Here is a 109,240-nt window from a genome sequence, read left to right on the forward strand (position 1 = left end):
GTTTGACACCCCTCCTCTGATGCAGCAAGAGCTATGGCACGACTCGTGACGAAGCCACCCCACCCAGACTCTTCGAGGAAGGACGGCTCGCCTTCGGCATCGCTGCCGATCAGACGTTGCCGTTGCCACCTCCGGACACGCACCCACAGCCCAGCAGGCCCCTCGCTCCCGGCCCCGCACGGGGAAGGCCCCGGCGGTGAGTCACCGCCGGGGCCTTCGCCATACCGATCAGGTCTAGGCGACCGCGATCTCCACCGCGTGCACGCCGGGGCCCGAGGCCGACACGTCGGCCTGCCCGTTGCCCGTGCGGTGCAGCGCGCGGACGGTCCAGCTGCCCGGTGCCGCGAAGAAGCGGAAGTCGCCCTCCGGCGAGGTGACGACCTCGGCGGTGAACTCGCCGGTGGAGTCCAGGAGGCGGACGAACGCGCCGCCGACGGGGGTGCCGTCGGCGACGACCTTGCCTTCGAGGACGGTCTCCGTCGTGGAGGCCTCGATCGTGCCGCCCTGTGCGGGGGCGCCGCAGCCGTTGGTCATGATGATCAGGCCTCCTTGCCGGAACCGAGCTCGATCGGCACGCCGATCAGCGAGCCGTACTCCGTCCAAGAACCGTCGTAGTTCTTGACGTCTTCGTGGCCGAGCAGCTCGCGCAGGGCGAACCAGGTGTGCGAGGAGCGCTCGCCGATGCGGCAGTACGCGATGGTCTTGCGGCTGCCGTCGAAGCCCGCCTCGGCGTAGAGGGCGCGCAGCTCGTCGTCCGACTTGAAGGTGCCGTCCTCGTTGGCCGCCTTGGACCACGGGACGTTGACGGCGGACGGGATGTGGCCGCCGCGCTGCGCCTGCTCCTGCGGGAGGTGGGCCGGGGCGAGCAGCTTGCCGGAGAACTCGTCGGGGGAGCGCACGTCGACGAGGTTCTTGTTGCCGATGGCGTCGACGACCTCGTCGCGGAACGCGCGGATCGACAGGTCCTGCTCCTGGGCGGAGTAGGAGGTCGCGGAACGGACGACCTCTTCCTTGTCCAGCGGGCGGCCGTCGAGCTCCCACTTCTTGCGGCCACCGTCGAGGAGCTTCACGTTGGTGTGGCCGTAGAGCTTGAAGTACCAGTACGCGTAGGCCGCGAACCAGTTGTTGTTGCCGCCGTAGAGGATGACGGTGTCGTCGTTGGAGATGCCCTTGGCCGAGAGCAGCTTCTCGAAGCCCTCGCGGTCGATGAAGTCGCGGCGGACCGGGTCCTGCAACTCCGTCTTCCAGTCGATGCGGACGGCACCGGGGATGTGGCCGCCCTCGTACGCGGTGGTGTCCTCGTCGACCTCCGCGAACACGACGCCCGGCGCCTGGAGGTTCTCCTCGGACCAGGCGGCCGAGACCAGCACGTTCTCACGGCTCATGGGAAATAGCTCCTGTTGGTAGTTATTGCGGTCGAGCGAGGGCAGGCACGTACCTGCGCAGCACGAGGTACATCTCGCACCCGAGGCACAGGCCGAGCGCGGCGTTCAGCAGAGCCGCGACCAGTGCGAAGCCGGTTGCCACCATGCCGAGCGTGGTGAGGCCCGTGGCGTAACCGAGGGTGCCGATCAGAGCGAAGACGAAGCCGACTCCTTGCGCGAACCGCAACGGAGCGGCTTCCTCGCGTTCGGTGGTCGGGGTCAGGCGGGGCTGGATCGCGTAGCGGTAGACGTGACCCCACGGGTTCAACTTCAGCGAGATGAACGCGCACATCGCGAAGAGCACCGTCTGGGCGGCGAGCAGGCGCCACCAGCCGGTGAGCAACACGGTCGCGAGGATGACGGTGGTCATCCAGGCGGAGAAGCGCGGTCCGCGCGGGTCTACAGGGGAGTCTTTGGGCACGACGACCTCCGGGCAAACGGACGAGGGGATTCAGTCCGGCAGAGGTAGCTGATGGGCGTCAAGCAGCCCAGTTCAGCTCGTCGTGCGACACAGGCTGCTGCGCACGCGGCACAGATCAACCGCGCGTCGCTTCGTGAGCAGCAAGGTCATGGCAGCGAGGGTAGCCCTCAATCCCTCGGTGCGGGAGGTATGTCCAACTGATGGAACAGCGCAGGTTCACCCGACCGGATTAGGGCAAATGCGGGCGCAACGCGTCCAGCAACGAGTCCCGTTTCGGCACGCCACCGACTCGCAACAGCTCGGTGCCGTCGGCGCGCAGGGCCAGCGTCGTGGGGGTGCGCATGACGCCCAGCGACGCGGCCACGTCCGGGAGGTTCGTGACGTCGAGCTCGGCGTGGGCGAGGCCGTCCGTGCGGTCGGCCAGGTCGCGCAGGATCACCTTCGCGTGCCGGCACGGCGCGCAGAACGTCGTGGAGAGCTGCACCAGCGTCACCCCCGGCGCGACGAGCAGGTCGCGCACGGGAGCGGGCAGGTCGGGAACGGAAGCCTTCGAGGAGGAGATGCGGCCCTCGCGGACCTTGAGCAGCACACCGATCGCACCGGCCACGGCCAGCGCGCCCAGCAGCGCCCACACACCTGTCATCGCTGGACCAACGGTACATCCGCGATCTCGCCGGACAGCTTGAACGAACCGCTCTCCACCTCGACGGCCGTGGGCACCGCGCCGAACGGCAACGTGCCCGGGTCGATCTTGATCGCGAGCGCCTGCCGCAGCTGCGGGATGATCTGCTTCAACGACGCGTCGTTCAGCTCGATGTCGTCGATGTTGATCTGGATGGCACCGCTGACCAGCGCGATCTGCCCGTACGCGGTGAGCGACACGACCTTGCCGGCCACATTCGTCTCGCCGGAGAGCTTGATCGCCGCGGTGGTCTTGGGCGCCGCCGGGTCCGGCTGCGCGGGCGCGTCGACGCGGTTGTCCGGCTCGATCGAGAGCTTGTCGAACGGCGTCACCTGGTTCGCGAGCCGGTTCAGGTCCAGCGCCTTGATCCGCACGCTGCCCTTCACCGTGTCGATCGTCGCCTTGGAGACGTTGCCGGCCAGCAGGTCCGCGAGCTCCACGCGGGTGTGCAGCAGGTCGGCCTCGACGTCCAGGTCGCGCAGGTCGACGCCCTGCTGCTCGTCCTTGACCGGCACGCCGGACGCGCGGATCTCCACGTGCTGGTAGTCGCCGCGCAACGCCTGCAGCGCGAACGGGAACCCGTTGATGCGCACCGACGGGTCCTCGCTGAGCTGCAGCTTCTCCCGCATCCGCTGGGCGATCTGGTACTCACCCGCCGCGGCGAGCGCGAAGTCGGCCGCCACCAGCAGCACGGCGAGCACGATCAGGGTGACGATGAGGAACTTCCCGCGCCGGGACTTCTTCTTTCGCGGCCGTGCAGGGGTCTGGGCAGTCATTCCTCGTCCTCGACGTTAACGGCGATCCATGCCGCCATCCGGTCTACCAGGTCTGGAGTCGCGGCCGATTCGGCGTGCCGCATGCCGGGTTCGATCCACAACTCGGCATGTCCGGAGGACGCGCGGTGCAGCGACCTGGCGTGGTCCACGGAGAAATAGTGGTCCAGGTCACCGTGCACGATCAGCAGTGGGGTCGGTGTGATGCGCCCGACCACCTCCAGCGGACTCTCCGGCGGCTGTACCCAGCTGTCGCCCAGCCGAACCCCCAACGCCCGCGCGGCGAGCTTGCCGTGGGGTTGTTCCAGCAGCCAGTGCACCCGCCGCATGGGAGCGGTCTCGCGCGACCACCACCGGGCGGGGCCGCTCACCGACACGACCGCGTCGGGCCTCGTCTCCCCCAGCACCGCGTGCCGCAGCACGATCGACGCGCCCATCGAGAACCCGACCGTGGCGATCTTCGAGTAGCCGAGCGAGCGGGCGAGCCGCACGCCCGCCTCGATGTCGTGGACCTCGTCGGCGCCGACCGTGGAACGCCCGCCGGACCGTCCGTGGCCGCGGAAGTCGAGCGCGACGACGCCGGCGTTCCGAGCCAGCCGGGCGAGAACGCGGGCCACGTACGGGCGGCGCACGTTGTTCGTGAACCCGTGCCCCACAACGAAAGCGAGGTCGCTTTCACTCTTGTGGTGGACGCCGTGCAACGGCACCCCGTCGTGTGACGTCGATGTAACAGGGATGACGCCTGTGGAAACAAATGTGAGCACGGCTTCTTGACCTGGGACTTTCTCGACCGACACCGGTAGTCTCTCCGTCATCCGCAGGCAACGGGGCCCGGTCACCGTACGCCGCTGGTCTGGTCACAGGTGACCGACCACGGCCGATTTGGAGGGCGCCGCGATGAGCATCGACGTGCTTCTGCTGACGACAGACCCGGACCCGGAGGCTGTGCTTCCCGCGCTGGCTCTGCTGCCGCACGCGGTCCGCCCGCTGCGTCCCGAGGTCTCCGCGCTCCTCGAAGCCGGACCCCACGACATCGTCCTGATCGACGCGCGCACCGACCTCGTCGGCGCCCGCTCGCTGTGCCGCCTGCTCGACTCGTCCGGCGTGGACGTGCCCGTCGTGGCGGTCGTCACCGAGGGCGGTCTGGTCGCGGTCAACTCCGACTGGTCCGTCGACGAGATCCTGCTGCCGAACTCCGGCCCCGCCGAGGTCGACGCCCGCCTGCGGCTGGTCCGCTCGCGCCGCGGCACGGCGCAGCCCGGCGGTGACGGCGCGATCCAGCTCGGCGACCTGGTCATCGACGAGGCCACCTACACCGCGCGCCTCAAGGGCCGCCCGCTCGACCTCACCTACAAGGAGTTCGAGCTGCTCAAGTACCTCGCGCAGCACGCGGGCCGGGTCTTCACCCGCGCGCAGCTGCTGCAGGAGGTCTGGGGCTACGACTTCTTCGGTGGCACCCGCACGGTCGACGTCCACGTCCGACGTCTGCGCGCGAAGCTCGGCCCCGAGCACGAGGCGCTCATCGGCACGGTCCGCAACGTGGGCTACAAGTTCGTCCGCCCGCCGCGTCCCGGCTCGTCGCGTCGTCCCGACCTCGCCGAGGTGGAGATCGACGACTCCGCCCGTGTTCTGGATGAGCGTTTGATCGCGCGGTAGGTTCGCCTGTGTGGCGCAACTGAGCTGGTTCGAGGAGCTGACGGCCGACCAGGCCGCCGAGGTGACGGGGCTGTTGCAGGCCGCGGAGAGCACCGATGGCGTGGCACCGGTCGGCGAGGCCGTGCGACTGCGGATGCGTCCCGGCGCGACGGGGAGCAGGCACCTGCTCGCGCACCTGAACGGCGAGCTCGCCGGGTACGCGCACGTCGACCTGGTCGGCGACTCCGCGGGCAACAAGGTCGCCGAGCTGGCCGTGCACCCGAAGCACCGCCATCAGGGCGTGGGCGAGGCGCTGGTCAACGCGCTCCCGCAGGAGACGTTGCGGATCTGGGCGCACGGCGGTCACCCGGACGCCGAGAAGCTCGCGCAGAAGCTGGGCTTCCGCAAGGTGCGCGAACTGCTGCGGATGCGGTTGCGCGTCGAGAACGACCTGCCGCAGCCCACGCTGCCCGAGGGCATCACGATCCGGCCGTTCGTGCCGGGCCAGGACGAGGCCGCGGTGGTGTACGTGAACCACCGCGCGTTCGACTGGCACCCCGAGCAGGGCGCGATGTCGGTCGAGGACGTCCAGGCCAAGGAAGAAGAGGACTGGTTCGACGCCGGGGGCTTCCTGCTCGCGATCGACGCGGACGACCGGCTGGCGGGCTTCCACTGGACCAAGGTGCACACGCCCGAACTGGGTGAGGTCTACGTCGTGGGCGTCGACCCCGACCGGCAGGGCGGCGGTCTCGGCAAGGCGCTGACCCTCGCGGGCCTGCGTCACCTGCGCGAACAGGGCGTCAAGGAAGTCATGCTGTACGTCGAGTCCGACAACACAGCGGCTGTGCGCGTCTACACGAAGCTCGGCTTCACCCTTTGGGATGCCGACGTCCAGTACGCCCGGTAGTCAACGGACCGTCACAAAACGCATACGCCCAGGTCACGCAGTCACTCTTTCGGCCGTGTGACCCGTCACTTCCCGTCCTGTGTTCACCTCTCGTTCACCTTGTCTAGGTGGGTTGTCCACTCTGGCTACCTACCTTCCGTAGCGAGCGGCGACGCCCGTCGCGACTCGCTAATGCTTCCGCAAGGTGGAGGACCAAGGTGAAGATCCAGCGGCACGGTGCCGTGCTCGGCCTCGTCGCGGCCAGCGCGCTGCTGCTCGGTGCATGCGGCAGTGACAACAACACTCCGACCGGCTCCGGCAACACCGGTGCCTCGGAGACTGCCTCCGCGCCCGTCGAGTGCGGTGGCAAGACCAACCTCAACGCCGAGGGTTCCTCCGCGCAGAAGAACGCGGTCGACGCGTTCGTGCAGGCCTACCAGGCCGCCTGCCCCGGGGTGAACGTCGCGTACAACCCCTCCGGCTCCGGCGCGGGCGTGAAGAACTTCAACGCCGGCCAGGTCGACTTCGGTGGCTCGGACTCCGCGCTGAAGGAAGGCGCCGAGACCGAGGCCGCCGCCAAGCGCTGCCAGACCAACCCGGCCTGGAACCTGCCGCTGGTCTTCGGCCCCGTCGCCGTCGGCTTCAAGGTCTCCGGTGTGGACAGCCTCGTGCTGGACGCCAAGACCACCGCCGCGATCTTCTCCGGTGCGGTCAAGAAGTGGAACGACCCGGCCATCAAGGCGCTGAACGGCTCCGCGACCCTGCCGGACAAGGACATCGCGGTCATCTACCGCTCGGACGAGTCGGGCACCACCGACAACTTCCAGAAGTACCTCAAGGTCGCCGGTGGCTGGACCAAGGGTGACGGCAAGCAGTTCAAGGGCGGTGTCGGCGAGGGCAAGGAGAAGTCCGCCGGTGTCGCTCAGGCCGTCGGCTCCATCGACGGTGCGATCACCTACGTCGAGTGGTCGTTCGCGCAGGACAACAAGCTCTCGATCGCCAAGATCGACGCCGGTGCCGGCGCCGTCGAGCTGACCGCCGAGTCGGCCGGCAAGGCCATCGACGAGGCCAAGATCAAGGGCCAGGGCAACGACCTCGTCCTCGACCTCGACTCGATCTACGGCACCAAGGCCGCCGGTGCGTACCCGCTGCTCCTCGCGACCTACGAGATCGTCTGCTCGAAGGGCTACGACGCCGACACCGCGAAGGCCGTCAAGGCGTTCCTCACGGTTGCCGCCACCACGGGCCAGGCCCAGCTGGCGGACGCCGGCTACGTGCCGCTGCCCAAGGCGTTCCAGGACAAGATCCTGACCGCCGTGAAGGCGATCGCCTGAGGTTGATGCGAGACTTCGGCCAACGCTGACGCGATGAACGATCCCGTCGTGGCCAAGCGCCCCGCCGGTTCCGGTGCCACCGGAACCGAGCGGGGCGTCGCGGCTGCTCACACCGCCTCGGAGGCTCCGATTCCCCCGACACCGGAAGCTTCAGCTACCACCAAGGCACCTCACGTCCGGCCCGGTGACCGCATCTTCCGCGGCCTGGCGACGGGATCCGGTGTCTTCATCGTCGTCCTCATCGGCGCGATCGGGCTGTTCCTGATCCTGCAGGCGATCCCGTCGCTCGGGCTGGACAACGTCAACTTCCTGACCAGTCGCGAGTGGAACACCACCGACCCCACCAACCTGCGGTTCGGCATCCTCGACCTGACGCTCGTCACGGTCGTCGTCGCGCTGCTCGCCCTGCTGATCGCCATGCCGATCGCGCTGGGCATCGCGCTGTTCCTCACGCAGTACGCGCCGCGCAACCTCGCCCGGCCGTTCGCGTACGTCGTCGACCTGCTCGCCGCGGTCCCCTCGATCGTCTTCGGTCTGTGGGGCCTCTTCGTGCTCGGTCCGGTGCTCTTCCCGTTCTCCGAGTGGCTGATCGAGAACCTGGGCTGGATCCCGCTGTTCGCCAAGGGCAACGTGAACGTCCAGCTCGGCGGCACCATCTTCACCGCGGGCATCGTCGTCGCGGTGATGATCCTGCCGATCATCACGGCCGTCAGCCGCGAGGTCTTCGAGCGCACGCCCACGATGCACATCGAGGGCGCGATCGCGCTCGGCGCGACCAAGTGGGAGGTCGTCCGCACGACGGTCCTGCCGTTCGGCAAGGCCGGTTACGTCAGCGCCTCGATGCTCGGCCTCGGCCGCGCGCTCGGTGAGACCATCGCCGTCGCGATCATCCTGAGCACCGCCACCAGCGCGTTCGGCTGGTCGCTGTTCGACGGCGGGTCGACGTTCGCCTCGAAGATCGCCCTGGCCGCACCCGAGTTCAACGACCCGCGCTCGGCAGGTGCCTACATCGCCGCCGGTCTGGTGCTGTTCGTGCTGACCTTCGTCGTGAACGCCATCGCGCGCTCGATCGTCGCCGGCCACAAGGAGTACGAGTGAGCACCAACCTCGCGGACCCCCAGCGCCTCGCGACGCCGCCGACGTTCCAGAAGGTCAGCACCTCGCGCCAGATCAAGAACGGTCTCGCCACCGCACTCGTGTGGGGCGCGTTCCTGATCGCGATCATCCCGCTGGTCTGGGTGCTCTACACCGTCGTCCAGCGCGGCTTCCCGGTCATCCTCGACGGTGACTGGTGGCAGAAGTCGATGTCCGGTCTGCTGGCCCGCCAGCAGGGTGGCGGCGCGTACCACGCGATCTACGGAACGCTGGTCCAGGGCCTCGTCTGCGCCGTGATCTCGGTGCCGATCGGCATCATGATCGCCATCTACCTCGTCGAGTACGGCGGCCGCTCGAAGCTCTCGAAGGCCACGACGTTCATGGTCGACATCCTCACCGGTGTCCCCTCGATCGTCGCCGCGCTGTTCGTCTACACGGTGTGGATCACGACGTTCGGCCTGAGCCGCAGCGCGCTCGCCGTGTCGCTCGCACTGGTGCTGCTGATGGTGCCGGTCATCGTGCGCACGACCGAGGAGATGCTCAAGATCGTCCCGGACGAGCTGCGCGAGGCCTCGTACGCACTGGGCATCCCGAAGTGGAAGACGATCGTCAAGATCGTCATCCCGACCGCGCTCTCCGGCATCCTGACCGGCATCATGCTGGCCCTCGCCCGCGTCATGGGCGAGACCGCACCGGTGCTGGTGCTCGCCGCGTACGCGCCGTTCATCAACTACAACCTGTTCGAGGGCCCGATGGCCTCGTTGCCGTTGATGATGGTGAACGAGCGGAACAACCCGACGGCGGCGGGCTTCGACCGCATCTGGGGCGCGGCGATCACCCTCGTCGTCCTCATCACCCTGTTCAACCTCCTGGCGACCGTGATCTCGCGGGCGCTGGCGCCGAAGACGAAGTGAGCGGGCGGACATGGCCAAGCGACTCGACATCAAGGACCTGAACCTCTTCTACGGCAAGTTCCACGCCGTGGAGAACGTCTCGCTCGCGGTGCCGCCGAAGAACGTCACGGCGTTCATCGGCCCCTCGGGTTGCGGCAAGTCGACCGTGCTGCGTTCGCTGAACCGCATGCACGAGGTCGCGCCCGGCGCCCGCGTCGAGGGCAAGGTGCTGCTGGACGGCGAGGACATCTACACGTCCACTGTGGACCCGGTCGAGGTGCGCCGCACCATCGGCATGGTCTTCCAGCGCCCCAACCCGTTCCCCACGATGTCCATCCGCGACAACGTGGTGGCGGGCCTGCGCCTCTCGGGCGTCAAGGACAAGAAGAAGCTCGACGAGGTGGCGGAGCGCTCGCTGCGCGGCGCCAACCTCTGGAACGAGGTCAAGGACCGGCTCGACAAGCCGGGCGGCGGCCTCTCCGGTGGTCAGCAGCAGCGTCTGTGCATCGCGCGTGCCATCGCGGTGCAGCCGGACGTCCTGCTCATGGACGAGCCCTGCTCGGCCCTGGACCCGATCTCCACGCTGGCGATCGAGGACCTGATCACGGAGCTGAAGAAGGAGTACACGATCGTCATCGTGACTCACAACATGCAGCAGGCCGCGCGCGTCTCGGACCAGACCGCGTTCTTCAACCTGCTGGGTGTCGGTCAGCCCGGACAGCTGATCGAGGTGGACGACACGGAGAAGATCTTCTCCAACCCCAGCCAGAAGGCCACCGAGGACTACATCTCCGGCCGGTTCGGCTAAAGACGCGACTTGGTCTAAATTCTTGCGGGTGAGCCCGCAAAGCAAGTCGCGCAAGAAGAAGCAAGGCAAGGCACCCGGCCGCCGACCCGAGCAGCAGTCCCCGTACGGGGCGCTCCTCGAGTCGGCGGCCGCTCTGCGTTCCGAGTCCTGGCTGCTCGCGGACGCCTGGGCGAGTGAGCTCTACGCGACCCTCTGGCTCGCGGGCTCCGGCCACACGCCGATGGTCGAGGCGTTGCGGGCGATGGACGACCCCGCGGCGCTCACCGCCCTGCGCGCCCTCGCGGGCGTCGGGTCCGCCGAGCACCGCGCCGAGGCGTTCACGGCCGCGGAAACCGTTGCGGCACGCGGAGTCGCCGAGCCGTCCTGGTACGTGCCGGGCACCGTGCCGGACTTCCGCGACGCCTTCCTCGTCACGAACCTGCTGGGGGACGTGGAGGTCATCGCGATCACCCAGGAACGCGCGGGCGTCGGCGAGACCGTGCTGTTCATGCGTCAGCCGGTGCTCGGTGCCACCGCGATCGAGCTCTTCTCCACGCCGGACGAGGGCACCGCGGCGTTGCTGGAGGACATGATCGCCTCCACGCCCGAGGCGTTCCGCGACGAGATCACGCCCTTGAGCGCCACCGACGTCTACGACCGCGTGTGGCCGGACGTCGAGCAGTTCTGGGAGGACGGCCCGGACGAGGAGGCCGAGGAAGGCCTCATGGGCGACGAGGACGTGCGGCACCCCGTGCAGCTCATCGCCCTCGCCGACGCGCGGGTCAGCTCGCTGGTCCCCAGCGAGTACGCGATTCCCGTCATCGGTCCGGAAAGGACGGACGAGGTCGTCGACGTGTTCCTGGCCTCGGAGCACGGGATCGCGGACGTCGAGGCGGCGCGGGCGTTCGCGCGGGTCGTCGTTTCCGCTGCGGTGGACCAGAACCGCGATCCCGTCGTGTACGGGCCGGCGTCGCTGACCGCCGTGCTGATCCTCAGCGTGGCGGCGAAGCTGCACGTGTCCGAGGCGGATCTCCAGTTGATGCCGCAGCTCGTACGGGCGTGGGCGTACTTCACCGTGGACGCCAGGGACCTGCCGCGGGACGAGGCGCGGGCGACCTGGGACGAAGAACTGCCCACCGTGCTCGCCGAGTTCTCCGAGGCCTACGCCGATCCGGAGCTCGCGGCAGAACGCGATGGGCAGTTTCGCTGATACCTGGAATTCCTAGAGGTCGTCGTCGGCACCGTAGCCGGGCATCCGGCCGGTGACGACGAAGACCGTGCGCTTGGCGACCGACACGGCGTGGTCGCCGTAGCGCTCGTAGAAGCGGCCGAGCAGCGTCACGTCGACCGCGGCCGCGACGCCGTGCTGCCACTCCTTGTCCATGATCACCGAGAACAGGTGGCGGTGGATGTCGTCCATCGCGTCGTCCTCGTCCTCGAGGTTGCGCGCGCGGTCGACGTCCTTGTTGCGGATGATCTCCGCGGCCTCCGTCGCGAGCTTGACCGCGATGCGGCCCATCTCCTCGAAGTACGGCTTGACGTCGTCGGGCAGTGCGGACGCCGGGTGCCGGCGGCGCGCGGCCTTCGCCACGTGCAGCGCCAGGTCGCCCATGCGCTCGACGCTCTCGGCGGCGTGGATCACCGCGAGCACGGTGCGCAGGTCGGTCGCGACCGGTGCCTGCAACGCGAGCAGCGCGTACGACTGCTCCTCGATGCTGGAGCGGACGTCGTCGACCTTCTGGTCACCGCTGATCACCTGCTCGGCCAGGCCGAGGTCGGCCTGCAGCAGGGCTGCGGTCGCGTTCTGCATCGCCTCAGCGACCATGCCGGTCATGTCGGCCAGTCGTTCGGCGAGCTCTTCTAGAGAGTCGTGGTAGGCCTCGCGCATGGCGCTCAGCCTACGTCCCGACCATCGCGGCAGCGACATGCCAGCATGAACCGCAGGTGAACCCCAGGCGAATCACTTCGCCGCGCAGGGGTCCTGTGCCGCGTTCACAATGGACAGATCGTTGCCCGCCTGACCTTGGGGTTGTCCCTGCGGAGTGCCCTGCTGGCCAGGCTTGGGAGCCTGCACCTTCTCGTCGTAGTTGGCACCGATCACCAGCTGGACCGCGCCGCCCATCTCGGGCGCCTCGACCAGTTCCGCGATGGGCACGGCCGCCTTGAGCGTGGCCGCCTTGTTCTCGTTGCCCTTCGAGTACCGGATGATCGTCTTCGGTGCCTGCTCCGGCGCGTTGCCCTGGCGGACGACCTTGAAACCCTGCTGCTGCAGGGCGTTCGAGGTGCTGGCGGCCGCGCCGCCGTTGCTCGAGTCGCCGTTGAGCACCTGGATGCTGACCTCCTTGGGGTCGACCAGGGTGCCGGGCTGCTGCGCCGGGGCGTTGTTCTCGCCCGGCTTCGGCTCCGCGGCCTTCTCCTGCGGCAGCGGCGTTCCGTCGATGATCGTCTGGAACAACGCCTTGATGTCGTCGTCCTTGAGGCGCTCGATGTTGTCGTCGTTCGACTTCGTCGGGCCCTCGTCGGTCCAGTGCGGCATCGTCACGAACGACACGCGGCCGGCGTCGAGGCTCTGCAACGAGTTCGCGAGCTCCAGCAGCGAGGCGACGTCGATGTTGTCGCCGACCGTGGACTTCGTGAGCGCGTTGATGAAGTTGTTGAGCTTCGTCGGGCTCAGCAGGACCTCGTTCGACAACGCCTGCCGCAGCATCGCCGACAGGAAACCCTGCTGGCGCTTGATCCGGTCGAAGTCCGTGCCGCCGTCGCCCTTCGCCTGCACCTTGCGGGCGCGGACGTAGGACAACGCCTGGTCGCCCTTGAGCGTGTACTTGCCCGCCTTGTCCAGGACGACACCGAGCTCGTCGTCGATGATCGGCGTGGGCGAGCAGATCTCCACGCCGCCGATCGCCGTCGACATCTCGCGGAAGCCGACGAAGTCGATGCTGACGAAGTGGTTGATCTTGAGGCCGGACAGTTGCGTCATCAGGTTCGCGACGCACTCGGGACCACCGTCGTTGTAGACGGAGTTCGCCATGACGCCCTTCTCCGGCGCCAGCGGGCCCGCGTACTGCCCGTTGTCCGGGTTCCACTGGCGGCAGTCGGGCCGGTCGACCCGCACGTCCCGCGGCAGCGACACGATGACCATGCGCTTACGGTCCTTGGGGATGTGCGCGAGCATGATCACGTCCGACCGCGCGCCACCCTCCTGGTCCTGGGTGCCGACGTTGTCGCCCGCCTTCGCCCCGGCCCTCGTGTCCGAGCCGACCAGCAGGAAGTTCTCGTCGCCGAGCTGCTTCTCGGCCTGCTGCACGGCCTGCGAGTTGCCGCCGAGCGCGTCGATCCGCTGGATCTTGGAGTCGGCCCACTTCATCGCGGCCCAGCCCACGCCCGTCGACGCGAACACCACGGCGGCGGCGGCGATCGCGCCGATCCGCGCGGTGCGCATCATCTTGCGCTGCTGGGGCGTGCGGCCGGTGACCTGCCGGACGCCTTCTTCCTCGCCGGGGACGACGGGTTCGGCGAACTGGGTCGCCTCGTCGACGAGACCCTCTTCCTCTTCCCCGTCCTTGACCCACGGCATGAGCTTGGAGCGCCGTTCCTTGCGCTGGCGCTCCTGCTCGAGCAGCTCGTCGTGCACCGCGGAGAACCGCGCGAGGGTGTGGTCCACCTCGCGGCGCTTCTTCACGTCGTCGCCGATGGCCTCCATCTCGGTGGTGAGGCTCAGCGGGTCCATGTCCTCGCGCTTCTCGACCTTGGCCACACCGGCGGCCGAGGTGATCTGCGTGGCTTCGGGACCGGGCGCGTCGGCCTGCGGCTCGTCGGCGGGCTCGGACGCGCCGAGCCGGCCCGCGAGACCACCGGGTGCCGGGCGCGGCCCACTGGACTCCGCCCTCGGGGGCATCGGCCGGGGACCGCTCGACTCCGCGCGCGACGGCATCGGCTGCCTGCCCGTCACGTCCCCGTTCGGGGGCATGGGGCGGCGGCCCGTTTCCGGCCCCTCGCCGGGGGCGGGAGGACGCGCGATGCTGTTCGAAGACGGTGCGTCGCCTGGCAGGAGGCGACGAGGTGCACCGGCTGCGGGGCCTTCCGGCGTCCCTCCCGGCGCAGGGGGACGCTGGAGGCCGCCTGGGTCTCCAGGCACGGGTGGCCGCGGGATGCCGTTCTGGGACGGCGCGTCACCGGGAGGCATCCGCCGAGGCGGGGGCCCGTCCGGACGGCGCACGGTGCCGGTCGGCATACCCGCTTCCGGGACGCCGTTCGGCGCCGGACGGCGCGGGATGCCGTTCGAGGACGGCACGTCACCGGGAGGCATCCGCCGCGGGTCGCCGGGAGCCGGCGGGCGCGGGATGCCGTTCTGGGACGGCGCGTCACCAGGAGGCATCCGCCGAGACGGAGCACCGTTCTGCGGGGCCCCGTTCGGGGGAACACCATTCGGCGGAGCGCCGTTCGGCGGCACCGGGCGGCGTTGCATGCCCGTCGCGTCCGGTCGCTGCCGCGGGCCGGTCTGTTCACCGGGAACGCGATAAGCACCGCTTTGTTCCGGATTCACGCGGTATGCACCGCTTTGTTCCGGATTGACCCGATAGGCGCCGCTTTGTTCCGGGTTCTGTACCGGATTCTGCGCGGGCCTCGGCCGCGGTCCCGTCTGGTCGGGACGCGGGCGGGGCTGCTGCTGGGCACCGTTCGGCTGGGGCGCGCCGGTGGGCTCGGCGGGCGCGTCGGCCCTGCGTCGCCTGCCGGTCTGCTCGCCGGTGAAGTTCTGCGGTCCCGGCTGCTCAGGACGCGGGCGCGTACCCGTCTGCTCACCTGGCCGGTGAGCCGCGGGTGGCTGCTGCCGCGGTGCCTGAGGCTGCTGGACCTGCGGTTGTGGTGCCTGTGGTGGTTGCGCCGGCGGGTCTGGCAGGGCGCGCCTGCCGGTCGTCGCGGGCGGTTCGGGCAGGGCGCGCCTGCCTGTCGTGGGTTCGGGCGAGCCTGGCGGGACGGGTCGGGGGATGTTCGTCCTGCTGTGCTGCTCGATGAGGTCCGAGACGCTCAGGCCCCCAGAGCCATCCATCGAGCGACGTCTACGGCCGGTCGGCTGGTCGTGCTGGGGATCCTGATCACCGCGGGAAGAGGGGCCGCCACGTCGGGGGTCGTCGGGCACCCAATCTCCCTTCTGGGTCAGAAGCAAAAGCGGTTCGTCATTACGAAGTGACGACGACCGGGACACAAGGGTTGCATCACCGGCGTGTCAGTTGCGCCCGCGATACTACGGATGTAGCCGAGTTCTGACGACCACTCCGGGTGATACGGCTGCGATCTGTACGCGATTCCGCGCAGTCCGCATGCCCTGAACGGGTGAGCCAGGTCACTCAGTAGTAACCGAGAACACGTGTTTCAGCGATCGCACGCCTGCCTGAGGCAGCACCCGCGAGGCGAACCCGTCCATCCGCACGGTACGCCACCGCGTTGCGTCCCGACTGCTTGGCCGTGTACAGGAGGCTGTCGGCGCGCAGCAGCTGTTGCTCGGCGCTCACGGCGGGGCGCTCCGGCGCCTCGTGCGCGGGCGGTTCGTAGGCGAGGCCCACGCTGACGGTCACGCGCAGCCCCGGCGCGATCTCCTGCCACGGGTGACGCTCGACACGTTCCCGGGCGGCCTCGGCGATCTCCACGGAGCTGGAGGCGTCCACGCGCGGCAGCACGAGCACGAACTCCTCGCCGCCGTAGCGGGCGCAGAAGCCGTCCTCGGGCAGGCCCTGCTGCAACAGCTCCACGACGCGTTGCAGCACCCGGTCGCCCAGGAGGTGGCCGAAGGTGTCGTTGACCTGCTTGAACCAGTCGAGGTCGAGCAGGGCGATGGCGAGCCCGTGCCGGCACGCTCCGTGTTCGGCCAGCAGGTCCATCAGCCGTTGGTCGAGGTAACGGCGGTTGTAGGAGTCGGTGAGGCTGTCGCGCAGGCTCTGTTCGCGTGCCTCGGCGTGCTCCCGGCGCAGCCTGTCGACCTCGCGGCGCAGCTGTTCCGGAACGTGCGGCTCCTCGACCTGGTCCGCGTGGACGAGGTCGAGCGCGGAACGCAGGTGCTGGTACGCCTGGCGCCACTGACCGCGGGAGGCGAGCAACGTCGCGATGGACTCGTGCACGCCCACCAGGCCAGGACCCTGCTCGTCGACGCTGACGTCGGGCTGGGTCGCTGCGGTCTCTGGCTGAAGCGCGGTCATCGCGGTCACCTCCTTACCTGCCAGGTGTCGTCTCCTGAGAGGCGACGCTTGAGCGAGAAGGACGTGTGGGGGCGCTATTTCCCCCGTCCGGTTGACCGTCAGCTGCTCCGATTCAGTGAGCTTGGAAGATCAACAATCCGTTCAGCCACCGAGGCAGGGCGCGAACCCGTACACCTCGTCGTCCAGCAGGACCACGTGCATCGACCCGATCTGGCTGCCGATGGTCTGGTCCTGCTGGCGCAGTGTGATCGTCACGGCGACGACGTAGACGTCACCGCGCGGGTGGACCTTCTCGCCGGGGGGTGCCCAGTCGGCGTCCGCCCGCAGCGTCCCCCAGGTGGGGTCGACGGTGATCGTCGCGCCGCGCAGGTCGCAGGTCTTCTTGCGGAAGTCCGGGTGCTGGGTCTGTTTGAGCAGGTCAGCCTGCTTGGAGGCGCTCTCCTCGCCGGCCTTGTTGAGGCGGGCGTAGTAGTCCTTGAACTTGGCGCGGCCGTCCTCGGTGAGCTGGACCGGCCTGGCTGTGCCCGCGACCGGTCCACCGCAGCCCGTGAGGAGCACGAGCGCGGTGAGGAGGACCGCGATCCGCTCAGCCACCGGAGTGCATCACGTCCGCACCGGACGGCACCGTGGCGTCCTCGGGGTCGTCCAGCCAGCCCTCCGGCAGCACAACCTTCGCCGACGACCCCTGCCGGCCCCGCGGCCCCTCGGCGTTCGCGGGGAAGGGCACGTCCCCGTCGAGCGTGCCGATGAGGTCGTCCAGCTCCTGCAGGCTCGACACCATCGCGAACGCCCGGCGCGTGTCCCCGCCGACCGGGAAGCCGTGCCAGTACCAGGCCATGTGCTTGCGCAGGTCCCGCAGACCCTTGTGCTCGCCGTCATGCGCCGCGAGCAACCGGGCGTGCGTCCTGAGCACCTCGGCGACCTCGCCGAGCGTCGGCCCCTCGGGGACCGGTTCGCCCCGGAACGCCGCCTGCAGGTCCCGGAAGAGCCACGGCCGGCCGAGGCACCCGCGCCCGACGACCACGCCGTCGCACCCGGTCCCGGCGACCATGTCGAGCGCGTCCTGGGCGCTGAAGATGTCGCCGTTGCCCAGCACCGGAACGCTGGTCACGGCCTCCTTGAGCCGCGCGATCGCCGACCAGTCGGCCTTGCCGGAGTACCGCTGCGACGCCGTGCGCGCGTGCAGCGCCACGGCCTGCGCACCCTCGTCCGCGGCGATGCGCCCGGCGTCGAGGTACGTCAGGTGGTCGTCGTCGATGCCGATGCGGAACTTGACGGTGACCGGCATGTCCCCGGCGTTGCGGACCGCGGCCCGCACGATCTGCCGGAACAGCTCGCGCTTGTACGGCAGCGCCGCCCCGCCGCCCTTGCGTGTCACCTTGGGCACGGGACAGCCGAAGTTCATGTCCATGTGGTCGGCGAGGTTCTCGTCCACGATCATCTTCGTGGCCTCGCCGACGTTGCGCGGGTCGACGCCGTAGAGCTGCATCGACCGCGGGCTCTCGCCCTCGTCGAACGTGATCATGTGCATGGTCATGGGATCGCGCTCGACCAGCGCACGCGCAGTGATCATCTCGCAGACGTAGAGCCCGGCCCCGTACTGACGGCACAGCTGCCGGAACGCCACGTTCGTGATGCCCGCCATCGGGGCCAGCACGACGGGCGGGTCGACGGCGAACGGGCCGATCTTCAGCGTGGAGGGAACGGACACGCCCTTCAGGTTACGGCACTGACCAGCCGTGATCTTCACCGAGAGTGACCGAGGGGGCATCGCCGCTGCGAGCTTGCTCACACGCCTGGGCAAGGGCGTCGAAACCGGCCAGGCCGTGTGGATCACGTGCCTGACCGGCGGCCCCGCATCGCGCCGTCCACCCCGCCGCCGCCGAGCAACGACTCGTTGGCCGCCGTGACGATGATGTCGACTTGCTGTCGAGTGATGTCGCCGAGCACCGCCGCGATCGTCCCCATGCTGACCAGCGTGGCAGCGGATTCCTTGCGGCGACTGGGGTCTTCACTCACGGCGAACACCCCCGGTGCCCCGATCGGGTGTCGGGGGCGTCTGCCAACATGCCTGTGGAGGTGGCCTAGCTCATGGGGGCGGTTGCACTGATCAGGTCCGGGTTCGAGCGGTTGTTCGTCGACGGGCCCGTCGGCGCGTCGAGCGGCGGTGGCGAGCAGCAGGTCATTACCGTGGAGCACGTGGGTGAGCTGGCCCTGCCGACGGGAAGACTCGTGGCGGCGGACCCGTTCGTCGTGTGGCCGGAGGACGCGGAGCCGTTCACCGACGAGGTCGACCCCGGCACCTACCCGGTGTCGGTCTCGCTGGTCTCGTACGTCGACGGCGACGGCGTTCCCGACGAGCGGCAGGGGTACCGCGTCGCGGCCGCCAGGGTCGTGATCCGCGACGAGCCCGCGTACTCGTGGCGGCCCGCGGTGACGGCGGGCGAGACCGTGCCGATGCTGCCGGTGATGCCGGAGTTCGGGTACGACGTGAAGTCGAGCACCGGCGCGTTCTTCGACGTCGTCACGGCCACGGCGCTGGACCGCCTGGTGAGCGACGACGAGCTCGGCAACTGCGAGCTGATCGACGCGCTGGGCGCGGTCGGCGGCGGTCGCGGCCCCGCCATCGTGACCGACGCCCGGTCCGGGCTGAACGTCGTGGCCTTCTCGACCGGGTGGGGCGACGGCGTCTACCCGACCTGGGTCGGCCGCAACACCGCGGGCGACGCCGTCGCGTTCGTGACTGATTTCTTCGTGGTCAACAAGGTCTAGAAGCCGACGTTCACACATCCGAGTCGTGGCCCGGCGGTGCCTGCCTCGCCGGGCGCGGTGTGCGTGTGTTCGTTGTGCAGCACCACGGACTGCGCGTGGCGTTCGGTGAACTGCCAGTCCACAGTGGATGAACTCTGCGCGAAACCGTTCGCGTCGGTGTGCGCGTCGAGCCAGATCTCGTTGCGGGCGTTGGCGTACGCCGGGTCGACGGACGGCTGTACCGGGTCCTCGACGTGCTGGAAGTGCGGCCCGGAGTCGGCGGGCGCGGCGCCGCACGCCTTCACGTGGACGTGTGCGCCGTACGCCCGGTTCGGCAGCAAACCGTTGAGCACCAACAGGACCGTCGTCCCGCCGCCGATCGTCGGCACGCCGACGACGGTGATCTTCGCGCCGACCGGCACCTTCACCGGGTCGTGCGTGACGGCCCTCGCCGCGGCGCTGTAGGTCTCGAACTTCGCGGACGCGTGGGCGACGGGCGCGGGTGCGGCGTGCGCGGGTCCGGCTCCCGCGAACACGAGCCCGGCGGCGATCACGACTGCAAGCGTCTTCATGGATCTCTTGCTTACTGGCACCGCGCGCGTCCCGCCATTTCGGTACTCGTACGGGTGTTTCGACGCCCTTCCGCCGGGTACGCGGTGGTGGTGAGCGAAGCCGAGGAGTCCGACCAGCGCAGACTCGCCAGGAACCTCAACGAGCTGCTCCAGGAGCTCCGCGTGGCGCAGGCCGGCGTGCAGATCCTGTTCGGCTTCCTGCTCTCCATCGCGTTCACCGACAAGTACTCCTCCGTGGGCTCGTACGTCCGGGTGACGCACCTGGTCACGGTGCTGTTCGCGGCGGTGGCCGTGGCGTTCCTGACCGCGCCCGCCGCCTGGCACCGCGTGCTGTTCCGGCAGGGCCGCCGCGAGGACGTGGTCCGGTCCGGCAACACGTTCACGCTGGTAGGACTGGCCTGCCTGGCCCTCGCGATGACCGGCACCGTCCTGCTGCTGGCCGAGGTCGTGCTCGGCAGTTGGCCGGCGGCGGTGGTCGGCGCCGTGGCGTTCGTCCTGTTCGCGGGCCTGTGGTTCGTGGTGCCGTTCGCGTCATCCCATCGTGCTCAGCACCGCGAGCGCCCCTAGCCCGAGCGCGACCGGCACGGCCGTGAGCACGTTCTTCCTAGTCGGCCTCGGCTGCTCCCGGAGCACCTGGACGCCCAACGGCACCAAGGCGACGCACAGCCCGATCGTGCCGATGACCGACACGATCTCGGCACCCTTCAGCACGCCGAGCGGCAGCAGCCCCATCGTCGCCAGCGCCACCGACCGGACCCTGCCGAGGCCGCCCCGGTACGCCCCGAACGCCAGCACGTACCAGCCGAACGCGATCGTGAACGCCAGATAGCTGAACAGGTGCAGGTCGCCGTACCCCTGCGCGACCAGTTCCGTGGCCTCCGCGACCCCGCGGTGCTTCGTGGCGCTGAACGCCGCGTGGTCGACCCCGGCGTGGAACGTCCGCCCGAACAGCCCGACCGTGACCAGCACCCCACCCCACGCGGCCCACCGGTTCGCCCCGATCCGGTGCACCAGAAAGGCCACCGCCGCCCACATCACGACGTGACCGGCCAGGAACGCGGTGTAGGCCGCCTGCATCAGCGCGGGATGCGCGGCCACCGCCTTCAGCTGGTCGGGGAAGAAGAAGTGGAAGGGCGACCTCAACAGCGTGCCCACCAGCAACAGCACCGGCCCGGCGACCAGCGCCGCGCCTCCGACCCACCCGTTGGGAAACCTCATGTCCCAGAACGGTGCCAGCGCTTCCGCTCGGGCGGATCGGCCCGCGGTCCGACCTCCGTCTCGGACTCAGGTCCGATACCCCTAGGTGACACCCTGCTTTGTCCCTGATTCTCGAAACCGTTGGGGTGAAACGGTTCCACCGCTCCTTACCGTTCTCCCATGAGAGCCGCGGTGCACACTCAGTTCGGGCCGGCCGACGTGGTCCAGGTGGTCGAGAAGCCGGTCCCGGTCGTCCGCCCGGGCGACGTCCTGATCAAGGTCCACGCGACCACCGTTACGTCCGCCGAGTGCGCCATGCGCCGCGGCGAACCGTTGTGGGGCCGCGTGATCCTGGGCCTGCGCCGCCCGCGGACCCGCCTGCGCACCCTGGGCCTGGAGGTGTCCGGCACCGTAGAGGCGGTGGGTTCTCAGGTGACCACGTTCCGTCCGGGCGACGAGGTCTTCGGCTTCACCGGCTTCGCCGTGGGCGCCCACGCCGACTACGTCCGCCTGCCGGCCAACGGCTCGCTGGCCCCGAAGCCCGCATCCCTGACCTTCGTCGAGGCCGCCGCTGCCGTGGACGGCGCCACCACGGCGTTGTTCTTCCTGCGCGACAAGGCGAAGGTCGGCCCCGGCCACCGAGTCCTGATCAACGGCGCCTCGGGCAGCATCGGCACCTACGCCGTCCAACTCGCCAAGCACTTCGGCGCCACCGTCACGGCCGTCTGCGGCCCGTCGAACGTCGACCTCGTCCGATCCCTCGGCGCCGACGAGGTGATCGACTACACCGCCCACGACTTCACCTCCGACCTCGACACCTACGACGTCGTCTTCGACACCGTCACCAAGTCGTCCTTCTCTGCTGCCCGGCGCTCGCTGCGCGCCGGCGGCAAATACCTGCCGACCACCGGCCTGCAGAACAACCTCTGGGCGTTGTGGACGGCCCTGCGCGGCGGCAAGCGCGTGCTCGTCGGCATGTCCGTCAACAAACGCGCGGCCCTGCCGTTCATCAGCTCCCTGCTGGAGTCGGGCGAGCTGCGCGTGATCGTCGACCGCACCTACCCGCTGGCCGACATCGCCGCGGCCCACCGGTACGTCGACGCAGGTCACAAGCGCGGCAACGTGGTCGTCACCGTGTGACGGGCTGCTCACCCATCAGCTCGGTGATGAGGTCGTGCGCCAACGGCTCGGCGTTCACGCTGGTTGGTCAGCACGGCCACCGCCCGCCGCCGCGTCGACGTGCAGAAAGGCCTTCTGCCCCTTCGACACCCCGGTGTGCCCGACGCCGTCGCGGAACCGCATCCACCCGAGCCCCCACCCGACCGCGCCGTTGCCCAGGTCCGGCACCTCCACGCCCTGGTCCTCGCGCATCGCGGCCAGCCCGGGCTCGTCGATCTGCAACGGCCGCATGAGCCGTTCCTTCAGCACGTCGTGGAACGCCTGCCCGCTGACCACCTCCACCAGCCGTCCGATCACCACGAACCCGCTGTTGGAGTAGGTGAAGCCGGTGCCGAGCACGGGGGAAGTTGACGCGCGGTCAACGTGGGCGGAAACCGACGAGTCGCGGGTGACCTCGATCCGAGTCCGCGCGCTCAGCACCCCGGCGACCTCATCCTGGACGTTTCCGCAGCTCAGCAGGGCCACCTGAGCCCCGGGAACCCCGTGCTCCCCGATCAACTCACCCAGCCGCCACCCCATCCGGAAAAAACTACGGCCGACCGTGTCGATTCGTCGTCTGCTCGTTCGACGCACAGGTAGACGGACGAGAAAACCTGGATGAGACCACGCGGCGGATGAGGAAGACTCGAAGCACCGATGAGTTCCTTCAACGCCGCAGGTCTTCTCCGGTGTCGCGAAGAACCTGATGCCAGCAACCGAGTGAGGGCCTGACATGCCTGCAGCGATCGAAGACCGACCTACCGCGCAAGCGGGCCGAACACCCCTGGTGGTGCGCCTGCTCGTGCTGGCGACGTTCGTCGTGATCCTCAACGAGACGCTGATGATCAACGCGATTCCGCGCCTCATGGAGTCCCTCCACGTGACCGAACAGGCCGCGCAGTGGGTCTCGACGGCGTTCATGCTCACCATGGCCGCCGTGATCCCGGTCACCGGCTGGTTCCTCCAGCGCGTCACCACCCGCCAGGGCTACGCCATCGCCATGGGCGTCTTCCTCGCCGGCACCGCGGTCTCCGCGATCGCGCCGACGTTTGCGATCCTCCTGGCCGGCCGCATCATCCAGGCCGCCGGCACCGCCGTCATGATGCCGTTGCTGATGACCACCCTGATGACCGTCGTCCCCGAGCAGGACCGCGGCAAGGTGATGGGCAACGTCACCCTCGCCATCTCGGTGGCCCCCGCCCTGGGCCCGGCCATCTCGGGCCTGATCCTCCAGTTGGGCTCCTGGCGCCTGCTCTTCGTGGCCGTCATCCCCATCGCCGGCGCCGTCACGTACTTCGGCCTTCGCCAGCTCGACAACATCGGCGAACCCCAGGTCAGCACCCTCGACTGGGCCTCGGCCTCGATGGCCACCCTGGGCTTCGGCGGCCTGGTCTACGGCCTGAGCCTCTTCGGCGAGGGCGAGTCCAACCTGGGCCCGAGCATCGGCATCGTCCTGGCCGGCGCCGCCACCATCGCGTTCTTCGTGATCCGCCAGCTCAAGCTCCAGCGCACCGGCGCCCCGCTGATGGACCTCCGCACGCTCACCCACCGCACCTTCGCCCTGTCGCTGGCCCTGATGTGCATCGCCTTCCTGGCCATGATGGGCTCGATGATCCTGCTGCCCCTCTACCTCCAGAACCTGCGCGGCCTCACGCCGTTGGAGACGGGCCTGCTCCTCATGCCGGGCGGCCTCGCCATGGGCCTGCTGGGCCCGACGGTCGGCCGCCTCTACGACCGGCTGGGCAGCCGCCCGCTGATCATCCCGGGCTCGATCGGCATCGTCCTGTCCCTCGCGGGCTTCACCCAGGTCTCGATGTCCATGCCGTACTGGCAGGTCCTGGCCCTGCACGCGCTCCTGATGGTGAGCCTCGCCGCCACCTTCACCCCGATCTTCACCCTCGGCATGGGCGCTCTCCCGCCGAACATGTACCCGCACGGCAGCTCGATCCTCGGCACGTTGCAGCAGGTAGCGGCGGCCGTGGGCACCGCCCTCGTCGTGACCGTCATGTCGGCCCGTTCGTCGTCGCTGGTCGCCGAGGGAGTCGCGGCGTCGTCGGCGCAGCTGAGCGGCATGAAGCTGGCGTTCGTCGTGGCGACAGTGCTGGCGGTCGCGACGATCGCGGTGGCGTTCCTGCTGCCGAACCGCACGAACGCCTCGGGCGAGGTAATGGCCCACTGACTCAGATAGGTGAGGCCCCGGACATGTCCAGTCCGGGGCCTCGCTTGGCCGCCCAATTGCACACACCAGCGACGTTTAAGAGTCGGATCAGTCCTTAGGTCGCCGCGCTCTTCCGTTGAGCTACGGCCGCAAGGCAGAGCGGCCAGCAGGATTCGAACCTGCACCTCGGCGAGTCTTGTCCGGTCTCGAGTGATCTGGCGTTCGGCGGAAATGCTGAATCTGGAGCGAGAGTCTGAGCTTGATCCCGGCTTGCCTCTGCCGACTTGGGCTATCCCGGCGCGATGGTGCCGGGAGAGGGATTCGAACCCCCACTGGTGACCGAGTGGTTCAGGCTGACGTTTCAGCTTCAGCTTTGCGCTCCTCTGCCGAGGAACGCACCCCCGCGCTCCAGCGGGGGAGTCTGTTGGGCGCTAGCGGAACAGGTAGTCGAAGACCACGCCACCGACGCGCTCGTCGGTGATCTCCAGGCTGTTGGCCTCCTCGCGGGCGAACTTCACCGCGTGCTGCAGCTTCTCGACCCGGTCCACCAACTCGTTGACCCGCCGGGCAGGCAACGCACCGGAGAACTTCACCGTGGTCCAGTACCCCACCGGCACGTCCTCGTAGTACACCTCGACCTGAGCCGGGTGCTTCTCCGTCGCCTCGGCCTTGACGTGGTTGCGAGGCACCTTCTTCGTGCGAATGGTCCGCACGTGCTCGGTGCGCCAGTAGTCCGCGGACTCGTCGAAACTCCAGTCCTCGGCCGCATCCAGCAACGGCAGCTTCTTCACGAAGGTGTGCAGATCCGTCAGCTGCTTCTCCAGGAAGAGCAGGTACGACACAGGCACGTCGCGAAGCAACGTCTGCCCGTCCACCACCACGTCGGCCTTGGCAACGCGGTTGGCCCAGTCCTTGGTAGCCGTGACGTCGAAGAGCCGAGTCATCACCGAGGCAGTCTTCCGCAACACGTCCTCGGCCTTGACCTGCACGCGAGTCGACTCGGGCGGCAACACCTCGCCGTCCTCGTCCTTGGGCTGGTACGTCCGGGAGATGCCGGCCAGCAACGCGGGCTTCTGCAGCCCGTGATGAGCGTCGGTGAGGTCCCGAAGCGTGCCACCCTTGACACTCTTCTCCACCGCGATGATCTGGTTCAGCTTCGTCATGCCGCACCCCCTTTGTGTTGCGCGCACAGTACGCAACACAAAGACGCGTCCGCACGCGAATTCGGCACTCTGCACCGAGGAACTGGTTCGCAACCGCACTGTCACCCACGCATGACCACCTAGTGCACCAGGCCCGCCAAAGCGAAACCCCAAGCCTGTGCGGGGTGATCTTGTTTACTTGCTCCTCAGACCGTCGATCCGAGGATCGAAGCAAACCAGTCCCATCGACGTGGCTTGTCGACCAGGGTGAGGTGTCTTCGTCGTCCTCGCTCAAGTCCGGCCAGCGGTCCAGCAACGCAGCGACGTACTTCGCGATCATCGGTGTCGGAGCCTGCTTGACGCCGGAGTAAACGTGGCGCTCGTACAAGTCGTCGAGCGTCGTTCGGGCAGTTGCGTCGTCTTCAGGACGAGTGCCTTCCCATACGACGAGGTCGTATGGGAAGGCCGGCAGATTGACACGGCACGGCACGCGGATGGCGACCGTTCTGCCGGATGCCGCTGCTTGAGAGTCAGACGGTAAAGCGTGTCAAAGGTGTGTCAGCGACCTTGAAATGTGAAACCCCCAGGCCTGTGACCTGGGGATTTGGTGGGCCGCCAGGGACTCGAACCCTGAACCCGAAGGGTAAGAGCACTCGCTTGGCGTTGTTCACCCATCTTCTCCAACAGCGCTCACTACCTGCGCGGATGCGGTCTTGATCTGAGCACTGTGGACAGTCGCTTCTCGATGCTTGTCGTCGTTTTGTGAGAGTTAAGTGTGGGTTGATCTTGGTCTTTCTGGACCCGCTCACACCCCTGCCATCATCCCGACACTGAGCCTCGAACACGGCCGGTGGAGTTGGTCAAGGTTCTCGTTCCAGCCTTGACGCGGCGTTGCCGGCCGTCGTCATGCTCGCGGCGTCGGGGTGGCTTGGTGCTCGTCGCGCGTTCCTGCGGCTTCGTCTGGGGCCTGATCGGTGGCAAGGCGGCGCAGCCGTCGCGGCAGTCGAGCGCCGTGCACAGCCGGCCTGTGGTGACTGCGGTGGCGCTCGTAGGGAGCTGGGGACGAATCGGGCTCGGATCGGGTGGGTCGTCAGCTGGCGCCTGAGGTCCGGCGCGCAGCGCCGCCCGGCCGACCGGCGCAGCGAAGCGGATGCCGGGAGTGCCGGGATGGATGCGGGTGCAGCGCCAGATCACACGCGCCGCCAGCGGCGGCGCCTTGATCCTGTAGAGCAGAATTCGGCAGGCCCGCTCAGATGGTCAAGGCGCTATAGGCTGCAGCGCATGGATGAGACCGACGACCTCCGGTTGCTTGAGAACCAGCTGTATGAGGAGCGCAAGCGGGTCGATGTTGCCAACCACAACTTCTCAGCTCGTGAGTTGATGCGGATGCTGGCTGACAACGAGCTGAACATCGCGCCGGCTTATCAGAGGAAATTTCGGTGGACGAAAACCGGAGAGTCGGTATTCATCGAATCAATGTTCCTCGGCCTACCTGTGCCACCCCTCTTTGTTGCCACCAATATTGACTTTAGGTGGGAAATTGTCGACGGATTGCAGCGCATTTCTACGCTGACACACTTTATGGCTCAGGATGAATCGGATCTTGAGCGGATCGATCGTCCCGAAGCGCTGCGCCTGGAGGGACTTGAGAAACTTACGCAACTTAACGGTATGACGTACGCCGAGCTGCCTAAGAATCTGCAAATATATTTTGCGCGCCAGCCTCTCCAGGTTGTGTCACTAACGGACAAAAGCGATCTTCAGATTCGCTTCGACTTGTTCGAGCGGCTGAATAAGGGCGCGGTGGCGCTGTCGCCGCAAGAGGTACGCGCTTGCGTTTATCGGGGCAAGTTTAACGACTTCGTCGAAGAGCTTTCCGAGAATTCCGACTTCGCGACCCTGTTGAAGCTGCAAGAGAAGAACAAGCACGACGGAACAAGGGCTGAGCAGGTGCTGAAGTTCTTCGCCTACAAAAACTTTCGGGAGGACTTTGATGGTCGCGTGGAAAAGTTCCTGAACCGGTTCATTCACCAGGCATCCCCCGATTTTGAATATAAGAAAGAGAAGTCTCTCTTCGAGGAAACGGCCCGCACGCTTCTTCGGATAACGGGCGGTAAGCCGTTTCTTACCCCGGTCCACTCCATTACGCCGCTTGTTCAGTTTGAGGCGTGCATGGTCGCGGTCGGAGAGCTCTTGGCTGAAGGAAAGAAATTGGAGATTCCTGCTCCAGCTGGCTGGGCTGAAGATCCGGAGCTTCGTGACGCATCGAGCGGAGGAACGAATACCCGTTCTATGCTTCGGCGTCGAATTGACAGGGCAAGGGAGTTGTTTGACTCTGATATTGATGCCAATGCATGAAGTGCTAATCGCGGAGCTCGATGAATGCTGTGACCGATTGCTCCGTCGGGTTGAGCAGCTGAAATGGCATATGCTTTTCAGCTACCAGCTTGCGGATCGCGATCCTAAGTCGCTGCATTACCTGAAGGCAGAATCTCGCGGCGCGGCGATCGTTGGCGTGTGTGCGGAGCTTGAAGCTCTCACTAAGACCGTCCTGCAAAAAACTCATCGTGAAATCAATGCTATGAGGGTCCCGTTCAAAGACCTTGCCGTCAATCTAAGACAGCTTGCCGCCCATGACGCATTTGAGAGTCTCCGGTCGCTTAGTGACCACGGAAAGCTTTGGGAGAAGCGAGCGTTTACGACGACTCTCGACGGCTGCAGCGAGCCAATGAGTCTTCCTGTTGAGCGAAAGAGTGCGCAGCCACCTCTTGACGGTCGCACACTACGTCCTGAGCACTTCTATCGAATATGGGACATCTATGGGCTAGATGGCGATGCTTTTCCAATGGTGAGCTGGGCCACGTCTCTTCAGAAGCTGGCGCTCCTCAGGAATGATATTGCGCACGGAAATGTGCCGTTTGGTGAGGTGTTCCAGCAGGGCGGGACTTCGCGAGCTGAAGTTGAAAAGTATCTGGATGAGGTTTCGTACTTTGTTACGCACTTTGTCTTGGAGTGGATTGCATATCTATGTCGGCAGGGGTATAAGCTGTGAATGAAGTCGAAAGGATTCTCACTCTCAATCCTGGAGATCCGTTGGTCGAGAAATTCTTTGCGATCGCGAGAGAATTGCTCGCGGATGCTCTTCCTGGGCGATGGTCGCACGTGATCGGGGTCGCATTGCGTGCTCATGGCGCGGCTGCGGTTCTTCCTTGAATTGATCGAAACTTTCTTGTCGGGTCGGCTCTGGTGCATGATCTAGGTTATTAGCCGAAGGTTTCTGCGACCGGTTTTCATGCTTTAGATGGTGCTAATTATCTGCGTTTTATGGAATTTCCTGATCGGTTTTGCCTCCTAGTGGCTCATCACTCGTGCGCTTATAGAGAAGCTGAGTTGCGCGGGTTGGTGGCAGAGCTTTCTGGATGGATCGATGAACGGACCCTTACGAGGGACGTTCTGTGGTGGGCGGACATGACCACTACGCCTAGCGGCGGATCAACTAACGTGCACGAGCGTCTTGAAGAGATTCAGAAGAGGTACGGGCCGGAAGACTTGGTGACCTTCTTCATTCGCCAGGCGAAGTCGGAGTTGATCGGTGTGGTTGAGCGTACGGACGAGCGGCTACCTGCTGCAGGGATTAACTACACCGCGAAGTAGCGTGTCGACCGGTCCTTGAATCCATGCTCGATCCGGAGTCGAATCGATGGGTGGATGTTCAGAGAGTCCAAGTCCCTGAGGCTAACCCAGTGAACTTCGCTTGACTCGTTGCTCGTCTGAAGCTCGCCGCCGATAAGCCGCGCTCGGAAGCAAATTGAGAACTATTGCCGCACTTCGCCGTCGGTATAGGCAACGACGTGTTTGGGATCGGAGTAGACGCCGATGATCTCGACCGGCTCGACGTCGATCCCGGTCTCTTCCTTTGCCTCCCGGATGATGGCCTGGCCGACCGTCTCACCAACGTTTTGCGCGCCACCCGGGATCGAGTAGAGGTTGTTATCGGTACGGCGGATCATCAGCAGCCGACCTTGATCGTCCTGCACGAATGCGCTCACTGCTACAACGATGTTGGTCGCCTTTCGGGGCGTTCGGGTCGTGGTAGTGATCGGTGCGGGCCACGGTGCGGCTCCTCAGAACGTCGTGCGCTCGACATGCTGAAGCGGAGGCATAAGGCCACCAGCTTCCCGAACGGGCCGATCTTCCCGGATGCCCTCGGCGGGCTCCGTGACCCGTCCAACACGCGGAAGGACCTCCGGAAGGCGCGGGGTGGGGACGAGTTCGCGTGGGTGACCTCGCACGTCTTCCGGAAGACGGCGGCCACGATTCTCGATGAGTCGGGGCTCTCTGCGAGGCAGGTCGCGGACCAGCTCGGTCACGCTCGTCCGTCGATGACGCAGGACACCTACATGGGCCGCAAGACGGTCGATAGGCGTGCTGCTGACGCCCTGGAAGGGGCGCTTGGTGAGCAGTAAGACGATCAAGGGAACGACGGCGAAGTTGAATGACCAGCGGTTTTGTGTGGGTTAAGTGTGGGGAGACCCGAACAGAGCGAAACCCCCAGGCCTGTGACCTGGGGGTTTGGTGGGCCGCCAGGGACTCGAACCCTGAACCCGAAGATTAAAAGTCTCCTGCTCTGCCAATTGAGCTAGCAGCCCTCGCCGGGACAGCCTACCGATCTCCGCCCCAGCATGTCCTCCGGGTTCCCAACCTCACCGTTGACGCACCGCCAACCAACGCTTGGAGAGGATCAGGCAAGAGTGTGCGGGGATTGTCGTACCCCCGAACGGCCGCGGCGACTGGAATGGGAGGTGTCAGCAACGACGACAGCAAGGGACACCGAGATGCCGCTCGACCACTACGTCACCCTGGGCCGCTCCGGCCTCCGCGTCAGCCCGTTCGCCCTCGGCGCGATGACCTTCGGTGAGGACCCCGGGGGCGCCGGGAGCAGTGTGGAGGAGTCCGAGAAGATCCTCCGGGCCTACCTCGACCGGGGTGGGAACTTCGTCGACACCGCCAACTTCTACACCAACGGGCACTCGGAGAAGATCCTCGGCGACTTCTTCAGGAGCAACGGCAACCGCGACAAGGTCGTACTCGCGTCCAAGTTCTTCTTCAACATGCACCCCGGTGATCCCAACGGCGGTGGGGCGGGGCGGACGTCGGTTCGCCGGCAGCTCGAAGACACGCTTCGGAGGCTCAACACCGACTACCTGGACCTCTACTGGCTGCACAACTGGGATCGGAACACCCCCGTCGAGGAGACGATGCGGGTTCTGGACGAGTTGGTGGGATCGGGCAAGGTCGGGTACATCGGGTTCTCCAACGTGCCTGCTTGGGTCACGGCGCAGGCTCAGACGTTGGCCCTGCTCAGGGGGTGGACGCCGTTGGTGGCGTTGCAGGTGGAGTACTCGCTGCTGGCTCGGACGGTCGAGGGTGAGATCGGTCCCATGAGCAGGGAACTCGGGTTGGCGCTGGTGCCTTGGAGTCCGCTCAAGAACGGGTTCCTCAGTGGCAAGTACCGGCGGAACGGGCAGGTCGCGGACTCGGAGCGGGTCAAGTTCGTGGGTGGGCCGAGCACCAAGGAGTTCGAGGTCATCGACGTCGTCTCGGAGATCGCGCGCGAGACGGGGCGGTCGGAGGCCGCGGTGGCGTTGGCCTGGCTCCGGCAGCGGGAGGGGACCGTGGTGCCGATCATCGGCGCGCGGCGGTTGGAGCACCTGGAGAGCAACCTCGACGAGGTGGTGCTCAGCCAAGACCAGCTCGCCAAACTCGATGCTGTGTCCAAGCCGGAGCTCAACTATCCCGCCGGACTGCACGGGGAGTTGCGGGCCATGTTGCAGTTCGCCGGCACGACGGTGGACGGCGAGAGCTCGGGCATCTACCCGCCGCTGTTGCAGAGCGACGTGCGCTACTGAGGTAGAGCCTGCTCCACCCCGAGAACGGAAGTGTGCCTGACTGCGACGGGGTACCGGTAAGCGGAAACCTGGTCCTCACCACGGCAAGGGGAGGCACAGGATGAAGAAGACGCTGGTAGGCGTGTTGGCGGCGGCCATGTTGTTCAGCGGAACGGCAATGGCCGCGCCACCCGGCGGGCTCCAGGGCAAGCTCGACGGGCTCACGAAGGAGCACAGGTTCCCTGCTGCGCTCGGCACCACGACGCAGAACGGCAGCAGCACGGCTTACGTCTCCGGCACGGCCGTACTGGGCAAGAACGTGCCGGTGCCCAGGAACGGGCAGGTGCGCGCCGGGTCCAACACCAAGGCGTTCGTGGCCACCGTGGTCATGCAGTTGGTGGCGGAGGGCAAGGTCGAGCTCGACAAGCCGATCAACCACTACCTGCCGAACGCCGTCAAGGACGACAGGATCACCGTCCGGCAGCTGCTGAACCACACCAGCGGGCTGGCGAACTACACGAACTACATGGGGCTCGACAAGTTCGAGGAGCAGCGGCACCGGTACTACGAGCCGCGCGAGCTGCTGGACATCGGCAACGCGCACCCCACGACGGGTGAGCCGGGCGAGAAGTTCAAGTACAGCAACACGAACTACGTGCTGCTCGGGCTCCTGGTCCAGAAGGTCACGGGGCGGCCGATCGCGGAGAACGTCGACCAGCGGATCGTCCAGAAGATCAAGCTCAAGGACACCTACTGGCCGGGCGTCGGTGAGGAGGGCATCCGCGGCAGGCACGCGCAGGGGTACTCGAAGACGGGCAACGGCATCGAGGACGTCACCGAGCTCGACCCGTCGTGGGGGTGGGCGGCCGGCCAGATCATCTCCACCACCAAGGACCTCAACCTCTTCTACAGCGCGCTGTTGAACGGCAAGCTGGTTCCCCAGGCGCAGCTGAAGGAAATGCAGAAGACCGTCGAGACCAAGGGCGAGATGTGGGCCGGCGCCGAGTACGGGCTGGGCATCGCCAGCACGCCGCTCACGTGCGGTGGCCGCTACTGGGGTCACGGCGGCGACATCCACGGGTACGAGACGCGCGGTGGTGTCGCGCCGAACGGGCGGGCGTTCTCCGTTGCGGTGACGGCGTTGCCGGGCACGTTCCAGGACACGCCTGAGGACGCGATGAAGGCCCACGACGCCATGCTGTCTACTGTGGATGCTGCCCTGTGCGGTGCGAAGTGATCGCGGTCGCCGCGGTCACCGCGCTCGCACTCCTCGTTCCCCAGCAGCTCGACCAGATCGTCGCCCAGGGCACGCCCGGCGTCGAGGCGCACGTCAACGGGCGCAACGAAGCGCGGGGCAGGGCGCCGGTCAACGGACAGGTGCGGATCGGCAGCATCACCAAGTCGTTCGTCGCCACCGCGACGCTCCAGCTCACCGCCGAGAAGAAGGTCGAGCTGGACGGGCCGGTCAACAGGTACGTGCCGCACATCAAGGACAGCCGGATCACCGTCAGGCAGGTCCTCCAGCACACCAGCGGCCTGCCCGACTACGTCATGCAGATCGGCGTCCCGAAGATCGCGGACGTCCGCGACAGGTACTTCGCCCCGCACGACCTGCTGGACGTCGCGCTGAGCCAGCCGCCGAGCTTCCAGCCCGGCGAGAAGTACGAGTACAGCAACACCAACTACGTCGTCGCCGGCCTGCTGATCCAGAAGGTCACCGGACGCCCGGTCGGCGAGGCGATCGGCGAGGTGATCAGCAAGGCCGGACTGAAGGACACCTACTGGCCGAACCAGGGCGAGCAGAGCATCCGCGGCCGGCACGCCCGGGCGTACGCGCTGAGCGACCTGACCGACCCGAAGTCCACTGTGGTCGACGCGACCGAGCTCGACACGTCGCAGGCGTGGGCGTCCGGCGCGATGGTCTCCACGCCGCAGGACGTCGCCAAGTTCTTCCGGAAGCTCCTCGCCGGCGAGATCCTCGCCAAGCCGCAGCTCGACGAGATGCGCAAGACGATCACCGTCGACGAGCGCAGCGCCTACGGCCTCGGCCTGGAGGCCACCAAGCTCAGCTGCGGCGGGGTCTGGTGGGGCCACGGCGGGTCGATCCACGGCTGGGGCTCGTTCGGCGGAGCGACGGACGGCGGCAACCACGCCGCGGTCACGCTCACCGCGCTGCCCGGCACGTTCGGCGACGACCCGGCCAAGAAGTTCCAGCAGATGTTCGACGTGATGGACACGGCTCTCTGCAAGAAGTGACAACCCTCAGCGGGCGTACCGGAGCACCCAGAGCATCTCCTGCTCGGTGACCGGTGCGTCCGCCACGCACGCCAGCAGCCAGTCCGTCAACGCCTCCGGATCGATGCCCGCCCCGATCAGCACCAGCTGCGTCGGGGCGTCGTCGACCGGCGTGAACGACACGTAGGCGCCGACGGTGTGCAGCACGAACGTGCCGAGCGGGAACCGGACGAAACCCTTGGCGCGGAACAACCCCTCCGGCCGCGCCGCCAGGAAGTCCATGAACAGCTTGGGGTGCAACGGCTCGTCGATCTCCACCGTCACGCTGTCGTAGGAGGCGTGCGCGTGCGTCGAGTGGTCGTCGAGATCGTCGAACGTCAGCTGCCGCGGCCCGACGTCGGGTGGCCGCACCTCGAACAGCAACGCCGGGTCGATCTGCCCGAACGAGACGGGCAGGACCGGCGCATCACAAGGCAACGAGGGCAGCGACGCGACCCGGTCGACCTTGTTCAGCACCACCAGGTCGGCCAGCGCCAGGTCGCGCTCCAGGTGCGGAACGGCGTCGAGCTCCACCGCGTCGGCCACGTAGATCAGCCCGCCGTAGGACACCCCGGACGCCTGCGCGACCATCCGCACCATCGCCGCGGGCTCCGCCAGGCCGGACGCCTCGATCACGATCACGTCCAGGTTCGCCGAGGCCAGCTTCCCGAGCATGCCCTCCAGCTCGGAGCCGTCGACGGCGCAGCACAGGCAGCCGTTCGGCAGCGACACCATCGAGTCGGCCTGGGCCGAGACGGCGAACGCGTCGATGTTGATCTTGCCGAAGTCGTTCACCAGGACGCCGATCCGCGTGCCGCCGGACGTGCGCAGCAGGTGGTTGAGCAGGGTGGTCTTGCCGGAACCGAGGAAGCCGGCGAGCACGACGACGGGGATCACGACACCCGAGGCTAGCCGGTGCGCCGCGGATGGTCCGGATGGGTCAGCGGTGTCCGATTCGGACGGCGATCGGATCGATTTGCATCGAAGTGCAACGAAAACGGCCTCCCGCGCATCAAAATGACGAGAAGGGGGGCGATGATGACCGAGTTCCTGGCTGCCGCACTGGCGTTTCCGACGGTGGTGTTCAGCTTCCTGTTGCTCATAGTGGTGGCTTACTGGCTCACCGTGGCGCTGGTGGGGCTCGACTTCGACGCTCCCGTGATGCCGATCTCCATCTCGATGTTCATCGTGATCACGTGGTTCGCCGCGCTGGTCGGCACGGTGTACACGCCGGAGGGCAAGCTCAGGTACGCGGTGTTCGGGGGTGCGCTGCTCGCCGGCGCGCTGGTCACGCGGATCCTTCTCATCCCGGTCAGGAACTGGACGAAGCCGGAGAAACCGGCGTCCCGCAACGACTTCGTGGGCCGCACCGCGATCGTGCGGACCTCCAGGGTCACCGAGCAGTACGGGCAGGCCGAGGTGACCGCCGACGACGGCGGTACGGCGGTCGTTCAGGTGCGAGCTGCGCAGAGCACCGACCTCAAGGCGGGGCAGACCGCGTTGATCTTCGACTACGACGCAGAGGGCGAGTTCTTCTGGGTCGTGGACATCACCACAGGGGGCTAGTACATGGGTGCGATCTCTACAGGGCTGATCGTGCTGATCGCCGTGAGCGCGTTCGTGCTGATCTTGGCGTTGATCACGCTGAGCAGACTCTTCAAGAAGTGCGAGCAGGGCAAGGCGCTGATCGTCTCGAAGATGCGCAAGGTCGACGTGACCTTCACCGGCACGGTCGTGCTGCCGGTGCTGCACCGCTGCGAGACGATGGACATCTCGGTGAAGACCATCGAGATCCGCCGGGCCGGCAACGAGGGCCTGATCTGCAAGGACAACATCCGCGCCGACATCCGCATCACGTTCTTCGTGCGGGTCAACAAGACCGTCGAGGACGTCATCAAGGTCGCGCAGGCGATCGGCACCGAGCGCGCGAGCCACGAGGCCACGCTGCAGGAGCTGTTCAACGCCAAGTTCTCCGAGGCGCTCAAGACCGTCGGCAAGCAGCTCGACTTCGTGGACCTCTACACCCACCGCGACGAGTTCCGCGACCGGATCGTGCAGGTCATCGGCACCGACCTCAACGGCTACAGCCTCGAGGACGCGGCCATCGACTACCTGGAGCAGACGCCGCTCAAGCAGCTCGACCCCGCGAACATCCTGGACGCGCAGGGCATCCGCAAGATCACCGAGCTGACCGCGATCGAGCACGTCAAGACCAACGAGTTCACCCGCAACGAGGAGAAGGAGATCACGCGCCAGAACGTCAGCGCGCGTGAGGCGATCCTGGAACTCGAACGCCGCCAGGCCGACGCGGAGATCAAGCAGAAGCGCGAGATCGAGACCGCCCGCGCGCAGCAGGAGGCGGAGACGCAGAAGGTGCAGGCCGAGGAACGCCTCAAGGCCAACACCGCGTTCATCCGCACCGAGGAGCAGCTCGGCATCCAGACCGAGAACAAGGCTCGCGAGATCGCCGTCGCCGAGAAGAACCGCGAGCGCGTGATCGCCGTCGAGACCGAACGCATCGAGAAGGACCGCCTGCTGGAGGTCATCGCCCGCGAGCGCGAGACCTCGCTGCGCATGATCGAGAAGGACAAGGAGCTCGAGCACGAGCGCCGCGCGATCGCAGACCTGGTGCGCGAGCGCGTCGCCGTCGAGAAGACGGTGGCCGAGCAGGAGGAGAACATCAAGCGCCTGCGTGCGGTCGAGGAGGCCGAGCGCGAGCGCCAGCAGATCGTGATCCGCGCCGAGGCCGAGGCCCAGGAGTCGCTGGTCAAGGACATCAAGGCCGCCGAGGCCGCGGAACAGGCCGCGCAGCACAAGGCCCGCGAGGCCGTCGTGCTCGCCGAGTCGCGCAACAAGGCCGCCGACCTCGACGCCCGCTCCAAGATCCGGCTCGCCGAGGGCACGCAGGCCGAGGCCGCCGCGAAGGGCCTGGCGGACGCCCAGGTCAAGGAACGGGACGCCGCCGCGTCCGAGGCGCTCGGCCGGGCCGAGGCCGTGGTCGACCGCGAGAAGGCGCTCGCCGACGCCGAGGGCATCAAGGAACGCCTCAAGGGCGAGGCGGAAGGCTTGTCGCACAAGGCGGAGGCCATGGCCGCGCTCGACACCGCGACCCGCGAGCACGAGGAGTACCGGCTGCGCCTCGAAGCGGAGAAGGAGATCCGCCTCAAGGGCATCGACGTGCAGCGTCAGGTCGCCGAAGCCCAGGCCATGGTCCTCGCGGCCGGTCTGGAGAAGGCCGACATCGACATCGTCGGTGGCGACACGATGTTCTTCGACAAGATCGCGAACGCCATCACCGCGGGCAAGCAGGTCGACAGCTTCGTCGGCAACTCCGACGTCGTGCAGGCGTTGGGCAGCAAGTGGATGGACGGGACCAGCAACTTCCCGGAGGACCTCACCAAGATCCTCAGCTCCTTCACGACCGGTGACGCGCAGAACGTCGCCGCGGCGATCGCCCTGACCCAGATGGCCAAGAACAACAACTCCGGCCAGAGCGCATGACGGCATCCACCCCTTCTGGGCTGGACGCCGGCACGTACGAGGTGCTGCGGGCGAGGCTGGCCGACCAGGCCGGCGCGCTCGCCCGCGGCACCGAGGCGCTGAACGCCCAGCGCGTCGAGACGTTCGGCAGCACGGCGCTCGAACTCGTCGCCACCGAACGCATCCGCACCGAGAACAACTGCGTGCCACGGGACATCGTGGCGCTCGGCGACGTGATGTTGTTCGGTTACAACGTCTTCATGGGCCTCAAGCCCGAGACCGCGGTCAGCGACGTCTTCGCCGCGCACGGCAGGGACTTCGCCGCGGTCGAGCCGGAGTTCCTGCGGGACCCCAAGTTCCGCAGCGACTTCTCCGAGCTGTACCGCTACTACCGCGAGACGCGGCTGCTCCAGCTGCGCATCGTGGACCAGCGGCTGCTCGCGGTGTTCCAGACCGGTGTGCGGATCGAGGACATCCACGTCCTGCGCTGGGACGTCAAGGTCGACGGCACCGTGCAGTACGTGGACAACCGCGGCGACCGCGACCACGTCTTCCCGCCCGCGCACGACTTCACGTGGGTCGAGACGACCCGCGAGCAGCACGTGCTCGGCCGGCACCCGCACATCGCGATCGACAACGAGGTGTTCGTCGAGACGGTCGGCGGCACGCTCACCGTCAAGATTGAGAACAACACCGAGTCCGGCCAGGGTGTCTACGAAGAACCCATCGACGAACCGCTGCAGAGCCTCGCGGACGCGGAGATCCACTACGCCCGCGTCGGCCCGTTGATCCTGCTGAAGATCCTGCCGTACAAGGAAACGGCGCCCAGGCACCTGGTCTTCAACACCAGGACCAAGGAGGTCACCCGGCTCGACGGCATCGGCCAGGCCTGCCAACGCCTCCCGGAAGACCAGGGCATCATCTTCCCGGGCGGGTTCTACCTGGTCACGGGCGCGGACAAGACGTTCGACGTCGACACGGACGACCTGGAGTTCGAACGGGTCGTGAAGTCCGCGAACGGCGAGGACGTGCTGTTCGTCTACCACGCGCGGCGCGAGGGCCGCAGCCTTCTGCTGCCCTACAACGTGATCCGCAAGGAGGTCGCGACCCCGATCACCTGCCACGGCTACTCGCTCTTCGCCGACGGCACGCTGGTCGTGTTCCGCGAGACCGGCTCGGACGCCGTGCGGGTGCACCCGATGCAGGTCTGGCGCACGCCGTTCATGGCCGACGAGACGCTGCCGGACCAGGCGGGCCCGCTCGCCAGGATCGGCAACGCCGAGCTCGTCCGCGGCATCTCGGACTGCCTGTCCATCACCAGGATGAGCGCCGAGATGAAGCCGAGCGCGCCGGTGTTCGAGGGCCTGATCGCCCTGTGCACCAGGGTGGTCGACAGCGTGTTCTGGCTCGACGAGCTGGGCCTCAAGCCCGACGTCCTGGCCGTGCGCGCCACCGCGGAACAGGTGCTCGACGAGTTCGAGGCCGTCCGCACGCTCACCGAGCACGCGGCCCAGCAGCTGCACGAGGCCGCGGAGAAGCTCGCGAGCCTGGTCCGGCTGGCCAGGTCGGCGGCCCCGCGCAGCGCCGACGAGTGGGTGCGCCTGCTCGCCGACCTGCGGTCCGCCCAGGGCCGCCTGATCACCCTCAAGGACCTCAGGTACGTCGACGTCGAGGAGATCGACCGGCGCGAGGCCGAACTGGTCGAGGAGCTCGGTGCCTCGGCACGCCGGGCCGTCGCGTTCCTCAGCGGTGAGGGCGCGTTCGACCAGTACCACGAGGAGATCGACCAGATCGCGGCCGCGGAGCTCAGGACGGCGGCCGAGGCGAAGCCGTTGCGCGAACGGCTCGCGCAGCAGCAGACCGGCCTGGAGGTGCTGACCGAGGTCGTCAGCACGCTCGACGCCGCCGACACCACGACCCGCACGCAGATCCTCGCGAGCATCGGCGAGGTGCTGGCCGCGGTCAACCGCGCACGGGCCACTGTGGACGGTCGCAGGGCTCAGCTCGCGAACGCCGAGGGCCGCGCCGAGTTCGCGGCGGAGTTCGCGCTGCTCGGCCAGGCCATCACCGGCGCGCTGTCGGTCGCGGACACCCCGCAGCGCTGCGACGACCAGCTCGGCAGGCTCCTGCTGCAGCTGGAGAACCTGGAGTCGCGGTTCGGCGAGTTCGACGACTTCCTCGCGCAGGTCGGCGCCAAGCGCACGGACGTCTACGAGGCGTTCTCCGCGCGCAAGCAGACCCTGCTCGACGAACGGGCGCGCAAGGCCGACCGGCTCGTCCAGTCCGCCGAACGCGTCCTCGGCACGATCCGCCGCCGCGTCGGCAAGCTGACCTCGACGGACGAGATCAACACGTACTTCGCCGGCGACCCGATGGTCGCCAAGGTCCGCGCGGTCGCCGAGAACCTCAGGGAGCTCGGTGACGTCAGGGCCGACGAGCTCGACGCGAGTCTGCGCGACGCCCGGCAGGAGGGAGGCCGGGCGCTGCGCGACCGGACCGACCTGTACGACGGCGCGTCGATCGTGCTCGGCCGGCACCGCTTCCCGGTGACGACCGAGCCGATGAACCTCACCCTCGTCCCGCGCGACGGCAGGCTCTACTACGCCGTCACCGGAACCGACTACCGCAGCGAGGTCACCGACGAGGGTTTCGCGAGCACCAAGGGTTTCTGGAACCAGCTCCTGGTCTCGGAGACCGACGACGTCTACCGCGCCGAACACCTCGCCGGCAGCCTGCTCGCCGAGGGCCGCGCGGACGTCGTGAACGCCGCCGCCGAACGCTACGACGAGGGCTACGAGAAGGGCGTCCACGACCACGACGCCGAGAAGATCCTCGCTGTCCTGCAACGACTGCACGCCGGTGCCGGACTGCTCAGGTACCCGCCGCAGGCCCGTGCGGCGGCGCAGATCTTCTGGGCCGCGCAACCGGACGACCAACGTGCCGTGTGGCAACGCAAGGCCGAGTCGCTGGCCCGTGCGCGCACGATCTTCGGTGGCACGCACGGCATTCCGGAGCTCACCCGGCAGTTCGGGCTCGAGGACCTCGCCGCCGAGTACCTCTTCGAAGAGCTCGCCTGCGAGCCGAGGGGATTCGTCACCAGCAAGGCCGCCAGGGCCGTGATCGACAGGTTCCGCGCGGTCGTGCACGAGGACCTGCACGACCGCGACCTCATCGAGGCGTGGCTCAGGGCGTTCCTCAAGGACGAGAACTGCCCGGAGTTCCCCGAGGTCGTCGCGATCCTGCTCACCGACCTGCCCAGGTACGACTCCAGCGCCGCGCTGACCGAGACCGTCACGGGTCTGCTCGGCACGCACCCGCGCGTCCACAACCAGGCGCTGGAGCTGCGCCTGGACGAGACCCTGACCAGGCTGCGGACCTTCACCACCGACCAGGTCCCGGCGTTCCGCGCCTACCAACGCCGGCGGGACGAGCTGCTGGCCGAGGAACGCCGCAGGCTCAGGCTCGACGACTACCAGCCCGCGGTGCTGAACACGTTCGTGCGCAACAGGTTGCTGAACGAGGTCTACCTGCCGTTGATCGGCGACAACCTCAGCAAGCAGCTGAACGACGGCACCGGCCTGCTGATGTTGATCTCCCCGCCCGGCTACGGCAAGACGACGCTGATCGAGTACGTCGCGAACCGCTTGGGCATGGTGTTCGTCAAGGTCAACGGCCCGGCGCTGGGCACCGGCGTCACCTCGCTCGACCCGGCGGAGGCGCCGAACGCCACCGCGCGCCAGGAGGTCGAGCGGATCAACTTCGCGTTCGCGCTGGGCAGCAACGTCCTGCTGCACCTGGACGACATCCAGCACACCTCACCCGAGCTGCTGCAGAAGTTCATCTCGCTCTGCGACGCCCAGCGCCGCATCGAGGGCGTCTGGGACGGCGAGCCGCGCACGTTCGACCTGCGGGGCAAGCGCTTCGCGGTGTCGATGGCCGGCAACCCGTACACCGAGACGGGCCGCGCGTTCCGCGTCCCGGACATGCTCGCGAACCGCGCGGACGTGTGGAACCTCGGCGACGTGCTGTCCGGACGCGACGAGCTGTTCGCGTTGAGCTACCTCGAAAACGCGTCGGGTTCGAACCCGACGTTGGGCGGCGCGGACGTGGAACCGTTGGTGCGCCTGGTGAACGGCGAGACCGTCCGGCACGAGTACGAGACGGTCGAGCTCGACCGGCTGCTCTCGGTCGTGCGGAAGCTGCGGCGGATCCAGGAGGTCGTGCTCAAGGTCAACCAGGCCTACATCGCGTCGGCCGCCGACCCGTCGGGGCAGCCGTTCCTGTTGCAGGGCAGCTATCGCAACATGAACCGGATGGCCGCGCGGATCGTGCCGGCGATGAACGACGCCGAGGTGGAGGCGTTGATCGACGACCACTACCTGGGCGAGGCGCAGCTGCTCGGCTCGCTGGCGGAAGCGAACCTCACGAGGCTGCGCGAGCTCAAGGCTTGATGTCGCAGGTCAGCTCGAACCGGTCGAAGTGGTCGAACCGGCCGTCGTCGGGGCCCAGCAGGTCGGCCGGTTCGAGCTGCATGTCCTCGAGGAAGTCGCAGAACTCCTCGTCCAGCGGCCAGTTCAGGCAGCGCTGGACGTCGGCGAACAGCGGCGAGTCGCAGCGCAGCAGGTCGGCCAGGTTCGGCTGCGGCTTGGTGCCCGGCTTCGGCGGTGGCGGAGGCCGGTGACCGGGAGGAGGCGGGGGCCGGTCCCCTGCCCCCGGCGGTGGCGGAGGAGGCGGCGGGGGTGGCGGCCGATGAGCACCGACGGCGGAGACGGTGGTCGTGGCGGTCGCGATGACGACCTCGGGCGGCGGAGGCGGCGGAGCGACCAGGCGGATGTCCACGGGCTTGTCCTGGGGTGCCGAGAACAAGGCCGCGATCAGGGCAGCGCCCATCACCGCCACCGCGGCTGTGAAGTAGCCGCGGCGTCTGACACCAGTCATCGCTTCCGCTCCCCAGGTTCCGCCTGCCAGGTAGCCGCCGTCCCCGTGGAATCGTTGTCCCCGCTAACGGTGTTACAGCCTCACCCGGTCCTGTCCGGCCCGGCGGAGGTGAGCGAAATCCGCAGGATCACGCGCTGTTCGCGTTCCATCGCGGCGCGGTACTCGTTCCAGTCCTTGTGCTCGCCGGAAATCGTCCGGTAGTAGGAGACCAGCAGGTCCATGGCCTCGGGCAACGGCACGACCGTCGCGGTGCCGTTGAGCTGGATCCACCGTCCGAAGAAGCTGTCCGGCAGCACGCACAACGAGACGTGCGGATCGCGTTGGACCTGCTTCGTCTTGTACGCGGTCGCCCGCGTGGAGACGAGCACGTCCCCGTTGTCGTCGAGCGACACGAGCACCGGCGACATCGCCGGGGTGCCGTCGGACTTGATCGCGCAGAAGACCGCGCGGTGCTGGCTGCGGAGCACGTCGCGTGCCTGGTCCAGGTCCATGGTCTTCATCCTGGCGAGGCGGGACGATGTCCGCATGCCCGATCCCAACTCCGTGAGCTGGCAGATGCACGCAGACCCGACGATGTGGATCGCCGGGATCGCGAGCCTGTACCTGCAAGCGTTGCACCCCAAGGCCGTCGCCGGTGTCGTGCAGAACTCGAACTTCCAGGCCGACCCGCTCGGCAGGCTCAAGCGCACGGCGGACTTCGTCGGCCTCGGCGTCTACGGCACGGACGAGGACATCGCGGCCGCCGCGGCACGAGTCCGCGCCACGCACCGGAGTCTGCGCGGTGTCGTTGACGGCCGAACGTTCCGAGTGGACGAACCCGAACTGCTGCTGTGGGTTCATTGCTCGGAGGTCTTCTGTTTCGAGAACGTTCTCTCCCGCGCGGGCTACGGGCTGACGGATCGGCAGAAGGACCGCTACTACGCGGAGCAGCGTTTCGCCGCCACGCTCGTCGGTCTGCACGAGGACGAGGTTCCCGGCTCGCGCCGCGAGATGCTCGACTACCTCGAACGGATGCGTCCGAACCTGCGCCGAACGGACGAATCGGACGTGATCTACACCTTCTTGCACGGACCACCCGTGCAAGGGTGGGTCCGCCACGGACTGCCCGCGTACCGGGTTCTGGTAGGCCACCTGGCCTACTCGGTGCTACCCGACTGGGCTCTCGAACTACACGGCCGCGAGCCGTACCGCCACGCTGACCGGTGGCTGCGAATGATGCGCCGAGCTGCGCTTTTGGTTCCGGGCAAGATCAGGAGACTGGCCCCACCAGGGCATCTGCGGCTCGCGATCGAACGCCACGGGAAGCATGTGACACCCAGCAAAGCGAGGCTTCCGTAGTTGTCATACATCACAGTCGATCATCGCCGCAGGTCCGTAGCATTGCGCACGAATCCACAACACCCCCGGAAGGCCTGTCGTGATCCGTCGTGCCGCGCTCCTGACTGCCGTAGCGGTGCTCGCCACCGCCTGTGGGAGCGGTGACACCAGCACAGTCATCGGACGTGCCGACTCCGGGAAGCTGACCATCGGCATCCGCTACGACCAGCCGGGCCTGAGCCAGCGGCGCCTCGACGGCCGGTACGTCGGCTTCGACGTCGAGGTCGCCAAGTACGTGGCGAACGAGCTCGGGGTCAAGGAAAGCGGCATCACGTTCAAGGAGGCCCGCGGCGCCGCCCGCGAGTCGATGCTGGAGAACGGCGAGGCCGACCTGATCATCGCCTCGTACTCGATCACGGACGCCCGCAAGGAGAAGGTCGCCTTCGCCGGCCCGTACTTCGAGACGGGCCAGGGCATGCTGGTGCGCTACACCGAGGACTCGATCCAGGGCCCGGAGACCATGAACGGCCGCAAGCTGTGCTCGGTCAAGGGATCCACGTCCGCGCAGAAGGTCAAGACGGACTTCTCGCAGCAGGTGCAGATCATCGAGTACGGCCAGTACTCCGACTGCGTGATCGCTCTCATGGCGGGCAACGTCGACGCCGTCACGACCGACGAGGTCATCCTCGCCGGGTTCGCGGCGGAGAACCCCGAGCTGCTCAAGCTCGTCGGCAAGACGTTCTCCAAGGAGCGGTACGGGATCGGCGTGCCGAAGGGCGACACCGAGTCCCGGGACGAGGTGAACTCCGCGATCGAGAAGATGATTTCGAGCGGTGAGTGGAAGCGGGCCCTCGAACGCAACGTCGGTCCGTCGGGGTACGAGATCCCGCAACCACCTGCCATCACCGAGAAGAGCTAGTTCGTCGCGGCCGACTTCGACGTCCAGGTGGCCCAGTCCATGGTCCACTCCCAGTAGTCGCCGGGCGCGACGCCGGCCGGGTCGGCCGCACCGAGCTGGATCGTCGAGCCGGTGACCTCGACCGGGTCGCCGACCATCGTCAGGTCGTAGAAGACCTTCGCGTTGTCACCGGACAGGTTCGCGCAGCCGTGCGACACGTTCTCCCGGCCCTGCTTGTCGATCGTGCCGTTGTTCTCGTGCACGAACTCGCCGTTCTGGGAGATCAGCACCGCCCAGGTGACCGGGATGTTCTCGTAGTTGAACGCCCGGTTGGTCATCAACCGCGACGCTTCCTTCTGCTGCACCACGTGGATGCCGGAGCGGCTCACCCGGCCGGGCACGCTCTCCTTGCCGTAGGACGCGGGGAAGTCGTGCAGCAGCACGCCGTCGCGGTAGATCTCGAACCGCTTGGTCTGCGTGTTCGCCTTGGCCACCAGCGCGCGGTCCGCGATCTTGAACTCCGCGTGCATGTCGGCCTTGCCGTACGCGCCCCCGCCGAACGGCACGCCGTAGACGTCGACGTCCAGCCGCACCTCGGTGTTCGGCTTCCAGTACTCGCGCGGCCGCCAGTGCGCCTCGGTGTCGGAGAGCCACGCCCACGCGCCCTCGGTCGCCACGGAGGTCTTGACGGTCATGGCCTTCTGCACGGAGGCCTTGTCCTGCACCGGCGCGCTGAAGGTCACCTTTACCGGCATCGCGACGCCGTACGTCTGGTCGTCGCCGACGTTCAGCTTCGCGCTGGTCAGCTTGGCGGGCTTGACCGTGCGGAACGAGCCGCTGACGGGCACCTCCGCGCCGTCCTCACCCTTGGCCGAACCCGACCACGCGTAGGCCTTGTCGTAGCCCAGGTCCTCGGTCGCGACCCAACGACCGGCGGTGAGCTCCCCCTGCACCGCCTTGCCCTCGGCGTTCGTGAGCGTGACGGCGGTGAGCGCACCACCGGTCACACCGACTTCGAACGGACCGGCCGGGCTGATCCCCTCGCCCGACGCCGGCGTGACCGTCACCGCGGCCTTCGCCTTCTCCTGCGTGACGGGCGCCGTCGGCGTCCCCTCCGGTGCCGCGCTGCAGGCGGCCAATCCCAGTAGCGCAGCCAAAACCAGTGGCCTGAACACGTGCTCCCCCAAGATCCCCTCGTCCGATGTCAAGAGGACGCACGGCGGTGGAACACGTTGCTCCCAAGATTGCGATCACCCACCTGGACCAGCGGGTTTGCGCCTATTGAGGCACGCAACCGGCCAGTAATGACCTGTAGTGCTATGACCAATCACACGTTAGGCTGACCCGCGCAGGCCGTGGTTTCTGTGTTCGTGCTTCACACGCTCGCGGAACGACACGCGGGCGTGAGGTGCGCTCTCACCGAGTTTGCCGAACGCCCCCGGGACGGCCGGGGTTGCAAAGTGCAGCCCCAAGCTTTCCTGCGATGGAGGCAGGTTCATGGCACAGGGCACTGTCAAGTGGTTCAACTCCGAAAAGGGCTTCGGCTTCATCGCCCAGGACAACGGCGGCGCTGACGTCTTCGTCCACTACTCGGAGATCCAGGGTCAGGGCTTCCGCACCCTGGAGGAGAACCAGCGAGTGGAGTTCGAGGTCGGCCAGGGCACCAAGGGTCCGCAGGCCCAGAACGTCCGCGCGGTCTGAAGTCTGTAAAACGCCGCAATAGAGTCGTACGCGAGAAGGACCCTCTGCCGGGCTCGGTAGAGGGTCCTTCTTCGTCACTGGGTCTAGTGGCCGCGCTGGCGCGCTTCCCACTCCAGGCGCTGCATGACCCACTCCGTGGCGAGAGCCTGCGGGGAGGTCTGGCGTTCGGCGGCCAGCTCCTTGAGCTGCTCGTTGGCCATGAGCTGCAGCCTCAGCTGGTACACCTGCGCGCTGCCGAAGCCCGACGCGGTGGTTTCGTTGTCCGCGTCCGGGGCCAGGGCCGCCAGGTAAGAGGTCAGCTCCTCGTCGTGCGACGTCTCCGGCTGCTGCGGTTCTTCCGCATCGCGGTGACGGCCGGACTTGGAGCGTCCGAGGGATCCGATAGGCACCGGGACACGATAACGGGTCGGTCACGGAACCCAAACCCCTGTGACCCGGGTCACCCCAAGGTGTAAATGGGACCACTGAGAGTAGACCGCCGGCGCGCCGCGAAAGATGCCCGCCGAGCGGCCTCGCGGACATGGAGAGGCCCCCGCGCCAGGGGGAGGAACGCGGGGGCCGGAGGGGATCTCCACAGGCGCTGACCGGGGGTGTGTCAGCTTTTGGATTGTTGCACGCGCACGGTCGCGTTGGGGAGTGTTCGCAACGAAGTTCTTATGTTGCCGATGAACGGAAACCCCGCAGTCGCAAGCTGTTGGTAACAACGAACACGCTGCTGAAGGCCATTGCGGCACCCGCGATCATGGGGTTCAGCAGACCCAGTGCCGCGAGTGGAAGTCCAGCGACGTTGTAGGCGAACGCCCAGAAAAGATTGCCCTTGATGGTGCCCAATGTCTTGCGGGACAACCGAATGGCGTCCGCCGCCACGCGGAGGTCGCCGCGCACCAGCGTCAGGTCGCTCGCCTCGATGGCCACGTCGGTGCCGGTTCCCATGGCCAGCCCCAGATCAGCGGCCGCGAGTGCGGGCGCGTCGTTCACGCCGTCGCCCACCATGGCCACAACTCGGCCCTGTGCTTGAAGATTCCGGACCGCGGCGACTTTCCCGTCCGGCAGAACGTCGGCGACGACCTCGTCGATCCCGACCTCGGCGGCCACGGACGCGGCCACGGCGGCGTTGTCGCCGGTCAGCAGGACGGGGTGCAGGCCGAGTTCCTTCAGTTCCGCAATCGCTTGTGCGGACGTGGGTTTCACGACGTCCGAGACGGCGAGGAGACCGACAACCTTGTCATCAAAGGAAACCGCGACAACAGTCCGAGTTGTGTGGGCGGCCAGGGCCTCGGTCAATTCCGGGGAAAGGGAAACCCCGCTCACCCGGCCCACGGCGACCCGGCGGCCCTCGACCACTCCGCTGACGCCGACGCCGTCCGTCGAAACGAAGTCCGACACCGCCGGCACGTCCTCCGCCGCGCGCACGATCGCCGCGCCGATGGGGTGTTCCGACGCGTTCTCGACGGCCGCGGCGAACCGCAGCACCTCGTCGCGCGCCACCCCGTCGGCGGGGAGCACGTCGACCAGCGTCAGCCGGCCGGTGGTCACGGTGCCGGTCTTGTCGAGCACCACGGTGTCCACGCGCCGCGTCGACTCCAGCACCTCGGGGCCCTTCACCAGGATCCCGAGCTGCGCGCCGCGGCCGGTGCCCACGAGCAGCGCCGTGGGCGTCGCGAGCCCGAGGGCGCAGGGGCAGGCGATCACCAGCACCGCCACCGCCGTCGTGACCGCGAACTCCAGCGGCCGTCCCGCGAGCAGCCACGCGCCGAACGACGCCAGCGCGATCAGCACGACCACGGGGACGAACACGGCGGACACGCGGTCCGCCAGTCGTTGCACCTCGGCCTTGCCCGCCTGGGCCTGCTCGACCAACCGGGCCATCCGCGCGAGCTGGGTGTCCGCGCCGACCGAGGTGGCCTCGACGACCAGCCGTCCGCCCGCGTTGACCGTGCCGCCGACGACGGAGGAGCCGACGCCGACCTCCACCGGCACCGATTCCCCGGTCACCATCGAGCGGTCCACAGCCGAACTGCCCTCGACCACTAGGCCGTCGGTGGCGATGCGCTCACCCGGACGGACCACGAAGCGTTCGCGCACCTTCAGCAGACCGACCGGCACGCGGGTCTCCACGCCGTCGCGCAGCACCGCCACGTCCTTGGCGCCCAGCGCGAGCAACGACCGCAGGGCCGCCCCCGCGCTGCGCTTCGAACGGGCTTCCAGCCAGCGCCCGAGCAGCAGGAACACGGTCACGCCGACCGCGACCTCGAGGTAGATGTCGCCGGAGGTGGTGGGGCGCGGCAGGAGGCTGAACTCGTGCCGCATGCCGACCACGCCGGCCTCGCCGAACACCAGCGCGTAGAGCGACCAGAGGTACGAGACCGTGACGCCCATCGAGACGAGGGTGTCCATGGTGCTGGCGCCGTGCCGCGCGTTGACGAACGCGGCACGGTGGAACGGCCAGCCGCAGACCCACACGACCACGCTCGCCAACGCCAGGGAAACCCACTGCCACGTGGGGAACTGCCACGCCGGGACCATCGAGAACGCGATCACCGGCACGCCGAGCGCGGCGGCCAGGACGACCCTCAGCCGCAGCTCACCGGCCTCGTCCACCTCGGGAGCCTCCGGCTGGGGCTCCTCCGCGTCGTAGCCCGCCGCCCGCACCGTCGACACGAGGTCGTCCACCTGCAGGTTGTCCGGGAACTGAACGCTGGCCTTCTCGGTCGCGTAGTTCACGGTGGCGGAGACGCCGTCGAGCCTGTTCAGCTTGCGTTCGATGCGGTTCGCACAGGAAGCGCACGTCATGCCGCTGATCGAGAGCTCGACGTGGCGAGGCTCGGTGGTGGTCATGCGACCTGGTACCCGGCCTCGGTCACGGCGGCGACGACGTCGGCGCGGTCGAGCTCGCGGTCGCTGGTCACGGTGACGGCGCCGGTCTCGAGGACGACGTCGACACCGGTGACACCGGCGACCTCGTTCAGCTCCTCGGTGACGGAGCTGACGCAGTGGCCGCAGGTCATGCCGGTGACGGTGTAGGTGGCGCTGACGCTCATCGGAGCCCTTTCTCGTACGGGGCTCCGAGTCTATACCCCCCTGGGGTACAGGATCTACTGAGGACTCTCGGGTTTCGGCTGGTCCAGCTTCTGGAGGTCCGTCTCGATCTTGTTGACCAGGTCGTCGAGGCCTTCGAGCATCTTGTCGAGCTCGGCCATCCGGGACCCGAAGGCGGACTCGATGTCGGCGTCGATGGTGTTCAGGTCGATGCCGCTGAGCGCCTTGAAGATCGCCTCCTGGTCGACCGCGGGCGGTATCTGGGACGCGTTTTGGCCCTCTGCTTCGGGGGAAGGCTCCGGCGTGGGGTCGGTCATGGGTCCATCATCCCCTGGGCAGTTCCCCACAGGACACGTGCCGCACCTGTACGGAAAGTGACGCTGGGTGTCGGTGGAATCACTCTGCGGGGGGCTGCGGCCGTTGTCCCAGGTCGCTTAGCCTCCCGACACACCTCAAGTCGGGGAGGGTGCTATGAGCGGGTCGCTGGAAGTGCGGAAGTTCCTGTTCACCCAGGACGACGGCATGTCACAACGGGGCGGGCCCAACGTGCCCACCCAGCGCAACGGAGAGCCATCGCGCATCTCCGACGACCAGGTCCACCGGGCGAGGCTCGCGGTAGCGCGCAGTGCTCTCGGTGCGGAGGACTGCCGGATGCTGCTCGACATGCTGGGCCTGTCGCCCGGCGAGGACGGGGGGACGCCTCCGGTGCAGCGGTGAGCACGCGAAAGCGGCCCTGATTCCAGGCGCGCACCCCCCGGAGCGCGTCTGTCGGAACAGGGCCGCATCCCGAAACATACCCACGGGTCTCTTTCGCGGCAACGGCTAACCTCTGCTCATGCCCCAGCAGGACAGGGCGCACGCGACGCGCGAGGCGATACTGCACGCCGCGGCGGAGGAGTTCGACCGGCTCGGCTACGAGCGCACGTCGCTCACGGCCGTGCTCGCGCGCGCCGGGCTGACCAAGGGCGCGTTCTACTTCCACTTCCCCTCCAAGGAAGCGGTCGCCGACGCGTTGATCGAACGCCAGGGCGAACTGTGGGCGCGGGTGCGGCAGGCGTGGCGGGACCGCGGCGCTGATCCGTTGAGCACCCTGCACGGGATGTTCGTGGAGTCGGCCGACCGGATGGCGGCGGACGTCGTGCTGCGCGCCGGCGTGCGGCTCAACGCCGATCGCGAGGTCGGCTATCCGGGGGTGCCGAGCACGCACGTCATGTGGGAGAAGCTCGTCGCCGCGTACGTGATCGAGGCGGCCGCCCGCGGCGACCTGCTACCCGGTGTCGATCCCGAGGCCGTCGCCCGCACGTTGTGCAGTGCCGCGCTGGGTTCGCGGTTGATCTCCTCGGCGACGACGGCGTGCGCCGATTTCCCCGAACGGATGCGCGAGGTTCTGGGGCACGTGCTGCCGTGCGTGACGTCCTCCGAGTGGAAGTTGTCTGGATCACAAACTGCCTCTGAACCGGCGTGATCGGGCTCCGAGGCCCTGAACAGGCGTTTGTTGATCTGAGGGTTTCGGCCCTGAAGGGGTTTGGGCAGGTCAGCGCATAAGTGGGACCCCGTTTTGGAGGTGCGCGGACCTATGGCATATGCTTACGATGCTTCCAGAGACCAGCTAGTCCCCATCATCTAGCGGCCTAGGATCCCGCCCTTTCAAGGCGGTCGCGCGGGTTCGAATCCCGTTGGGGGCACGCAGTAACATGTAGTACTGTACGACAAGCAAGAGCAAGGCCCAGTGGCGCAGTTGGTTAGCGCGTCGCCCTGTCACGGCGAAGGTCGCGGGTTCGAGTCCCGTCTGGGTCGCTTTTTCTTCTCATGGCCAGGTAGCTCAGTTGGTACGAGCGACCGCCTGAAAAGCGGTAGGTCGGCGGTTCGACCCCGCCCCTGGCCATCTTTCTTCGAAAGAAGCCCCGCAGATCTCTGCGGGGCTTCTTTCGTCATGCGGTGAAGGAGATTCGCGCGATCGCCTGGTCGTCGTGCGTTTTGTAGCGAGGCCATCGCTTGTGCTCCGAATCACCGCGCTCTGCTTCGCGGATTCGGTCGAGCACTTCGCCCAACGGCAATTGCTTCAGGTCGTCCCACGCGAAGAGTCCGTACTCGGACACTCCACAGGAGACGCCGTCTGTGAGAGCGATCACACTCGTGATCTCGTTGCGGTGCCAGGAGGTCGTGACGGCCTGGAGTCCGGCGGCGGGATCGGCCTCCGCGACCCAGTAACCGCCCGGCTTGTTCTTCCAGCGGAGGATGTCGGGATCGGGCCTCAGGTCTTCGAGTCGCGTGTCTTCGAGGACGTGAGTGGACTGTCCGAACGCGACGACCGGGGTGTCGCAGAGGACGAGTGCGTCGATCGTGTCGCCGGTCCAGCGGACGATCGAGGCGGTGCACGACGGGGAGTCGCCGGGGACGAGGTCGTGGCGTTCGGTGAGGTTCCTGATCGCCTGCGCGAGGACCTCGGTCAGCGGGCTCGCCTCGGTGATCAGGTTCGCGAGCTCGTCGGCGAGTTTCGAGGCGTACCAACCGCCGTTGCGGTCCGGCGGCCTGGTTCGGGAGGTCACGCCGTCGAGCACGATCACTGCGTTCGGCAGCACTCGGATGCGGTCTTCGGTGATTCGGTCCGGAGCGCCCTGCTCAGCGGTCTCGATCTTCACGGCTCCACCGTACGTGTCAACATTGGTTGACGGATCGCGGTTGTCAACGTACGTTGACATCATGACGGAGGCAACGGATCTCGCCACAGCGGCCGGCGACCGCGACCCGAAGGTCGGGTTGCGCGCCGTCAGCGCGTTGCGGCGACTGCTCGAACATCTGGAGGCCGCCCAGGTCCGCAGTGCGCGGACGCAGGGCTGGTCGTGGCAGGACATCGCGGCGGAACTCGGGGTGTCCCGTCAAGCGGTGCACAAGAAGCACGGGGGTCGATGATGATCGCGGAGCGGTTCACCAAGGAGGCCCGCGAGGCCGTGAAGGCCGCGGTGAAGGAGGCGGAACGGGTCCACGCGCCCGAGGTCGGCGTGGAACACCTGATGCTGGCGCTGCTCGAAGCGCCGGTGCTGGAGGGGTTCGACCTGCCGCGCGAGGAGCTGGAGACGGCGTTCCTCGACTACCGGCGCAAGGGCGGGCTGACCAAGGCCGACGCGGAAGCGTTGCGGGGCCTGGGAATCGACGTGGACGCGGTGATCGAGACCGCGGAGCAGTCGCTCGGGACCGGCGTGCTGCGACCGGGGCCGCGCCGGCGGTGGTTCGGGATGCCGCTGGAGTCCGACTTCAAGAAGGCGCTGGAGAACTCGTTGCGGGAGTCCCGCGACCTCCGCCACAACTACCTCGGGGTGGAGCACATCCTGCTGGCTCTGTTGCAGGGCAAGGGAATCGTGGCGGAGGTGCTGACCGAGCGAGGGGTCACGTACGGGGAGATCCGCAAGCGGGCAGCGAGCGCTCGCGCCACGTGAGCGCGGGCAGGAAGAGCTGCGCGAGCGGGCCGACGCCGAGCGCGTAGAGGACCGTGCCGATGCCGACCGTGCCCCCGATCAGCCAGCCGGTGGCGAGCACGATCAGTTCGAGCACGGTCCGCGTGACGCGCAGGGAAATGCCTGTGCGGCGGCAGAAACCGGTGACCAGGCCGTCGCGCGGGCCCGGTCCGAGGCGGGAGCCGACGTACGCGGCGAACGCCACGGCGTTGAGCACGATGCCCAGCGTCAGGAACACGATTCTGGGCAGAAGTCCTTGCGGTGCGGGCAGGATCGCGAGCGTCACGTCGACGCTGACGGCGATCAGCAGGACGTTCGCGACCGTGCCGACGCCCGGCTTCTGCTTGAGCGGGATCCACGCCAGCAGCACCAGGACGCCGATGATCGCGGTGATCAGGCCGAAGCTCAGCCCGGTGCGCTTCGCGAGGCCTTCGTGCAGCACGTCCCACGGGTTCAGGCCGAGCGTCGCGCGGATCTGCAACGCCATGCTCGCGCCGTAGAGCCACAGGCCTGCGGCGAGCTGCGGGAGGCGACGGGCGGGTGAGATCCGGACGGAGACCTGGTGGAGTGCGGTCATGGAGGCCATGTGGCCATGTTGCGCTTCGATTGGCCTGGTAATCCATAGCCAATTCGTCATAATTGGCCTCATGCTCCCACCAGGTGGACGTATTTCGGGTGCCCGGCTCGCGCGGTTGCTGGGCGAGTGGCGGCGTGGCGGTGCCCGGCAGGGGTCGGCTGACCTCACCGCGGCGCTGAAACTGCTGGTCGCGGACGGGCGGCTGCCGGTCGGGACGCGGTTGCCGTCCGAACGGGAGCTCACCGACGCGCTGCCCGTGAGCCGCACCACCATCACGGCGGCCCTGGACCAGCTGCGCACCGAGGGGGTGGTGGAGTCGCGGCGCGGGGCCGGGTCGTGGATCAACGGACCGGTCGGATCCGGTGGGGGGATCACCGGGGGCGACGACACGTTGATCGACCTGTCCCGCGCCGCGCCTCCTGCGTTGCCGTCCGTGCGGCTCGCCATGGACGTGGCGATGACGCAGATGCCGGAGCACCTCGCGTCGCACGGGTACGACGAGCGGGGTCTGCCGGTCCTGCGGCAGCGGATCGCCGACCGGTACACGGCTCGGGGGCTGCCGACGTCGCCCGACCAGATCGTGGTGACGTCCGGGGCGCAGCACGCGTGGGCGCTGGTGCTGCGGCTGTTCGTCGGGCCGGGCGACCGGGTGCTGGTGGAGCAGCCGAGCTACCCCAACGCGCTGGAGGCCGTGCGGGCGTCGTTCGGGATTCCGGTGCCCGTGCCGATGCTGGCCGACGGGTGGGATCTGGACGGTTTCGAGGCCGCTTTGCGACAGGCAGGCCCCCGTTTGGCCTATTTGATTCCCGACTTCCAGAACCCGACCGGACTTCGAATGCCGGCCGAGTCGCGGGAAATGCTTTCCTCCGTGTTGCGGAAAGCGCGTACTCCATTGGTCGTCGATGAGACCCTGGTGGAGCTGGCGCTGGATTCGGAGCCGCCGCCGTTGCCGATGGCCGCGTTCGGCGGGGACTCCGTGGTGACGCTGGGGTCCGCGAGCAAGTCGCACTGGGGTGGCCTGCGGATCGGGTGGATCAGGGCGTCGGTCGATCTGGTGCACCGGCTGCTGTCGACGCGGGCGGCGATCGACCTCGGCACGCCGGTGTTCGAGCAGCTCGTGCTGGCCGCGTTGCTGGAGTCGCCGGAAACCGTTCTGGCGCAACGACGTGCCGAGGCGCTGGTGCAGCGGGACGTGGCGGTCGCGGCGTTGCGCGAACATTGTCCACAGTGGAGTTTCTCGGTGCCGGCCGGCGGGCTCGGGGTGTGGTGCGCGCTCGACGGTCCGGTGAGCACGCGGGTCGCCGTCGTGGCGCAGAACCACGGCCTGCGCCTGGTTCCCGGCCCCCGGTTCGCGGTCCACGGCGGATGCGAGCAGATGCTCCGAGTGCCGTACACGCAGTCACCTGAAGTGCTGCGTCTCGCGATCGGCCGTTTGGGTGTGGTGGCTGCATCTGTTGCCGGAACAGGGTTTCCGGCGGACGCCGACCTGTCGGTGCCGGTCGCGTGAGACACGTCGGCCCGGTCTCCCGCAGCGGTGGAGACCGGGCCGACGAACTTGCCAACGAGAGGCCTGCGGAGGGGGACGACCCAGGGATTGGCGTCCCCCGTCCGCAGGTTTCCCGTGTGGTCCGAGACTGCGGGGGCAGCGCGGCACTCGGACCAGACCCGACCTGCCAGGGCGCGGTTGGCAGGTCAGGAAGACTGGGTTCCTTGCGTACAACGGGAAATGTGTTGCGGAGTTACTCGCGCGACGGAACGAGACGGTCACAAATCGCGCAGAAGGCAGACTTGTCCTGTCGGACTCAGTCAGGAGACGTTGCCGGAAGGCCCGGAATGCTGCCGGGCGCAGTGCCGTCGCGACGCTCCTCGACCGACCACGTGGTGGGCGGGAAGAGCGAGTTGTGCGACGTCAGAACGGCGAGCACGCCGCGCGTGCCGCCGGAGTTGTCGGTGTGACCGGACGACGCGGAGGCCGTCGCGACCACGGGCGCCTGCTGCTGCGAGGGCAGCGGGGCGGAGGGACCGGGAGTGGACCACGTGAGGTCGCTCACCGGAGCGGGTTCGGTCTTCTGCGGTGCGGGAACGGGCAGATCGGGCAGAAGCGGCACGAGCTTGCGGGCCACCGGCGTCGGCGGCGCGGGCGGTGGCGGAGGCGGCGGGGTCTCGGCGGCCAGCTTCGCGGCGATCTTGGCCTCGCGCACCTGGGCCTTGGCCGCGATGACCTCGGGCGGTGCCTCGTTGCGGATGACGCCGTAGCGCGTGTCGCCCTGCGAGCCGCTCTCGAAGTCGAGGGTCGGACCCTCGTCCTCTTCTTCCTCGGCGGGCTCGGTGACGACCGGCGGTGCGACGATCGGCGGCACGAACCGCTCGGGCTGGTGCTTCTCGACGATCGACGCGGTGAAGGCCTGGGCCCAGCCGGCGGGGTCCTCGAGGAGCTGCGGAGCGGCGGCGTGGGTCTCGGCCGGCGTGACGCCGGCTGCCGGCGCCTCGGCGGTGATCTCGACGGCCGGGGGTGCCTCTTCGGGGCTGGCGGACGCGGACGTTCCACCCAGCAACCAGGCGGCGGCGGTCAGCCCGCCGAGCGCAGCGGCCCGCAGCAGCAGTGCACGTGCTCCACCACTCGCCACAGGATCACCACCCGTCGTCCGTTTCAGGTCACCCTCAACGCACAGCGCGCCGTCGGAGGTCGACGTAGAGCTATGTCTAGCACCGGAGAGTGACTTCGTGAACCAACTCGGCGTTAAACACCCGGAAGGGCGTTCTCGTGCGGCTGTCCGTGTTGGTGTGATCAGGCATGAACACCGTCAGTGTCGTCATCGGATCGAGTGACATTGCGCCTCGGTCCCCTGTGGACCGTGTCGCGGCGGGGGATCGTGTCCGTTGTGGACGCTCTCAAGCAGGTCAACAGCCTCTCTGAGCTGGTCGATCACGCCGCCCGCGCGATCGGCCCTGTACTGGCGCACGACGAGTCGGGTCCAAACGAGTGCTTGGTCCGTTCGGGGGAACTGGTTGTGCTGCCAGCGGACGCACCCACTGTGCGCAAGCGCTTGCGATCGGCCTACTCGCACGAGGAGATCTCTGCGGGGGCCATCCGCATCCACCTGAGGGCCTCCGACAGGTCGTCCGTCATCGCCATCGCCGCCGAGGTGGGCGCCACCCCGAACCACGTCCACCTGGCGTGCCCGATCATGATCGGCACCTCCCGCCCGGTCGTCGGCGAACGCCTCCCCGACCTCCTCGGCGAAGGCACCGTCGCGTTGCTCGACACCCCGCTGGACGCCCCGCACGGCGCCCTGGTCGCCGGCGTCCTGCGCCACCACGGCGCCACCGTCCGCCCGTTCCCCGTCCTGACCGCCCCTGGCTTCGGCGACGACCTGACCCTGGCCGCGGCGCTGAGAGCCACCCGCGACCTGCCGGTGGTCCTGGTCGCGTCCGGCACCTACACCTACGACGACCGCTGTCCCCCGGTCCTCGCCTCCTGCGGCCGCAACGTCGTCGCCTCGGCGGGCAACGGCGCCTCCGCCCGCCCGTGGTGGCCGGCCGCCCTCCCGTCCGTGACGGCGGTGGGTTCCTCCGACCCGTTCTCGGGCCACGGCCCGTGGGTGAACGTCCAGGCCCCGGCCGTGGACGTCCCTTCCTCGGTCGGCGCGTCCCAGCTCCTCTGCACCGGCACCTCGTTCGCCGCGGCCCTGCACGCCGCCACCCTGGTGCCCGTCCCGTAACAGCTGAACCCGAGGTGCGCGACGGCCCTGGCCGCCTCGACGGGGTGCCCGATCAGCGCATGGACCTGCTCCATGGCCCTGCTGACCTGCACGTCCGGCACCTCGAGCACACTCGCGATGACCGTGGTGGTGCCGGCATCGAGAAACGCCCGGGCCAACCCCGACTCGCACGCCGACAGCACGACGACGTCCGGCGGGTTCTGAATCCGCGCGATGTCGTACCCGTAAAGGGGCCCGTCCTCCATCTCGAGGAACGAGAACAACGGGTTCTGCGCATTCACGTGCCCGTGCGCCGCGATGTGCGCGACCCCGGCGCCGTCGAGCGCTTTCAGAGTGGCGTCCACAGTGGATCGAGAAATGGTCCCGCCGTGTCTTTGTCGCAACGCGGCCACCTCGCTGTGCCCGATTCCGGGCCCGCTGACCCACACCCGCCTCCCGCCTCGCCCCTCCCTCCACCGGCCGAGGCCGGGCAGCACGTGCACCCTCGGCCCCAGCGACGCCCAGGGCATGTCGTGCAGCACCCCGTCCGGCACCACGACGATCTCGCCGACGTCCGGCAGCAGGTCGATCTCGACCTTCCTCCCGGCCCGCAACGCGAGCCGCGCCGTCCGCACCAGCTCGGCGGGTTCCGCGACCACCCGCATCCGGGCCCGCCCGCCGATCACCGTGACCGCCTTCATCTGCCCGTCGTGCTCGACAAAACTGATCACCGGCAACTCCGGCGGGAGTGTCGTCCGCGGCTTCGCCCGAGCCGCCGAAGCGAGCGACAACCGCCGAACGTCCCTCTCCAACGACTCCGCCGGCAACCCGAAGGCCCGCGCCCGGCGCAGCCTCGCCAACGCCTCCGCCAGCGCGGGTTCGTTGGGAGGCAACAAAACCGACGCCCGATGCCGCTCCGACCACTCGAGCACCTCGCGCGCCGTCCTGGCGAGCGACAGCGCGTGTCCGGTCAACTCCCGCCGAGGCCAATCACCGTGGTGCTCCTCCACAACCCGAAGCCCGGCCCGGCAAGCAGCAAGCGCACCCCGCCGATCCGACCGCCGAGCCTGAGCCAGCCACCCGAGCGCCCGCGCCTGCACCGGCCCGCGAAACCGATGCGCCGCAACGGCATCGACCTTCCCGGCCGCCAACATGAACTCGACGTCCGCTCCGCCGAGTTTCCTGGCGGGCTCCGGATCGCCCTCCCTGAGCGCACACCGCGCGCTCAACACCGCCAACTCCGGGACGTGCCGTCCGCACCGGCCGAGCAACTCCATCGCCGGCGCCAGCAGCCGCCGAGCCTCAGCCGTGAGCCCGGCCGCGAGCAGAGCCTCGGCCCTGTCCACCAACGCTTCTGGCTTGCTTGCTGAGTCGAGCCCGGCCTTCGCCGCCTCCTCGTACCTGCGCAGCGCCAACGGCAGGTCGCCGGCGAGCATCGCGACGAATCCGTTGTTGTGCAGGCACATCGCCGCTCGCCCTACCTCCCCGATGGCGAGCAGGAGGGTGTGCGCGGCGCTGAAATCCGCCTCGGCGGCGGGGAGCTTGGCCGCCTTGCACCGCGCGATCCCGCGCCCGACCAGCGCGTTGGCCAACCACCGCTGATCCCCGTACCTGCGCAACTCCTTGATGACCGCGGTGAGCTCGGCGATCGCCAGCCTCGGTTCGGCCGACCCGCAGAGGTGCAACCCGCGCAGACACCTCGCCCGCGCCAGCTCCGCACCCCGCAGGTGCGGCGTGGCCAGGTCGAGGTGCCGAAGGCTCTGCTTGGGCCGCCCGCGGTCGAGGTCGATCCACGCCAGCGTGAGGTGGAACCGAGCCTCGCCGGTGAGCCTCAACCCCCGCTTCGCGAGGCGGGCGGCGACGTCGAGGTGGCCGAGTTCGACGTGGGCGACGCTGAGGTCGTGCAGAGCGTCGGCCCGCTGGGCCTTGGTGCCGCGAACCTCGGTGCCCGCGATGGTCGCCTGCGGGTCGGCGGTGGCGCTCACGCGACGAACCATCCCGTCGTGAGGCCCAGCTCCGGCACCGTCACGCACAACGGGCCGGGGCTCACGTCGGCGCGGAACCACCCCTCGGCGTCCGGCGCCAGGGCTCGGGTCGCCTCCGGGGAGCGGACCTCGACGGGATGGACATCGTCCAAGACTCCGGTCAGGCGGAGGCCGGTCGGGGTCGGGTCCAGTTGGAGGTGGAGGCGGCCGCTGCCCACGTGGAAGACGAGCTGGCGGGTGGAGCCGCGGACCGGTTCGTGGACGGGCCGCATGGGGTCGAGGCCGGTCGGTTGTGGAGCGAGGGCCGGTGGCGGTGCGTCCAGGTGGAAGAGGTCGGCGATCTCGTCGAGCAGTGAGTCCCTCATCGCAGGTCCGCCACCTTTCGGCGCAGGTCAGCGAGGCAGCGGCTGCGGGTGGAGCCAACGCTCCCCACCTTCATCCCCAGGGCGTCGGCAACCTGTGCATAACTCAGTTCGGGGTTGTGGGCGGCTATCCGCAGCAGGCGTTGGCACCGCTCGTTCAAGGTCGTCAGCGCCGCCCACAGCCGGCGCTGCCGATCCGTGGTGATCGCCACCTCGTCCGGGGTCGGCAGAACCGATGCCGGCTCCCAGAGGTCGGTCGACACCTCGCGGCCGCGCACCCGCAGGACCGCGATCGACTGGCGGGTGGCGGTACGGACCAGCCACCCGCCCAGCCCTTCCGGCGTGTGGACGCGCGAGAGGTGTTCGGCCAGGCAGAGCCAGGTGCACTGGTAGACGTCGCAGGCGTCGGCGTGGCTCAGGCGGAACGATCTGGGCACCGACCAGACCAGGCGTGAGTAGCGTTCGACCAGCAGGTCCCAGCCACGGGTACCTGCACGCCAGCCGACGAGGAGCTCCGTGTTCGATTCCATGCCATTTGGAGTCGAACACGGTCCGGCCGGCTCCGACCGTCACCCGAAAGTGGGTTGTCCACAGTTGTGGAGAAACTCATCCACACCTGTGGACAACTACAGTTTGTGGAGGCGTTCCACGGCTTCGTCGATGACGGCGTCCTGCTTGCAGAAGGCGAAGCGGATCAGGTGCTTCCACTGGTCCGGACGGTCGGTGAAGACCTGGACGGGGACGGCCGCCACGCCGATTCGGGCGGGCAGGTCGCGGCACAACGCCAGGCCGTCGGTGTAGCCGAGTGGCCTGACGTCGGCGCAGATGAAGTAGGTGCCCTCGGAGGAGCGCACCTCGAAGCCCGCGGCGCGGAGGCCCTCGGCCAGGCGGGCGCGCTTCGAGGCGAGCGAGTCGCGCAGGCCCCCCACCCAGTCCAGTTCGGCGGTGAGGGCGTGGGCCACGGCCGGTTGGAACGGGGCGCCGCCGACGAAGGTCATGAACTGCTTCGCGGCGCGCACGGCGCCCACCAGTTCGGAAGGCCCGCAGACCCAGCCGATCTTCCAGCCCGTGCAGTTGAACGTCTTGCCGGCGCCGGAGATCGACAACGTCCGCGAGGCCATGCCGGGCAGGGACGCCAGCGGGATGTGGACCAGGTCGTCGAACACCAGGTGCTCGTAGACCTCGTCGGTGATCGCCAGCAGGTCGTGCTCGACGCACAGCGAGGCGATGGCTTGGAGCTCTTCCAAGCGGAACACGGTGCCGGTCGGGTTGTGCGGCGAGTTCACCAGCACAGCGCGGGTTCGCGGCGTCACGGCCGCACGCAGGGCATCGACGTCCAGCGCCAAACGGCCGGACGCGTCCTCACGCAGACCGACGGTCACACGGGTGGCACCGGCCATGGCCACCGAAGCGGCGTACGAGTCGTAGTAAGGCTCGATGAGGATCACTTCGTCGCCGGCCTCGACCAAAGCCAGCAGGGAAGCCGCGATCGCCTCGGTGGCGCCGACGGTCACCAGCACCTCGGAGTCCGGGTCGTAGGACAACCCGTACCGGGAGCGATGAGCGGCGACGGCCCGGCGCAGCACCGGCATGCCGGGACCCGGCGGGTACTGGTTCACCCCGGACGCGATCGCCGACTGGGCCGCGGCGAGCATCGACGCCGGACCGTCGGTGTCGGGGAAACCCTGACCGAGGTTGACGGCGTCGTGCTGCACGGCCAGAGCCGTCATCTCCGCGAAGATGGTCGACGTGAACGGCTGCAACCGGGGAACTAGCGCTGGTACCCGCACAACGCAGGATCTTCACGGACAATGGTGTCGTGGAGCAACTGACCGCCGCTGACCAGCAGAAGCGCACCGACCTGCGCAAGATGAAGCTCGTCGCGACGAGCTTCCTGATAGGCGCGACGGTCATCTTCTTCGCCACCCACGCGTTCGAGGGCGCCTGGGTCGGCTACGTGCGGGCGGCCGCCGAGGCGGGCATGGTCGGCGCGCTCGCCGACTGGTTCGCCGTCACGGCCCTGTTCCGAAGGCCCCTCGGCCTCCCCATCCCGCACACCGCGATCATCCCCGAGCGCAAGAACATGTTCGGGCAGACGCTCGGCGACTTCGTCGGCGTCAACTTCCTCAGCCCGGAAGTGGTGCAGGACAAGCTCCGCAGGGCCGGCATCGCCGAACGCGCCGGAGCGTGGATCAAGCAGCCCGAGAACGCCGAGCGCATCACCAACGAGATGTCGAACGTCCTCAAGGGCGCGATCACCGTGCTCAAGGACGAGGAGGTCCAGGCCGTCCTGGAGCAGGCGATCGTCAAGCGGGTCACCGCGCAGCCGTGGGGCCCGCCGCTCGGCAAGCTCCTCGGCCAGGTGCTCACGGACGGCGCGCACCACAAGCTCGTCGACCTCATGTGCGACCGCGCCTACGAGTGGGTGCGCGACAACTACGACAAGGTCAGCCTCATCGTCACGGACCGCGCGCCCACGTGGTCGCCCAAGTTCGTGGACTCCATGCTCGGCGACAAGGTCTACACCGAGCTCGTCAACTTCGCGTGGGCCGTCAAGACCGACGTCAACCACCCGATGCGCCTCGCCGTCGACCAGTTCATGATCGAGTTCTCGTCCGACATGCAGACCGACCCGGCCACCATGCAACGCGCCGAGCAGGTCAAGCAGCAGGTGATCAACCACCCGGACGTGCAGAAGGTCATCAGCAGCGCCTGGGGCACGGCCAAGAAGATGCTTCTCGACGCCGCCGAGGACCCGTCGAGCGAGCTCCGCAAGCGCGTCACCCAGGGCATCATCACCCTCGGCATCAACCTCACGAACGACCCGGAGCTGCGCGCCAAGGTCGACGGCTGGCTGGAGCAGGCCGCCGGGTACGTCGTGCAGAACTACCGCGCGGAGATCACCACGCTGATCACCGACACGGTCGAGCGCTGGGACGCCGAGGAGACCTCGCGCAAGATCGAACTGCAGGTCGGCAGGGACCTGCAGTTCATCCGGATCAACGGCACCGTGGTCGGCGCGCTCGCCGGCCTGGTGATCTACACCGTGGCCAACGTGCTGTTCTGAAGGTCGCGGGTGCGTTTTCGGAACGTGCGGGCCTTCTCGCGGTTCCCGCACACCTGCATCGAGCACCACGTGCGCGAGCGGTTGCGCGAACGGTCGAAGAACGCGCTCAGGCAATCCTCGGCCGGACAGATCTTGAAGCGTTCCCACGAGCCCAGCACCGCGAGGCGGGCGGAGGCGGCGAGCACCGCGCCGAGCGCGTCCGAGCTGGACAGCACCGGAACGCCGTCGGTCAGCTCGATGTGCACGACGCCCGCTGCCGTCTGAGGCCCTGACGACCCCTCGATGGACGACCGCAGTGCCGCACGAGCGGCGCGCGCCTGCGCGAGTTCACTGCTCCGCCCGAGGCCGCGCTCGGTCACCCATGCGCGCCAGGAGGCTTCACTGTCCAGTACGTGTCGAGTGTTCAGGAAGTCGAGCAACAGCTCGACGTCGTGATCCCAGCCGACAGTCAGACCAGTCACCCCACCACTGTAGGCGTCACGGCGGTCACTCGTCAGGGCGTTGAGGAATACACCGGGTGTATACATCGTGTGTATAGTGCTCCTCATGTCGATCGGACACGCACTGTTGGGCCTGCTAGAAGGCGGTCCAAGGCACGGGTACGACCTGAAGCGCGCCTATGACGAGCGTTTCGGCCAGGACCGGCCGCTGGCGTACGGACAGGTCTACTCGACGCTGTCGAGGTTGCTGAAGAACGGTCTGGTGACCGAGGCGGGCGTCGAGGCGGGGGACGGCCCGGAGCGCAAGCGGTACGCGATCACCGACGCCGGGGTCACCGACGTGGAGCGCTGGCTCGGCACGCCGGAGAAGCCGGAGCCGTACCTGCAGAACACGCTCTTCACGAAGGTCGTGCTGGCCCTGCTGTCCGGCCGGAGCGCGACCGAGGTGCTCGACACGCAACGCGCCGCGCACCTCACGACCATGCGCGACCTCACCAAGCGCAAGGCGGACGGCGACCTCGCCGACCAGCTGATCTGCGACTTCGCCCTGTTCCACCTCGAAGCGGACCTGCGGTGGCTCGAGCTCACCGCCGCCCGCGTGGACAAACTCGCCGAGGAGGTGGCCCGATGACGACGCTGCTGTCCGCCCAGGGCCTCTGCAAGTCGTTCGGGAAGACGAACGCGCTGGACGGCGCCGGCATCTCGATCAGGGAGGGCGAGGTCGTCGCGATCATGGGCCCGTCCGGGTCCGGCAAGTCGACGCTCCTGCACTGCCTCGCGGGCATCCTGCCGCCCGACTCGGGCACGGTCACCTACCGCGACCGCGACCTGACCTCGATGAACGACGGCGACCGCAGCGAGCTGCGCCGGACCGAGTTCGGGTTCGTCTTCCAGTTCGGCCAGCTCGTGCCGGAGCTCACCTGCCTGGAGAACGTCGCGCTGCCGTTGCGGCTCAGCGGGATGAAGCGCAAGGACGCCGAACGGGCCGCGCGCGACTGGATGGCCAGGCTGGAGGTCGACGTGGTCGCGGACCAGCGGCCCGGCGAGACCTCCGGTGGCCAGGGCCAGCGCGTCGCGATCGCCCGCGCGCTGGTCACCCAGCCGAAGGTGATCTTCGCCGACGAGCCGACGGGCGCGCTCGACTCGCTGAACGGCGAACGGGTCATGCACCTGCTCACCACCGCGGCCAGGGAGACCGGCGCGGCGGTCGTGCTGGTCACGCACGAACCGCGCGTCGCCGCCTACTCCGACCGCGAGGTCGTGGTGCGCGACGGCCGTTCGCGGGACGTGGAGTTCGTCAGGTGAACCGCGTCCTGAGCGACCTCCTCCTGGGCGTCCGGCTGGCTGTCGGGGGCAGCCGGAAGTCCTGGGGGAGGCTCGCGCTCCAGGGGATCGGCATCGGCATGTGCGTGGCGGTGCTGCTGCTCGCCGCGTCGATCCCGACCGCGTTCGGCAACCGTGACCAGCGCGGCGACGCCCGCAACACCGTGGAGACGGGCACCGGGCCCGCGCCGTTGCTGGTCGAGAACGGGTCGGTCGAGTACCGGTCCGACTACGTCAGGGGCACGTACGTGCGCGCCGTCGTGCCGGACGCGCCCAAGCCGCCTGGCATCGACCGGCTGCCGGGCGACGGGGAGATCATCGTGTCGCCCCGGCTCGCCGCCCTGCTGGCGAGCCCTGAGGGCGAGCTGCTGCGGCCGCGGTTCCCGCAGAAGGTCATCGGCACGTTCGCGCCGGAGGGCATGGACGGGCCGCAGGACCTCCGGTTCCTCGCGGGCGACGCGAAGATCCAGCCGAACGACGGCAACCAGGTCTGGGCGTTCGGACAGGGGTGGGCAGGCGGCGGGCTGCCGACGATCCTGCTGATGCTCAGCATCGTCGGCGCGGTCGTGCTGCTGTTCCCCGTGCTGGTCTTCGTGAGCGTCTCCGCCCGGCTGGCCGCGGCCCAGCGAGACCGGCGGCTGGCCGCGTTGCGCCTGGTCGGAGCAGGTGCGACGCGGGTGCGGCTGATCGCGTCCGGTGAGGCGCTGGCGGGTGCGGTGGTCGGTCTCGCCATCGGGTTCGGGCTGTTGTTCGCGGTCAGGCCGCTGGTCGACGACATTCCCATCCCCGAGATCGCGATGTTCCCGAGCGACCTCGCGCCGACGCTGCCGCTGACGTTGCTCGTGATCGTCGCCGTGCCGGTGCTGGCCGTGCTGACCTCGGTGTTCGCCATGCGGCGGACGATCATCGAACCGCTCGGCGTGGTGCGCGAGCAGAAGCCGGTGCGGCGCAGGCTGTGGTGGCGGGTCGTGCCCGCGCTCGGCGGGGTGGCGCTGCTGGCGAGCCAGTTCGGCAAGTTCGGCGCGGACAGCTCGAAGCCGCAGGAGTGGCCGATCGTCGTCGGCGTGGTCCTGCTGATGTTCGCCGTTCCCGTGCTGCTGCCGTGGCTGGTCGAGCGGGTCGTGCACGGGTTGCGCGGGGCCACTCCGGCGTTGCAGCTGGCCGTGCGCCGGTTGCAGCTCGACGCGGGCACGGCGGCACGGGTCGTCGGTGGTGTGTCGGTGGTGCTCGCCGGGACCGTGACGCTCCAGGTGATCCTCGCGGGCGTCGAGAACGACGTGAAGGCGGAGGACACTCGGCAGGCCGGGAACCACTCGCTCAACGTCACGGTGAACGAGACCACCCCGATCCCCGAGCTGCCGGAACTGCTGGCCAGGACGCCGGGTGTGGCCGGGGTGCAAAGCCTCCAGCGCACCTACACGACGACGCCCGAGGGCGACACCACCACCATCTCGGTCGGCAGCTGCGAGGCGCTGCGGACGGTGGTGAGGTTCTCGAGCTGCACCGACGGCCAGGTCTTCCAGGTGCCGACCGCGAACGGTTTCGGCGACGCCAAGCCCGGTGACACGCTGAGGTTCGACGAGACCGGCCGGACCTGGACGGTGCCGCAGGTCGAGCGCGCGAACGGCACCCTGATCGGCATCTTCGTCACCCCGGCGGCGGCGAAGGACGTCGACCTGACCCACTCGTACGCCGACATCCAGGCCGAGCTGGACGTGTCGAGGACGGACGTCGCCGAGCACGTGCGCAACGCTCTCGCGCCCTACTCGTGGCGCGTGCACACGACCTTCTTCGGGCAGGACCGCGGCTCCGAGGTCGAGCAGGTGTTCCTGGCGGTCCGCAGAGCGCTCTACGGGGCGGCGCTGATCACGTTGCTGCTCGCCGGCGCGTCCCTGCTGGTCGTGGGGCTGGAGCAGGTGCGGGAACGCCGCCGGCCGCTCGCGGCGATGGCGGCGAGCGGGGTGCCGCGGCGGACGCTCGCGCTGTCACTGGTGTGGCAGAACGGGATTCCGCTGGTGATCTCCACGGTGGTCGCGGTGGGCACCGGCGTGTTGCTCGGCGTGCTGGTCACGCGGGCGTTCGACGCCGAGGTCGCCTACGACTGGACCGGCATCGGGATCGTCACCGGCATCTCGGTGGGGCTGGTCGTGCTGGTCACTGCTCTGACGCTGCCTTCGCTGAGAAGGGCGACCGGAGCACTTGGCCTGCGGACCGAGTAGTCCTGTTCGTCTCGTGCTCTGCCAGGCGGTCCTGCACCAGCCCGTGCCGGAACTGGTAGCAGGCCCCCGCCCGGCAGAGCACGCCGAGCTTGCGTGAATCCTCCAGGAAGACCATCAGCTCCCACGGGAGCTTTCCGCGCAGTGCCAACCAGATCCGCGCGACGGTGAACCACCACCAGCGCAGGTGCAGGACGGCCAGCGCGAACCCGAGCATCAGGCCGGAGGCGAGGCCGAGGCCGACCATGCCGGTCTGGCCGGGGCCGAACACCAGCGCCGCCGCCGAGCCGAACACCACGGCCAGCACCAGGGAACCGGTCCACACCGCGATCCGGTCGCGCGCCATCGTCCACTGTGGACTCGACGCCTGCGAGAGCTCGGCGGCGCTCGACAACGCGAACCGCAGCGCGGTCGCCACGGCGAGGCCGAGGCCCACCACCAGCCCGGCGGAAAGTCCGTACAGGGCACCGAAGACGAGGCCGCCCGCCAGGCCGAGCACACCCGGCACCAGCAGCAGGCTGCGCCAGATCCCCAGCCGTGGCTTGGCCTTGCGCTCCTGCGAGGCCGTGAGGGCGGCCGCGCCGACGGCGATGCCCGCGACCAGACCGGTGATCGGGGCGAGCGACGGCGTGATCGAGTACGCCATCAGCCAGCCGACGCCGAACCCGCCGATCGCGCCGAGCACGAGTGCGCCGAGCACCGCGAGCCACGTGTTGCCGACCGACCGGCGCAGCTCCCACCAGGCCAGTTCGCGGATGCCGCGGTCGCGCATCTCGTGGGCCAGGAACTCGAGCCACTTGCGGGCGCGGTCGCGCGGCCAGACCTGCGTCGCCTTGGCGTGGTGGGCGAACGCCCGGTTGCCGTACGCGCGCGACACCAGTTCGTCGCAGAGGTGGTCGGAGATCGCCCGTGCGTCCGGGAACCGGCCGCGGTCGAGCAGTTCGGTCGGTTCGGCCTCGCTGTCCGCGTAGACCATGCTGGCGAGCCACATCGTGAGCGGCGTCGACAACGCGTCCGCGAGCCTGCCGTCCGGTTCCTCGCGCAGCTGGATGAACACCGGTTCCCAGCGCGCCGCGCCCCAGCTGTCGGCGCTCGCCCGCAGGTAGGCGGCGACCTCGTCCAGGTCGAGCGGGGCCAGTTCGACCACGTCGGCGCCGGGCAGCGGACCGGCGAGGCGCACGGCCGAGGCGAACTCGTCGGTGCGGCAGGTCAGCACCATCGGGCGTTTCGCGGGGAACGCCTTGGCGATCCGGGCGAGGGCGTCCGCGCGCTGGTGAGCGGGGACGTCGTCGAGACCGTCGAGCACGGGCAGGATCTTGTGCTGCTCGACCAGCAGGTCACCGGCGTAGCTGCCGTACAGCTCGGTGTTGCGCAGCGCCGGGTGGTCTTCGTACAGCCTGCGGGTGAGCCAGGTGCGGATGTCCTCGATCGCCGGGTTCCACGTCGACAGCGGCAGCAGCACCGGGACCATGCCGCCGTCGTAGCGGTCGAGCAGGCCGCACGTCAGCAGCGTCGCGACCGTCGACTTGCCGGTGCCGGCCTCGCCGATGATCACCAGGCGGCGGTTGAGCTGCCGTTCGAACGCGCCCACGACGGCGTCGCTGCGTCCGGGCGGCGCGTCCGGCTCGTCGCTCACGTCCAGGTCGGGCGCGACCCAGTGCAGGTCGAGCACGTCCGGGTCGGTGAGGCCGCGCGAGCGGACCTCCTCGTTCCACTGAGCCTGCAGACCGATGGCGAGGGCGCGGCAGGCCGCGTCCAGGTGCTCGTCGGTGCTGAGCGCGGCGTTGTGCCTGCGCTTGACCCACGGGTCGAGCACGGCCAGGAAGCCCAGGAACGCCACCGCGAGCACGATCAGCCACAGGTGCGGGTTGATGCCGTGGTCGGTGACGAACAGCCCGGCCGCGGTGAGCACGGCCGTCAGCACGCAGCCGGCCAGCAACGCCTGCTGACGGAATCTGGACATGCGTCGAATCATGACGCACCGCATCCGCGCGGGGTCGATTCAGTGACCCGTGTCGTGACGTTTGGTTGTTGATCACAGATGCCAGTGCAGATCGCGCAACGTCAGGTGCTGGGCGGTGCGGGTGATCGTGACGCCGAAGTCCTGGCGGCGGGGTTCGCCCAGGTCGTGCCAGTCGGCGGCGGCGCTCTCGGCCAGGTCCCAGAGCCGGCGCGGGCCGCCCTGGTCGACGTGCGAACCGCGGTGGTGCACCCACGATCCGTCCGAATGGGCGAGCCAGTCCCGGCCCGCAACTACGCCGGGCAGCGCGATGCCCGCGAAGAACTCGAACGGGCTCGCCGGGTCGACGACGGCGTTCAGCCGCAACGTGGTGGCGCGCCGGTCGTAGTCGCCTGCTCCGGCGAGCGCGGTGGGGATCGCATGAGCGCGCAACGGCATGAACCGGCCGTCCTCGCCGAGCACGCGGCCCTCGCCGGTGCCGTCGCCGTTCGACACGATCCTGACCAGGCCCGCGCCGATGGGGCGGTGCAGGGTCGTGACGACGAGGCCGCCCGCGCGCGTCTGATCCAGCCAGGCCGGTGGGATCGTCGCGACGGAGCAGGTGGCCAGCAAGCGGTCGTAGGGCGCGTTGGCCGGATGGCCCCTTGCGCCGTCACCGGTGACGCAGGTGGGATGGAAACCGTTGGTGTTCAAGCGTTCGCGTGCCCGTCGCGAGATGTTCGGGTCGACGTCGATCGTCGTCACGTTGCCGGAACCCACGGCGTGGCAGAGGAGGGCCGCGTTGTAGCCCGTGCCCGTACCCACCTCCAGGACTGACTGTCCGTTGTGGACTTCCAGTGCCTCCAGCATGATCGCCATGATGGTGGGCATGCTCGACGAGCAGGTCGGTGTGCCGCCGGTCACCGTGTCGTCGCCGTCGAACTGGGTAACCCAGACCCGGTCGGCGTAGACCAGCTCGAGCCAGTCCGGGTCGGCGCCGGTGACCCGTTCCCAGTCGCCGGTGTGCAGCTGACGGTAGAACCTGGGCAGGAACGCGTGCCTCGGGACGGCCTTGAAAGCCTTGTGCCACTTGGTTTCGCGCAGCGCGCCGACGCCGAGCAGGTGGTCCGCCAGCTCGGCGCGCAGGGCCCCGGCGTCGTCCATGTCACCTCCCACGGTAACGCTGTGGCGGAGCCCACGCAGCGATTGCTAGCAGAGTGCTTGCAACTGCTAGCACTCGTCGCTAACGTGGTTGGTGGCACGAGGAACGGGAGCGGGAACAGTGGACAAGTCCATCGACAAAGCAGTCGCGGACCTCGGGCGCAACATCGGTGAGTACATCCGCGAGCAGCGCAACACCGCCAAGATCTCCTTGCGGGAGTTGGCGAAGCAAGCGGGAGTCTCCAACCCCTACCTCAGCCAGATCGAGCGAGGACTGCGCAAGCCCAGTGCGGAGATCCTTCAGCAGATCGCCAAGGGGCTGCGCATCTCGGCCGAGGTGCTCTACGTCGAGGCCGGGATCCTCCAGCAGCGCGAAGGCGGTGCGTTGGCGGACGCCATCGTCGCCGCGACCGATCTGACCGAGCGGCAGAAGCAGGTGCTGCTCGACGTTTACGAATCTTTCCGGCGGGAGAACTCCGCCAAACAACAGGAGGACTGATCTCCATGCCGAAGCTCACCCAGGACGACGTTCGCAAGGCCGCCGAGCAGGGCGCCCACGCCGCACGCCAGGCGCTGCTCGCCGCGCTCGGTGCCGGTGACCTCGCCGCCAAGGCCGTGGTCGAGGCCCTGAACAAGGCCAAGGAGCGCGCCGACGAGGCCCGCACCCAGGCCGTCGACCTCCCGAACGAGCTCAAGGACCTGCGCGAGAAGCTGCAGCCGGCCGAGCTCAAGAAGCTCGTCGACGCCTACACCGCCTCCGCGGTGAACCTCTACACCTACCTCGCCGACCAGGGCGAGCAGACGCTGGAGCAGATCAAGGCCCAGCCGCAGGTCAAGCAGGCCGTGGAGCAGGTCGAGCAGGCCGTCGAGGCCGCGCAGAAGCGCGCCGAGTCCGCCGCCGCCGACGCCCGCGAGCTCGCGGACGACGTCCTCGGCAAGGTGACCCGCCGCACCCGTTCGGTCGGCGAGAAGGTCGCCCACGAGGTCGAAGAGGCCGCCGAGAAGCTGGCCGAAGAGGTCGTCGAGACCGGTGGCGAGGTGGCGCACGAGGTCCGCAGCACCGCCCGCAAGACCGCGAACCGCACCGCGCCCCGCAAGCCGGCGACGACCACGCGTTCCACCACCGCGGCCAAGAAGCCGACCACGACGAACACCACCAAGTGAGTCGTTGAGAAGCAGCGCTCACCCGCGGGTGAGTTGATCAAGAGGGGAGCGGTCCTGACAGGGCCGCTCCCCTCTTCTCGTACCGGCACGTAGGCTGGCCCTGTGTTCTACCTGCCGTACATCAGCATCTGGAACCTCGACGGCATCGTGCTGTTCCTCGCCGACGTGGTGTTCAGCATCTTCGGCCTGTTCGCGTTCTTCCACGCGATCAGCCAGCGGCCGGATGCCTACACCGCGATCGAGAAGATGACGAAGCCCGCGTGGCTCGGCATCACCGGCGGCGGGACGGCGGCGTTGCTGCTGTTCGAACCGCGCGGCGCGGGGTCGATCTTCTGGCTCGCCGGCCTGATCGCGGTGCTCGTCTACATGGTGGACGTGCGCCCGCGGCTGATCGAGGTCCAGCGCGGCCCGCGCTGGTGATCACTGCCTCCTACGGCTCCGGCTCGCCGGTCACGCTGGTCGCCCACGGGCTCGGCGCCACCCCCGGCGAGGCGCGCATCCCCGCCTCCGGGCTGCCCGGCACCCGTGTCGTCGTGACGCTGCCGTCGCACGGGACCGCGCCCGACGCGCCCGAGGGCTACTGGGACTACGGCACGATCGCCGCCGACCTGGGCACCGTTTCCGCCTCGCACGCCGTGGGCGTGTCGTTGGGCGCCGGTGCGCTGGTGCGGCTGATGTCTCTTGAGCCCGACCGGTTCTCGCGCGTGGCTCTGCTGCTGCCCGCGGTGCTGGACCAGCCCCGGCCCGCGTTCACGTTGCAGCAGCTGTCGGATCTGACGGTGGGGCCGCCGATCTACGTGGCGGAGCGGCGGGCGGCTTTGAGTCGCCTGGAGGCGGCGGCTGCGCAGTTGCCCGGTCAGGTCGCCGTGGCCGATGCCTCGGCGCTGGCGGCTGTGTCGACGTCGGTGCTGGTCATCGGGGCTGTCGGTGATCCCCTGCACCCCGAGGACGTGGCCAAGTCGACCGCGGCGGCGTTTCCTCGTGGAGACCTGTGGCTGATCGACTCGGCGTCGCCGATGATCACGCACCGGAACGAGATCCGGCACCGGTTGGTCGCGTTCTTCGGCGGGTAGCCGAAATGCATGGCTGAACAGAAGAAGATCGCGTTCCTGGTCGCTTCGGAAGGCATCGAGCAGGTCGAGCTGACCGACCCGTGGGCGCACGTCGAGAAGTCCGGCGGGGTGCCGCGCCTGCTCGCCCCGAAGCTCGGCGAGGTGCGCGGGTTCCACCACCTCACGCCTGCCGACGCGTTCCCCGTCGACACGACGTTCGCCGACGCGAGCGCCTCCGACTACGACGGCGCGGTGATCCCAGGCGGCGTCGCGAACAGCGACTTCCTGCGGATGGAACCCGACGCGGTCGAGCTGGTGAAGGCCCTGGTCGCCGCGGGCAAGCCGATCGCGGCGATCTGCCACGGGCCGTGGTTGCTGGTCGAGTCCGGCGTGGTGCGCGGCAAGATGCTGACCTCGTTCCCGAGCTTGCAGACGGACATCCGCAACGCGGGTGGCGACTGGGCCGACGAAGAGGTCCGGGTGTGCGACATGAACGGGTGGACGCTGGTGACGTCTCGCAACCCCGACGACCTCCCGGCGTTCAACCGCGAGGCGTTGAAGGCGTTCGAGCTGGACTGATCGGTGAAGCTCTTCGGCGGGTGATGCGGGATCTGCAGCTCCCGCATCTTCGCTAGGACAGCCGGGTCTCGGCGTAGTGGGCCATCGCGTCACGCACCCACTCGGCCATGTTGCCGCCGCTCTCGACCTCGAAGTTGACCCGGAACTCGTCCGAGTCGACGTAGAGGTCGCCGAGCCCCTTGTAGGACTCCCGGTTGGGCGTCCAGCTCAGGCAGATCCACCGGTAGTGGCGGTCGATCAGCTCCTGCGTCTCCGCGGCGTCGACTGCCGTGCCCGCGGTGTACAACGCGCCGAGCTTCGCCGCGATGTCCCGCCACTGGGCCATGAAGTCGTCGGCGTCGGCCCGAGTCCAGTCCTTGAGCTTCTGCCTGCTCTCGGCGATGTGCTCCTTGACGCCCTCGCCGTAGCGCTCGACGAGCTCGGCCTCGTGCCGTTCCTGCTTCTTGGCGTCGAAGCCGTCGAACAGCTCTTCCATCTTCACTTCGTCCCCTCCTTCCAGTTCCGCGATCGTTCGCGCGACGGTGCCGGCGAGCCGGTCCAGCCGTTGCTTCTCGTCCTGCAGCCACCGGTGGTGGTTGCGCAGGACGGTCAGCTGGTCCGTGCCGTTCAGCATCTCCGCGACCACGTCGAGGCCCAGGCCGAGGTCGCGCAGCAGCAGGATCTGCTGCAGGCGATGCACCTGTTCCTTCTCGTAGTAGCGGTAACCGTTGTCGCCGATCCAGGCCGGCGGCAGCAGGCCGATCGAGTCGTAGTGCCGCAGTGTCCTGGACGTCACCTTCGACATCCGGGCCACCTGGGCGATCGACCAGGCCATTTCGGTTCCCCCTTCGCGCTCTGAAATCGAAGGTAGAGGTTGACGCAGCGTCAAAGTCAAACAGCATTTGGCAGGATGGGCAGCGTGTGGACCATCGCCGGGTCTCTCGAACCCGTACCTGTGCTTTCCCGTCTCGACCTGGTGCCCGAGCCCGTCGCGGCCGCGCTGAAGAACCTGGACGGCGCCGACCGCGTCGCCGTCGCGGAGATCGACCCCACGCTCGCCGACACCGCAGAGTTCTGCGCGCACTACGGTTCGCCGCTCGAAGCGTCGGCCAACTGCGTGGTCGTGGCCGGAAAGCGCGGCGACGTCGTCCGTTACGCGGCCTGCATGGTGCTCGCGACCATGCGCGCGGACGTGAACGGCGTCATCCGCAAGCGGCTCGACGCGCGCAAGGCGTCGTTCGCGCCGATGGACGAGGCCGTGGCGTTGACGGGCATGGAGTACGGCGGCATCACGCCGGTCGGGGTGCCCGCGGACTGGCCGATCCTGGTCTCGCCCGAGGTGGCCGCCGCCCCCGAGTTGATCGTGGGCAGCGGCATCCGGGGCAGCAAGATCCTGATCCCCGGCGACGTGCTGATGAAGCTCACCGGCGCCGAGGTGGTGCCGGAGCTAGCCCGCGTACTTGGTCAGTAGTGCGATCGCCTCGTCGACGTCGTCGGTGACGAGGATCCACTGCTCGGCCTCCCGGCCCGCCGCGAGCTTCTGCACGAGCGGTGCGGCCGGGACCTCGTCGGTCCAGAAGTCGCGGCCCAGGAAGATCATGGGCGCGGCCGGGCCGACGCTGCCGTAGTAGTTCTGCGTGAAGTCCTGGAAGACCTCCTGGACCGTGCCCGCCTTGCCCGGCGTGTAGACGATGCCGCCGGTCGCGACGGTCAGCAGGCCCTCCTCGCGGACCGAGTTCGCGAAGTACTTGGCGTGCAGCTCGCAGGCCGGGTTGGGCGGCTCGTGGCCGTAGAACCAGGTCGGGATGCCGATCGTGCGCGGCTTGTCGAAGCTGCGGATCTCCGGGAACGCGGCGAGCCAGCGGCCGATCGACTCGTCGTCGTGGCCGAACGACGGGGCCTTGGCCAGCGCGTCCAGGACGTCGGAGTCCGCGGAACCCAGGCGCACGCCCAGTGGCACCGCTTCCATGGCGCCCGGTCCGCCGCCGGTCAGGACGGTGAAGCCGGCGTTGCCGAGTGCCGCGCCGAGCGTGACGGCGTTGCGGTAGCCCTCGGAGCCGCGGGCCAGCGCGTGGCCGCCCATGACGGCGACCGGCGAGCCCGTCAGCGTCTCGTCGAGGGCCTCGGTGATCGAGTGGTCGTGCAGGCGTTCGGCCAGCGCGTGCAACGGGTCGGGGTGGTGGCCCTGCTGCTTGCTGTGCTTGTAGATGACCGCGTCGGGGGTGTCGGCGTAGGACTTCGGGTCGGCCGGGTCGAAGCCCGCGAACAGCTCCGCGGGCGTGTAGAGGGCGGAGCGGTACACGTCGTAGGGCAGGTCGGGGATGACCGGGAAGATCAACGCTCCCGCGGCCTCCGCCCTGCGCTGCATGGTCTCGCTGAGGGTGCACCCGAGCAGCAGGGCACCGTCCATCGGCACCCGCACGTCCTCGCGATGCAGGTCCAGCCCGATGATGACGGCTTTGCGCAGGTCAGGGGCGGCCCGCAGCTGGTCGAGGTCGGTGATTTCGATCCGCACGGGAAAAAGCCTATGCCTCGTGCGAACCAACTGGGCTCGGGATCCGAATCTCTTGGTGGGAACTCAGGTTCGCTCGCCATCCCCGACGAGCGGCCGCGGGCCGCGCTGCCCAGGAGAGGTTCCCCGAAATGGCTACCGAACAGCTGACCGGCTGCGCCGCGAGAGGCGCCCGAGTGGTAGATCCCCACCGAGTCGAGTACCTGGACTGCGGCGGGTACGGAGTCCCCCTGCTAGGCCACGCCCACCCGGCCGTGGTGCAGGCCGTGGTCGGCCAGGTGCGCAGGCCGTCCCTGCTGGACCGCCTGATGCTCGACCTGGTCACTCCCAACGGACTCGACCACATCCACACTTTTCCCTCGGCGTCCGAGGCCGCCCAGTTCGCCGTCGCCCTCGCCCAGGCCAACGGCCGCCCACGTGTCCTGACCACGGGCGAGGTCCCGTACGGAGGCATCGACTCGCTGCGCGCCGTCCTCGCCTCCGGCCCACCGGCCTGCGTGCTCGTGGAACCGGTCCGCGGCGTCGCGCCACCGCCCACCGGCTACCTGAGCAACGTCGCCGAGGCGTGCCGCGAGGCGGGCGCGCTGCTCGTCGTGGACGAGACCCGCTCCGGCCTGGGCCGCCTCGGCGTGTGGTGGGGCGTCGACCTGGACGGCGTGACCCCGGACATCATGCTGGTCGGCGAGGGCCTGTCCGGCGGCGTGCTGCCGATCGCCGCCGTCGTCGCCTCGGCCGCCGTCGAGGTGCCGCTGTGGCGGGGCCACGACGCCGTCTCCCCTCTCGCCTCGGCCGCCGTCAACGCCTGCCTGCGCGTCACCGCCTCCGAAGGCCTCGTCGAACGAGCCAAGCTGCTCGGCGACGAACTGCTGTACGGCCTGCGCGCGGTCACCGCCGGCAAGGCCCACGCGACCGGCCGCGGCCTGCTGCTCGGCGTCGAACTGCCGGACCAGCGCGCCGCCGACGTCTTCACCGGCGAACTGCTGCGCTCCCGCGTGCTGGCCGACTTCCGCGGCCGCACGGTCAGCTTCACCCCGCCCGCCGTCATGTCGGCCGCGGACGCCGGCTGGCTGGTCGAGGCGGTGGGCATGGCGGCCAACAAGATCTGAGTTCGCCGGGCACCCGCCGCGCACCCCTGCCAAGATCCACGGCGGGGGTGCGCGATGCTCAGACTTCTACCGGTTCTCCTGCTGCTCACCGGGTGCGGCGTGCTCGAGAACTTCAACGCGGACGTCAACGCCGTCGGCAAGCAGATCGTGGCCGACTGGAAACAACGACCGGACGTCGCCGCGGCCCAGTTCGAGTACCGGCACGGCCTCGACCTCGGCGAGAGCATGAGGGTCGAGGTCCTGGTGCACGCGGACAAGATCACCGCCACCACCGTCGACGACCTGGTCGAGATCGCGCGGCGCGACTACTGGCGCGGCACCTCGAGTGACGTGGGGGTCGGCTACCTCGTCTACTCCACCGACGACCCGCCCTACGCCGACAAGCCGGGAGAAGCCGAGCCCATCGGCCAGGGCGACATCGAGTTCGACGGCGACCTGACGGCCAGCTACGGCCCCCGGCCGACGCGGCCGAGCAAGTGAAGCGCCTCGCGCTCTTGGCGCCGTTGCTGCTCATCACCGCGTGCGGCACGTCCGACGACACGGTCGAGGATCTCGCCGACCGCATCGAGTCCGACCTGAAGGCGCACGATGGCGTTTCCGCGGTCGAGGTGGAATACACGACCGGCATGGACTACCGGCAGTACCTCAGCGTGACAGCGACCGCGGCGGATCGCGCGAAGGCCGACGAGGCCATGGAGATCATCCGGCGCGACTACTGGACGGGCACCGGCCGCCGGGTCGACTTCCGCGTCCGGCTTCGGTCTGACTCCGGCGGCGAGCTGCTGACCAGCGACGACGTCAAGTTCAAGCTCGGCGACGTCGTCGAGATGGAACGCCGGTACGGGCCGCGGTCGGAGGCCGGCGAACTCGAACCCGGCCGATGAGTAGTTCCGCTCATCTTCTCCGGTTCGGTGGGCGGGGCCTCTCTCTGTTGTGCTTTGCTCACTCCGAGTGAACGGGGTGGGCATGTACGGCAATCCGGACGAGCTGGACCGCATCGCGGGCGAGATCGAGAAGCGCGCCGAGTCGGTCCGCACGCGCGGCACCGAGATGAACGACGCGGCGCGCAGGATGCAGTGGCAGTCGATCGCGGCCGAGCGGTGCCGCGACACGGTCGAGGGGGACAAGCGCCAGCTGTTCAAGGCCGCGGACGGCCTCGACGGCGCCGCCGCCGTGCTGCGGCAGCACGCCCAGGAGGTCCGCGAGATGATCGCCGCGATCAAACGCATCGCGGAGGCCGTCACCGGCTGGTTCAAGAGCGCGATCGACACGTTCAACCGCGCCGTCGACGCGTTCAACAACGCCGTGAAGGACATCGCGAACGGCGTGGCCGACGCGCTCGGTTTCGGTGGCGGGCAGGCACCTCAGCCGCCGCAGGCGCCGTGGACCGGCTGGAAGTGGGGCCCGGAGAACCTGCCGCCGCACGGCGACAAGGCCTGGCTGGAAGTCGGCGAGTTCATGCGCGGCCAGGGAGTGCCCGCGTGACCCCGGCACCGCACCGGCTGGTGCTGTCCGCCGGAGAATTCGCTTACCTGGTCGAGAAGACCGGCGTCGACCTGCCGCCGGACTGGAGGCCGGCGGACGTCCACATCGGACCGGCCGAGGCGGAGCTCACCAAGAAGCGCGTCGTGACCGGCGTCGGCGACGAGGCCGAGGTCCACCCGTCGGTGGAGCGCAACCTCCAGATCCTCGCCAGGCCAACGGTTCTGCTCGACACCGTCGCGTCCATCGGCGCCAAGGCCTCGCACAGCGTGCACGCGGTCAACGGACCGTTGGGCGCCTCGCTCTTCGAGTTGGGCGACGGCGCGGTGGAGCTGTCCATGTTCGCGTCGGTCGACCTGGGCAAGGAACTCATCCGCGCGGTGCCGCAGCCAGAAGCAGTGGTGAGCCTCGAAGCACGACTCGGCCGCGTCCAGGACGCCGAACCCCTGCGCGGCCGCCTGCCGTTGGTGGCGTTGCAGGAGATGGGCGCCGCCAGGCTCTTCCGCGCCGCCGATCCGGACGGGCCCGCGGCCGTGGTGGACGCGCTGAGCCTGTCCGGCGACGAGGCCTCGCTGGCACGCGACGTGGCCGGTCAGACCGACGGAGCGTTGCGCTGCCTGGTCGTCTGGAACGGCGGAACCTCCCAGGTCAACTGGGTGCACACGGCAGGCGGCTGGAGCGGCCTCGACCCCGAGCCGGACGGCTCGGACCGCCGCATGGTGCGGATCGAACCGGCGCAACGCGAAGACCTGGGCACCTGGGTGGCCCCCGCCGTGGCAGGAGCGCTGGCATGACCGTCTCGAACATCGGCGTCAGCGGCGGCGCGGGCGGCATCACCGCCAAGTACGACGACCTGGCTGCCCTCGGCGACCTCACCGGTGACGTCGCCGGCGATACCCTCAAGACCGCCGTCGCGGGCCACAAGTTCCTCGCCGAGCCCGACGTGCTCGCCTCGTCGCTGCTCAACCCCGGCGGCGTGGTCAAGTTCGAGGCGGCGATGGCCGTCGCACTCGACGGCCCGAACGGCCTCACCGCCACCTCGGCCGGCATCGGCCTGCGCGGCGAGGCGCTCAAGGCCACCCGGATCGCCTATGAGATGGCCGACGAGCTGGCCGCCAAGGGCCTGGACGCCAGCCGCTGGTTCGCGGGCCTCGCGGTGGCCACCAATCCGGTCGGTGCAGCGCTGGTCGGCGGCGGTGCGATCGCCACCGACGTCTACCTGAACTACGACGGCGACTGGCAGAAGTGGCTGGTCGACCATCCGGGCATGGTCGACACGCTGGTCGGCATGTCGCCCGGCATGCTCAGCGCCTTGGGCATCCCGGTCGACCTCGCCACCAACCTGGATCTGCTGGCCGCGACCTACCCGGACAGCGACGCGGTCGTGACGGACTCGCGGACCACGAACCCGGACGCGCCCGGCAACCTGGGCGACCTCCTCGACGGTCTGGCACGACGCAACAGCTCCGACAAGTTCGAGAGCGACCAGAACCCGGATCCAGCCAACCTGGATGTCCAGATCATCAGGGACGCGAACGGCAAGGTGACTGGCTACGTGGTGGACATCCCGGGCACCAAGGAGTGGAACGCGCCCTTCACGACGAAGGGTGCCAACGACCTCGGCACCAACGTCGACGCCATGGCGGGCAACAACACCGTGCTGCAGAAGGGGATCGAGGAGGCGTTGCGCCGAGCGGGGGCCCAGGACACCGGCGCGCCCGTGATGCTGGTCGGCCACAGCCAAGGTGGCATCGTGGCCGCGCAGGCGACCACGGACCTCGTCTCCAACGGGTACAACGTGACTCACGTGCTCACCGCCGGCTCTCCGGTAGGGCGGATCGAGGTTCCGGGGGCTGTGCAGGTGCTGTCCCTGGAGAACCGCAACGACATCGTCCCCCACCTCGACGCCTCCGGGAATCCGGACAGCCCGAACCGCACCACCGTGGAGTTCGACAACCAGCAGAACACCGTCGGTGGGAATCATCAGATCCAGGAGAACTACACGGACGCGGCCCGGGAACTGGACCGCGGATCGGATCCGTCCGTGCAGAGGTACAAGGACGGCCTTGGGGCGTTCACCGGCGGGAGTTCGTCCGAGATGCGCACTTACCGAGTTGACCGTGAAGGTGGGAAATGAGAATTCGCCACGTGCTGGCGACGTTGTTCGCGCTCGCTCTGCTGACGAGTTGCGGAGAGGGCAAGGAGTCCTTCACATTCCTCAAGGACGACGACGACCTGGGCAAGAAGATCGAGGCCGAGTGGCGGGCGGTGCCAGGTGTCGCTGAGGCCCGGTACGAGTACACGCACTCGATTGACAGCTCCGGAATCGGTCTGAATGCCGCCTTGAAGCCGGAGACCGCGTCTGAAGAACTGGTCCAGGAACTGGTCGAGATCGCGAAGAAGAACTACTGGCAAAGCACCACGACCGTCGCGCTCGCAGCAGGGATCGTGAAGGGCGAAGTGATTCCGCCGAAGCCGGTGACGGACAAGTCGATCATCCTTTTCGACGGTCCCATCAAGATTGACAAGTACGACGAAGCGCAAGTGGCTGAGCTGAACCAGAAGTACGGCCCTCGTCCCACCAAGAAATGAGCACCGCGATGACTCCCGACGAATGGCTCGCCGACTTCGAGGCCAAGACCGCCGAACTGCAGCGCAACGCCACCGCGTTCCGCCGCAACCTCGAATCCGCCGGCACGACCGTGACGAGCGAGGACAAGTCCCTGACCGTCACGGTCGCGGCGAACGGCGCCCTCCTCGACCTCGAGATCGAGGGCAACGCCGAGCTGGCCACGAAGGTCCTCGCACTGGTCCGCTCCGCCAGGGAACAGGCCGCGACGAACGTGCTCGGCGAGTTCCGCCAGGTCGTCGGGGGTCACGCGAACGAGCTGGACACCGACGTCCAGGTCCCGCAACCCCAGCAACCCCCGCTGCCGCAGCAGAAGGCCCAGCGCGAGGACGAGGACTTCGCCGAGAAGTCCGTCTACCGCAAGGAGAGCTGGTAGCTCAGAAGATCACCGTCTGGTTGCCGTGCACCAGCACGCGGTCCTCCAGGTGCCACCGCAACCCGCGCGCCAGCACCACCTTCTCGATGTCACGGCCCTTGCGCACCATGTCCGCCACGGAGTCGCCGTGGTGCACGCGCATCACGTCCTGCTCGATGATCGGCCCCGCGTCGAGGTCCGCCGTCACGTAGTGGCAGGTGGCGCCCACGAGCTTCACGCCCCGCCGGTGCGCCTGGTGGTACGGGCGCGCGCCGATGAACGACGGCAGGAAGCTGTGGTGGATGTTGATGGTCTTTCCGCTCCAGGCCGCGCACAGCTCCGGCGGCAGGATCTGCATGAAGCGGGCCAGGACGACGGCGTGCGGGTCGTGCTTCTCCACCAGCAGGCGGAGTTGGGCGAACGCCGCCTGCTTGCCCTCGGGGTCGTTGACCGGGAACGGCACGTGGTGGAACGGGATGCCGTGCGCGCGCGTGATGTCGCCGAGCTCCGGGTGGTTGCCGATGACAGCCGACACCTCGACGTCGAGCTCGCCGGTGGCCACGCGGGCCAGCAGGTCGTAGAGGCAGTGGCCCTCCTTCGACACCAGGATCACCACGCGCTTGCGGGAGCCCGTGTCGGTGACCGTCCACGTCGACTGCGCGCCGAGGGACGCGGCCACGTCGGCGAAGCGCGCACGCAGGTCGTCCACGCCGAACGGCAGGGAGTCCGCGCGGACCTCCTGGCGCGTGAAGAACCAGCCCGTCTCCGGGTCAGTGTGGTACGCGGCCTCGACGATCCAGCCGCCGTTCTCCGCGAGGAACGACGAGATCCTCGCGATGATGCCGGTGCGGTCCGGGCAGCCGAAGGTGATCACATAGCGACGCTCAGGCGATGACACGCCGCAGAAGTATTCACGGCCTGGGCAGCGCCGCCAACAGGGACTCGTCTCCGGTCACGATCGCGTGGCTCGGACGGCCCCACAGGGCGCGGTAGAGCGCGTCCGCGGTGCCCGCCAGCGTCACGTCGGCGTCGACGGCGGAGTCGAGCACGCCCGTCACGACCGGCTGCTCACCGGCGGCGAGGAAGACCTCCCACGTGCGGCCCGCGTCGGCCGCGTGCACGACCAGGCGGCCGGTCGCCGTGATCTCGCGGCCCAGCACCAGCTGGCGGGGGACCATCACCGTCAGCATCTCGTCGACGCCGTCCGCGGCGAACTCCGAGTCGAACAGCAGCACCGGCACGTCGAGACCGGTCGCCAGTTCCGCGTCCAGCCGGTGGATCGACGTCTCGTGCGCCTGCCTGCGCGCCCAGAAGTCCGCGCGCGACGGGCCGTGGAACGTCCACGCGGGACGGTCGCCGGGCGTCGACCGCAACCGGTCCAGCAGCACGGAAAGCGCGTTCTCCCACCACGTCAGCGCCTCGTCCCACCCCTCGGGCGCGTGCGGCCACTTCGGCCTGCGCTCGTCGGGTGCGGTCACGAGCGCCTGCCCGGCCCACGTGTGCACCTCCGCCTGGTGGCGCACGAGGTCCAGCACAGTCCACTCAGGACACGACGGGACGGGTGCGTCCGGACCGGCCTTCAGGGCGGCCGACCGCATCGAAGAAGCCTGGCTCTCGATCTGCGCGACGAAGTCCACGCGATCCACCCTAGGGCGCGACGGCGGCCCATTCGAGCGTGATTTCGCCGAGCCGCCAGCGCCGGCGGTCGTCCAGCACGGGCCAGCCGCGTTCCACGAGCAGCCGCGCCGACTCCACCCACCGTGCCCGAGGCCCGAACGGCGCGAACGGGGCCGCCGTCGCCCAGCAGGCGTCCAGCTCGGCCAGCAGGGCGTGCACGCGCTCACCCGGCACGTTCTTGTGGATCAACGCCTTGGGCAGCCGCTCGGCCACGTCCGACGGCACCTCGATGCCCGACGGCTTCACCGCGAGCGTGAACGTCTGCGGCCCCTCGGCGTTCAACGTCACCCAGGTGCACCGGCGGCCGATCTCGTCGCACGTGCCCTCGACGACCAGCCCGCCGGGAGCCATCCGGCCGAGCATCGTGTCCCACGCCTCGAACGCCTGCTCCTCGGTGTACTGGCGCAGCACGTTGAACGCGCGCAGCAGCACCGGTCGTGCCCCGGCCAGCTCGAACCCGCCGCGCCGGAAGTCGAGCAGCGGCGGGGAGGCCACCGCCTTGCCCGCGTCGACCCGGTCCTGGTCGATCTCCAGCCCGAGCACGCGCACGTCGGGGCGGACGACCCGCAGCCGTGCGGCCATCTCGACGGTGGTGATGGGCGTGGCCCCGTACCCGAGATCGACCACCAGCGGGTCGGCCGCGTCGGTCAGGAAGCCCGCGAGCGTGCCGGCCATCCACCGGTCGACCCGGCGCAGGCGGTTCGGGTTGGTCGTGCCGCGCGTGGGCAGGCCGAGCGCGCGGGCCCGGCCCGCCGCTAGCCGCGGTTTGCGAGCCATTCGGACGTGAACTCGCTCTCCTTGTCGAGCAGCACGGCGACCTGCTCCGCGATCAGCTTCTCGATCTTGCCGCCGAGGAACGGGATGCTGACCTTGACCTCCCCCGAGAGGGTGAGCTTCGAGCCCGATCCGTTGCCCAGAACGGTGAACGAGCCTTCGAGCCGGCCGGGCACGCCGTTGACCAGCACCTCGACCGTGCCGGCGCCCGCCGCCCACGTCTCCGTGCGGTTGATCACGAGGTCGCCGCCGAGCGCCGCCTTGATCGCCGACGGCACGTGCTCCGCGGGCACACCCTGCTTGAGCTGGTACGACGTCCGCTCGTCGGTCTGGTCGAACGTCACCAGGACGGATCCGGGGCCACCGATCGCGGCCAGCCGGTCCCGCAGAAAGGTCTCGTCGGTCAACGCGCCGAAGACCTTCTCCGCCGAATGGGGTGACGTGGTGTGGTGCTCGATGCGGCGTGCCATGTCGCGGAGGCTACCGTTGACGTCTGTGACCACCACGCAGTCCGTACCTCTGGCCGAGCGCACCACGCTCCGACTCGGTGGCCCGGCCGCGCGGTTCGTCCACGCCACGACCGCCGCTGAGCTGGTCGAAGCCGTGCGAACAGCCGACGCCGCCGCCGACGAGAAGGTCCTCGTGCTGGGCGGCGGGTCCAACCTCGTGATCTCGGACGGCGGGTTCGACGGCACGGTCGTGCACGTCGCCACCAAGGGCTTCCGGCTCGACCCGCTGGGCGGCGGCATCGTCCAGTTCACCGTCGAGGCGGGCGAGGAGTGGGACGCCGTCGTCGCCGAGGCGGTCGCGCAGGGCCTCGGCGGGCTCGAGTGCCTGTCCGGCATCCCGGGTCTGAACGGCGCCACGCCCGTGCAGAACGTCGGCGCGTACGGCGTCGAGATCTCCCAGGTGCTCCAGTCGGTGGATCTGCTCGACCGCCGCAGCGGCAAGGTGCACCAGGTGCCCGCCGCCAAGCTGGGCCTCGCCTACCGCACCAGCACGCTCAAGAACACCGACAACGCAGTCGTGCTGCGCACCCGGTTCACGCTGACCTCGGGCGGCATGTCCGCGCCGATCCGCTACGGCGAGCTGGCGCGCGTTCTCGGGGTGGCACAAGGGGAACGCGTTCCCGCCGACGCGGCCCGCAAGGCCGTGCTGGAGCTGCGCCGCGGCAAGGGCATGGTGCTCGACGCCACCGACCACGACACGTGGAGCGCCGGCTCGTTCTTCACCAACCCGATCATCGACGACGCGACGTTCAGCGGCGTGCTGATCCGCATCGCCGAACGCCTCGGCGCGGACGTCGACGTGCCGAGCTACCCGGCGGGCCACGGCCAGAAGAAGCTCTCGGCCGCGTGGCTGATCGAACGGGCCGGGTTCCGCAAGGGACACCAGGGCCCGGGCGGCCGGGTCTCGTTGTCCGGCAAGCACACGCTGGCCCTGACGAACCGCGGCGGCGCCTCCACCGAGGACCTGCTCGACCTCGCCCGCGAGGTGCGCGACGGCGTGCGTTCGGCCTTTGGAGTGGAACTGCACCCGGAACCCGTTTTCGTAGGCGTTCAGCTCTAGCGGCGTTCGGGTGACTCCGTGTGACGAACCGCTACCTGGCGTGTTTCATGGAGTCACAAGGGGACGGAGGTTGCCGATGAGCTACCTCGACGACAGCGCGCGCGAGGTCATCAGGCCGATCAAGCGCATGGTCGAAGACGAGTTCCTGGCCCGGCCGGGCGTCATCGGCGTGGACATCGGCGAGAAGGTCACGGCCGGTCGCCCGACCGGCAAGGCCGCGATCGTCGTCTACGTGTGCGCCAAGGGCCCCGACCAGCCGCAGCAGATCCCGGTCGAGGTCGGCGGGGTGCCGACCGACGTCGTGGCCGAGTCGATCGTGCTGCACCGCGCCAGGATCATCCGCTCCGAGGACGAGCAACCCGTTGCGGCGGAACGGCATCAGGTGCTGCGCGGCGGCATCGGCATCGGGCCCGCTCGGTCGTTCCGGGTCGTGCCGCCGGAGGTGCCGAGGGCCGGTGAGTTCGTGATCGCCGGCACGCTCGGCGCGTTCGCGGTCACCCGCGACGAGGCGCGGAAGGTGCTGGGGCTCACCACGTTCCACGTCGGCTGCGTCGACGACTCGTGGTCGGTGGGCGACGAGTTCGTGCACCCGTCCAGAGTGGACGGTGGCGTGCCGGGCGAGGACCAGGTCGCCGTGCTGGACCGGGCCGCGCTGGCGGGCGCCGTGTGCGCGGCGGGCCTGTGGACGGGCACCCGGCCGTTCCGCGCGGAGGTGCTGGACATCGGCGCGATCACGGGCAGCGCCAGGGCGAGCATCGGCTCGACCGTCCGCAAACGCGGCCGCACCACCGGACTCACCTACGGCGTGATCGAGTCGACGGACTCCACGCTGCGGCTCGACTTCGGCGACGGCATCGGCGTGCGGACCCTGCGCGACCAGATCCGGGTGCACTCGGCTGAGCTCTTCGGCGACCACGGCGACTCAGGTGCCGTCCTGGTCGACGCCGACAACCGGGTCGTCGGCCTGTACATCGCCGGATCGGGCTCGACGGGCTTCGCGAACCCCATCGAGCCCGTCCTGCGTCAGTTGGACGTGGAGTTGCTCACTCGCGGTGTGCCCGAGTCGCGGAGGCCTGGGCCCGCGGCTTGAGCACGATCGTGTCGAGGTTCACGTGCGACGGCCGGGTGACCGCGAACGAGATGACGTCCGCCACGTCGTCCGCGACCAGCGGCGTGATGCCCTGGTAGACCTTGGCCGCGCGCTCGGTGTCGCCGCCGAACCGGTTGGCGGAGAAGTCCGTCTCGACCATGCCCGGCTGGATCTCGGTGATCCGCACCGGCTGCCCGAGCAGTTCGCCGCGCAACGTCCGGTGCAACGCCGACTGGGCGTGCTTGGCGCTCGTGTAGCCCGAGCCGTTGTCGTAGGCCTCGTACGCCGCGATGGACGTCACAGACACGATGTGCCCGTCCCCGGACGCGATCAGCTTCGGGATGAAAGCCCTGGTCACGAGCAGGGTGCCGAGGACGTTCGCCTCCCACATCCAGCGCCACTCGTCGGCACTGCCCTCGGCCACGGTGGAGAGCCCGCGAGCGCCGCCCGCGTTGTTCACCAGCACGTTCGCCACGGGCACCTGGTCCGCGAAGGCAGCGACGGACGTCTCGTCGGTCACGTCGAGCTCGAGGGCCGTCCCCTCGATCTCCTTCGCGATAACGTGGAGGAGGTCAAGGCGCCGTGCACCCAGCACGACGTGGAAACCCTCGGCGGCCAACCGCCGCGCGGTGGCTTCGCCGATTCCCGCGCTGGCTCCGGTCACAACTGCGACAGGTCGATTCACGACTTCGATCGTAAGCTGCCGGAGCGGGTGTGACCGACGTCACTCACACCCCGCCGGGGTTCTGGACGTCCACCATGGTGGGAGGTCGAAACCGTGAAGAGAACGCTTGTCGCGCTGGTCGCTGGACTGACGCTGCTGACCGGTTGCTCAAGTGTCGAGGCAGGCACACCCAAGGCGGACAGCTCGCTGCCGTCCGCGAAGGTGACCCTGTCCCCGGTCGACGGAACCAAGGACGTGCAGGTCACGACCCCGGTCCAGGTCACCGTGGTGGACGGCAAGATCGAGTCCGTCGCACTGAAGTCGCCCGAGGGCGCCGACGTCAAGGGCACCCTCACCGAGGACAAGTCGGGCTGGACGACGGCCGAGCCGCTGGGCTACGGCAAGACGTACAGCTTCACCGGCAAGGCCGTGGGGTCCGACGGCAAGCCCGTCGAGCTCAAGGGCTCGTTCACCACCGTCGCGCCCGGCTCGCAGACCCGCGCGACGCTCTGGCCGAGCGACAACCAGACCGTGGGCGTCGCGGCGCCGATCATGGTCAAGTTCGAGGCTCCGGTCGAGGACAAGGCGACCGTCGAGAAGGCGCTGAAGGTCACCAACTCGGCGAACGTGCAGGGCTCGTGGGCGTGGCTGAACGCCCAGGAGGTGCACTACCGGCCGGAGAAGTACTGGCCCGCCAACACCACGGTGAAGGTCGAGGCCAAGCTCTACGGCGTCAACTACGGCGGCGGCGCGTTCGGCAAGGCCGACGTGACCAGCGACTTCACCATCGGCCGCAACCAGGTCGTGAAGATCGACAACCCGACGCACCGGCTCAAGGTGTTCCGCGACGGCCAGCAGACGGCCGACTACCCGGCCTCGTTCGGCAAGGACGCGGACCCCGAGCTCACGACGCCGAACGGCACGTTCGTGGTCATGTCGAAGAACGACACCTTCTCGTTCGACAACCCGCGCTACGGCTACACCAACGTCGTGAAGAAGTGGGCCGTCCGGTTCTCGAACCACGGCGAGTTCATCCACGAGAACAACGACAACGCGGCCAACATCGGCAGCAACAACACCTCGCACGGCTGCGCGAACCTGCTCGAGGCCGACGCGAAGGCGTACTACGACTCGGCGCTGGTCGGTGACCCGGTCGAGGTGACCGGCTCGATCACCACGCTCCCGGCCCAGTTCGACTGGTACGACTGGCAGCTGTCCTGGGACCAGTGGAAGGGCAAGTCCGCCATCAAGTAGCACCGGCGGGAATGCGTCCCCCGGCCAGGTCGTTCGTACTTGTGTGCAGCTGACACACGTGACGACGACGGGCGGGGGACGTCTTGCGTTACGGGTGTCAGGTCCGGTTGCCGCGCCGCCGGTGGTTCTCGTCCACGGCTGGGCGCAGACCGGCGAGGTCTGGGATCTGCCCGGTTTTCGCACCTACGCCGTTGACCTGCGCGGACACGGCGAATCCGACGACTTCGGCGACTACCGCTCATCGGAGCGGTGGGCCGCGGACCTGCGCGCCGTGCTCGACCGCACCGGGCCGGCGACCGTCGTCGGGTGGTCCTACGGCGGGCTCGTCCTCGCCGACTACCTCCGCTTCCACGGCACCGCGGACGTCACCGCGCTGGTGTTCGTGAGCGCCATCACCGAGATCGGCCGGGACCGCCCGGGAGGCGTCACCGGTCCGGTCATGCGGGCCGCCCTGCCCGGCGCGATCACCGACGACGCCGCGATGGCGACGTTCTGCGCGGCCATGGCACCCGTCCTGCCTGCTGAGACGGTCGTGAAGCTCACTGCCGCCGCGACCTCGGTCAGTCCTAAGGTGCGAGGCGAGCTGTTCCGCAGGGACGTGGGCAGCGCCGACGTGTTGCAGGCCGTAGACGTGCCGACCCTGGTCGTGCACGGAACTCAAGACGAGGTGGTCGCCCCTGCCGCCGCCGAGTACTCCGCCGCCCTGATCCCCGGAGCCGAGTTGAGCCTCTACCCCGACACCGCGCACGCGCCGTTCCTCGAACGGCCGGAGCGGTTCGCCGCAGACCTCCAGCGAGTCGCCCGATGAAGCGCGTCGCGGTGCTCTCAGTGCACACCTCGCCGCTCGAACAGCCGGGGACGGGTGATGCGGGCGGGATGAACGTCTACATCGTCCAGACGGCCACTCGGATGGCCCAGCGCGGCGTCGAGGTCGAGATCTTCACCCGTGCCACGTCGTCGGAGCTGCCGCCGGTCGCCGAGCTCGCGCCGGGGGTGCGCGTCCGGCACGTCGCCGCGGGGCCGTTCGAGGGCCTGGGCAAGGAGGAGCTGCCCGGCCAGCTCTGCGCGTTCACGGCCGGTGTGCTGCGCGCCGAGGCACGGCACGAGCCGGGCTACTACGACGCGATCCACTCGCACTACTGGCTGTCCGGCCAGGTCGGCTGGCTGGCCCGCGAACGGTGGGGCGTGCCGCTGGTGCACACCGCGCACACGCTCGCCAAGGTCAAGAACCTCGCGCTGGCCGAGGGCGACGCGCCGGAGCCCCGGATGCGGGTGATCGGCGAGGAGCAGGTCGTGAACGAGTCGGACCGGCTCGTCGCGAACACCGACATCGAGGCCGGCGAGCTGATCAAGCTCTACGACGCGGAGCCGTCGAAGGTGGCCGTGGTGCCGCCCGGCGTGGACCTCGACCGCTTCACGCCCGGCTCGCAGGAGCACGCCCGGCAGTGGTTCGGCATCCCGCAGGACGCGATCGTGCTCGCCTTCGTCGGGCGGATCCAGCCGCTGAAGGCGCCTGACGTGCTGCTTCGTGCGGCCGCCGAGATGCTCGTGCGTGATCCCGGGCTGCGCTCGCGGCTGGTCGTGCTGATCGTGGGCGGGCCTTCGGGGTCCGGCACCGAGCGGCCCAAGGCGTTGGAGGAGCTGGCCGCGGAACTCCAGATCACGGACGTCGTGCGCTTCCTGCCGCCGCAGCCGGGGCCGACGCTGGCCGAGGTCTACCGGGCCGCCGACCTGGTCGCGGTGCCGAGCTACAACGAGTCGTTCGGGCTGGTGGCGCTGGAGGCCCAGGCGTGCGGGACGCCCGTGGTCGCGGCGGCCGTCGGCGGGCTGCCGGTGGCGGTGCGGGACGGGGTGTCCGGGGTGCTCGTGCACGGGCACGAGGCCGCCGAGTGGGCCGTCGCCCTGAGCGACGTGGCGCTGCCGCAGCGGGAGCACCTGGCGAGCAACGCCGTGGGGCATGCGCGACGCTTCTCCTGGGACCGCACGACTGACGCCCTGCTGGCGGGGTATCAAGAGGCGGCAGAGGTGTTCCGCCGGGAGGTTTTCGCTTGAGCGTCGACAGTGTGATCAAGGAATTTCTGGACGAACGGGAGCTGAAGTACGACCGCCGGGAGCCCGGCAAGTTCTTCGTGACGCTGCCGGGGACCAAGAAGCTCCAGACCAACGTGTGGCTGGTCGAGACCGCGCACGCGCTGGTCGTCGAGGCGTTCGTGTGCCGGCGGCCGGACCAGTCGTTCGAGGACGTGTACCGCTTCCTGCTGCGACGCAACGCACGGCTGTACGGCGTGCACTACACGATCGACGCCGAGGGTGACATCTACCTGGTCGGCAGGGTCGGCAAGCACGCCGTGACGGCCGACGAGCTGGACCGCGTGCTCGGGCAGGTGCTGGAGGCGGCGGACGGCGACTTCAACCCGTTGCTGGAGATCGGGTTCGCCGACGCGATCCGGCGCGAGTGGGCGTGGCGGGTGTCGCGCGGGGAGTCGCTCGCGAACCTGGCCGCGTTCCAACATCTCGTTTCGGACTAGCCGCCGACTCGTTTCGGCCTAGGCGGCAACTCCCGCCGGGTCCTCGTCCGTCCGACAGGCATGCGTAGACCAGTGCTGTGGGTGGGAGTCGCGTTGCTTGCCCTGGTTTCGACGGGGTGCGGCAGCAATTCGAGCGGGGGCATGTCGGCGGCGGACGCCGGCTCGCCTCCGCAGGCGGCGCAGAACGCGGTGCCGCAACAGAAACCGGGCCAGGAGCCCGCCAAGGAGAACGCCGCTCAGCCCGTGCAGGACCAGGAACGGCAGCTGGTCCGCACGGCGACCGTCGACCTGCGCAGCGATGACGTGCTGAGGGCGATCGGCGAGGTCAAGAACCGGGCGACGGCCGTCGGCGGGTTCGCGGGGCAGGAGAACTCGACCAAGAAGTCGGGGTCCGTGACCGTGCGGGTGCCCTCCGCCGAGCTGGACCGGGTCGTCCGCGATCTCGCGAGCGTCGGGGAGGTCACCCGCAGCGAGGTGCGCAGCGAGGACGTCACCGACCAGCTCGTGGACACCGAGTCGCGGATGGCGACGGCCAAGGCCAGCGTGGAACGGCTGCGGGTGCTGTTCGAGCGGGCCGGGTCCACGGCGGAGATCGCGCAGGTCGAGTCCGAGCTGACCAAGCGGCAGGCCGACCTGGAGTCGTTGCAGCGCCGGGCCGAGTCGCTCAAGGGCAAGGTCGCGATGGCGACGCTGACCGTGCAGGTGGCGACGGTGCCGATCGCTCCGCCGGAGCCGGAGAAGGCCGGGTTCCTCAGCGCCCTGTCGGGCGGCTGGAACGCGTTGCTGGCCGTCCTGAACGGGATCTTGATCGCCTTCGGCGCCCTGCTGCCGTTCCTGGTGGCCCTCGCGCTGCCCGTGGCGGCGGTGGTCTACCTGCTGCGGCGGCGCCGTCGCGTCACCCGAATGAACGAAGCTGGGTGATCAAGTTCTACTGAGAGTGTGCCTTTGATGATGCGCGGAACGGCTCGGGAGAGAGGGGGAGTCGCATCGAGCCGTCCCGCGTCAAAGGTCCCCGCGGCAAGGGATCCGTGGACGGGGGGAGCCTGCGGATCCTTGGCGGGCCACGCGATTCGACGGGGGATGACGAATCGCGCATGTGCCTCGCGCTCGTCGAGTAAGCGTGGGAGCCGACTCGCGGAGGCGGTATCAACTTCTCAGATACGTCCTTGCGATCACAAGTGCTTGTATTACTCCATTCGAGTGTATTTAGCCGCGCAAAGTAACGTATCTGTAGCGATTGAGTCGTCCTTGACCTGCCCAGTGGGCTGGATCACGATGAGCCCACAGGCAGGGTGTACAGCGATGTACAGCGATGTGAATGAGGTCGCCGCATGGTCTTTCGCAGTCCGTTCCCCGATGTCGAGATCCCCGATGTGTCGCTGCACCAGCTGTTGTTCGGCGACATCGCCGACCGGGTGGACCGGGTTGCGCTGATCGACGGCATGTCCGGCGCCACGCTCACGTACGGCCAGTTGGCGGGAGCGATCGACCGGATGGCGGCGGCCCTCGCCGCGCGAGGTATTGGCAAGGGTGATGTCGTCGGCATCCTCAGCCCGAACACGCCGTACTACGCCGTCGTCTTCCACGGCATCCTCCGCGCGGGCGCCACGGCGACCACGATCAACGCGCTCTACACGCCCGACGAGGTCGCGCACCAGCTGCACGACGCGGGCGCCAAGATGCTCTTCACCGTCTCCGTGCTGCTCCCGAACGCCGCACCGGGCGCCGCGAAGGCGGGCGTGACCGACGTCGTGGTGCTGGACGGCGCCGAGGGCTACCCGTCGCTGGGCGAGCTGCTCAACAACACGCACCCGGTGCCCGAGGTGGAGATCAACCCGTCCGAGGACCTGGCCGTGCTGCCGTACTCCTCCGGCACCACCGCGCTGCCCAAGGGCGTCATGCTCACCCACCGCAACCTGGTCGCGAACCTGGTGCAGTGCGGGCCGATCCTCTCGGACGTCGGCGCCCACACCCGGATCCTCGCCGTGCTGCCGTTCTTCCACATCTACGGCATGCAGGTCCTCATGAACAACGGCCTGTACATCGGCGGCGTGGTCGTCACCCTGCCGAAGTTCGAGCTGCCCGAGTTCCTGCGCGTGATCGCCGAGCACAAGACCGACCGCGTCTACATCGCCCCGCCGGTCGCCGTCGCCCTGGCGAAGCACCCGATCGTCGACAACTACGACCTGTCCCCGCTGCACACCCTCTTCTCCGGCGCCGCGCCGCTGGACGAGGACCTGGCCGCCGCCGTCCGCAAGCGCATCGGCTGCCGAGTCGTGCAGGGCTACGGCATGACGGAGATGTCCCCGGTCAGCCACGCCATCCCGGACGGCCGCGACGACATCTCCGTGGGCACCGTCGGCGTGATCATCCCCAACCTCGAGTGCCGCCTGGTCGACCCGGCCACCGGCGACGACGTGGGCGTGGGCGAGCGCGGCGAACTCTGGTGCAAGGGCCCGAACATCATGAAGGGCTACCTGAACAACGCCGAGGCCACCGCCGCCACGATCGACGACGACGGCTGGCTGCACACCGGCGACGTGGCGGTGATCGACGCGGACGGCATCGTCTCGATCGTCGACCGCGTCAAGGAGCTCATCAAGTACAAGGGCTACCAGGTCCCGCCGGCCGAACTCGAAGCCGTGCTGCTGACGCACGAGGAGATCGCCGACGCCGCCGTGATCGGTGTCCGCGACGCCGACGGCGAGGAGGTCCCGAAGGCGTTCGTCGTGCGGCAGCCGGGTTCTTCGGTCGACGGCGCCGCCGTGATGGCGTTCGTCGCCTCGCACGTGGCGCCGCACAAGAAGGTCCGCGTCGTGGAGTTCATCGAGGCGATCCCGAAGTCGGCGGCGGGCAAGATCCTGCGCAAGGACCTCAGGGCCCGCGAGCAGTCCTGATCTCGTTGGGGGAGAGCCGGTTCCCGCTGGGGCCGGCTCTCTTGCCGGCCGCGGTAACCCCCGGCTGTCTTGCGGCGATCTGGGACCGTGAGCGAACCGAGTCACCCGTACCTGTCGACGCGCTCGATCGTGCTCGCCGCGATCGCGTTGGTGCTGCTCGGCGCCGGCCTGGTGACGGTGCTGCTGTGGGCGTACGGCAGCGGAACCGAGTCCGACAAGGCTCGGCTCGAGGCCATCAAGACCGCAGGCACGATCGTCGTCGGCACCGGCGGTGCGGCCGCGCTGTGGCTGGCTGCCCGACGGCAGCAGACCGCCGAGTTCGCTGTGCACCAGAAGAAACTCGACCAGGCACACCAGGACCGCGTCGCCGCGCAGACCGAGCACGACGCCTCGGAGCGGCGGGTGACCGACCTCTACACGAAGTCGGTGGAGCTGCTGGGTTCCGAGAACGCCTCGGTTCGTCTCGGTGGGATGTACGCGCTGGAACGGTTGGCGCAGAACGTTCCCGACCAACGGCAGACCATCGTCAACGTGTTGTGCGCCTACCTGCGCATGCCAGAGAAGGAGTCGGCGGAGGACCGCCAGGTTCGTCTAACGGCACAACGAATCCTCGCCTCGCACCTCCACCCGGAAGGTGACACGTTCTGGGGTGGCATTGATCTCGACCTGACCGGTGCCGTCCTCGTTGATTTCGACCTCACGTCGTGTCGCGTCCGCACGGCCGCGTTCGACGCCGCCAAGTTCGTGGGTGCGGCGGCGTTTCGCGAGGTGCTGTTTGCAGGCGAAGCGACGTTCGAGCACGCCGAGTTCGGCGCTGAGGCGAGCTTCACCAATGCCGAGTTCGGTGGGCGTGCTGCCTTCGGTGACACCGAGTTCGCCGACATTGCGTGGTTCAGCAGGGCTGTGTTCCGCGCGGTCGCCAGGTTCGACAACGCCGTGTTCGGTGAGGACGCTTGGTACAGCGAAGCGATGTTCGCGGGCCCGGTCCTGTTCGATGACGCCGAGTTCGGTCAGCGGGCGTTGTTCACGCAGGCTCGGTTCGGCTACCACGCCGGGTTCCGCAGGAGCAGGTTCAAGCAGGATGCTCACTTCCGCCAGGCCATCTTTGAACGCGGTGGGAACGTCTCGTTCGAGTTGGCTGAGTTCTCCAGAACGGCCTGGTTCGTGGACGCGGAGTTCGGTGCGGCGGCGAGGTTTGACGAGACCGTGTTCGGTGAACTGGCGCACTTCGGCTCAGCCCGGTTCAACGCAGCCACCTTGTTCACGAAGGCCAGGTTCGACGGGGAATGCAACTTCAAGGAAGCAGCGTTCGCCGAGATGGCGTCGTTCTACGAGGCGGAGTTCGGTAGCAACGTCTCGTTTCACGACGCCGAGTTCCGCGGCGACGTGGGGCTCGTAAAAGTTCGGGCCAGGATCGATGTTCTTCCGTCGTCTGCCCGCGTCTGGCCGGACGGCGTGTCCGAAGTCGACCTGGTCACGGATGCGGAGGCTGCGTTGAAGGGAAGAGAAGGCAGGTGGGGGTACCTCACCGTCAGGGCGTGAGCAGTGACGCCTTGAGGCTGTGCGCCAGCCACCCGCCGTACCGCTCCGCCGGCCACCCCAGCACCTGATGCACGTGCGGCGACATCATCGTCTTCAGCACGTCCGCCACCGCCGAGACGTCCAACGACGGCAGCACCTCCCCGGTGGCCACCAGCGCCTCGGCGATCGCCAGGCAGTTGGCGCGCATCGCCGACTCGCCCTCGTCCGAGATCCGCCGCATGTCCGCATCGGCGCCGGCGGACTCGACCCCGGCCATGATCAACGCTCCGGCCCGTTCCAGCACGACCACGTTCCCGGCCACGGCCCGGTCGATCAGCTCCTGGGCGGCGGACACGCGCAGCAGTTCCCCGAAGAACTCCCGGTCCCGCATCGCCACGGGCTCGGAGTCCCCGGCCACCGCCACGTTCAGCGCGTCCTGGAACAGCTCCACCTTGTTCCGGTAGTGCGTGTAGACGGTCCGCTCGGACACCCCGGCCTCGGCCGCGATCGCCCGCATCGACGTCGCCACGAACCCGGACGACACGAACAGTCGATGCCCCGCTGACCGCACCAGGGCGCGCGTCTGCAGGGCCGCCTGCTCCCGCAGCGGTGAGCTGTACGAACGCTTGACTTCCTCACTCATCGAGCGCAGTCTAGCCACATTCGTTGCAGTCGTACTGCGGTCAATCGGAGGAATCAGCGATGGCGCAGCTCAGAGGCATCAGAGGCGTGAAGATCCCGGTGACCGACCTCGCCCGGTCCATCGACTGGTACGGCCAGGTGTTCGGGTTCGAGCCCGAGTGGGAGTTCGAGGACGCGGACGGCGTCGTCCGGGGTGTCGCGGGCCACGTGAGCAACGGAGCCGCGGGGCTGAGCCTCCGGCTGAACCCGGAGAAGGCCGAGGCACTGAAGGGCTTCGACCCGGTCAACTGGGCGGTCGGAACGCGCCAGGACCTCACCGACTGGATCGAGCACCTGGACGGCCTCGACATCCCCCACTCGCCCGAGATCGAGGCGAGCATCGGGTGGTTGCTGGTCTTCCACGACCCCGACGGCCTGGAGATCCACGTCTACACCGACGAGTCCCATGGTGTGGATCACGGTGACCTGCCGGGGTACGGCCGGAGGGTCGGCATGGCAGGCTAGCCGCCATGTCTGTCGGAACCTTGGTGCTGCTCCGCCACGGCGAGAGCACGTGGAACGCGGAGAACCTGTTCACCGGCTGGGTGGACGTTCCCCTGTCGGAGAAGGGCGAGAAGGAGGCCCGCCGCGGTGGGCTGCTCCTCAAAGAGGCCGGTGTGCTGCCGGAGATCCTGCACACGAGCCTCATGCGCCGGGCCATCATGACCGCCAACCTGGCGCTCGACGCCGCCGACCGGCACTGGATCCCGGTCAAGCGCGACTGGCGACTCAACGAACGCCACTACGGCGCGCTGCAGGGCAAGAACAAGAAGCAGACGCTGGAGGAGTTCGGCGAGGAGCAGTTCATGCTCTGGCGCCGGTCGTACGACACCCCGCCGCCGCCCATCGAGCCCGGCAGCGAGTTCAGCCAGGACACCGACCCGCGCTACGCGGACCTCGGGCCCGACCTGCCGCTGACCGAGTGCCTGCTCGACGTCGTGAAGCGCATGCTGCCGTACTGGGACCAGCAGATCGTCCCGGACCTGCGCACCGGCAAGACGGTCCTCGTGGCCGCGCACGGCAACTCGCTGCGCGCGCTCGTGAAGCACCTCGACGGCATCTCGGACGAGGCCATCGCGGGGCTCAACATCCCCACCGGCATCCCGCTGCGCTACGACCTCGACGAGGACCTGAAGCCGCTCAAGCCGGGTGGCGAATACCTCGACCCCGACGCCGCGAAGGACGCCATCGCGGCGGTCGCGAACCAGGGTCGCTAACCACATTCTGAGAAAGGCGCACCCGGTGCCGGGTGCGCCTTTTTCGCGTCTAAGGACACGGTTGGGTGAACAGGACCTGACCGGGTGCGAAACAACCCTCCGCTGAGGTGTCGCGGGTATCACGGTTCACGCTCTCGTACTAGGCCAGGACACCTCTGAGCTGCTTACCATTCGCCTCGTGACCACAACGGGTTACCTCGCTGTGTCGATCGGCCTCGCGCTCATCGGCGTGATCGCCGCTTTCTTCATCGGCCGGTTCACCGCCCCCAGGCAACCGAAGAAGCCGGAAGGCTTGACGGTCGCCGAACTGATCCAACAGATCATTCACGACTCCCACGACGGCATCGTGGTGCTGAACCACTTCGGCGACGTCGTGCTGCACAACCCCCGCGCCGAAGAGCTCGGCATCGTCCGCAACAACCGCGTGGACGACCGGGCGCGCAAGGCCGCCGAGGGGGTCCGCAACAGCAACGAGGTCGTGTACGTCGACCTCTCGCCGCTGGAGGGCTACCGCACCGGCCGCCAGCCGGAGGCCGTGCACGCCGAGGTGCGGTTGCTGATCGAGAACTTCACCGTGGTCGACGCGACCGACGAGTCCGAGGCCGTGCGGCTGGAGAAGACCCGGCGCGACTTCGTGGCGAACGTCAGCCACGAGCTCAAGACCCCGGTCGGCGCCCTCGCGTTGCTGGCGGAGGCCGTGCTGGACGCGAGCGACGACCAGGACGAGGTCCGCCGGTTCAGCGCGAAGATCATGCAGGAGGCCACCCGCCTCGGCGCGCTCGTCACCGAGCTGATCGCGCTGTCGCGGCTGCAGGGCGCGGAGAAGCTGCCGGAGCTGGCCGAGACGGAGATCGACGTCGTGATCAACGAGGCGCTGTCGCGGTCCAAGCTCGCCGCCGAGTCGGTCAACATCTCGATCACCACCGACGAACCGAGCGGGTTCGTCGTGCCCGGCGACCGGTCGTTGCTGGTCACGGCGCTGACGAACCTCCTGGACAACGCTGTCGCCTACTCGCCGCCGGGCAGCCCGGTGAGCGTGAGCCGCCGGCTGGTGGACGGGCACGTCGAGATCGCCGTGACCGACCGCGGCATCGGCATCGCCGAGGACCAGCAGATCCGCGTCTTCGAGCGGTTCTACCGCGTCGACAAGGCACGGTCGCGCGCGACCGGGGGCACCGGTCTCGGGCTCGCGATCGTCAAGCACGTCGCCGCCAACCACGGCGGTGAGGTGAAGCTGTGGAGCCTGCCAGGAACGGGCTCCACCTTCACGCTGCGGCTGCCGGCCGCGGCGACCGAACCCAACCCGACCCTCGTCCCCACCGGCGCGGGTGACACTGGAGGAGAGCTGTGACCAGGGTGCTCATCGTGGAGGACGAGGAGTCCTTCGCCGATCCGCTCGCCTTCCTGCTGCGCAAGGAAGGGTTCACCGCGGCGCTCGCGGCCACCGGCCAGGAGGCGCTGGAGGAGTTCGACCGCAACGGTGCCGACATCGTCCTGCTCGACCTCATGCTGCCCGGCATGAGCGGCACGGACGTGTGCAAGCAGCTGCGCCAGCGCTCCGCCGTCCCCGTGATCATGGTGACGGCCCGCGACAGCGAGATCGACAAGGTCGTGGGCCTCGAACTGGGCGCCGACGACTACGTCACCAAGCCGTACTCGGCCCGTGAGCTCATCGCCCGCATCCGCGCGGTGCTGCGCCGCGGCGGCGAGTCCGAGGACCTGCTGCCGCAGATCCTGGAGGCCGGCCCGGTGCGGATGGACGTGGAACGCCACGTCGTCACCGTCGGCGGCCAGGACATCAGCCTGCCGCTCAAGGAGTTCGACCTCCTCGAGTACCTGCTGCGCAACGTGGGCAGGGTGCTCACCCGCGGCCAGCTGATCGACCGCGTCTGGGGCGCCGACTACGTGGGTGACACGAAGACCCTGGACGTGCACGTCAAGCGGCTCCGTTCGAAGATCGAACCCGACCCGTCGGCCCCGCGTCACCTGGTGACCGTGAGGGGTCTGGGTTACAAGTTCGAGTCCTGACGGACACGACCAGGTACCGTTTCCGGCGTGCGCCTGGGCGTTCTCGACGTGGGTTCCAACACCGTCCACCTACTGGTGGTGGACGCGCATCGTGGTGCCCACCCGATCCCGATGACGTCCGAGAAGACGATCCTGCGTCTCGCCGAGCAGTTGAACGACAAGGGTCAGCTCTCCAAAGCGGGCGCTGACCAGCTCGTTCGTGCCGTCGCCGCAGCCAAGGCCTCAGCGAAGAGGTCCGGCTGCGACGACCTGATGGCGTTCGCGACCTCGGCCGTGCGCGAGGCGGGCAACTCCGCCGAGGTGCTCGACCGGGTGCGCGCCGAGACCGGGGTCGACCTCAAGGTCCTGTCCGGCGAGGACGAGGCGAAGTACACCTTCCTCGCGGTCCGCCGCTGGTACGGCTGGTCCGCGGGCAAGTTGCTCTCGCTCGACATCGGTGGCGGCTCGCTGGAGCTCGCCATCGGCCGTGACGAGAACCCGGACCTGGCCTTCTCCGTGCCGCTCGGCGCGGGAAGGCTCACCAGGACGAGGTTCAAGAAGGACCCACCCAGGCGCTCCGAGGTCCGCGAGACCACCGACTGGCTCGCCGAGCAGCTCGCGCCCGTGGCGCGGAAGCTGAAACGCGCGGGTGAACCCGATCGAGTGGTTGCGACCTCAAAAACTTTCCGAACGCTGGCGCGGCTCACCGGGGCCGCGCCATCGTCTGCCGGGCCCAGGGCACGACGCGTGCTCACCGACGCGGGCCTGCGGCAGCTGATCGCGTTCATTTCCCGGATGTCGGCCCATGACCTCGCGGAGCTGGAAGGCGTGAGCACGTCTCGCGCCCATCAGCTCGTCGCGGGCGCATTGGTCGCGGAGGCCACAATGCGAGCCCTGTCACTCACCCAGCTGGAGATTTGCCCCTGGGCACTCCGGGAGGGTGTCATCCTCCGACGGCTGGACCACACTGACGGGACGGACCAGAGCGATACTGGACGGACTGGCCAGACCGGGGCACGGTGGAGTTGATGAGTCGAGAGAGCGGATCCGACCAGACGCAGCGCACAGTCGCTGAGCTGCTCGCCCAGTACGGGGGCAGCGCAGAGAGTGCGCCACGTCGGCGACGCCGCCGGGCTGCGGACGAAGAGGACGACGTCCAGCAGCCGGAGACCGCACCCCAGACGATCATCGAGCGGGTCCTGTCCGACAGCGGCCGCCTGATGGCCGTGCGCGACGACACCGCCGCGCCGCAGCCCGGTCGCCGGGCCGCGCCCGAACCTCCCTCGGCACCGCCGCCCGCGGCCGCCGAGCGCACGGCCTACCAGCCGAAACCGCAGGTCGCGCCCAAGCCGGCGCCGCCGAAGCCGCAGCCCCCCAAGCCGCAGCCGTCGCAGCAGATGCCGGTGCCGCCGGGACCGCCGCAGGTCCGCAGACCGGCGCCGAAGCCGGCCGCGCCCGCCGCGCCGCCGCCCGCCGCCGCCGAGCAGACCCGGCAGGTGCCGCAGGTCCGCGAGCAACCGTCGCGCTCCGACATGCCCAGGCCGGACGCCCGCCCCGAGGTGGCGCGTCCCGAGCCGTCCCGCTCCGACCTGCCGCGCCCGGACGCGCCGGGCCGCCTGGAGGCCCGCCTCGACCAGGCGACCTCGACGCCCGCCGCCGCGCGGACCAGCATCGTCCGCCCGCCGAAGCCCGGTCAGCCGTCCGTGCAGATGCCGATCCCCGGCGCTGTGCCGCGCGAGGCGATGACCGAGCAGCTCCCGCGCATCCCGGCCAAGGCGCCGGTGGACAAGATCGCCGCACTCGAGACCGAGTCCGTGCTGATCGTGCCGCCGGCCCCGCCGAAGATGCCGGAGCCGCTGCCCGGCAACGTGCCCGACGCCTGGTTCGGCGACGACGACCCGAACGCGCACACCGACCTCTCGATGGCGCCGATGGAGTCGACCGCGGCGCACCCGGGCCCGTATGTGGACGACGACTCGCAGGAGTACGCCGCCTACCGCGCCGAGGACGACTACCTGGCCGACTCCGACGAGGACGAGGACGACGACGAGGGCCCCGCGGGCCTCGACGACGCGGCCGAGGCCGAGGAGGAGGAGCCGGCGGAGCCGCGCTCGGCCGGCAAGGAGTGGCTGATCATGATCGGCCAGCTCGCCGTCGGCGTCCTGGGCGGCGCGGCGTTGTGGCTGGCCTTCAACTACCTCTGGCGCTCCGTCCCCGCCGCCGCGCTCGTGGTGGCGCTCGCGGTTACCGTGGGTCTGGTGCTGCTCGTGCGGAAGATCCGTCGCGCCGACGACCTCCAGACCACCGTCCTGGCCGTCCTCGTGGGCCTCATCGTCACCGTCTCACCAGCGGCGATGCTGCTGGTGAAGAGTTGACGGCCCGCATCCCGGTCGGGCTTTCCACGGCATCGGTCTACCCGCAGCCCGCCGGGGCGGCGTTCGAGATCGCGTCCGACCTGGGCTACGACGGCGTCGAGCTGATGGTGTGGGCCGACCCGGTGTCGCAGGACATCCGCGCCGTCGACCGCCTGTCCACCCGCACCGGCATGCCCGTGCTGGCCGTCCACGCGCCCTGCCTGCTGATCTCGCAGCGGGTGTGGTCACCGGACCCCGGCGAGCGCCTGCGCCGCGCCGTCGCCGCCGCCGGTGACCTCGGGGCGCCGACCGTGGTGCTGCACCCGCCGTTCCGGTGGCAGCGCAAGTACGCGGACGGCTTCGCGGAGCTGGTGGCCTCGCTGGAGGACGAGAGCGGGATCGCCATCGCCGTCGAGAACATGTTCCCGGTGCGGCGGCCGTTGGGGCGGGGGCGGTCGGTGGAGATGAACGCCTTCAAGCCGTCCGTGGACCCGACCGACGTCGGGCACCGGAACTACACGCTGGACCTGTCGCACTCCGCCGCCGCGCACATGGACGCGCTGGAGCTGGCCAAGCGGATGGGGGACGGGCTTCGGCACGTTCACCTGGCCGACGGGTCCGGGGCGCCCAAGGACGAGCACATGGTGCCGGGGCGCGGGGACCAGCCGTGCGCCGAGCTGTGCGAGATGCTGGCGCGCGGCGGGTTCGACGGGCAGGTCGTGCTGGAGGTCAACACGCGGCGGGCCGGGACTCCGGCCGCGCGGCGGGAGATGCTGGCCGAGTCGCTGCTGTTCGCCCGGCTCCACCTGGACTGGGATGCGGAGGCTCCGCGGGTTCCGTAGGTCGGTTCCTGTTCCAGCGGGGTGGGTTGCGTTCCTGGGTTCGTCTTCCGTTGCGAGGGTGCTTGCGCGGGTCCTGACGAAAGACCTGGGGTGTGCGATTGGGGCTTGACTTCGGGGCCCTTGCGAGGCGCTGGTCGGCCGGAAAAGGCCGGGCTGAAAAGCGCCCGGCCGAGCTCGAGAAGCTAGCACCTCGCACCCAAAGTCAAGCCCCAATCGCCTTGAGCGGTGGAACCGGCTCCCAGTCCTGCATCAGCCCGTTCGGGCTCGCCTTCGGCATCGCGTCCCGGGTTTCGTAGGTGGTTGGCTTTGCGTTGACGGCCGCCGGTTGGCACCGCGCGCCGGGCTTCCGTAGGTGGTCGCCTGCACTGACGACTGCGGTTGGGTGCGCGCGCCCTGCGGTTCGTGTTCTGGCAAGGGTCGTTCGGCACTGTCGCGCGGAGTCCGGGTTAGGGTTCGTGGTGTGAACCCGCTGCGAGCGTTGATCATGGCCGCGTCTCGCAACGAGACGGTCCGCCAGTTGGTCGCCAGCGCGCCCATCAGCCGCGACGTCGTCAAGCGGTTCGTGGCCGGGGAGGGCACGGCCGACGCCGTCGAGGTGGTGCGCAACCTCGGGTTGCCGGTCACCCTGGACTACCTCGGCGAGGACACGACCGACAAGGCTCAGGCCGAGCGGACCGTGCAGGCGTACCTGGAGCTGCTCGACGCGCTGCACGCGGCGGGGCTCGCGAAGAACGCCGAGGTGAGCGTCAAGCTGTCCGCAGTCGGACAGTCGCTCGACGAGGCGCTCGCCCTGACGAATGCCTCCCGGATCTGCGCCGCCGCCGAGCAGTGCGGCACGACTGTGACGCTCGACATGGAGGACCACACCACCACGGACTCCACGTTGCGGGTGCTGGTCGAGCTGCGGCGCACGTGGCCCTGGGTCGGGGCCGTGGTGCAGACGTACCTCCACCGGACCCTGGACGACTGCAAGCAGCTCGCGGGGCCCGGCAGCCGGGTGCGGCTGGTGAAGGGGGCCTACGCGGAGCCTCCCGACGTGGCGATCCAGGACCCGCACGAGGTGGACCTCAACTACGTGCGGTGCGTGAACGTGCTCCTCGCCGGGGAGGGCTATCCGATGTTCGCGACGCACGATCCGCGGCTCGTCGAAATCATTGGCGAGCGGGCTCGGTGGTATGACAAAACTGACTTCGAGTACCAGATGCTCTACGGCATCCGGACCGAGGAGCAGAGGCGCCTCGGCACTCGCGTTTATGTCCCTTACGGTGAGCAGTGGTACGGATATCTCATGCGGCGACTAGCAGAACGGCCCGCCAACGTGACCTTTTTCCTGCGGTCACTGGCCAGCCGCTCATGACCTTCTCGAAGTCCAGCGCGGTGCGTTCGCTCGGTGACGGAACCTTCACCGCGTCCCTGCCCGCCGAGTGGACCGTGGGGCCCAAGCCTCACGGTGGGTTCCTCCTCGCGGTGATGACCCGGGCCGCCGCTGCGGTGGCCGAGGGCGATCCGCTGGCCGTGTCCGCGCAGTTCCTGCGGGCACCCGAGGTCGGGCCCGTGCTGGTGCGGACCGACGTCCGCAAGGCCGGGCGGACCGCGACGGTGATCAACGTGTTGCTGGAGCAGCGGGGGCAGGTGTGCGTCGAGGCCTCGGTGACGACGGGGCGAATACCCGAGCACCGGGCCGACTACGTGAACCTCCCGGCCATGCCGGCGGCACCGCCTCCGAACGCGGTCGAGCTGGCCTCGTTCCCAACAGGTGGGAGCTACAAGGTCGGCGCCCTGTGCGATCTGAGGGTGGATAGGGAGTCCGCGAGCTTCCTCGACCGGCGGACCGACGGGCCGTTGACGTTGAAGCTGTGGGCGCGGCCGACGGACGAGCAGCCCGACCCGTACTTCGCGTTGCTGGCGGGCGACCTGTCCATGCCGGTGACGTTCAACCTGGGTCGTTTTGGCTGGTCACCGACGGTGCAGCTGACGGCGTTGCTCAGGGCCCGGCCCGCGCCTGGGTGGTTGCGGATCCACGTGACCTGTCAGGCCGTGCACGGGCAGTGGTTCGACGAGGACGCGACGGTCATCGACGCCGCCGGACGGCTGGTGTGTCAGGCACGGCAGTTGGCGTTGACGCCCGCTGTGTGAGACTTGACCGATGACGAAGATCGCGGTGCTCGGCGCGGGCAAGATCGGTGAAGCGCTCCTGTCCGGGCTCCTGCAGGGTGGTCGACCGGCCTCGGATCTGCTGTTCACGGAGAAGCACGAGTCACGGGCTCGCGCGCTCACGGAGCAGTACGGGTTCGAGGCCGTCACGGTCTCGGGGGCGGCGCAGCAGGCCGACGTGCTCGTGGTGGCGGTCAAGCCGCAGGACATCGAGCCGTTGCTGGCCGAGCTCGCGCCGGTGCTGCGGGCCGGGACGTTGATCGTGTCGTTGTGCGCCGGGCTGCCGACGGCGCTGTACGAGCGCAGGTTGCCGGCCGGGACCCCCGTCGTGCGGGTCATGCCGAACACCCCGATGGTCGTCGGCGAGGCGATGAGCGCGGTATCCGGCGGATCCAACGCCACGGCCGAGCACCTCAAGACCGTCGAGGAGCTGCTGTCGACCGTCGGCAAGGTCGCGGTGGTGCCGGAGTCGCAGCAGGACGCGGTGACGGCGTTGTCCGGGTCCGGGCCCGCGTACTTCTTCTTCCTGGTCGAGGCGATGATCGACGCGGGCATCCTGCTCGGCATCCCGCGCGACCTGGCCTCGCAGCTCATCATCCAGTCGGCCGTGGGGGCCGCGACGATGCTCAACGAGGGCTCGAGCCACCCCGTGATCCTGCGCGAGGCCGTGACGTCCCCGGCCGGAACGACCATCATGGCGATCCGCGAGCTGGAGAAGCACGGGGTGCGCGCGGCACTTCTCGCGGCCATCGAGAGCGCGCGTGACCGGTCCGTTGAGCTGGGCAGGCAACACGAGGACTGAGCCGATCGAGACGCCAAGTGAGGGGACGTCCCCACTTTGGACGTCGCAGGAGTCACACCAGTCCCGCTACTCTCAGGGCAGCACGTGCGTGTCGAACCGTCGGTGGGGAAGACCGACGGCACGACACGTGTCGAAGGATGCGGTGATTTATGCCTGCGAAGGAGAACGAACGAACAGGCCTCGCTCAGGTGCAGTTCCTGACCGTGGCCGAGGTGGCCTCGATGATGCGGGTCTCCAAGATGACCGTGTACCGCCTGGTGCACTCCGGCGAGCTACCCGCGGTGCGGGTCGGCAAGTCGTTCCGGGTGCCGGAAAAAGCGGTGCACGCCTACCTGGAGAACGCGTACTTCGACGCTGGCTGAAGGCTGGCGAACCCCGCCGGGTAGACTGGTAGGCCGATCGTGCTTACCGGCGCGCCGTGCTTGACACGGCCAAGGCTGGGGCGCGCCAGTCAAAGCAACGTCTAGAGCTAAGGAACCCGCATGGGCTCGGTCATCAAGAAGCGCCGCAAGCGCATGTCGAAGAAGAAGCACCGCAAGCTGCTGCGCAAGACCAGGGTCCAGCGCAGGAAGCGCGGCAAGTAAGCCCGCATGCGCTCTGCCGCCGTCGGTCTCCTCTTGCAGGAGATCGGCGGCGGTTGCGTTTTTTCGAGGTCCGCACCCTGTTCGGGTGCTTGCGCCGACACGGAATATCACTCCGTGAGACGGTCTGGCACAACCACGGGAACGGGGGCCGCCGTTCGGGTGATTGGCCAGTAAAGCCTGCGTGACCTGCGTCAAGACGGCGTTCCGGCCCCCTCCGGTTTCACATCTGGTCTGTAGCATCGACCAATCGCAGAGTCCTTCGTGCTTGGAGCCGCATGACGCCCAAGGTCGTCCTCGTCACCGGAGTCAGCCGCTTCCTCGGCGGCCACCTCGCCGCGCGCTTCGCCGCGAACCCGGACATCGAGCGCGTGCTCGGTGTGGACACCGAGCCGCCGCCACGCGATCTGCTGCGCCGCATGGGCCGTGCGGAGTTCGTGCGGGCCGACATCCGCAACCCGCTGATCAGCAAGGTCATCTCCACCGCGAACGTCGACACGGTCGTGCACGCGTCCGTCACCGCGAGCCCGGCCGGGCCCACCGGCCGCACGGTGATGAAGGAGATGAACGTCATCGGCACCATGCAGCTGCTGGCCGCGTGCCAGAAGTCGCCCAAGGTGCAGAAGCTCGTCGTGAAGTCCACCAGCGCCGTCTACGGGTCGTCCTCGCGGGACCCGGCGGTGTTCACCGAGGACATGGGCCCCAAGGACCTGCCGTCGTCCGGCTACGCCAAGGACGCCGTCGAGGTCGAGGGGTACGTGCGCGGGTTCGGCCGCCGCAGGCCGGACGTCAACGTCACGACGTTGCGCTTCACCAACTTCATCGGCCCGCGCATCGACACGGTGCTGACGCGCTACTTCGCCCTACCGGTCGTGCCCACCGTCCTGGGCTACGACGCTCGTGTGCAGCTGCTGCACTCCGAGGACGCCCTGGCGGTCCTGGAACGCGCGACGCTGCACGACCTGCCCGGTGTCTACAACGTGGGCGGCGACGGCGTGCTGCTGCTGTCGCAGGCCATTCGGCGGGCGGGCAGGCTGAACCTGCCGGTGCCCAGCATGGCCGTGCCCACGGTCGGTGGCTTCTTCCGGAGCGCCCGGCTCGTCGACTTCTCGCCCGACCAGATGAGGTTCCTCAACTGGGGGCGCGTGGTCGACACCACCCTGCTGCGCAAGGAGTTCGGGTTCACGCCGCGGTGGACCACCCAGCAGGCGTTCGACGACTACGTGAACGGCCGAGGCCTGAAGCCGCTCATCGACCCGGAGACGGTCGGTGCCGCAGAGCGGACCATTCTCGAAGCGGCCGCTCGTTTCCGCTGATCTTTGCTATGAGGAGATGAACGCAGTGGCAGGAGCACGCGTTATCCCGCTGCACGACCCGGAACGCGACGCCGCGCGCAGATCGCGCCACGTCGAGGTGGTTCCCGAGCCGGAGCAGCAGCAGTCCGGGACACCGGACTGGGAACGCAGGCTGACCGACCTGCTGGCGTTCGCGCGCAGGCGGATCGCGGGCGACTACCGGATCGACGAGTTCGGGTTCGACCAGGACCTGACCGAGAACGTGCTGATGCCGCCGCTGAAGCCGTTGTACGAGAAGTGGTTCCGGGTCGAGACCATCGGCCTGAACAACATCCCGATGGCCGGCGGCGCGCTGATCGTCGCGAACCACTCCGGCACGTTGCCGCTCGACGCCCTGATGACGTCGTACGGCATCGCGTCCGAGCACCCGGCGCACCGGCCCCTGCGCGGGCTCGGCGCCGACCTGGTGTTCCGCACGCCGCTGCTCGGCGCGTTGGCGCGCAAGGGCGGCCAGACGCTCGCCTGCAACGCCGACGCCGAGCGCCTGCTGTCGTCCGGTGAGCTCGTCGGCGTGTGGCCGGAGGGCTTCAAGGGCATCGGCAAGCCGTTCAAGGACCGCTACAAGCTGCAGCGCTTCGGCCGCGGCGGCTTCGTGTCGGCGGCGCTGAAGACCGGCGTGCCGATCATCCCGGTCTCGATCGTGGGGGCCGAGGAGATCTACCCGATGATCGGCGACATCAAGGCGCTGGCGCGGCTGTTCGGCTTCCCGTACTTCCCGGTGACGCCGCTCTTCCCGCTGTTCGGGCCGCTGGGCGCGATTCCGCTGCCGTCGAAGTGGTACATCGAGTTCGGCGAGCCGATCCGCACGGACGTGTTCGGCGAGAACGCGGCCGACGACCCGATGCTCGTCTTCAACCTCACCGACCAGGTGCGCGAGACGATCCAGCAGACCCTCTACCGGCTGCTCACCCAGCGTCGGAACGTGTTCCTCGGCTGATCATCGCCTGCACCTCGGCGTAGCCGAACGCTTCCGGGAGTCCGCCGTCGCGCACCGCCTCGGCGGACGCGACGGTGTGCCGCAGGGCCGCCCTGAACAGCAGTGATCCGGTGCTGATCCGCTTCACGCCCAGGTCGCCGAGCTCCTTCGGCGTCCGCTGCTGGGCGAGGACGTTGAGCGGGGCGATCCTGGCCAGCTCCTCGATCTCGCGCGGCTCGGTCAGGCCCGCGACGAAGATCCCGTCCGCGCCGGCGTCGACGTACCTCCGGGCGCGGTCGGCGGTCTCCTCGCGCGCCTTGCCGAGCCAGTGGGTGTCGATGCGCGCGTTGAGGAAGACGCCCGGCGCGCGGTCCTTGACCGCCGCGATCAGCTCGGCCTGCTCCTGCGGGTCGGCGAGGCCGTGCGGACGGCCGTCCTCGAGGTTCACGCCCGCGACGCCGAGGTGCGCGATCAGTTCGGCGACCTCGTCCGCAGGCTTGCCGAAACCCGACTCCAGGTCGGCCGTGACGGGAAACGGCAGGTCAGCGAGCATCCGGGCGAGCGCCACGGCCTGCTCTCCCGCCAGGCCCAGGCCGTCCGGGATGCCGTGCGCGGCCGCCACGCCGAGGCTCGTCGTGCCGACGGCCAGGAACCCCGCCGCGTGCAGGGCTGTTGCTGAGGCGTAGTCCCAGGCGTTCGGCAGGACCAGCGGGACGTCCTGGTGGTGCAGGGCCCGGAACGCCGTGTTCTTGGCGATGGTGGTGGCCAGCGTCCTGCCCGGACAGGCGTGCGGACCGTGCCCGAACGGGTGATCTTCGAGGCTGACCACGATCCCTCCGGCCCTGCGGGTGACCGGTACGGGCGGGGCCGGGTTCCCGGTCCGCAGGTGCTCGGCGAGGGCGTTCGTGGCGGCCCAGGCCTGCACCAGCAGGCCGATCCGGGCGGCGGTCTCCTCGTCCCGGCGGACGGCCAGCCGGTCGACGGCCGCGTCCGCCGCCGCGGTCGTGGGCTCGTGGGGCTGGTAGACCGGGGCGATCTCGGCGATGTCGGTAAGCGCCCCCGGCAGCCCCAGCGCGGTCGCCAACTCGTCGAGGCTGGTGGCGTGGACGCCCTCCAGGAGCCGCTCGGTCAGGGCACGCCTGCGGGTGTGCGCGTCGCCGTTGCTGAACCTGACCACGGACGACCTCAGCCAGGCCACGCCCGTGTCTCCCGGCGGGACGGACGGAACCGGCAGCAGCAGCTCTTCGCTCATGCCCGCCGACGCTAGGGCCGGAACGCTTCGGCGCCGGCCGAAGTGTCCCGGTCGCAGAATGGACGCCGTGGAAGCACTCGCCCAGGTCGCCTCGCTGCTCGCGGACAACACCCGTGCCGCGCTCTGCGGCGCCCTGCTGGACGGACGCGCCTGGACGTCCCGGGAGCTGGCTGCGCACGCCGGGGTGGCCGCGTCGACCGTCAGCGAGCACCTGACGCGGTTGGTGGAGGGCGGCCTGCTGGTGGAGCACCGGCAGGGACGGCACCGGTACGTGGCGCTGGCCGGTCCGCACGTGGCGGAGCTGCTGGAGACGATGGCCGCGTTCGCCGTGCCTCAGGTGGCGCCGCGGGGGTTGCGGGCGGCGGCGGTGTCGGAGGCGATGGCACGGGGGCGGACCTGCTACGACCACCTGGCCGGCAAGCTCGGCATCGCGCTCAAGACCGGGTTGGTGGAGGCGGGGTTGGTCAGCGCGGGAGTCGGCGGTGAGCTCGCGACGAGCGGACTGGCCGCCGCTGAGCTCTCCATCACCGAGCCAGGCATGGTGTGGCTCAAAGAGCTCGGCTTCGAGCCGTCCAAGCGGGTGCTCAGCCGGGCCTGCCTCGACTGGACCGAGCGCGTCCCCCACCTCGCCGGAGCCGCCGGGGCGTTCCTGTGCGGCACGTTCCTCGAGCGCGGCTGGGTCCGCAGGATCGGTACCAGCCGCGCGGTGCTGCTCACTCCCACTGGTGAGCAGGGGTGGCGTGACCTCGGACTGGTGAGCTTGGGGGCCGCGTGACCCGCCCCGGCGTTACTTGACCCGGCGCCGGTAGGCGAGCGTCGCCGCCACCGCGCCGGCCAGCGCACCCGCGCCCAGCACCGACGGCACGCCGATCTTGGCCGCCTTGCGCCCGGTGCGGAAGTCGCGGATCTCCCAGCCCTTGCGCCGCGACACCTCGCGCAGCTGCGAGTCCGGGTTCACCGCCACCGCGGTGCCCACCACGGACAGCATCGGGACGTCGTTGGACGAGTCCGAGTACGCCGTGCAGCGCCGCAGGTCGAGGCCTTCCTTGGCGGCCAGCGACCGCACGGCCTGGGCCTTCGCCTTGCCGTGCAGCAGGTCGCCGACGAGCCGGCCCGTGTAGATGCCGTCCTCGGACTCCGAGACCGTGCCCAGCGCGCCCGTGAGACCCAGGCGGCGGGCGATGATCTGGGCCAGCTCGACCGGGGTCGCGGTGACGAGCCACACGCGCTGACCTGCGTCGAGGTGCATCTGGGCGAGGGCCTGCGTGCCCTTCCAGATGCGGTCGGCCATCAGCTCGTCGTAGATCTCCTCGCCCAGCGAGACGAGCTCGGCGACGCTGCGGCCCGCGACGAACGACAGCGCCTGCTCGCGCGACGCCTTGAC

Annotated in this window: 114 protein-coding genes, 4 tRNA genes and 2 pseudogenes (1 of these 120 cut by a window edge); 73 read left to right on the top strand and 47 right to left on the bottom strand. The window is 68.8% G+C overall.

Annotation, left to right across the window (positions count from 1 at the left end; translation table 11 throughout):
• Positions 1 to 234: 234 nt before the first annotated feature.
• The 7 genes from ACFWNN_RS20775 to ACFWNN_RS20805 form a co-directional block, all read right to left on the bottom strand.
• Entirely contained in the window at positions 235 to 534 is a 300-nt protein-coding gene (locus tag ACFWNN_RS20775; RefSeq protein ID WP_382441561.1) for a DUF1416 domain-containing protein, read from the bottom strand.
• A gap of 5 nt (positions 535 to 539) precedes the next feature.
• The gene (locus ACFWNN_RS20780) at positions 540 to 1,385 is read right to left on the bottom strand and encodes a sulfurtransferase (protein WP_382441562.1); all 846 of its coding nucleotides are present in this window, start codon (positions 1,383 to 1,385) and stop codon (positions 540 to 542) included.
• Positions 1,386 to 1,407: 22 nt separating this feature from the next.
• Positions 1,408 to 1,845 carry a DUF4395 domain-containing protein gene (locus tag ACFWNN_RS20785; protein ID WP_382441563.1) on the bottom strand — a complete coding sequence of 146 codons (438 nt, stop codon included), beginning with the start codon at positions 1,843 to 1,845 and terminating at the stop codon, positions 1,408 to 1,410.
• 72 nt (positions 1,846 to 1,917) lie between these two features.
• A complete protein-coding gene (locus tag ACFWNN_RS20790) occupies positions 1,918 to 1,995 on the bottom strand; it encodes a putative leader peptide (protein WP_373294250.1) in 78 nt (25 codons plus the stop codon).
• A gap of 79 nt (positions 1,996 to 2,074) precedes the next feature.
• Positions 2,075 to 2,488, bottom strand: coding sequence for a thioredoxin family protein (locus tag ACFWNN_RS20795; protein WP_382441564.1), 414 nt, complete (start codon positions 2,486 to 2,488; stop codon positions 2,075 to 2,077).
• Positions 2,485 to 3,303: a DUF2993 domain-containing protein gene (locus ACFWNN_RS20800; RefSeq protein ID WP_382441565.1), complete on the bottom strand. Its 819-nt coding sequence runs from the start codon at positions 3,301 to 3,303 to the stop codon at positions 2,485 to 2,487. The genes ACFWNN_RS20795 and ACFWNN_RS20800 overlap by 4 nt, the downstream gene beginning before the upstream one ends.
• Positions 3,300 to 3,956 carry an alpha/beta hydrolase family protein gene (locus ACFWNN_RS20805; RefSeq protein WP_382441566.1) on the bottom strand — a complete coding sequence of 219 codons (657 nt, stop codon included), beginning with the start codon at positions 3,954 to 3,956 and terminating at the stop codon, positions 3,300 to 3,302. Before ACFWNN_RS20805 ends, ACFWNN_RS20800 begins: the two co-directional genes overlap by 4 nt.
• A 241-nt stretch (positions 3,957 to 4,197) precedes the next feature.
• On the opposite strand from ACFWNN_RS20805, the gene ACFWNN_RS20810 reads away from it, so the two are divergent.
• The 7 genes from ACFWNN_RS20810 to ACFWNN_RS20840 all read left to right on the top strand — a co-directional run bounded on the left by ACFWNN_RS20810 (position 4,198) and on the right by ACFWNN_RS20840 (position 11,140).
• Positions 4,198 to 4,956, top strand: coding sequence for a winged helix-turn-helix domain-containing protein (locus ACFWNN_RS20810; RefSeq protein WP_382441567.1), 759 nt, complete (start codon positions 4,198 to 4,200; stop codon positions 4,954 to 4,956).
• A 10-nt stretch (positions 4,957 to 4,966) separates the two neighbouring features.
• Positions 4,967 to 5,842, top strand: coding sequence for a mycothiol synthase (gene mshD / locus ACFWNN_RS20815; RefSeq protein WP_382441568.1), 876 nt, complete (start codon positions 4,967 to 4,969; stop codon positions 5,840 to 5,842).
• A 197-nt stretch (positions 5,843 to 6,039) separates the two neighbouring features.
• On the top strand, positions 6,040 to 7,155 hold the full coding sequence (gene pstS, locus ACFWNN_RS20820; protein ID WP_382441569.1) for a phosphate ABC transporter substrate-binding protein PstS: 1,116 nt from the start codon (positions 6,040 to 6,042) through the stop codon (positions 7,153 to 7,155).
• Between the two features lie 33 nt (positions 7,156 to 7,188).
• Entirely contained in the window at positions 7,189 to 8,253 is a 1,065-nt protein-coding gene (gene pstC, locus ACFWNN_RS20825) for a phosphate ABC transporter permease subunit PstC (protein WP_382441570.1), read from the top strand.
• Positions 8,250 to 9,164, top strand: a complete 915-nt coding sequence (pstA, locus tag ACFWNN_RS20830; protein ID WP_382441571.1) for a phosphate ABC transporter permease PstA — start codon at positions 8,250 to 8,252, stop codon at positions 9,162 to 9,164. Before pstC ends, pstA begins: the two co-directional genes overlap by 4 nt.
• Before the next feature lie 10 nt (positions 9,165 to 9,174).
• Complete coding sequence (gene pstB, locus ACFWNN_RS20835; protein ID WP_189159115.1) at positions 9,175 to 9,951, top strand: phosphate ABC transporter ATP-binding protein PstB; 777 nt, start codon at positions 9,175 to 9,177, stop codon at positions 9,949 to 9,951.
• A gap of 28 nt (positions 9,952 to 9,979) precedes the next feature.
• The gene (locus tag ACFWNN_RS20840) at positions 9,980 to 11,140 is read left to right on the top strand and encodes a hypothetical protein (RefSeq protein WP_382441572.1); all 1,161 of its coding nucleotides are present in this window, start codon (positions 9,980 to 9,982) and stop codon (positions 11,138 to 11,140) included.
• A 12-nt stretch (positions 11,141 to 11,152) separates the two neighbouring features.
• On the opposite strand, the gene phoU is transcribed toward ACFWNN_RS20840, so the two are convergent.
• From phoU to ACFWNN_RS20870, 6 genes and pseudogenes are all read right to left on the bottom strand, one after another.
• The gene (gene phoU / locus ACFWNN_RS20845) at positions 11,153 to 11,818 is read right to left on the bottom strand and encodes a phosphate signaling complex protein PhoU (RefSeq protein WP_382441573.1); all 666 of its coding nucleotides are present in this window, start codon (positions 11,816 to 11,818) and stop codon (positions 11,153 to 11,155) included.
• Between the two features lie 72 nt (positions 11,819 to 11,890).
• Positions 11,891 to 14,308 (bottom strand): LCP family protein, encoded by a 2,418-nt coding sequence (locus ACFWNN_RS20850; RefSeq protein ID WP_382441574.1) that lies wholly within the window; start codon positions 14,306 to 14,308, stop codon positions 11,891 to 11,893.
• A 970-nt stretch (positions 14,309 to 15,278) separates the two neighbouring features.
• Positions 15,279 to 16,124 carry a GGDEF domain-containing protein gene (locus tag ACFWNN_RS20855; protein ID WP_382441575.1) on the bottom strand — a complete coding sequence of 282 codons (846 nt, stop codon included), beginning with the start codon at positions 16,122 to 16,124 and terminating at the stop codon, positions 15,279 to 15,281.
• A 141-nt stretch (positions 16,125 to 16,265) separates the two neighbouring features.
• Positions 16,266 to 16,718, bottom strand: coding sequence for a hypothetical protein (locus ACFWNN_RS20860; RefSeq protein WP_382441576.1), 453 nt, complete (start codon positions 16,716 to 16,718; stop codon positions 16,266 to 16,268).
• Entirely contained in the window at positions 16,711 to 17,895 is a 1,185-nt protein-coding gene (gene dusB / locus ACFWNN_RS20865; RefSeq protein ID WP_382441784.1) for a tRNA dihydrouridine synthase DusB, read from the bottom strand. Before dusB ends, ACFWNN_RS20860 begins: the two co-directional genes overlap by 8 nt.
• A gap of 68 nt (positions 17,896 to 17,963) precedes the next feature.
• A pseudogene (locus ACFWNN_RS20870) lies at positions 17,964 to 18,092 on the bottom strand (O-acetyl-ADP-ribose deacetylase); the annotation flags it as partial.
• Positions 18,093 to 18,215: 123 nt separating this feature from the next.
• On the opposite strand from ACFWNN_RS20870, the gene ACFWNN_RS20875 reads away from it, so the two are divergent.
• Positions 18,216 to 18,896, top strand: coding sequence for a DUF4241 domain-containing protein (locus ACFWNN_RS20875; RefSeq protein WP_382441577.1), 681 nt, complete (start codon positions 18,216 to 18,218; stop codon positions 18,894 to 18,896).
• Here the strand turns inward: ACFWNN_RS20875 and ACFWNN_RS20880 are convergent.
• Positions 18,893 to 19,447: a superoxide dismutase gene (locus tag ACFWNN_RS20880; RefSeq protein ID WP_382441578.1), complete on the bottom strand. Its 555-nt coding sequence runs from the start codon at positions 19,445 to 19,447 to the stop codon at positions 18,893 to 18,895. The two genes, ACFWNN_RS20875 and ACFWNN_RS20880, sit on opposite strands and share 4 nt — an antisense overlap.
• 90 nt (positions 19,448 to 19,537) lie before the next feature.
• Between ACFWNN_RS20880 and ACFWNN_RS20885 the strand changes: the two genes are divergently transcribed.
• Positions 19,538 to 20,014, top strand: a complete 477-nt coding sequence (locus ACFWNN_RS20885) for a DUF6328 family protein (RefSeq protein WP_382441579.1) — start codon at positions 19,538 to 19,540, stop codon at positions 20,012 to 20,014.
• On the opposite strand, the gene ACFWNN_RS20890 is transcribed toward ACFWNN_RS20885, so the two are convergent.
• On the bottom strand, positions 19,979 to 20,665 hold the full coding sequence (locus ACFWNN_RS20890) for a hypothetical protein (RefSeq protein WP_382441580.1): 687 nt from the start codon (positions 20,663 to 20,665) through the stop codon (positions 19,979 to 19,981). The two genes, ACFWNN_RS20885 and ACFWNN_RS20890, sit on opposite strands and share 36 nt — an antisense overlap.
• 159 nt (positions 20,666 to 20,824) lie before the next feature.
• Between ACFWNN_RS20890 and ACFWNN_RS20895 the strand changes: the two genes are divergently transcribed.
• Positions 20,825 to 21,784 (top strand): NAD(P)-dependent alcohol dehydrogenase, encoded by a 960-nt coding sequence (locus ACFWNN_RS20895; RefSeq protein ID WP_382441581.1) that lies wholly within the window; start codon positions 20,825 to 20,827, stop codon positions 21,782 to 21,784.
• A gap of 54 nt (positions 21,785 to 21,838) precedes the next feature.
• On the opposite strand, the gene ACFWNN_RS20900 is transcribed toward ACFWNN_RS20895, so the two are convergent.
• Positions 21,839 to 22,342 carry a serine hydrolase gene (locus tag ACFWNN_RS20900; RefSeq protein ID WP_382441582.1) on the bottom strand — a complete coding sequence of 168 codons (504 nt, stop codon included), beginning with the start codon at positions 22,340 to 22,342 and terminating at the stop codon, positions 21,839 to 21,841.
• A gap of 193 nt (positions 22,343 to 22,535) precedes the next feature.
• On the opposite strand from ACFWNN_RS20900, the gene ACFWNN_RS20905 reads away from it, so the two are divergent.
• On the top strand, positions 22,536 to 23,981 hold the full coding sequence (locus ACFWNN_RS20905) for an MDR family MFS transporter (protein ID WP_382441583.1): 1,446 nt from the start codon (positions 22,536 to 22,538) through the stop codon (positions 23,979 to 23,981).
• A 410-nt stretch (positions 23,982 to 24,391) separates the two neighbouring features.
• Here ACFWNN_RS20905 and ACFWNN_RS20910 read toward each other — a convergent pair whose 3' ends face one another.
• Complete coding sequence (locus ACFWNN_RS20910) at positions 24,392 to 25,123, bottom strand: hypothetical protein (protein ID WP_382441584.1); 732 nt, start codon at positions 25,121 to 25,123, stop codon at positions 24,392 to 24,394.
• 1,260 nt (positions 25,124 to 26,383) lie between these two features.
• On the opposite strand from ACFWNN_RS20910, the gene ACFWNN_RS20915 reads away from it, so the two are divergent.
• Entirely contained in the window at positions 26,384 to 27,460 is a 1,077-nt protein-coding gene (locus ACFWNN_RS20915; RefSeq protein ID WP_382441585.1) for a DUF262 domain-containing protein, read from the top strand.
• Positions 27,453 to 28,154, top strand: a complete 702-nt coding sequence (locus ACFWNN_RS20920; RefSeq protein WP_382441586.1) for an MAE_28990/MAE_18760 family HEPN-like nuclease — start codon at positions 27,453 to 27,455, stop codon at positions 28,152 to 28,154. The genes ACFWNN_RS20915 and ACFWNN_RS20920 overlap by 8 nt, the downstream gene beginning before the upstream one ends.
• A gap of 586 nt (positions 28,155 to 28,740) precedes the next feature.
• Here the strand turns inward: ACFWNN_RS20920 and ACFWNN_RS20925 are convergent.
• A pseudogene (locus tag ACFWNN_RS20925) lies at positions 28,741 to 29,215 on the bottom strand (NUDIX hydrolase).
• 32 nt (positions 29,216 to 29,247) lie between these two features.
• Between ACFWNN_RS20925 and ACFWNN_RS20930 the strand changes: the two are divergent.
• Complete coding sequence (locus tag ACFWNN_RS20930) at positions 29,248 to 29,568, top strand: tyrosine-type recombinase/integrase (protein WP_382441587.1); 321 nt, start codon at positions 29,248 to 29,250, stop codon at positions 29,566 to 29,568.
• 107 nt (positions 29,569 to 29,675) lie between these two features.
• On the opposite strand, the gene ACFWNN_RS20935 is transcribed toward ACFWNN_RS20930, so the two are convergent.
• Positions 29,676 to 29,751: transfer RNA gene (locus ACFWNN_RS20935), tRNA-Lys, on the bottom strand.
• A 186-nt stretch (positions 29,752 to 29,937) separates the two neighbouring features.
• Between ACFWNN_RS20935 and ACFWNN_RS20940 the strand changes: the two genes are divergently transcribed.
• From ACFWNN_RS20940 to ACFWNN_RS20950, 3 genes are all read left to right on the top strand, one after another.
• The gene (locus ACFWNN_RS20940) at positions 29,938 to 31,011 is read left to right on the top strand and encodes an aldo/keto reductase (protein ID WP_382441785.1); all 1,074 of its coding nucleotides are present in this window, start codon (positions 29,938 to 29,940) and stop codon (positions 31,009 to 31,011) included.
• A 100-nt stretch (positions 31,012 to 31,111) separates the two neighbouring features.
• Complete coding sequence (locus ACFWNN_RS20945) at positions 31,112 to 32,227, top strand: serine hydrolase domain-containing protein (protein ID WP_382441588.1); 1,116 nt, start codon at positions 31,112 to 31,114, stop codon at positions 32,225 to 32,227.
• Positions 32,212 to 33,246: a serine hydrolase domain-containing protein gene (locus ACFWNN_RS20950; RefSeq protein ID WP_382441589.1), complete on the top strand. Its 1,035-nt coding sequence runs from the start codon at positions 32,212 to 32,214 to the stop codon at positions 33,244 to 33,246. The genes ACFWNN_RS20945 and ACFWNN_RS20950 overlap by 16 nt, the downstream gene beginning before the upstream one ends.
• A 6-nt stretch (positions 33,247 to 33,252) precedes the next feature.
• On the opposite strand, the gene ACFWNN_RS20955 is transcribed toward ACFWNN_RS20950, so the two are convergent.
• Positions 33,253 to 34,161, bottom strand: a complete 909-nt coding sequence (locus ACFWNN_RS20955; protein ID WP_382441590.1) for a CobW family GTP-binding protein — start codon at positions 34,159 to 34,161, stop codon at positions 33,253 to 33,255.
• Positions 34,162 to 34,302: 141 nt separating this feature from the next.
• On the opposite strand from ACFWNN_RS20955, the gene ACFWNN_RS20960 reads away from it, so the two are divergent.
• Genes ACFWNN_RS20960 through ACFWNN_RS20970 form a run of 3 tightly spaced genes read left to right on the top strand, consistent with a single transcriptional unit; the run spans position 34,303 to position 41,195 of the window.
• Positions 34,303 to 34,830: a hypothetical protein gene (locus ACFWNN_RS20960; RefSeq protein WP_382441591.1), complete on the top strand. Its 528-nt coding sequence runs from the start codon at positions 34,303 to 34,305 to the stop codon at positions 34,828 to 34,830.
• A 3-nt stretch (positions 34,831 to 34,833) separates the two neighbouring features.
• On the top strand, positions 34,834 to 36,765 hold the full coding sequence (locus tag ACFWNN_RS20965) for a flotillin family protein (RefSeq protein WP_382441592.1): 1,932 nt from the start codon (positions 34,834 to 34,836) through the stop codon (positions 36,763 to 36,765).
• A complete protein-coding gene (locus tag ACFWNN_RS20970) occupies positions 36,762 to 41,195 on the top strand; it encodes a DNA repair ATPase (RefSeq protein WP_382441593.1) in 4,434 nt (1,477 codons plus the stop codon). The genes ACFWNN_RS20965 and ACFWNN_RS20970 overlap by 4 nt, the downstream gene beginning before the upstream one ends.
• On the opposite strand, the gene ACFWNN_RS20975 is transcribed toward ACFWNN_RS20970, so the two are convergent.
• Both ACFWNN_RS20975 and ACFWNN_RS20980 read right to left on the bottom strand, forming a co-directional pair.
• Positions 41,185 to 41,682, bottom strand: coding sequence for a hypothetical protein (locus ACFWNN_RS20975; RefSeq protein ID WP_382441594.1), 498 nt, complete (start codon positions 41,680 to 41,682; stop codon positions 41,185 to 41,187). The genes ACFWNN_RS20970 and ACFWNN_RS20975 overlap by 11 nt on opposite strands.
• Positions 41,683 to 41,762: 80 nt before the next feature.
• A complete protein-coding gene (locus ACFWNN_RS20980) occupies positions 41,763 to 42,209 on the bottom strand; it encodes a PPOX class F420-dependent oxidoreductase (RefSeq protein ID WP_382441595.1) in 447 nt (148 codons plus the stop codon).
• Here ACFWNN_RS20980 and ACFWNN_RS20985 point away from each other — a divergent pair.
• Positions 42,208 to 43,020 (top strand): oxygenase MpaB family protein, encoded by an 813-nt coding sequence (locus tag ACFWNN_RS20985; protein WP_382441596.1) that lies wholly within the window; start codon positions 42,208 to 42,210, stop codon positions 43,018 to 43,020. The genes ACFWNN_RS20980 and ACFWNN_RS20985 overlap by 2 nt on opposite strands.
• An 82-nt stretch (positions 43,021 to 43,102) precedes the next feature.
• Positions 43,103 to 43,918 (top strand): glutamate ABC transporter substrate-binding protein, encoded by an 816-nt coding sequence (locus ACFWNN_RS20990; RefSeq protein ID WP_382441786.1) that lies wholly within the window; start codon positions 43,103 to 43,105, stop codon positions 43,916 to 43,918.
• On the opposite strand, the gene ACFWNN_RS20995 is transcribed toward ACFWNN_RS20990, so the two are convergent.
• On the bottom strand, positions 43,915 to 45,036 hold the full coding sequence (locus tag ACFWNN_RS20995) for an Ig-like domain-containing protein (RefSeq protein WP_382441597.1): 1,122 nt from the start codon (positions 45,034 to 45,036) through the stop codon (positions 43,915 to 43,917). The genes ACFWNN_RS20990 and ACFWNN_RS20995 overlap by 4 nt on opposite strands.
• A gap of 358 nt (positions 45,037 to 45,394) precedes the next feature.
• Between ACFWNN_RS20995 and ACFWNN_RS21000 the strand changes: the two genes are divergently transcribed.
• Positions 45,395 to 45,598: a cold-shock protein gene (locus ACFWNN_RS21000; RefSeq protein WP_030477903.1), complete on the top strand. Its 204-nt coding sequence runs from the start codon at positions 45,395 to 45,397 to the stop codon at positions 45,596 to 45,598.
• Between the two features lie 83 nt (positions 45,599 to 45,681).
• Here ACFWNN_RS21000 and ACFWNN_RS21005 read toward each other — a convergent pair whose 3' ends face one another.
• The 4 genes from ACFWNN_RS21005 to ACFWNN_RS21020 form a co-directional block, all read right to left on the bottom strand.
• The gene (locus ACFWNN_RS21005) at positions 45,682 to 45,987 is read right to left on the bottom strand and encodes a hypothetical protein (RefSeq protein WP_382441598.1); all 306 of its coding nucleotides are present in this window, start codon (positions 45,985 to 45,987) and stop codon (positions 45,682 to 45,684) included.
• A gap of 265 nt (positions 45,988 to 46,252) precedes the next feature.
• Entirely contained in the window at positions 46,253 to 48,436 is a 2,184-nt protein-coding gene (locus ACFWNN_RS21010; RefSeq protein ID WP_382441599.1) for a heavy metal translocating P-type ATPase, read from the bottom strand.
• Positions 48,433 to 48,639: a heavy-metal-associated domain-containing protein gene (locus ACFWNN_RS21015; RefSeq protein WP_382441600.1), complete on the bottom strand. Its 207-nt coding sequence runs from the start codon at positions 48,637 to 48,639 to the stop codon at positions 48,433 to 48,435. Before ACFWNN_RS21015 ends, ACFWNN_RS21010 begins: the two co-directional genes overlap by 4 nt.
• Positions 48,640 to 48,693: 54 nt before the next feature.
• The gene (locus tag ACFWNN_RS21020) at positions 48,694 to 48,954 is read right to left on the bottom strand and encodes a hypothetical protein (RefSeq protein ID WP_382441601.1); all 261 of its coding nucleotides are present in this window, start codon (positions 48,952 to 48,954) and stop codon (positions 48,694 to 48,696) included.
• Positions 48,955 to 49,108: 154 nt separating this feature from the next.
• On the opposite strand from ACFWNN_RS21020, the gene ACFWNN_RS21025 reads away from it, so the two are divergent.
• The 5 genes from ACFWNN_RS21025 (at position 49,109) to ACFWNN_RS21045 (ending at position 50,522) form a co-directional block, all read left to right on the top strand.
• Positions 49,109 to 49,354, top strand: coding sequence for a hypothetical protein (locus ACFWNN_RS21025; protein ID WP_382441602.1), 246 nt, complete (start codon positions 49,109 to 49,111; stop codon positions 49,352 to 49,354).
• 118 nt (positions 49,355 to 49,472) lie between these two features.
• Positions 49,473 to 50,102, top strand: a complete 630-nt coding sequence (locus tag ACFWNN_RS21030; RefSeq protein WP_382441603.1) for a ScbR family autoregulator-binding transcription factor — start codon at positions 49,473 to 49,475, stop codon at positions 50,100 to 50,102.
• A gap of 147 nt (positions 50,103 to 50,249) precedes the next feature.
• Positions 50,250 to 50,322, top strand: a tRNA-Glu gene (locus tag ACFWNN_RS21035).
• Between the two features lie 38 nt (positions 50,323 to 50,360).
• Positions 50,361 to 50,434, top strand: a tRNA-Asp gene (locus ACFWNN_RS21040).
• A gap of 14 nt (positions 50,435 to 50,448) precedes the next feature.
• Positions 50,449 to 50,522: transfer RNA gene (locus ACFWNN_RS21045), tRNA-Phe, on the top strand.
• Positions 50,523 to 50,568: 46 nt separating this feature from the next.
• On the opposite strand, the gene ACFWNN_RS21050 is transcribed toward ACFWNN_RS21045, so the two are convergent.
• Positions 50,569 to 51,279 (bottom strand): hypothetical protein, encoded by a 711-nt coding sequence (locus ACFWNN_RS21050; RefSeq protein WP_382441604.1) that lies wholly within the window; start codon positions 51,277 to 51,279, stop codon positions 50,569 to 50,571.
• 61 nt (positions 51,280 to 51,340) lie between these two features.
• Here ACFWNN_RS21050 and ACFWNN_RS21055 point away from each other — a divergent pair, with 61 nt between their 5' ends.
• Both ACFWNN_RS21055 and ACFWNN_RS21060 read left to right on the top strand, forming a co-directional pair.
• On the top strand, positions 51,341 to 51,550 hold the full coding sequence (locus tag ACFWNN_RS21055) for an HTH domain-containing protein (protein WP_285645636.1): 210 nt from the start codon (positions 51,341 to 51,343) through the stop codon (positions 51,548 to 51,550).
• Positions 51,547 to 52,074, top strand: coding sequence for a Clp protease N-terminal domain-containing protein (locus ACFWNN_RS21060; RefSeq protein ID WP_382441605.1), 528 nt, complete (start codon positions 51,547 to 51,549; stop codon positions 52,072 to 52,074). Before ACFWNN_RS21055 ends, ACFWNN_RS21060 begins: the two co-directional genes overlap by 4 nt.
• On the opposite strand, the gene ACFWNN_RS21065 is transcribed toward ACFWNN_RS21060, so the two are convergent.
• Positions 52,025 to 52,678, bottom strand: coding sequence for a YitT family protein (locus tag ACFWNN_RS21065; RefSeq protein WP_382441606.1), 654 nt, complete (start codon positions 52,676 to 52,678; stop codon positions 52,025 to 52,027). The genes ACFWNN_RS21060 and ACFWNN_RS21065 overlap by 50 nt on opposite strands.
• Positions 52,679 to 52,739: 61 nt before the next feature.
• On the opposite strand from ACFWNN_RS21065, the gene ACFWNN_RS21070 reads away from it, so the two are divergent.
• Positions 52,740 to 54,176 (top strand): PLP-dependent aminotransferase family protein, encoded by a 1,437-nt coding sequence (locus ACFWNN_RS21070; protein WP_382441607.1) that lies wholly within the window; start codon positions 52,740 to 52,742, stop codon positions 54,174 to 54,176.
• A gap of 295 nt (positions 54,177 to 54,471) precedes the next feature.
• On the opposite strand, the gene ACFWNN_RS21075 is transcribed toward ACFWNN_RS21070, so the two are convergent.
• The 5 genes from ACFWNN_RS21075 to ACFWNN_RS21095 all read right to left on the bottom strand — a co-directional run bounded on the left by ACFWNN_RS21075 (position 54,472) and on the right by ACFWNN_RS21095 (position 60,507).
• Positions 54,472 to 55,296, bottom strand: a complete 825-nt coding sequence (locus tag ACFWNN_RS21075) for a hypothetical protein (protein WP_382441608.1) — start codon at positions 55,294 to 55,296, stop codon at positions 54,472 to 54,474.
• 818 nt (positions 55,297 to 56,114) lie between these two features.
• Positions 56,115 to 58,355 (bottom strand): CHAT domain-containing protein, encoded by a 2,241-nt coding sequence (locus ACFWNN_RS21080; protein WP_382441609.1) that lies wholly within the window; start codon positions 58,353 to 58,355, stop codon positions 56,115 to 56,117.
• The gene (locus tag ACFWNN_RS21085) at positions 58,352 to 58,720 is read right to left on the bottom strand and encodes a hypothetical protein (protein ID WP_382441610.1); all 369 of its coding nucleotides are present in this window, start codon (positions 58,718 to 58,720) and stop codon (positions 58,352 to 58,354) included. Before ACFWNN_RS21085 ends, ACFWNN_RS21080 begins: the two co-directional genes overlap by 4 nt.
• Complete coding sequence (locus ACFWNN_RS21090) at positions 58,717 to 59,247, bottom strand: RNA polymerase sigma factor (protein ID WP_382441611.1); 531 nt, start codon at positions 59,245 to 59,247, stop codon at positions 58,717 to 58,719. Before ACFWNN_RS21090 ends, ACFWNN_RS21085 begins: the two co-directional genes overlap by 4 nt.
• 96 nt (positions 59,248 to 59,343) lie before the next feature.
• Positions 59,344 to 60,507, bottom strand: a complete 1,164-nt coding sequence (locus ACFWNN_RS21095) for a pyridoxal phosphate-dependent aminotransferase (RefSeq protein WP_382441612.1) — start codon at positions 60,505 to 60,507, stop codon at positions 59,344 to 59,346.
• Positions 60,508 to 60,536: 29 nt separating this feature from the next.
• Here ACFWNN_RS21095 and ACFWNN_RS21100 point away from each other — a divergent pair, with 29 nt between their 5' ends.
• Positions 60,537 to 61,784 carry a DUF445 domain-containing protein gene (locus ACFWNN_RS21100; RefSeq protein WP_382441613.1) on the top strand — a complete coding sequence of 416 codons (1,248 nt, stop codon included), beginning with the start codon at positions 60,537 to 60,539 and terminating at the stop codon, positions 61,782 to 61,784.
• Here ACFWNN_RS21100 and ACFWNN_RS21105 read toward each other — a convergent pair.
• Entirely contained in the window at positions 61,757 to 62,245 is a 489-nt protein-coding gene (locus tag ACFWNN_RS21105; RefSeq protein ID WP_382441614.1) for a CGNR zinc finger domain-containing protein, read from the bottom strand. The two genes, ACFWNN_RS21100 and ACFWNN_RS21105, sit on opposite strands and share 28 nt — an antisense overlap.
• A gap of 85 nt (positions 62,246 to 62,330) precedes the next feature.
• Between ACFWNN_RS21105 and ACFWNN_RS21110 the strand changes: the two genes are divergently transcribed.
• From ACFWNN_RS21110 to ACFWNN_RS21120, 3 genes are read left to right on the top strand one after another with little or no spacing between them, the layout of a single operon-like run.
• Positions 62,331 to 62,855 carry a PadR family transcriptional regulator gene (locus tag ACFWNN_RS21110; protein ID WP_382441615.1) on the top strand — a complete coding sequence of 175 codons (525 nt, stop codon included), beginning with the start codon at positions 62,331 to 62,333 and terminating at the stop codon, positions 62,853 to 62,855.
• A complete protein-coding gene (locus ACFWNN_RS21115; RefSeq protein ID WP_382441616.1) occupies positions 62,852 to 63,529 on the top strand; it encodes an ABC transporter ATP-binding protein in 678 nt (225 codons plus the stop codon). The genes ACFWNN_RS21110 and ACFWNN_RS21115 overlap by 4 nt, the downstream gene beginning before the upstream one ends.
• Positions 63,526 to 65,766 (top strand): FtsX-like permease family protein, encoded by a 2,241-nt coding sequence (locus ACFWNN_RS21120; RefSeq protein ID WP_382441617.1) that lies wholly within the window; start codon positions 63,526 to 63,528, stop codon positions 65,764 to 65,766. Before ACFWNN_RS21115 ends, ACFWNN_RS21120 begins: the two co-directional genes overlap by 4 nt.
• On the opposite strand, the gene ACFWNN_RS21125 is transcribed toward ACFWNN_RS21120, so the two are convergent.
• Positions 65,702 to 67,726, bottom strand: a complete 2,025-nt coding sequence (locus tag ACFWNN_RS21125; protein ID WP_382441618.1) for an NACHT domain-containing protein — start codon at positions 67,724 to 67,726, stop codon at positions 65,702 to 65,704. The genes ACFWNN_RS21120 and ACFWNN_RS21125 overlap by 65 nt on opposite strands.
• Before the next feature lie 72 nt (positions 67,727 to 67,798).
• On the bottom strand, positions 67,799 to 68,866 hold the full coding sequence (locus ACFWNN_RS21130) for a methyltransferase domain-containing protein (protein WP_382441619.1): 1,068 nt from the start codon (positions 68,864 to 68,866) through the stop codon (positions 67,799 to 67,801).
• Between the two features lie 118 nt (positions 68,867 to 68,984).
• Between ACFWNN_RS21130 and ACFWNN_RS21135 the strand changes: the two genes are divergently transcribed.
• The 5 genes from ACFWNN_RS21135 (at position 68,985) to ACFWNN_RS21155 (ending at position 71,658) form a co-directional block, all read left to right on the top strand.
• A complete protein-coding gene (locus ACFWNN_RS21135; protein WP_382441620.1) occupies positions 68,985 to 69,362 on the top strand; it encodes a helix-turn-helix domain-containing protein in 378 nt (125 codons plus the stop codon).
• A gap of 5 nt (positions 69,363 to 69,367) precedes the next feature.
• Positions 69,368 to 70,027, top strand: a complete 660-nt coding sequence (locus tag ACFWNN_RS21140) for a hypothetical protein (protein WP_382441621.1) — start codon at positions 69,368 to 69,370, stop codon at positions 70,025 to 70,027.
• A gap of 126 nt (positions 70,028 to 70,153) precedes the next feature.
• Positions 70,154 to 70,447 (top strand): DUF2516 family protein, encoded by a 294-nt coding sequence (locus ACFWNN_RS21145; protein ID WP_382441787.1) that lies wholly within the window; start codon positions 70,154 to 70,156, stop codon positions 70,445 to 70,447.
• Positions 70,444 to 71,100, top strand: coding sequence for an alpha/beta fold hydrolase (locus ACFWNN_RS21150; RefSeq protein ID WP_382441622.1), 657 nt, complete (start codon positions 70,444 to 70,446; stop codon positions 71,098 to 71,100). Before ACFWNN_RS21145 ends, ACFWNN_RS21150 begins: the two co-directional genes overlap by 4 nt.
• Positions 71,101 to 71,109: 9 nt before the next feature.
• Complete coding sequence (locus ACFWNN_RS21155) at positions 71,110 to 71,658, top strand: type 1 glutamine amidotransferase domain-containing protein (RefSeq protein WP_382441623.1); 549 nt, start codon at positions 71,110 to 71,112, stop codon at positions 71,656 to 71,658.
• A gap of 52 nt (positions 71,659 to 71,710) precedes the next feature.
• On the opposite strand, the gene ACFWNN_RS21160 is transcribed toward ACFWNN_RS21155, so the two are convergent.
• Entirely contained in the window at positions 71,711 to 72,472 is a 762-nt protein-coding gene (locus ACFWNN_RS21160) for a MerR family transcriptional regulator (RefSeq protein WP_382441624.1), read from the bottom strand.
• A 75-nt stretch (positions 72,473 to 72,547) separates the two neighbouring features.
• On the opposite strand from ACFWNN_RS21160, the gene ACFWNN_RS21165 reads away from it, so the two are divergent.
• Positions 72,548 to 73,108 (top strand): YbaK/EbsC family protein, encoded by a 561-nt coding sequence (locus ACFWNN_RS21165; protein WP_382441625.1) that lies wholly within the window; start codon positions 72,548 to 72,550, stop codon positions 73,106 to 73,108.
• Here ACFWNN_RS21165 and ACFWNN_RS21170 read toward each other — a convergent pair.
• Entirely contained in the window at positions 73,085 to 74,152 is a 1,068-nt protein-coding gene (locus ACFWNN_RS21170; protein ID WP_382441626.1) for an LOG family protein, read from the bottom strand. The two genes, ACFWNN_RS21165 and ACFWNN_RS21170, sit on opposite strands and share 24 nt — an antisense overlap.
• A gap of 128 nt (positions 74,153 to 74,280) precedes the next feature.
• Here ACFWNN_RS21170 and ACFWNN_RS21175 point away from each other — a divergent pair, with 128 nt between their 5' ends.
• The 8 genes from ACFWNN_RS21175 (at position 74,281) to ACFWNN_RS21210 (ending at position 79,742) form a co-directional block, all read left to right on the top strand.
• Positions 74,281 to 75,255, top strand: a complete 975-nt coding sequence (locus tag ACFWNN_RS21175; protein ID WP_382441627.1) for an aminotransferase class III-fold pyridoxal phosphate-dependent enzyme — start codon at positions 74,281 to 74,283, stop codon at positions 75,253 to 75,255.
• A gap of 54 nt (positions 75,256 to 75,309) precedes the next feature.
• Positions 75,310 to 75,735 (top strand): hypothetical protein, encoded by a 426-nt coding sequence (locus ACFWNN_RS21180; protein ID WP_382441628.1) that lies wholly within the window; start codon positions 75,310 to 75,312, stop codon positions 75,733 to 75,735.
• Positions 75,732 to 76,139, top strand: a complete 408-nt coding sequence (locus ACFWNN_RS21185) for a hypothetical protein (RefSeq protein WP_382441629.1) — start codon at positions 75,732 to 75,734, stop codon at positions 76,137 to 76,139. Before ACFWNN_RS21180 ends, ACFWNN_RS21185 begins: the two co-directional genes overlap by 4 nt.
• 82 nt (positions 76,140 to 76,221) lie before the next feature.
• Complete coding sequence (locus ACFWNN_RS21190; protein ID WP_382441630.1) at positions 76,222 to 76,740, top strand: putative T7SS-secreted protein; 519 nt, start codon at positions 76,222 to 76,224, stop codon at positions 76,738 to 76,740.
• Positions 76,737 to 77,531, top strand: coding sequence for a hypothetical protein (locus ACFWNN_RS21195; protein WP_382441631.1), 795 nt, complete (start codon positions 76,737 to 76,739; stop codon positions 77,529 to 77,531). The genes ACFWNN_RS21190 and ACFWNN_RS21195 overlap by 4 nt, the downstream gene beginning before the upstream one ends.
• On the top strand, positions 77,528 to 78,874 hold the full coding sequence (locus ACFWNN_RS21200) for a hypothetical protein (RefSeq protein ID WP_382441632.1): 1,347 nt from the start codon (positions 77,528 to 77,530) through the stop codon (positions 78,872 to 78,874). The genes ACFWNN_RS21195 and ACFWNN_RS21200 overlap by 4 nt, the downstream gene beginning before the upstream one ends.
• Before the next feature lie 11 nt (positions 78,875 to 78,885).
• Complete coding sequence (locus ACFWNN_RS21205) at positions 78,886 to 79,329, top strand: hypothetical protein (protein ID WP_382441633.1); 444 nt, start codon at positions 78,886 to 78,888, stop codon at positions 79,327 to 79,329.
• A gap of 8 nt (positions 79,330 to 79,337) precedes the next feature.
• Positions 79,338 to 79,742, top strand: a complete 405-nt coding sequence (locus ACFWNN_RS21210; protein ID WP_382441634.1) for a YbaB/EbfC family nucleoid-associated protein — start codon at positions 79,338 to 79,340, stop codon at positions 79,740 to 79,742.
• Position 79,743: 1 nt separating this feature from the next.
• Here the strand turns inward: ACFWNN_RS21210 and purU are convergent, their stop codons facing one another.
• From purU to ACFWNN_RS21230, 4 genes are read right to left on the bottom strand one after another with little or no spacing between them, the layout of a single operon-like run.
• Positions 79,744 to 80,619 (bottom strand): formyltetrahydrofolate deformylase, encoded by an 876-nt coding sequence (gene purU, locus ACFWNN_RS21215; RefSeq protein WP_382435331.1) that lies wholly within the window; start codon positions 80,617 to 80,619, stop codon positions 79,744 to 79,746.
• A 13-nt stretch (positions 80,620 to 80,632) separates the two neighbouring features.
• Positions 80,633 to 81,358: a maleylpyruvate isomerase family mycothiol-dependent enzyme gene (locus ACFWNN_RS21220; RefSeq protein ID WP_382441635.1), complete on the bottom strand. Its 726-nt coding sequence runs from the start codon at positions 81,356 to 81,358 to the stop codon at positions 80,633 to 80,635.
• 10 nt (positions 81,359 to 81,368) lie between these two features.
• Positions 81,369 to 82,175, bottom strand: coding sequence for a class I SAM-dependent methyltransferase (locus tag ACFWNN_RS21225; protein ID WP_382441636.1), 807 nt, complete (start codon positions 82,173 to 82,175; stop codon positions 81,369 to 81,371).
• The gene (locus ACFWNN_RS21230; RefSeq protein ID WP_382441637.1) at positions 82,154 to 82,642 is read right to left on the bottom strand and encodes a DUF2505 domain-containing protein; all 489 of its coding nucleotides are present in this window, start codon (positions 82,640 to 82,642) and stop codon (positions 82,154 to 82,156) included. Before ACFWNN_RS21230 ends, ACFWNN_RS21225 begins: the two co-directional genes overlap by 22 nt.
• On the opposite strand from ACFWNN_RS21230, the gene ACFWNN_RS21235 reads away from it, so the two are divergent.
• The gene (locus ACFWNN_RS21235; RefSeq protein ID WP_382441638.1) at positions 82,641 to 83,741 is read left to right on the top strand and encodes a UDP-N-acetylmuramate dehydrogenase; all 1,101 of its coding nucleotides are present in this window, start codon (positions 82,641 to 82,643) and stop codon (positions 83,739 to 83,741) included. The two genes, ACFWNN_RS21230 and ACFWNN_RS21235, sit on opposite strands and share 2 nt — an antisense overlap.
• A gap of 76 nt (positions 83,742 to 83,817) precedes the next feature.
• The gene (locus ACFWNN_RS21240) at positions 83,818 to 84,831 is read left to right on the top strand and encodes a hypothetical protein (protein ID WP_382441639.1); all 1,014 of its coding nucleotides are present in this window, start codon (positions 83,818 to 83,820) and stop codon (positions 84,829 to 84,831) included.
• On the opposite strand, the gene ACFWNN_RS21245 is transcribed toward ACFWNN_RS21240, so the two are convergent.
• Complete coding sequence (locus ACFWNN_RS21245; RefSeq protein ID WP_382441640.1) at positions 84,785 to 85,516, bottom strand: SDR family NAD(P)-dependent oxidoreductase; 732 nt, start codon at positions 85,514 to 85,516, stop codon at positions 84,785 to 84,787. The genes ACFWNN_RS21240 and ACFWNN_RS21245 overlap by 47 nt on opposite strands.
• Before the next feature lie 93 nt (positions 85,517 to 85,609).
• Here ACFWNN_RS21245 and ACFWNN_RS21250 point away from each other — a divergent pair, with 93 nt between their 5' ends.
• From ACFWNN_RS21250 to ACFWNN_RS21280, 7 genes are all read left to right on the top strand, one after another.
• Positions 85,610 to 86,749 carry an Ig-like domain-containing protein gene (locus ACFWNN_RS21250; RefSeq protein ID WP_382441641.1) on the top strand — a complete coding sequence of 380 codons (1,140 nt, stop codon included), beginning with the start codon at positions 85,610 to 85,612 and terminating at the stop codon, positions 86,747 to 86,749.
• A gap of 94 nt (positions 86,750 to 86,843) precedes the next feature.
• Entirely contained in the window at positions 86,844 to 87,557 is a 714-nt protein-coding gene (locus ACFWNN_RS21255; protein ID WP_382441642.1) for an alpha/beta fold hydrolase, read from the top strand.
• Entirely contained in the window at positions 87,554 to 88,801 is a 1,248-nt protein-coding gene (gene mshA, locus ACFWNN_RS21260; RefSeq protein WP_382441643.1) for a D-inositol-3-phosphate glycosyltransferase, read from the top strand. The genes ACFWNN_RS21255 and mshA overlap by 4 nt, the downstream gene beginning before the upstream one ends.
• Positions 88,798 to 89,277, top strand: coding sequence for a YbjN domain-containing protein (locus ACFWNN_RS21265; protein WP_382441644.1), 480 nt, complete (start codon positions 88,798 to 88,800; stop codon positions 89,275 to 89,277). The genes mshA and ACFWNN_RS21265 overlap by 4 nt, the downstream gene beginning before the upstream one ends.
• Before the next feature lie 141 nt (positions 89,278 to 89,418).
• A complete protein-coding gene (locus ACFWNN_RS21270; protein WP_382441645.1) occupies positions 89,419 to 90,198 on the top strand; it encodes a DUF4349 domain-containing protein in 780 nt (259 codons plus the stop codon).
• 410 nt (positions 90,199 to 90,608) lie between these two features.
• Positions 90,609 to 92,174 carry a 4-coumarate--CoA ligase family protein gene (locus ACFWNN_RS21275; protein WP_382441646.1) on the top strand — a complete coding sequence of 522 codons (1,566 nt, stop codon included), beginning with the start codon at positions 90,609 to 90,611 and terminating at the stop codon, positions 92,172 to 92,174.
• An 87-nt stretch (positions 92,175 to 92,261) separates the two neighbouring features.
• On the top strand, positions 92,262 to 93,716 hold the full coding sequence (locus tag ACFWNN_RS21280; RefSeq protein WP_382441647.1) for a pentapeptide repeat-containing protein: 1,455 nt from the start codon (positions 92,262 to 92,264) through the stop codon (positions 93,714 to 93,716).
• On the opposite strand, the gene ACFWNN_RS21285 is transcribed toward ACFWNN_RS21280, so the two are convergent.
• Positions 93,706 to 94,338: a TetR/AcrR family transcriptional regulator gene (locus tag ACFWNN_RS21285; RefSeq protein ID WP_382441648.1), complete on the bottom strand. Its 633-nt coding sequence runs from the start codon at positions 94,336 to 94,338 to the stop codon at positions 93,706 to 93,708. The two genes, ACFWNN_RS21280 and ACFWNN_RS21285, sit on opposite strands and share 11 nt — an antisense overlap.
• Before the next feature lie 59 nt (positions 94,339 to 94,397).
• Here ACFWNN_RS21285 and ACFWNN_RS21290 point away from each other — a divergent pair, with 59 nt between their 5' ends.
• The 14 genes from ACFWNN_RS21290 (at position 94,398) to ACFWNN_RS21355 (ending at position 106,625) form a co-directional block, all read left to right on the top strand.
• Positions 94,398 to 94,841, top strand: a complete 444-nt coding sequence (locus ACFWNN_RS21290; protein ID WP_382441649.1) for a VOC family protein — start codon at positions 94,398 to 94,400, stop codon at positions 94,839 to 94,841.
• A 5-nt stretch (positions 94,842 to 94,846) separates the two neighbouring features.
• On the top strand, positions 94,847 to 95,593 hold the full coding sequence (locus ACFWNN_RS21295; protein WP_382441650.1) for a phosphoglyceromutase: 747 nt from the start codon (positions 94,847 to 94,849) through the stop codon (positions 95,591 to 95,593).
• 178 nt (positions 95,594 to 95,771) lie between these two features.
• Complete coding sequence (locus tag ACFWNN_RS21300; RefSeq protein WP_382441651.1) at positions 95,772 to 96,944, top strand: sensor histidine kinase; 1,173 nt, start codon at positions 95,772 to 95,774, stop codon at positions 96,942 to 96,944.
• A complete protein-coding gene (locus tag ACFWNN_RS21305; RefSeq protein ID WP_053737067.1) occupies positions 96,941 to 97,621 on the top strand; it encodes a response regulator transcription factor in 681 nt (226 codons plus the stop codon). The genes ACFWNN_RS21300 and ACFWNN_RS21305 overlap by 4 nt, the downstream gene beginning before the upstream one ends.
• 27 nt (positions 97,622 to 97,648) lie before the next feature.
• Positions 97,649 to 98,629: a hypothetical protein gene (locus ACFWNN_RS21310; RefSeq protein WP_382441652.1), complete on the top strand. Its 981-nt coding sequence runs from the start codon at positions 97,649 to 97,651 to the stop codon at positions 98,627 to 98,629.
• A complete protein-coding gene (locus ACFWNN_RS21315; protein ID WP_382441653.1) occupies positions 98,629 to 99,975 on the top strand; it encodes a hypothetical protein in 1,347 nt (448 codons plus the stop codon). The genes ACFWNN_RS21310 and ACFWNN_RS21315 overlap by 1 nt, the downstream gene beginning before the upstream one ends.
• The gene (locus ACFWNN_RS21320; RefSeq protein ID WP_382441654.1) at positions 99,972 to 100,796 is read left to right on the top strand and encodes a sugar phosphate isomerase/epimerase family protein; all 825 of its coding nucleotides are present in this window, start codon (positions 99,972 to 99,974) and stop codon (positions 100,794 to 100,796) included. The genes ACFWNN_RS21315 and ACFWNN_RS21320 overlap by 4 nt, the downstream gene beginning before the upstream one ends.
• Positions 100,797 to 101,256: 460 nt before the next feature.
• Positions 101,257 to 102,153 carry a proline dehydrogenase family protein gene (locus tag ACFWNN_RS21325; protein ID WP_382441655.1) on the top strand — a complete coding sequence of 299 codons (897 nt, stop codon included), beginning with the start codon at positions 101,257 to 101,259 and terminating at the stop codon, positions 102,151 to 102,153.
• Positions 102,150 to 102,932: a thioesterase family protein gene (locus ACFWNN_RS21330; RefSeq protein WP_382441656.1), complete on the top strand. Its 783-nt coding sequence runs from the start codon at positions 102,150 to 102,152 to the stop codon at positions 102,930 to 102,932. Before ACFWNN_RS21325 ends, ACFWNN_RS21330 begins: the two co-directional genes overlap by 4 nt.
• A 10-nt stretch (positions 102,933 to 102,942) precedes the next feature.
• Complete coding sequence (gene proC / locus ACFWNN_RS21335; RefSeq protein ID WP_382441657.1) at positions 102,943 to 103,752, top strand: pyrroline-5-carboxylate reductase; 810 nt, start codon at positions 102,943 to 102,945, stop codon at positions 103,750 to 103,752.
• 149 nt (positions 103,753 to 103,901) lie between these two features.
• Positions 103,902 to 104,114, top strand: coding sequence for a helix-turn-helix domain-containing protein (locus ACFWNN_RS21340; RefSeq protein WP_030477960.1), 213 nt, complete (start codon positions 103,902 to 103,904; stop codon positions 104,112 to 104,114).
• Positions 104,115 to 104,234: 120 nt separating this feature from the next.
• The gene (locus tag ACFWNN_RS21345; protein WP_015105422.1) at positions 104,235 to 104,336 is read left to right on the top strand and encodes a 30S ribosomal protein bS22; all 102 of its coding nucleotides are present in this window, start codon (positions 104,235 to 104,237) and stop codon (positions 104,334 to 104,336) included.
• A gap of 275 nt (positions 104,337 to 104,611) precedes the next feature.
• Positions 104,612 to 105,649 carry an NAD-dependent epimerase/dehydratase family protein gene (locus tag ACFWNN_RS21350; RefSeq protein ID WP_382441658.1) on the top strand — a complete coding sequence of 346 codons (1,038 nt, stop codon included), beginning with the start codon at positions 104,612 to 104,614 and terminating at the stop codon, positions 105,647 to 105,649.
• Between the two features lie 16 nt (positions 105,650 to 105,665).
• Entirely contained in the window at positions 105,666 to 106,625 is a 960-nt protein-coding gene (locus ACFWNN_RS21355) for a lysophospholipid acyltransferase family protein (RefSeq protein ID WP_382441659.1), read from the top strand.
• On the opposite strand, the gene ACFWNN_RS21360 is transcribed toward ACFWNN_RS21355, so the two are convergent.
• Entirely contained in the window at positions 106,594 to 107,856 is a 1,263-nt protein-coding gene (locus tag ACFWNN_RS21360; protein ID WP_382441660.1) for an isocitrate lyase/phosphoenolpyruvate mutase family protein, read from the bottom strand. The two genes, ACFWNN_RS21355 and ACFWNN_RS21360, sit on opposite strands and share 32 nt — an antisense overlap.
• Before the next feature lie 58 nt (positions 107,857 to 107,914).
• Here ACFWNN_RS21360 and ACFWNN_RS21365 point away from each other — a divergent pair, with 58 nt between their 5' ends.
• Complete coding sequence (locus ACFWNN_RS21365) at positions 107,915 to 108,631, top strand: ArsR/SmtB family transcription factor (protein WP_382441661.1); 717 nt, start codon at positions 107,915 to 107,917, stop codon at positions 108,629 to 108,631.
• A gap of 12 nt (positions 108,632 to 108,643) precedes the next feature.
• Here ACFWNN_RS21365 and ACFWNN_RS21370 read toward each other — a convergent pair whose 3' ends face one another.
• Positions 108,644 to 109,240, bottom strand: the 3' portion of a protein-coding gene (locus ACFWNN_RS21370) for an HAD family hydrolase (protein WP_382441662.1). The gene runs 297 nt beyond the window's last position; the window shows 597 of its 894 coding nt (coding positions 298-894); its start codon lies off the right edge, out of view; its stop codon occupies positions 108,644 to 108,646.

It is taken from the genome of Lentzea sp. NPDC058450 (assembly GCF_042721395.1).
Classification (GTDB): domain Bacteria; phylum Actinomycetota; class Actinomycetes; order Mycobacteriales; family Pseudonocardiaceae; genus Lentzea.

What these genes read in the sequence shown, in the direction of transcription:
- ACFWNN_RS20915 (WP_382441585.1), top strand. Translation starts at nt 26,384, where the DNA reads ATGGATGAGACCGACGACCTCCGGTTGCTTGAGAACCAGCTGTATGAG.
- ACFWNN_RS21030 (WP_382441603.1), top strand. Translation starts at nt 49,473, where the DNA reads ATGCCCCAGCAGGACAGGGCGCACGCGACGCGCGAGGCGATACTGCAC.
- ACFWNN_RS20985 (WP_382441596.1), top strand. Translation starts at nt 42,208, where the DNA reads ATGCCCGATCCCAACTCCGTGAGCTGGCAGATGCACGCAGACCCGACG.
- ACFWNN_RS20780 (WP_382441562.1), bottom strand. Translation starts at nt 1,385, where the DNA reads ATGAGCCGTGAGAACGTGCTGGTCTCGGCCGCCTGGTCCGAGGAGAAC.
- ACFWNN_RS21270 (WP_382441645.1), top strand. Translation starts at nt 89,419, where the DNA reads ATGTCGGCGGCGGACGCCGGCTCGCCTCCGCAGGCGGCGCAGAACGCG.
- ACFWNN_RS21355 (WP_382441659.1), top strand. Translation starts at nt 105,666, where the DNA reads ATGAACGCAGTGGCAGGAGCACGCGTTATCCCGCTGCACGACCCGGAA.
- ACFWNN_RS21085 (WP_382441610.1), bottom strand. Translation starts at nt 58,720, where the DNA reads ATGAGGGACTCACTGCTCGACGAGATCGCCGACCTCTTCCACCTGGAC.
- ACFWNN_RS21290 (WP_382441649.1), top strand. Translation starts at nt 94,398, where the DNA reads ATGGCGCAGCTCAGAGGCATCAGAGGCGTGAAGATCCCGGTGACCGAC.
- ACFWNN_RS20975 (WP_382441594.1), bottom strand. Translation starts at nt 41,682, where the DNA reads ATGACTGGTGTCAGACGCCGCGGCTACTTCACAGCCGCGGTGGCGGTG.
- ACFWNN_RS20980 (WP_382441595.1), bottom strand. Translation starts at nt 42,209, where the DNA reads ATGCGGACATCGTCCCGCCTCGCCAGGATGAAGACCATGGACCTGGAC.
- ACFWNN_RS20855 (WP_382441575.1), bottom strand. Translation starts at nt 16,124, where the DNA reads ATGACCGCGCTTCAGCCAGAGACCGCAGCGACCCAGCCCGACGTCAGC.
- ACFWNN_RS20940 (WP_382441785.1), top strand. Translation starts at nt 29,938, where the DNA reads ATGCCGCTCGACCACTACGTCACCCTGGGCCGCTCCGGCCTCCGCGTC.
- ACFWNN_RS21130 (WP_382441619.1), bottom strand. Translation starts at nt 68,866, where the DNA reads ATGGACGACGCCGGGGCCCTGCGCGCCGAGCTGGCGGACCACCTGCTC.
- ACFWNN_RS21240 (WP_382441639.1), top strand. Translation starts at nt 83,818, where the DNA reads ATGAGCTACCTCGACGACAGCGCGCGCGAGGTCATCAGGCCGATCAAG.
- ACFWNN_RS21055 (WP_285645636.1), top strand. Translation starts at nt 51,341, where the DNA reads ATGACGGAGGCAACGGATCTCGCCACAGCGGCCGGCGACCGCGACCCG.
- ACFWNN_RS21315 (WP_382441653.1), top strand. Translation starts at nt 98,629, where the DNA reads ATGAGTCGAGAGAGCGGATCCGACCAGACGCAGCGCACAGTCGCTGAG.
- ACFWNN_RS20790 (WP_373294250.1), bottom strand. Translation starts at nt 1,995, where the DNA reads ATGACCTTGCTGCTCACGAAGCGACGCGCGGTTGATCTGTGCCGCGTG.
- ACFWNN_RS21025 (WP_382441602.1), top strand. Translation starts at nt 49,109, where the DNA reads ATGAGCGGGTCGCTGGAAGTGCGGAAGTTCCTGTTCACCCAGGACGAC.
- ACFWNN_RS21070 (WP_382441607.1), top strand. Translation starts at nt 52,740, where the DNA reads ATGCTCCCACCAGGTGGACGTATTTCGGGTGCCCGGCTCGCGCGGTTG.
- ACFWNN_RS20800 (WP_382441565.1), bottom strand. Translation starts at nt 3,303, where the DNA reads ATGACTGCCCAGACCCCTGCACGGCCGCGAAAGAAGAAGTCCCGGCGC.
- ACFWNN_RS20905 (WP_382441583.1), top strand. Translation starts at nt 22,536, where the DNA reads ATGCCTGCAGCGATCGAAGACCGACCTACCGCGCAAGCGGGCCGAACA.
- ACFWNN_RS21180 (WP_382441628.1), top strand. Translation starts at nt 75,310, where the DNA reads ATGCTCAGACTTCTACCGGTTCTCCTGCTGCTCACCGGGTGCGGCGTG.
- ACFWNN_RS21175 (WP_382441627.1), top strand. Translation starts at nt 74,281, where the DNA reads ATGGCTACCGAACAGCTGACCGGCTGCGCCGCGAGAGGCGCCCGAGTG.
- ACFWNN_RS21235 (WP_382441638.1), top strand. Translation starts at nt 82,641, where the DNA reads ATGTCGCGGAGGCTACCGTTGACGTCTGTGACCACCACGCAGTCCGTA.
- phoU (WP_382441573.1), bottom strand. Translation starts at nt 11,818, where the DNA reads ATGCGCGAGGCCTACCACGACTCTCTAGAAGAGCTCGCCGAACGACTG.
- ACFWNN_RS21350 (WP_382441658.1), top strand. Translation starts at nt 104,612, where the DNA reads ATGACGCCCAAGGTCGTCCTCGTCACCGGAGTCAGCCGCTTCCTCGGC.
- ACFWNN_RS21115 (WP_382441616.1), top strand. Translation starts at nt 62,852, where the DNA reads ATGACGACGCTGCTGTCCGCCCAGGGCCTCTGCAAGTCGTTCGGGAAG.
- ACFWNN_RS21165 (WP_382441625.1), top strand. Translation starts at nt 72,548, where the DNA reads ATGGGCAGCGTGTGGACCATCGCCGGGTCTCTCGAACCCGTACCTGTG.
- ACFWNN_RS21020 (WP_382441601.1), bottom strand. Translation starts at nt 48,954, where the DNA reads ATGACCGACCCCACGCCGGAGCCTTCCCCCGAAGCAGAGGGCCAAAAC.
- ACFWNN_RS21330 (WP_382441656.1), top strand. Translation starts at nt 102,150, where the DNA reads ATGACCTTCTCGAAGTCCAGCGCGGTGCGTTCGCTCGGTGACGGAACC.
- ACFWNN_RS21065 (WP_382441606.1), bottom strand. Translation starts at nt 52,678, where the DNA reads ATGGCCTCCATGACCGCACTCCACCAGGTCTCCGTCCGGATCTCACCC.
- ACFWNN_RS21230 (WP_382441637.1), bottom strand. Translation starts at nt 82,642, where the DNA reads ATGGCACGCCGCATCGAGCACCACACCACGTCACCCCATTCGGCGGAG.
- dusB (WP_382441784.1), bottom strand. Translation starts at nt 17,895, where the DNA reads ATGCCCCCTCGGTCACTCTCGGTGAAGATCACGGCTGGTCAGTGCCGT.
- ACFWNN_RS20920 (WP_382441586.1), top strand. Translation starts at nt 27,453, where the DNA reads ATGCATGAAGTGCTAATCGCGGAGCTCGATGAATGCTGTGACCGATTG.
- ACFWNN_RS20895 (WP_382441581.1), top strand. Translation starts at nt 20,825, where the DNA reads ATGAGAGCCGCGGTGCACACTCAGTTCGGGCCGGCCGACGTGGTCCAG.
- ACFWNN_RS21060 (WP_382441605.1), top strand. Translation starts at nt 51,547, where the DNA reads ATGATGATCGCGGAGCGGTTCACCAAGGAGGCCCGCGAGGCCGTGAAG.
- ACFWNN_RS21015 (WP_382441600.1), bottom strand. Translation starts at nt 48,639, where the DNA reads ATGAGCGTCAGCGCCACCTACACCGTCACCGGCATGACCTGCGGCCAC.
- ACFWNN_RS21110 (WP_382441615.1), top strand. Translation starts at nt 62,331, where the DNA reads ATGTCGATCGGACACGCACTGTTGGGCCTGCTAGAAGGCGGTCCAAGG.
- ACFWNN_RS21210 (WP_382441634.1), top strand. Translation starts at nt 79,338, where the DNA reads ATGACTCCCGACGAATGGCTCGCCGACTTCGAGGCCAAGACCGCCGAA.
- ACFWNN_RS21295 (WP_382441650.1), top strand. Translation starts at nt 94,847, where the DNA reads ATGTCTGTCGGAACCTTGGTGCTGCTCCGCCACGGCGAGAGCACGTGG.
- pstC (WP_382441570.1), top strand. Translation starts at nt 7,189, where the DNA reads ATGAACGATCCCGTCGTGGCCAAGCGCCCCGCCGGTTCCGGTGCCACC.
- ACFWNN_RS21275 (WP_382441646.1), top strand. Translation starts at nt 90,609, where the DNA reads ATGGTCTTTCGCAGTCCGTTCCCCGATGTCGAGATCCCCGATGTGTCG.
- ACFWNN_RS21190 (WP_382441630.1), top strand. Translation starts at nt 76,222, where the DNA reads ATGTACGGCAATCCGGACGAGCTGGACCGCATCGCGGGCGAGATCGAG.
- ACFWNN_RS20910 (WP_382441584.1), bottom strand. Translation starts at nt 25,123, where the DNA reads ATGACGAAGCTGAACCAGATCATCGCGGTGGAGAAGAGTGTCAAGGGT.
- proC (WP_382441657.1), top strand. Translation starts at nt 102,943, where the DNA reads ATGACGAAGATCGCGGTGCTCGGCGCGGGCAAGATCGGTGAAGCGCTC.
- ACFWNN_RS20810 (WP_382441567.1), top strand. Translation starts at nt 4,198, where the DNA reads ATGAGCATCGACGTGCTTCTGCTGACGACAGACCCGGACCCGGAGGCT.
- ACFWNN_RS20965 (WP_382441592.1), top strand. Translation starts at nt 34,834, where the DNA reads ATGGGTGCGATCTCTACAGGGCTGATCGTGCTGATCGCCGTGAGCGCG.
- mshA (WP_382441643.1), top strand. Translation starts at nt 87,554, where the DNA reads ATGAAGCGCGTCGCGGTGCTCTCAGTGCACACCTCGCCGCTCGAACAG.
- ACFWNN_RS20880 (WP_382441578.1), bottom strand. Translation starts at nt 19,447, where the DNA reads ATGAAGACGCTTGCAGTCGTGATCGCCGCCGGGCTCGTGTTCGCGGGA.
- ACFWNN_RS21000 (WP_030477903.1), top strand. Translation starts at nt 45,395, where the DNA reads ATGGCACAGGGCACTGTCAAGTGGTTCAACTCCGAAAAGGGCTTCGGC.
- ACFWNN_RS20900 (WP_382441582.1), bottom strand. Translation starts at nt 22,342, where the DNA reads ATGGGGTGGCGGCTGGGTGAGTTGATCGGGGAGCACGGGGTTCCCGGG.
- ACFWNN_RS21345 (WP_015105422.1), top strand. Translation starts at nt 104,235, where the DNA reads ATGGGCTCGGTCATCAAGAAGCGCCGCAAGCGCATGTCGAAGAAGAAG.
- ACFWNN_RS20795 (WP_382441564.1), bottom strand. Translation starts at nt 2,488, where the DNA reads ATGACAGGTGTGTGGGCGCTGCTGGGCGCGCTGGCCGTGGCCGGTGCG.
- ACFWNN_RS21360 (WP_382441660.1), bottom strand. Translation starts at nt 107,856, where the DNA reads ATGAGCGAAGAGCTGCTGCTGCCGGTTCCGTCCGTCCCGCCGGGAGAC.
- ACFWNN_RS21365 (WP_382441661.1), top strand. Translation starts at nt 107,915, where the DNA reads ATGGACGCCGTGGAAGCACTCGCCCAGGTCGCCTCGCTGCTCGCGGAC.
- ACFWNN_RS21090 (WP_382441611.1), bottom strand. Translation starts at nt 59,247, where the DNA reads ATGGAATCGAACACGGAGCTCCTCGTCGGCTGGCGTGCAGGTACCCGT.
- ACFWNN_RS21010 (WP_382441599.1), bottom strand. Translation starts at nt 48,436, where the DNA reads ATGACCACCACCGAGCCTCGCCACGTCGAGCTCTCGATCAGCGGCATG.
- ACFWNN_RS21155 (WP_382441623.1), top strand. Translation starts at nt 71,110, where the DNA reads ATGGCTGAACAGAAGAAGATCGCGTTCCTGGTCGCTTCGGAAGGCATC.
- ACFWNN_RS20930 (WP_382441587.1), top strand. Translation starts at nt 29,248, where the DNA reads ATGCTGAAGCGGAGGCATAAGGCCACCAGCTTCCCGAACGGGCCGATC.
- ACFWNN_RS20945 (WP_382441588.1), top strand. Translation starts at nt 31,112, where the DNA reads ATGAAGAAGACGCTGGTAGGCGTGTTGGCGGCGGCCATGTTGTTCAGC.
- pstB (WP_189159115.1), top strand. Translation starts at nt 9,175, where the DNA reads ATGGCCAAGCGACTCGACATCAAGGACCTGAACCTCTTCTACGGCAAG.
- ACFWNN_RS20970 (WP_382441593.1), top strand. Translation starts at nt 36,762, where the DNA reads ATGACGGCATCCACCCCTTCTGGGCTGGACGCCGGCACGTACGAGGTG.
- ACFWNN_RS21285 (WP_382441648.1), bottom strand. Translation starts at nt 94,338, where the DNA reads ATGAGTGAGGAAGTCAAGCGTTCGTACAGCTCACCGCTGCGGGAGCAG.
- ACFWNN_RS21160 (WP_382441624.1), bottom strand. Translation starts at nt 72,472, where the DNA reads ATGGCCTGGTCGATCGCCCAGGTGGCCCGGATGTCGAAGGTGACGTCC.
- ACFWNN_RS20775 (WP_382441561.1), bottom strand. Translation starts at nt 534, where the DNA reads ATGACCAACGGCTGCGGCGCCCCCGCACAGGGCGGCACGATCGAGGCC.
- ACFWNN_RS21225 (WP_382441636.1), bottom strand. Translation starts at nt 82,175, where the DNA reads ATGGCTCGCAAACCGCGGCTAGCGGCGGGCCGGGCCCGCGCGCTCGGC.
- ACFWNN_RS21340 (WP_030477960.1), top strand. Translation starts at nt 103,902, where the DNA reads ATGCCTGCGAAGGAGAACGAACGAACAGGCCTCGCTCAGGTGCAGTTC.
- ACFWNN_RS20960 (WP_382441591.1), top strand. Translation starts at nt 34,303, where the DNA reads ATGACCGAGTTCCTGGCTGCCGCACTGGCGTTTCCGACGGTGGTGTTC.
- ACFWNN_RS20875 (WP_382441577.1), top strand. Translation starts at nt 18,216, where the DNA reads ATGGGGGCGGTTGCACTGATCAGGTCCGGGTTCGAGCGGTTGTTCGTC.
- ACFWNN_RS21140 (WP_382441621.1), top strand. Translation starts at nt 69,368, where the DNA reads ATGCCGAAGCTCACCCAGGACGACGTTCGCAAGGCCGCCGAGCAGGGC.
- ACFWNN_RS20890 (WP_382441580.1), bottom strand. Translation starts at nt 20,665, where the DNA reads ATGAGGTTTCCCAACGGGTGGGTCGGAGGCGCGGCGCTGGTCGCCGGG.
- ACFWNN_RS21200 (WP_382441632.1), top strand. Translation starts at nt 77,528, where the DNA reads ATGACCGTCTCGAACATCGGCGTCAGCGGCGGCGCGGGCGGCATCACC.
- ACFWNN_RS21125 (WP_382441618.1), bottom strand. Translation starts at nt 67,726, where the DNA reads ATGTCCAGATTCCGTCAGCAGGCGTTGCTGGCCGGCTGCGTGCTGACG.
- ACFWNN_RS20850 (WP_382441574.1), bottom strand. Translation starts at nt 14,308, where the DNA reads ATGCCTCCTGGTGACGCGCCGTCCCAGAACGGCATCCCGCGCCCGCCG.